The organism is Natronospira bacteriovora (assembly GCF_030848495.1).
Taxonomy (GTDB): domain Bacteria; phylum Pseudomonadota; class Gammaproteobacteria; order Natronospirales; family Natronospiraceae; genus Natronospira; species Natronospira bacteriovora.
In genome coordinates this window covers 57,672-173,014 of the sequence record NZ_JAVDDT010000005.1, presented here as the reverse complement: position 1 = coordinate 173,014, position 115,343 = coordinate 57,672, and the positions used below count along the sequence as shown (strand labels likewise).

Here is a 115,343-nt window from a genome sequence, read left to right as displayed (position 1 = left end):
CCCCTCCATCTGTCGGGGGTTGATGGACCCTTCATCGATGATGCGCAGGGCCGAGATGAGTTCGCCCCGGAAATAGTCGCTGCGGCGCGGGTCACAGGCCAGAGTGGCCAGGGAGTCGATCACCGACATGCGGCCGAAGTAGCTGCCGTAGTTGGTTTCCAGCCCCCAGAACGCCACCAGGTACTGGGCGGGCACGCCGTATTCCCGGGCCACGGAATCCAGCAGCTCCCGATGTTCTTCCAGCAGGGCGCGGCCACGGGCCACCCGCTGCTCGGTCACGCGCCGATTGAGGTAGTCGGCGAAGGTGGTGGTAAATTCCGGCTGGCGGCGGTCCAGCTCGATGACGCGCTCGTTGAAGCGGGCCGCACCCAGGCTGTCACGGATGACGGGCTCCGAAATGCCCTGCGCCCTGGCCTTCTGGGCGATCCCGTCCACGCAGCTGGCGAAGGCATGATCGTCCATGGCGCCGGCCTTGCCGGCCGCGATGGCCAGTAACAGCATTGGCGCCAGGGTGATGCGGCGGAGGAGGGGCATCCGTGCGGCCGTGGCAATGGTCATGATCAAGCGCAATCCAGTGGCAGATGGATGAATCCGGGTTTCCATTAAGGGACAGTCGTCATCTCCCGACGGTTCCTTCCCGGGCTCAGCTTCCTTACGATAGACATTCCTTCAATCCGGATGATGCCATGAGCGAATGCCGATTTGTGATTTTTTATCGCTGGGAGCTCAAGGCGAAGCGGGAGGAAGACTTCCGCGAGGCCTGGGAAGTGCTGACCCGGCTCTACAGTCAGCTCTACGGTTGCGCCGGCGGGCGCCTGCACCGCAGTGATGACGGTACCTGGCTGGCCTACACGGAATGGCCGGATCGGGATCGCTATCTTCTGGCGGTGGAGCGTGGCATACCGGACGAGAGCGTGGCGAAGGCCATGAATGCGGCGGTGGAACGGCGTCTGGATCCGGTGTTCATGGAGCTGCGTTCGGATCTTTTGTGACCGCCGTCCGAAGGCGGGTTGAACCCTGCCCCGGTCTGGCCGTCTGATGGTTTGATGCTCCCTCTGAACCCCCTGAAAATTCTCGACAATAAAGGCTGAACATGCAGAAGCGAACGGATATTCGATGGCTGCCGGTCTGGCTGATCTTGCCGGTTCTTTTTTTTGCCTTCCCTCTCATGGCCAAACAGGCCCTGGATCATTCCGTCTATACGGAATGGAATCGCATCACCGAACAGGCCATCTCCCGGGATGGTGAGTGGGCCCTGTGGGCCATGAGCCCCGAAGAGGCCGATGGCGAGTTGGTGGTGAGAGCGACCGGGGGTGAGCGGGAGTTCCGTTTCGAGCGTGGCGAGAGCGGTGCCTTCAGTCACGACAGTCGCCACGTCGTGGCACTGGTCAAGCCGAGCCATGAGGCAAGCCGTCAGGCCCGCCTGAAGAATCTTTCCGATGAGGAAAAACCCAAGAATGAGCTGCTGCTGCTGAATCTGGATTCCGGCGAAGCGCAGCGCGTTGAACGTGTCCGCTCCTACCGCCTGCCGGGCGAGTCTGGCGACTGGCTGGCCTGGCTGCATGGTGTGCCCGAAGCCGATGAGGCGGCCGAGGAAGACAGCGGTGTGGACGCCGGTGGCAACGGCAACGGCAACGACAACGGACGTGCCGATGACCAGACCGCCGGTACGACGTTGGTGCTGCGTTCACTGAAGGACGGCAGCGAGCACCGTTTCGATCATGTCAGTGACTACGCCTTTTCCGATGACGGCCATCGCCTGGTGTTCACCCTTGTCAGTGAGGATGGCAGCGATGACGGCATTTTCGTGCATGACACCGAGGCCGGCCAGACCCGGGCGTTGAAGACCGGTTTCGGTCATTACACCGGCCTGGCCATCGACGAGGCGGGCACCCAGGTGGCCTTCCTGTTTCAGGCCCGTTCCGACGAGGACGGTGAACCTGAAGGCGAGGATCATGAATACAGTCTGCACCTGTGGAATGCGGAACGTGACCGTCTGCGCGGCATTGCCGATTCGGGGGCGCGTTTCCTCCGTGATGGCTGGCATGTAAGCCGGCATCGCCAGCCGGCCTTCTCGCCGGACGGCAGCCGCCTGTTCTTCGGAACGGCCCCGAAACCGGTGGAAATCCCCGACCACGATGACAAGCTGGATGATGAAGTCGTGGACGTGGACATCTGGCACTGGGAGGACGACCTGCTCCAGCCCATGCAGCGGGAGCAGCTCGAACAGGAGCGCCAGCGCACCTACCTGGCCGTGGCTCATCTCGCGGATCGCAATCGGCTGGTTCAGCTCGGGCGCGAGCACATTCCCGAAGTTCAGGTGGGGCGTGAAGGGGATGCCGGCATGGCCCTGGGTATTTCCAACCTGCCTTACCAGCGCGAGATATCCTGGGATTTTCCGCGCTACTATGATGCCTGGCTGATTGATGTGAACAGTGGTGAAGCGACCCTGGTGCTGAAGGCGGTTCAGTCCATTCCCTCCTTCTCGCCCAAGGCCGGCTACCTGCACTGGTGGGATCGCGATGCGCGCACCTGGCTGGCGATGAATGTGGACAGCCGGGACACGATGGACATGGGCGCTGCCATTGACCACGACCTGGAAGACCATACCAATGACCGTCCCTTTGCCGCCAACCCCTATGCCGCCGCGCTCTGGCTTGAGGATGACAGTGGCCTGATCATCGTTGACCGCCATGATGCCTGGCGCGTTGACCCGGAAACGACGGAAGCCGTCAATCTCACCGGGGGCATGGGCCGGGAACGCGGCTGGAACTTCCGGCCCGTGGACCTGCTGCCCGAGGACAGCGGTATCGCCGTGACGGATACCCTGCTATTCACGACCTTCGATGAGCAAGGCAAGGCCCACGGGTTCTTTGATGTGGCCCTGGCCGGTGATCGGAGCCCGTGCGAGCGGGTGTTCAGCGATCACCGCTATGGCACGCCACTCAAGGCGGAGGCGGCCGACCGCCTGCTGTTCACCCGTGAAAGCTTTCAGGATTTCCCGGATCTGTGGACGGCCGGCCGAGCCTTCGAAGACCTTCAGCGGCTGAGCGAGGCCAATCCCCAGCAGGCGGATTATCGCTGGGGGACGGTGGAGCTGGTGGAATGGGAATCCGAGACCGGCAAGCCCCACCAGGGCATGCTGTTCAAGCCGGATGATTTCGACCCGGACCGCCGCTATCCCATGATCGTCTATTTCTACGAGCGTGCCTCGGATGGTCTGCACAGTCACCGTCCGCCCCAGGCCCATCGCTCGGTGATCATGCCCAGCTTCTATACCAGCAATGAGTACATCGTCTTTGTGCCGGATGTCTGGTACCGGGAGGGCTACCCCGGTGACAGCGCCATGGAGTCCATCATGCCCAAGACCCGGGCCCTGGCCGAACAGCCCTGGGTCGACGAGGACCGTGTGGGTATCCAGGGCCACAGCTGGGCCGGTTACCAGATTGCCTACATGGTCACCAAGACCGATTTCTTCCGGGCCGCCGCCGGGGGCGCGCCGGTGTCGAACATGGTGAGTGCCTACGGCGGCATCCGCTGGCGTACCGGCATGAGCCGCATGTTCCAGTACGAGCGTACCCAGAGCCGTCTCGGCAAGACCCTGTGGGAGGATCGGGAGCTGTATCTGCACAACTCGCCCATCTTCGAGGCGGACAAGATCAATACACCGTTGCTGATGATGCACAATGATCATGATGGCGCCGTGCCCTGGGAGCAGGGTATTGAACTGTTCACGGCACTGCGCCGGCTGGAGCGGCCATCCTGGCTGATCAACTATCGGGACGAGCCGCACTGGCCCACCACCTTTGCCAACCGCAAGGACTGGCAGATTCGTCTGCAGCAGTTCTTTGATCACTACCTCAAGGATGAGCCGGCGCCCCGCTGGTTGCGTTCAGGCATTCCCGCCCTGGAGAAGGGCGCTACACTGGGGTATGAGAAAGACTGAAGAACGATTGCCTCACCCGAAGAAGAGGAGAAAGGCATGTGCGGATATCGAGAATTTCTGACGCTGACCGCCGCTCTGCTGCTGTCTGTCGGCACGGCAGTCGCGGATGACCATGATGGCGAGAGCCGGAAAGGCAAGAATCATGACGCCGTGGCATCCATGGTCAACGCCGGCGGCGAACGCACCGGGATGATCCGTGTTCAGGAGGGCCCGGAAGGCGTGGTGCTGCGGGTGAGTCTCAAGGGCCTGCCGCCGGGCTGGAAGGCCATCCACATCCACGAGAAAGGCACCTGTGACGACCATCACGGCGGGTTCACCGATTCCGGTGGCCATCTGGATCCTCTCGACCGCCAGCACGGCCTGCTCAATGACGAGGGCCCCGAGCTGGGTGACCTGCCCAATATCTGGGTGCACGAGGATGGCCGGGTCAAGGCCGAGATCTATGCCCCGGGGGTGACCCTAAATGGCGAGGGCAGCGGCCTGCTGGCCGGTGACGGCACGGCCTTTGTCATTCACGAAGGGCCGGACGATCACCGGACCCAGCCCATCGGCGGTGCCGGCAGCCGCATCGCCTGTGGTGTGGTTCGCCAGCCCTGATGACGCGCCGACGGTGATGACGCCACGTAAAGCCCGCCGCCAGGCGGGCTTTTCTAGGTTCTTCGCTTTTTCGCAAACAACCTTTCTAATGGAAATACCCTTGCCGGGCGGATGCATCCGGTCTGCCTTCCTGCGAGAATGGTCTTTTGTGCTGGGGGAATGCGCGTGAACCGTTCCGAGTCCGCCGCCGGGCCTGTCGGCCGACGCCTGGAGACGGCGTTGGAGACATTGCAGCAGCGTCGGGATGCCTATCTCGGTTATCCCGTGGCCAAGGATTTCCGATTCTCGGCACTGGCCGAATTCCTGGATGTGCCCCTCAACAATCTGGGTGATCCCTTCAGTGACAGCACCTGGCAGATGGCCACCCGGGAATTCGAGCGGGAAGTATTGGCGGATGCCGCCCGTTGGCTGCGGGCCCCGGAAGACAACTGGTGGGGCTATGTGGGCAATGGCGGCAGCGAGGGCAACCTCTATGGCCTCTATCTGGCCCGGGAGCTGCTACCCGGTGCCACCGTGTATTTCTCCCAGGCCACCCATTACAGTGTCAGCAAGAACCTTCACCTTCTGAACATGCGTCATATCATGATCCGTGCCGACGAGCGCGGGGAAATGGATTATGACGATCTGCGCGAATCCATCCGCATCAACCGCGACCGGCCGGTGATCATCTTTGCCAACATCGGCACCACCATGACCGAGGCCCGCGACGATCTGGGCCGTATCCGTGACATCCTGGACGATCTGGCCATCAGCCAGCGCTACATTCATTCCGATGCGGCCTTCATCGGTCTGGCGGCGCCTTTCATGCAGCCCAGACCGGCCTTCGACTTTGTCGATGGTGCCGACAGCATTTCCATCAGTGGCCACAAGTTCATCGGCTGTGCCATTCCCTGCGGCATCGTGCTGGCGCGCAAGTCCAATGTGGACCGAATCGCCCGCTCCATCGCCTACATCGGCAGCCTGGATACCACCATCAGTGGCTCCCGCAACGGCTTGACACCGCTCATGCTGTGGCAGCGTTTCCGGGAACTGGGCGAAAGCGGCATGGCGGAACGGGTGAAGTCGGCCCAGGCCATGGCCGCCTGGACGGAGGACGCCTTTCGTCAGGCGGGTATTCAGGCCTGGCGCAACCCCGGTGCCTTCACGGTGGTTTTCCCCCGGCCTTCGGATGCCATCATCCGACGCTTTCAGCTGGCCACCGAGGGTAAATGGAGCCATGTGATCTGTGTGCCAGGGGTCGAGCAGTCTCATATCCAGGCTCTGCTGGACGCCTTGCGTGAAGAGGACTTTCCTGAATGATCAAGCAGCTTACCGTCATTGCCGACAGCCGGACCGGACTGATTGCCGACATCAGCCGTGCCCTGGCCGAAGGCGACATCAACATCCGTACCATTGAAGCGGTGGAGGTGGCCGAGCAGGCCTGTGTGCGTCTGCAGGTGGATGATCTGGACGGTGCCCTGAGTCGCCTGAATCGCGAGGGCATGACCGTGGTGGCCGAGGATGTGCTGCTGCTGCGGATTCCGGACCAGCCGGGCAGCCTGGCCAATGCCTCCAACCGCCTGGCGGAAGCCGGCATCGACATCCGGGCCATTACCATGGTGCATCATGGTGAAAGGGAGAACATTGTTGCCCTGGCCTGTGCCGATCCGGAGCGGGCCCGGCAGTTGCTTGATGAATGGATGATGAATTGATGTGAACGTTTTATCGGGAGAGACGCCATGAGCCAGTCATTCTTGCCACCGACCCGTCTGCTGATGGGGCCGGGTCCTTCCAATGTGCCGAAGCGGGTGCTGGAGGCCATGGCCAGGCCCACCATCGGGCACCTGGATCCGGTTTTCGTGGCCTTCATGGATGAGCTCAAGGGGCTGCTGCAGTGGGTTTTTCGTAGCGACAATACTCTGACGCTGCCGGTGTCCGGCCCGGGCACGGCGGGCATGGAGGCCTGTTTCGTCAACCTGCTGGAGCCGGGCGACAAGATCGTGGTCTGCCGCAACGGTGCCTTCGGCCAGCGCATGGTGGAGATGTCCGAACGCATTGGTGCCGAGGTCATCGTGGTGGATCAGGACTGGGGCCGGGCCGTGGATCGCGAGGCCGTCGCCCGAACCCTGGCCGAGCACCCCGATGCCCGGGTGCTGGCCTTCGTGCATGCGGAAACGTCCACCGGCGCGGTGTCCGATGCCGCGGCCCTCGCGGCCCTGGCCATCGAGCACGACTGCCTCAGCATCATGGACTGTGTCACTTCCCTGGGGGGCATGACGCTGGAAGTGGATGACTGGGGTGTGGATGCCGCCTACTCCGGAACCCAGAAATGCCTGTCCTGCCCGCCGGGCCTGTCGCCGGTGACCCTGAGCGAGCGGGCGGCGGAGAAGATTCGTGCACGCAACTACCCGGTGCAGAGCTGGTTCATGGATTTCAGCCTGGTGATGAATTACTGGGGCGGTGGCGGCAAGCGGGCCTATCATCACACCGCCCCCGTCAACGCCCTGTACGGCCTCCACGAGGCATTGCTGATCCTCAAGGAAGAAGGCCTGGAGTCCGCCTGGCGCCGTCATGCCGAAACCCATCAGCAATTGAAACGCATGCTGGAAGGCCTGGGCATCGAATTCGTGGTGCCGGAAGGGGAACGCCTGCCGCAGCTGAATGCGGTGCGCATCCCGGCGGGTATCGACGATGCCGAAGGGCGCCGCTATCTGCTGGAGGAACACGGCATCGAAGTCGGCGCCGGTCTCGGCCCCCTGGCCGGCAAGATCTGGCGCATCGGCCTCATGGGCGAAACCTGCCGCCCCGAGAGCGTGACGCGACTGGAGCAGGGGTTGCGGGGTTTGCTGGGGCGGTAACGGCTGGGACCACGAAATGGACACGAAATGGACACGAGATAAAAAACAAAAAATCATTTGGCCACAGATGGACACGGATGCACGCGGATCAATCCCTGGCACGGCTGGCGCTGACGCCCCCCCTGTGGGAGCGGCTTTCAGCCGCGATTTCAATTGTTTGGTTGGCACGCCATCATCTATGGCCTCGCTGTAGGCGCGGATTCATCCGCGCAATGGCTTGAATTCGCCGTTTGATTCTCTAATGGGAACATTGCAGTCCGTGATGCACCTCATTAAATGGCGGGACGTCGGATTCCGGCCATTGCGCGGATAAATCCGCGCCTACAGGGGGTTTCACCACACCGGCGTGCCAACCGGTCGATTGTCATCGCGGCTGAAAGCCGCTCCCACAGGGGGGCGTCAGCACCCACCGTGCCAGGATTTGATCTGTGTCCATCTGTGTTTATCTGTGGCAAAAAATAGTCTTTTGTCTTTTTATCTCGTGTGCATTTTGTGTCCATTTCGCGGCTAAATGTTTTAAAGGTTTAAGTCGTGGTTCGTTTTTTAGGGAGGGGAGATGAAAAAGTGCCTGGCTTTGCTGTGCCTGTTGTGGATGGCGCCGGCGATGGCGGTCGTCGATCCCTTTCTGGACTGGCGCAGTCTGGACAGTGAGCACTTCACGATTCATTTCCCGGCCGAGCTGGAGGACGATGCACGCCGTGCCCTGTGGATTGCCGAGGACGTGCATGAACGCCTGAGTCAGTCCTTCAACTGGACACCCCGGCGCCAGACCCAGGTGGTGCTGACGGATCAGTTCGATCTCTCCAACGGCTTTGCCTCCCCATTGCCCTACAACTTCATCTACCTCTTCCTCACGCCACCGGATGGGCTGGGCAGTCTCGGGGATTACGATGACTGGCTGGAGCTGCTGATTACCCACGAATACACCCATACCCTGCATCTGGACAAGGCGCGGGCCTTTCCCCGCGGCGCGCGCAGCGTGCTGGGGCGCAACCCCCTGCTGTTTCCCAATCTCTTCAACCCCACCTGGCTCATCGAGGGCCTGGCCATTTATGAAGAGACGGACTGGGAGCGCGGCATTGGTCGCGGCCAGAGCACGCTCTTTGACATGAAGATGCGCCTGGAACTGGAGAGCGGTTTCAAGCCCTTCGACCAGGTGGGCATGGATGGCATCACCACCTGGCCGGCCGGGCGCACACCCTATCTCTACGGGGCCTACTTCTTTCAGTACCTGGAAGCCGAGCACGGCGAGGACAGTGTGCGGGCGCTGGTGGAGAACTACAGCAACAATGTGATCCCCTATCTGGTCAATCGCAATCTGCGACAGACTCTGGCCGATCAGCGCGGCCCGGGACTGGATGGCGAAGCGCTGTGGTCGGATTTCGAACGTTGGCTGGGGCATCGTTTCCGGCCCCATCTGGACGCCATCCGCGAGCAGGGGGAAGTGGCGGGTGAACGCCTGAGCCGGCACGGCTACCAGACCGCCTCTCCACGGGCACTGAACGATGGCCGGGTCTTCTACCTGCGTGCGGATGCCCGCCGCCAGCCCGCCCTGATGGAGTGGACAGCCGACGAAGGCATAAGGGAGATTGCCGATGTGAACGCGGGCGGCCGCCTGGATGTGCATCCCCGCGCCGGTGCCGTGGTGGCCATGCCGGAGCTGTGCCGCAACCGCAATCTCTATTACGACCTCTTTCATGTGGACGTGGACAGTGGCAAGCGCCGGCGACTGACCCGCTGCAGCCGTTACCGCGAGGCTGTCTGGCACCCCGATGGCGAGTGGCTGGCCGCCAGCCGTATCGAGGCCGGCCAGGCGCGCCTGGATTGGCTGGACAGTGAGGGTCGCTTCCAGTCCACCCTCTGGACGCCGCCGGTCGGGGCCGTGCCCGGTCGCCTGGATTTCTCACCCGACGGGCAGCGGATTGCCATGAGTCTGTGGCGGCCCGAACTGGGCTGGACGCTGGGGGCCTTCGATCTGCGCAGCGGGGAATGGCAGGAATGGCTGGCCGACAGCGCCCTGGTGGGGGAGCCCCGTTTTGCCCCGGATGGGGATCAGTTGCTGTTCAGTTCGGAACACGGCGGGGTCTTCAATCTGCGTCGCCTTGATCTGGACAGTGGCCGGATTGACACCCTGAGCAATGTCACCGGCGGTGCCTTTTCACCGACCCAGTCCGCTCACGGCGACATCTTCTATATCGGTTATACGGCGGACGGCTACGACCTGTTTCGCCTGAGTAACGCCATGCCCATTCCGGGCCCGGGCCTGCCCGAACACCACGGGCCCGGCTTTCAGCCGCGACAGCATGCGCGGGCCGAGGGTGAGGATCGTCGCTACCGGCCCTGGTCCACCCTGCGACCGACCAGCTGGTATCCACTGGCACGGGCCACCGAGGCCACCACCGAACTGGGTGTGTCAGTGGCTTCTTTCGATGCTCTCCAGATCCATGATTACGCCGTGGCCTTCCTCTATGAGCCCTCCGAAGACCTGGCCTCCGGACTGATCAGCTATACCTGGGCGGATCGCATCGCCGTGGCCTTTTCCCGTGTGAATGAGTTTGAAAGCGAGGAAGTCGCCGAGGATGACTGGCAGCTGCAGCGGGCGCGGCAGGAAGACCGGGCGCAACTGCAATGGCTGATGCCGGTGACCCGCCAGGACTGGCAGCTGATCCCCCGCATCGGCGGCAGTTATACCCGGGACCGTGACCGGCGTCTGGCCGAGGGTGTCGAGGCCCGGCCCGGCTTTCGCAGTGGTGCCGCCGGTGTTGCCGTGGATCTGGACACCCGGGATATCTATCCGCGCTCCATCAGTCCCAGTCACGGGCGCTGGGTTCGCCTGCTGGCCGAGTCGAATGAAGCCTTCGGCAGCCCGTTCAGTGGTGAGGTCTACAGCCTGGACTGGCGTGAGTACCTGCCCCTCGGAGGCGAGCATGTACTGGCCCTGCGGGCTACCCAGGCCTGGGGTACGGAGCGTCCGCGCCCCTTTCGTCTCGGTGGCGTCAGCCAGCTTGACCTGCTGGGCGCCGAGGCCGTCTTCGAGCGCCGTCGCTACGCCTTGCGTGGCTATGACGAAATCCTGGAAGGCCGCCGCCTGCGCCTGCTGGGCGCCGAATGGCGCTTTCCCATCGCCCGCCCCGAAAGAGGCTTCACCCGTTTCCCCCTGGGCGCTCACCAGTTCTCCGGCCGCCTGTTCACCGAACAGGGCGCGGTCTGGGATCTGGGCGACAACCCGGATCTCAGTCGTCGCAACGTCGGCGCCGAATTGGTCATCGATGCCAATATCTTCTACCGCGCCAACTTCCGCCTGCGCCTGGGCGTGGCCCGCGGCCGGGATGAAGGAGGTGAGACACAGGGATATCTGTTACTCGGCCTCCCCACGCTTTAGACCGGCAGGGCCAAAAAGGTTTTTATCGTTGTCGTAATCGTAATCGTAATCGGCTTTTTGATAAGAGCAAGGAGCGAAAAAGCCGATTACGACTACGATTACGACTACGATGTTTGTTGCCATCGTGATAGCGGTGGGGGGTGGGTGATACCATCTTTTCCCCACTCCCAATCCCCAAAAGGACGCTGATCCATGTTTCAGACCATCCAGCAGGCCTACCATCGACTGGTGCTTGATCGTCCCTGGTGGGTGATCATTCCGATTCTGGTTCTGCTGGTGCTGGCGGCGAGTCAGGTTCGGCATTTCCATCTGGATGCCTCGGCGGAGTCCCTCATGCTGGAGGGGGATCCGGACATGCATTACTACCGGGAGATTCGGGCCCGCTACGGTTCGGATGATTTCCTCATCGTGACCTGGACGCCCGAGGCGGAACTGTTCTCGGATCAGGCCCTGGCGCAGCTAGCGGATCTGCGGGACGAGCTGGCGGCGCTGGATGCGGTCGCCAACGTCATGAGCATTCTGGACGTGCCTCTGCTGGATAGTCCGCGAGCCACCCTGGGGGAGGTGGAGACCGGACTGAGAACCCTGATGGACGAAGACACGGATCGGGGTCTGGCCCGGGAGGAGTTCCGCAGCAGCCCGCTCTACCAGGATCTGCTCATGAATCAGGATGCGGACACATCGGCCGTTCTGGTGACGCTGAAGCGCGATGCCAGGGCCCATGAGTTGATTCAGCGCCGTGACGAACTTCGTATCCGTGATGCCGAGCAAGGGCTGAGCCGCGAAGAGGCAGCTGAACTGGAAGCCGTGACCGAGGCCTACCGTCAACGCAGTCGTGAGCTGCAGGCCGATCTGGAAGCCACCATTGCCGATGTGCGCACCATCCTGGATCGGCATCGTGAACAGGCCACCATCCATCTGGGCGGGGTACCCATGATTGCGGTGGACATGATCGATTTCGTGCGCGGGGATATTCGTACCTTCGGTGTGGGTGTGGCCATCTTCATCCTGCTGTTGCTGGCCTTTACCTTCCAGCGTCTGCGCTGGGTGCTGGTGCCTTCCCTGATTTCCGGTGCTGTCGCCCTGGGCATGACGGGCTTTCTGGGTTTCAGCAACTGGCCGGTGACCGTGGTGTCCTCCAATTTCATCTCCCTGGTGCTGATCATCAGCCTGTCACTGATGATTCACCTCATCGTCCGTCACCGCGAACTGCATGTGCAGTCACCGCAGGCGGCCGGCCGAACCCTGATGCGGGAAACCGTTGACAGCAAATTCAAGCCGTCCCTGTATACCGCCATCACCACCATCATCGCCTTCGGCGCCATGATCTTTGCCGATATCCGGCCCGTGATCGACTTCGGTCTGATGATGGTCTGTGCCGTCACCATGGCCTTTCTCCTCACCTTTGCCCTGTTCCCCAGCCTGCTTGGCACCCTGCCACCAGGCAGGGTGCCGCGCTTTCGCCGGGACATCACTGCACGCTTCAACCGGCGTGTGGCCGCCGTGGTGGACCGGCACCCGATGACGGTGGTTACGGTATTCCTGTTGCTGGTCTCGGTGAGTCTGGTGGGTGTGAGCCGTATAACGGTGGAGAATCGTTTCATCGATTACTTCAAGACGGACACCGAAATCTACCAGGGCATGGAGCTGATAGACCGTGAGCTGGGTGGTACCACGCCGCTGGACGTGGTGCTGGATCCAAGCCACGCCTATCTGGAGGGGCACGTCACCGTCCGTGAAGAGAGCCGTGAGCAGCACGATGTCGACGATGGGACTGGTGAAGCCGCGGACGATGCCTGGTCCGATGAGGAATGGGGAGACGATGACTGGGGCGACGACTGGAACGGTGGTGATGATGAATGGGCCGGCGGCTGGGACGATGATTTCGACCTGGACGATGAGCCGGGCCCGGTCGGGGGCTACTGGTTCAATGAATACCAGGTGGAGGTCATGGGGGATATCCACGACTATCTGGATGGGTTGCCGGAAACCGGAAAAGTGCTTTCCGTGGCCACCAGCCTGCGCCTGATCCAGATGCTCAATAATGATCGCCCCCTGAGCTCCTTTGAAATGGGTGTCATGTTCGAGCGCCTTCCGGAAGACCTTCGGGATATCCTGTTTGACCCCTACATGTCGGATGACGGTGACCAGATCCGTTTCGATATTCGCATCATTGATTCCGCGCCCAACCTGGAGCGTGATGAGTTGCTCAGGCAGATACGGAGCGATCTCATGGAGCGTTTCGATCTGGCACCCGAGCAGGTGAATCTCACCGGCATGCTGGTTCTCTACAATAACGTGATGCAGAGCCTGGTGCGTTCCCAGTTCGTGACCCTGTTCGTGGTGTTCGCGGCCATGATGCTGATGTTCGCCTTCCTGTTCCGTTCCCTGAAGATGGCCGTCATCGGGCCCTTGCCGACCCTGGTGGCTTCCATCGGCGTGATCGGCCTGATTGGCTGGCTCGGCCTGCCGCTGGATATCATGACCATGACCATCGCTGCCATTACCATTGGCATCGGCGTGCATGACACCATCCATTACACCCATCGCTTCCAGGCCGAAGTGGCCGGTGGCCGTGATTACCGTGACGCCGCCACGGAGAGTCACGTTCAGGTGGGCCGGGCCATGGTCTATACCACGGTCATCATCATTGCCGGCTTCTCCATCCTGACACTGTCCAACTTCATGCCGACCATCTACTTCGGTCTGTTGACCGGCGTCGCCATGGCCTTCGCCCTGCTCAGCAACCTGTTCCTGCTGCCGTTGCTGCTGAAGCGAATCCGGCCTTTCTGACGGGGTGGGGTGGGACCACGAAATGGACACGAAATGCACACGAGATGAAAACCTAAGAAAACCTTTAGCCGCGAGATGGACGCGAAATAAAAAGTCAGAAGATTATTGGCCACAGATGAACATGGATGGACGCAGATGTTTGGCCGTGCGTGGGAGCCGCCGTGCTGATTCGGAGGGGCAGTGCCTGCGGATGTGACGGGGGGGTGGCTATAGGCAGCGTGGGAGCGGATTTATCCGCGATGACAATCCCTCGGTTGTTATGCCGGTATCTAATGCCCCGCTGTAGGCGCGGATTCATCCGCGCAATGGCCCAAATCCGACGCCCCACCATTCATTGAGGTGCATCACGGATTGCACCGATCCCAATTAGAGAATCAAACGGCGAATTCAAGCCATTGCGCGGATGAATCCGCGCCTACAGGGGGCATGGGTCATTTGACGTGCCAACCGATGGATTGTCATCGCGGATAAATCCGCTCCTACGCGGGCAATAAGCGTCCGCCGTGCCAGGTCACATCTCGTGTGCATTTCGTGTGCATTTCGTGTGCATTTCGTGGTCTCATTTACGAAACGTCTTAGCGGAGGAGTTCCCCATGCGTGGTGATCAGTCGAGAGTGATTCGCTTGTCCGAGTACTCGCCGCCGGCGTGGCTGGTGGATCGGGTGGATCTGCGTTTCGAGCTGGATGCGGAAAAGACGCGGGTACACAACCGCATGGCGTTGCGGCGCAATCCCGAGCTGCCACCACAGCGACTGGTGCTGGACGGAGAGGGGCTGGCGCTTGAGTCGCTCCACCTGGACGGTCAGGCCCTGGGGGCGGGCGACTATGAGCTGTCGGACGACAGCCTGGAGCTCGAAACCGATCGGGACGAGCTGGTGCTGGAGGTGGTCAATACCATCCACCCCGCAGCGAACACGGCCCTTGAGGGGCTGTACCAGTCGGCGGATTTCCTGCTGACCCAGTGCGAGGCGGAAGGCTTTCGCAAGATCACCTGGTATCCGGATCGCCCCGACGTCATGAGCGAGTTCCGGGTGCGCCTGGAAGCGGACAAGACCCGCTATCCGGTGCTGCTGTCCAACGGCAACCCGGACGAGAGTGGCGAACTTTCCGGTGGCCGGCACTTCGCCGAGTGGCATGACCCCCATCCCAAGCCCAGCTATCTCTTCGCCCTGGTGGCGGGGGATCTGGGTTGCATCGAACAGGACTACACCACGGCGGAAGGCCGCCCGGTCCGCCTTCGCGTCTACGCCGAGCATCGCAACATGGACCAATGCGACTTCGCCCTGGAGTCATTGGTCAATGCCATGCGCTGGGACGAGGAGCGTTTCGGCCTCAGTTACGACCTGGATGTGTACAACATCGTCGCCACGGACGATTTCAACATGGGGGCCATGGAGAACAAGGGGCTGAACATCTTCAATTCCCGTTTCGTTCTGGCTCGGCCGGATACGGCCACGGATGACGATTATCTGGGCATTGAATCGGTCATTGGCCATGAATACTTCCATAACTGGACGGGCAATCGCGTTACCTGCCGTGACTGGTTTCAGCTCAGCCTCAAGGAAGGCCTCACCGTCTTCCGGGATCAGGAGTTTTCCTCGGATCGTCAGTCCCGGGCGGTGAAGCGCATCGAGGATGTTCGCCTGCTGCGCTCGGCCCAGTTCCCCGAAGATGCCGGCCCCATGGCCCACCCGGTACGCCCACCCGAGTACGAGGAGATCAACAACTTCTACACCGCCACCGTGTACATCAAGGGGGCGGAAGTGCTTCGCATGTACCACAGCCTGCTGGGCGAGGCGGGGTTCCAGAAGGGCATGCACCTGTACTTCCAGCGTCATGACGGCCAGGCCGTGACCACGGACGATTTCCTGGCCGCCATGGCCGATGCCAATGATGTGGATCTGTCGCAGTTCGCGCGCTGGTACGAGCAGGCGGGCACGCCCGTGGTCAGTGTGCGCGAGGACTGGGATGAGGCGGCCGCCCGTTACACGCTGACCCTGAGCCAGCACACACCGGACACGGCGGGACAGACGGGCAAGCAGCCCTTCTTCATTCCCGTGCGCATGGGTCTGCTCGACGGCCAGGGTCAGGCCATGGACTTGAACCGGGACGGTCAGCCATTGGGCCGGGACACCGTGCTCGCCCTGACCGAGCGTGAGCAGTCCTTTACCTTCGACGAGGTGCACGAGCGCCCGGTGCCCTCGCTGCTGCGCGGATTCTCGGCGCCGGTGAAACTCGATCATGATCAGGATGACGCCGCCCTGGCTCACCTCATGGCGCATGATGACGATGACTTCAATCGCTGGGATGCCGGCCAGCGGCTGGCCAGCCGCGCGATTCTGGCGGCCCATGAGGCCATCCTGGAGGGCCGGCCCGCCGCCTTCCCGGAAAGCATCGACCGGGCCTTCGCTGCCCTGCTGGCCGATGACAAGGCCGACCCCGGCCTGCGGGCGGAAGCCTTCAAGCTACCCACCGAGGTCTGGCTGGCCGAGCAGGTGGAGGTGGTGGACCCCGGTGCCATTGCCGAGGCGCGGGACGCGCTGAAGGCCCACCTGGCCGAACGCTTCCGTGATGACTGGCGTCGTCTGCACGAGGCCACCCGGGTGAGCGGCCCCTACCGGGTGACGCCGGAAGCCATCCAGCAGCGCAAGCTGAATGCCGTTGCCCTGGATTACCTGATCTGCGATGCCGGCCAGGCCGATCTTGAACGGGCGCGTCAATGCTTTGATGAAGCCGACAACATGAGTGAGCAGATGGCTGCCCTGCGCGCCATCGTTCTCAATGGCCAGTCCCTGAGCGACCAGGTACTGGATGCCTTTTACACCCAATGGCAGTCCCAGCCCCTGGTGGTGGATAAATGGTTTGCCCTGCAGGCCATGCGCGAGGACGGTGATGTTCTGGCTCGTGTGCGTGAACTGCGCGAACACCCGGCGTTCAGCATCCGCAACCCGAACAAGGTGCGGGCTCTTTTCGGCAGCTTCGCCAATGGCAACCGTCGTGCCTTCCATGCCCGTGACGGCCAGGCCTACGAGATGATGGCGGACGTGGTGCTGGAAGTGGATGCCCTCAACCCGAGCATCGCCGCCAGGCTGGTGAGCGTCTTCAACCCCTGGCGGCGCTTCGAGCCGGTCAGGCGCGAACGGATGCAGGCACAGATCCAGCGCATCGCCGCCGCGGATGGCCTCAGCCGGGATGTGGGCGAAATCGTGCGCCGGGCCTTGGCGGAGTGAGGCTTGGACCACGAAAAAACATTTAGCCGCGAGATGCACGCGAAATGGACGCTAGATGAAAAGATAAAAAATATTGGCCACAGATGAACGCAGATGTTGGGCCGTGCGTGGAGTGATGCCGTGCTGCTTCGGAGGGGCCGTGCTGCTTCGGAGGGGCCGTGCTGCTTCGGAGGGGCCGTGCTGCTTCGGAGGGGCCGTGCTTGCGGAGGGCATGAAAGGCTGGACCACGAAATAAACACGAAATGGACACAAAATAGGGCCTGGCACAGCGGGCGGTCAGCACCCGCCGTGCCACAGACCAATCTGTGTTCATCTGCGTTTATCTGTGGCTAATCATCTTTTCTCTTTTTATCTTGTGTCCATTTCGCGTGCATCTCGCGGCTAAATGTTTTCAAGGTTTTATCTCGTGTTTATCTTGTGTCCATTTCGTGGTCCCAAAAAAAGGCCGGTCATGTGACCGGCCTTGAAGACGACATGTGCTGCGTGTTCAGAACACGTAACTCAGGCTAATGAAGTCGATATCGCCACCGTCTTCGTCATCGGCCATGGTCCGGGTCCATTCCACCCGCCAGTCACCGAACAGGGCGGCGGCGCCAATGGCGAAATCCGTGCTGTCGTTGCTGAAGCCGTTGAAACTGAAATCGGAGCGAACCATGCCCAGCTTGCCGCGCACCTTGAGAAACGGGGTGGGGGTGGTGATGGTGGCAAAGGCGCCGAGCTGGTTGCCGCTGTAATCAAAACCACCAATTTCACCGTCCTGCAGGGTCTGGGTCAGCTGACCTTCCACGCCCACCAGGGGAATGAAGGGAATATTGACGCCCACCGAGGCGGTGCCAGCGATGGCGGCGCTGTCGTCGTCTTCCAGGGTCAGTGCGCCGATGCCCACGCCGATGTCAATCAGGGGCAGGGCCTTGGCGGCGGGGGCGGCGATCAGGCTTCCGGCCAGCAACAGGCCGGCGATGAGCTGCTTGTTCATTGGGACTTCCTCTCGATTCGGGAAAAGGTGATTCCACGCTAGGATAGCGACCTGCCGGGGGGATTTCCATCACCCATCCGGGGTGCCCAAGGGTAGCGGCTGCTAGAATACCCGCCTTCAGTGCCCCTTGTGGGTGCGACTGGAGCAATCAAGGGTTTTCCGGGTTTTTCCTTCTGGGGGTTTGCAATGGTTTCGATCGGAACACCGGGGCGTGCGGCGGCCCGACGCGTCATGTTGCTGGGCAGCGGCGAGCTGGGCAAGGAAGTGGTCATTGCACTGCAGCGACTCGCCTGTGAAGTGATTGCCGTGGATCGTTACGCGGATGCACCGGCCATGCAGGTGGCCCATCGCCGTCACGTCATCAACATGCTCGACGGTGACGCTCTGTCGGCCGTGGTGAGGGAGGAACGCCCACACTTGATCGTCCCGGAAGTGGAGGCCATTGCCACCGACGCCCTTCAGGCGCTGGAACACGATGGTTTTCACGTGGTTCCCACTGCGCGGGCCACGCAATTGACCATGAACCGTGAGGGCATCCGGCGGCTGGCGGCCGAAGAGCTGGATTTGCCGACCTCCTCCTATCGCTTCGCCGACAATGAGGCGGATTATCGGGCAGCCGTGGCGGTGATCGGCCTGCCTTGCGTGGTCAAGCCGGTGATGTCCTCGTCGGGCAAGGGGCAGAGTCTGTTGCGTTCCGAAGCCGACATTCAGCCCGCCTGGGACCATGCCCAGTCCGGCGGTCGCGCCGGTGCGGGCCGCGTGATCATTGAGGGCTTCGTGGATTTCGATTACGAAATCACCTTGCTCACCCTGCGCCACCGGGATGGCACCAGCTTCTGTGACCCCATCGGCCACCGCCAGGAGGACGGCGACTACCGTGAGTCCTGGCAGCCCCAGGCCATGTCGGAGACAGCCCTGGCTCGGGCAAAGGACATTGCCGAATCCGTGACCACGGCCCTGGGTGGCTGGGGCATCTTCGGCGTGGAATTCTTCGTCAAGGGTGATGAGGTGTGGTTCAGCGAGGTCTCGCCACGGCCCCACGACACCGGTCTGGTGACGCTGATCTCCCAGAACCTGTCGGAATTCGAATTGCATGCCCGCGCCATTCTCGGCCTGCCGATCCCCCGCATTCGGCAGTACGGCCCCTCGGCATCGTCCGCCCTGCTCGTGAACGGGGAGTCGGAGAACGTCGCTTTCCATGCCCTTGAGAAGGCACTGTCCGAAGCCGATACGGATCTCCGCCTGTTCGGCAAGCCCGCGGTGCAGGGAAGCCGTCGCATGGGCGTGGCCCTGGCCAGGGCCGACAGCCTGGATGCCGCCGTGGAGAAGGCCGTTCGGGCACGCTCGGCCATCGAGGTGACGCTGGATTGATCGCGGCCGGCTGTCAGCCGCAGGCCATCCTGCTAAGCTGAATGCAGAGCGCCGGGCGATGAGCGGTGCCCGACCCACCGTTTTCGGGGAGAAATGGCATGGCCGAGGAGTTGCCGCGCAAGCGATTTGCCGCGGGTCAAGAAATCTTTGCCCAGGGGGATGAGGGCGACAACGCCTATTTCATAGAACAGGGTTCCGTGGAGATATCCACCGAGCGGGCCGGCCGCAAGGTGGTCATCGCCCGTCTTGGCAGCGGTGATCTCTTTGGCGAACTGGCCCTGATCAATCGACAGGCCCGAACGGCCACGGCCACGGCCCTGCGCGACGTGGAACTGGTCAGCATTAATGCGGCCCAGCTGCAACGGGCCCTGCGCGAGGCCAACCCCCTCCTGCGCAAGCTGTTGCAGGTCAACCTCGGGCGCTTCCAGTGGACCCAGCAGTTCATGCTTCAGAACGCCGACAGCCTCAATGGCGGTCAGAGCCTGGAGCACCAGGCCAGGGCGGATCTGGCCCTGGAAAAGGAAATCAGCCGGGCCATGGCGCAGCGGGAGTTCGAACTCCATTACCAGCCCATCATCACCCTCGAAGGGGGCTGGACGGTGGGTTTCGAGGCCCTCCTGCGCTGGCGTCATCCCACTCGGGGGCTGGTGTACCCCGATGGCTTCATTGGCGTGGCCGAGCGCACCGGGCAGATCGTCGACATCGGCCAGTGGGTACTCAAGGAGGCCCTCGACGCCCTCAAGTCCTTCCAGCTGCTGGTGGGCAATGCCGGCGCCGGGCCGCGTCCACCGCTGACAGCCCTGGCCGAAGTCCGCGACTCCCTGACCAGCGAACCGCGTCGTGATGCCCTGTTCATGAGCGTGAACATCTCCGGTCGGCAACTGTTCGAGCTGCAGGAGATCGATCGCCTGGGCGACACCATCAAGGCCTCGGGCATTGATCCCGCCCTGATCAAGCTGGAGGTCACCGAATCCCTGCTGGTGGACGATCCGGCCCATGCCCGGGTAGCGCTGCAACTCCTGCGGGAGTATGGCGTTCGCATTGCCCTGGATGATTTCGGCACCGGCTACTCCAGCCTCAGCTATCTGCACGAGTTCCCGCTGGATGCCCTCAAGATTGACCAGACTTTCGTTGCCACCATGGGACGGGATCCGAAGAGTTATCGCATCGTGCGCGCCATCGTTGGTCTGGCCCGCGACATGGGCATGGAGACCATTGCCGAGGGAATCGAACGCAACACCCAGCTCTCGGCCCTGCGGGAAGTGGGCTGCGACAGCGGTCAGGGTTATCTCATGTCCCGCCCCGCCTCTTTCCGCGAAGCCCGCCGCCTGCTGCAGATGCGGCAGGCGCGTTGGTGACGGCGGGGAAGGCTGGACCACGAGATGGACACGAAATGCACACGAGATGAAAACCTTAAAAACCTTTAGCCGCGAGATGGACGCTAAATGGACGCGAAATAAAAAGACAAAAGATTATTGGCCACAGATGAACACGGATGAACGCAGATGTTGGGCCGTGCGTGGGGGGCGCCGTGCTGCTTCGGAGGGGCCGTGCCTGCGGATGTGACGGGGGGTGGCTATAGGCAGCGTGGGAGCGGATTCATCCGCGCAATGGCCCAAATCCGACGCCCCACCATTCATTGAGGTGCATCACGGATTGCACCGATCCCAATTAGAGAATCAAACGTCGAATTCAAGCCATTGCGCGGATGAATCCGCGCCTACAGGGGGTATCGGTTTAGCGGCGTGCCAACCGAAAGATTGCAATCGCGGCTGAAAGCCGCTCCCACAGCGGGCCGTCAGCACCCACCGTGCCAGGTCTTATTTCGCGCCCATCTCGTGTTAATTTCGTGGTCAAAATCCCCGAGCCACCCGCAAGCACGGCCCCGCCGAAGCCGCACGGCACCCCGTCAAGCACGGCCCAACATCTGCGTTTATCTGTGTTCATCTGTGGCTAATACTCTTTCCGTCTTTCATTTCGTGTCCATTTCCTGGTCCCAAACCTCAGGGCCTTGGAAACACCGGCTTGCCGGCCAGCAGTTCGGCGATCTGGTCGGCGGTCTGGGGGCGGGCCAGGTGGAAGCCCTGGACGTAATCGCATTCGAAGCGGTTGAGGCTGGCCATTTCCTCGTCGTTCTCCACCCCCTCGGCAATGATGTTCAGGTCGAGATCCCGCGCCAGGCGGGAGATGGCGCGCACGATGCGTTCCCGGCGGGGGTCGTGAACCATGTCCGAGACGAAGGAGCGGTCGATCTTGAGGGTATCCAGCGGGAAGAGATGCAGGTAGCTGAGGCTGGAGTAGCCGGTGCCGAAGTCATCAATGGCCAGGCGTACTCCCTTGTTGCGCAGCTGCTCCAGCGCCACGGCGGCGTGCATGGGTTCATCCACCAGCAGGGATTCGGTGATCTCCAGCTTGATGTACTGGGGATCCATCCCGGAACGGGCCACCACCGCGCCCAGTTTCTCGATTTCATCCAGCTCCAGCAGCTGGCGCCCCGAGACGTTCACGCTCATGAACAGGGGCGGGCGGCCATGGGGCTCGACGATTTCCTGAAAACGTTTCTGGGCATTGAGGGCTTCTTCCAGGGCCCAGCAGCCCATGGGGACGATCTGCCCGGTGGCTTCGGCCACCGGAATGAACTCCCCGGGGGAGACGGTTCCCTTTTCCGGGTGACGCCAGCGCATCAGGGCCTCGAATCCGGCCACCCAGCCTTCGCGCAGGTCGATGATGGGCTGGTAGAAGAGCTCGAACTCACGGGAGTGAATGCCCCGCTTGATGTCGGCCTCCACTTCTTCCTCCCGCCGCGCCTGGCGTTCCAGGGAACCGTCCCCGGACTGGGGCGAGGCGTGCTGGAGCATGAAGCGCTGGGTCCAGATGAAGCGTCCCAGATTGCCGCGTAGCAGGGTCTGGAGCAGGGGATCGGCCCGGTCGATGGCCGACTGCAGGCGATCCAGGGTGATCACCATGGTGCTGGTCTCTTCCGTCGCCATGGCCGAGGCTGTGCGCGCCTGGTGGCTGATCAGGGCCAGTTCGCCGAAGACCTCGCCGGGCCCGAGATTGGCGATGACCACCTTCTTGCCCCCCTGGTCGGTGGAAATCTCCACATTGCCCCTCTGGATGAGGTAGGCCTCCTGGCCGGCATCCCCCCGTTCGAATATGCGCTCGCCCGCGCCAAACACCTTGTGCGGTACCTGCTCACTCATGTCTTCCCCTCTTGTCGTATCCCTTCGTGTGTCGGCGTGGACACGTCCTTGCACCAGTGTAGCTCCCCTGGGCCTGTAGCACGCGGCTGCGGTGTACAGCTCACTCCTCGCGGAGGTCCGCGTCAAGCCCCCGTCCGGAGGGGGTGGCATGGCTCCCCCATGCAGGGGGAGGCCGCCGCGGCCGTATTCCTTTATGCTGAAGCCATTCCTTGAGGGTTCCGGGCGGATGTCATGCAGTTGTCCCGACACAGAAAACAGTTGCGCTGGCTGCTGCTGATTGGCTTGATCAGCGCTCTGCTGGTCATGGCCGTGGAGCGTAGCGGCGGCCTGCAGCGACTGGAATGGATCAGCTATGACGCCCGGGTCAAGGCGCTGCGGGCCGATGCGGCGATTCCCGATGAGCTGGCCCTGATCCTGATTGACGAGGCTTCACTGGCCCAGCTCAATCCGATCCTCGGCCGTTTCCCCTGGCCCCGCTCGGTGTATGCCGACCTGCTCGACTTTCTCTCCCTTGGCCATCCTCGTGCCGTGGTCTTCGATATCCTGCTGACCGAGAATCAGTGGCTGGAATCGGGCGGGCGACATGAGCCCAGCGCGGAGGATCAGGCCCTGATGATGGCCACGGCCGCTGCCGGCAATGTGCACCATGCCATTCAGATCATCACCGAACAGCCGGATGAAGGCGAGGAGGTAGTGGAGGCGCCCCCTCTGCCCGAGTCCGTCCGGCAGCAACACGCACTCAACGGCGTGGAGGGCATCACGGACTTCGGGCGCAACAGCGTTCACCTTCCCATCGACGGCCTGCACCAGATGTCGGCCGGGCTGGGGGCGGTGGGTCTGGATGCCGATGACGATGGCGTTTATCGTCGCGTACGGCCCTTCTTCCGTTATCGGGATGACATCTTTCCCGCCCTTTCGGTCACTGCCCTGCGGGATCTGGGCCTGGAAGCGGCCCGCCAGAGCGGCCGCCATCTCGAGCTGGGTGACTGGCGTGTGCCCGTGGGCGAGGATGGCCGGGTTCTGGCCAATTTCTACGGCGAGATACCCAGCTATTCCATCGGCGGTGTATTCGACAGCCTGCAACGCCTGCACCAGGGCGAGCCGGAACGCATGATCATTGATCCGGAAGAGTTCCGTGACCGCATCGTGTTCATTGGTGGTTCGGCCGTGGGATTGCACGACATCAAGCACACCCCCCTGTCCAGCCGCACCCCCGGAGTGGAAATCCACATGAGCCTGGCTGGCAACCTGCTGGAGGGTGACTTTCTGCGTCCGGTCACAAGCCAGGTCACCGGTCTGCTGGTCCTTGTCTACGCCCTGCTGGCGGCGGCGGCTTTCATGACCGGCCGAGTCAGCCTGCAGCTCCTGCTGCCCCTGATGCTCATTCTGCTTCATGTGTCGGCGGCCTGGTGGGCCTTCTCCCTCAACTGGGTGCTGGACATGGCCGCGCCTCTGGGCAGTGTGGTTCTCAGTGGCGTGGCCTGCCTGGCCTACGTGTCGGTCACCGAGGGCCGGGACAAGCGCCGGGTCCGGCGCATGCTGTCCCAGTATGTGTCGCCGGCCGTGCTGGCCGAGGTGGTCGATCGCTATGACCAGCACCTGAGCGCGGAGGTGGGTACGGCGGAACAGATGAGCATTCTGTTTTCCGATATCCGGGGCTTCACCGGCATTTCCGAGAACTATCCGCCGGAGCAGGTGGTGTCGCTGCTCAACCGCTATCTCTCGGTGCAGACCGAGGCCATCTTCGAGCAGGAAGGCACCCTGGACAAGTTCATTGGCGACGCCATCATGGCCTTCTGGGGTGCACCCATCCGGGTGGAGGATCATGCACGGCGGGCGGTGCGGGCAGCCCTGGCCATGCAGCGCTGTGGCGAGCAGCTCAATCAGCAGTTAATTGCGGAAGGGTGGCCACCCCTGAATACCGGAATTGGCGTGCACACCGGCTCGGTGGTGCTGGGCAACATCGGCTCCGATCGCAAGCTTGACTACACTGTGATCGGGGACAACGTGAATCTGGCGTCCCGAATCGAGGGCCTGACCAGCCATTACCACTGCCCGGTGCTGATTTCCGAAACCACCCGGGCCGCGGCCGGTGATGATGTGATCTGTGCCCTGGTGGACCGGGTGCGGGTCAAGGGCAAGGAGAAGGCCATTGCCATCTGGCGGCCCCTGGCAAGCGGCGAGGATGACCCGCGGCGCCGGGCCGGCGCCGAGGCGATCCGCGATGTGACGGAAACGGCCTGGGAAGCCTACCTGGCCAGGGATTGGGAAGGTGCGGCCCGGGCCTGGGGGCGCCTCCCGGAGGACGACCCACTGCGCCGGATTTTCCTGGCCCGTTGTCGTCACTACATGTACGCGGCCCCGGATCCGGACTGGGACGGTGTGCACCGACTGGACAGCAAATAGATTCAACAGAAGAAGCGAATGGGAGCAAAGCGGATGCGATTCATCATCGTGATCTTGGTAGTGGGAATCTGGGGTAGCTTCTGGTGCGGGCCGGCCATGGCCGCGGATGAAGCGGAGCGGGTGGTTTTCGTGCAGAGTCAGAACGCGGCCCTGATGGCCCAGCCGGCCTTTGGCGGCGAACCCCTTGAGCGCCTGGCACGGGGTATGGAAGTGGAGGTGCTGGAGGCCGGTGACAGCTGGCATCGCATCCGTGTGGGTGAGCTGGAGGGCTGGATGCCGGCACTGATTCTGCGTGACACGCCCCCCAACCGTCGGGAGAGCCATCTGGATCGGGCCGCGGAAATGGATGCCAGCGCCCGGCGTCGGGCTTCCGCCGTGACCACGGCCGGAGCCATCCGCGGCGTGGAGGAAGATGAGCGTCTGCTGGATGATCCCAATCTGGATGTGGAAGCGCTCAGGCGCCTGGAAGCATTGGCGGTCTCGGGTGATGAGGCACTGGAGTTCCTGCTGGAAGAGGAGGCGGAGGAGACGCAATGAGGCCATTGGCAACCATCATTGCCGCTGTCGCCGGGCTGGCCCTGTCCACGACCCTGCTGGCCAGCGATCCCCACCCTCGCCAGCGCCTGCACCAGATCCAGCCGGTGGCCGAAGCGGAAGCCAACGAGCGTGCCGAAATCCGGGTCGGCCGTGAAGTGGCGGCGCGAATTCTGGCGCGACACGCGCTGCATCCCGACGATGAGCTGCAGCGTTACGTCAATCGCGTCGGCGTGGCCCTGGCCCTGCACGGTACGCGGCCGGATCTGGACTTTCATTTCGGAGTCATCGAGTCCGGGCAGGTCAATGCCTATGCCGCGCCCGGCGGCTACATATTCATTACCAGCGAGGCGCTGGCGCTGATGGAGGATGAAGCCGAACTGGCTGCTGTGCTGGCCCACGAGATCGCTCACGTGGATCGCCGCCATATTGTCGAGGCCCTGGGTATCCGGGCGCCGGAAAGTTCACCCATGGCCGGCCTGACGCGCTTCTTCGGAGGGGCCACGGAAGTGGCCCAGGTGTTCTTCTCCCAGGCCGTGGATCAGGTGCTGTCGGTGCTGTTCGAGGAAGGCCTTCGTCACGAGGACGAGTTCGAAGCGGATCGGGACGGGGTTCTGCTGGCCGCGCGTGCCGGTTATGATCCGGGAGGTCTGGGGCGCTTTCTTCAACGCCTGAGTGAATCAGCGGACAGACGTGCCGTGGACGAGGTGGCTGATACCCACCCGGCGACTTCCGAGCGGCTGAAGCGCCTGACGGCATTGCAGGACGAGGAGAATCTGAGTGCTATCGAGGGATATCGACGACAGGCCCGTTTCCAGCGGCATGTGCCGTAAGCTGCCGTTGCGGTGGTGTCTGTCGCTACTGCTGACGGGGTCACTGGTGGCACCGGTGGTCAGCGCGGATGAATTTCATTACCGGGATGTGCTGATCGGCAACCGGGCATCGGCCATGGGCGGTGCCTATACGGCCATCTCGGACGATCCCTCCGGGCTGTATTACAACCCGGCCGGCATCGTGCACGCCGACCAGTTGAACCTGTCCGGCAGCGTCAATGCCTGGCACAGCACCCGCGTGGTCTACAAGGATGTGCTGGGTGAGGGGCAGGACTGGCAACGTGAATCCGGCACGCTGATTCCGAACTTTTTCGGCATCACCCAGCCCATCGGGCCGGGCGTGTTCGGCTTTTCCTATGTGGTCACCGATGCCATCCAGGAGGATCAGGACCAGACCTTCACCCAGCTTCCCAATCGTGATCGCTTCACCATCAATCTCAATAACAACCAGTGGGTGTACAAGCTTGGGCCTTCCTATGCCATTCGGGTCAATGAACAGCTTTCCGTGGGTGCCAGCTTCTATTTCCATTTCCGTGACCAGGAAGAGATCAATAACCAGCTGATCGTGGTGGATGCCGGCACCGGGCCGGGTGCCGGTGACAGTGATATCGAGTGGCGCTACCTGCAGACCCAGAATGATGAATGGGGTATCAAGCCGGTCATCGGCGTGATGTGGGAACCCCATGATCGTCTCGCCATCGGCAGCAGCATCCGCTGGACCAACGTTCTGGGGGCGGAAAACTACATCCAGTTCACCTGCCACGGCTCCTCCCTCTCTGAAAGTACCCTTTGCCCGGAAGGCGATATCGACTATGTGGAGGCACGTGACAACATTCGCCGGGATCATCCCTGGGAATGGCGTGTCGGTGCGGCCTGGTTTCACAGCCCGCGCCTGGTGATCAGTGGTGACTTCAGCTACCACAGCGCCTTTCATGATGCTGTCCGTGGTGCCAATGGCCGGGAAGTGGAGGCAACCTGGAACGCGGCCATGGGGGTTGAGTATTACCTGCGCAATGACCTGGCCTTGCGGGGTGGCCTGTTTACCAACAATGCCAACACGCCCAGCGAGGTGGTGCAATACGATCATGTCAACATGCTGGGCTTCAGTGCCAGCGTTGCCCGCTTCACGCGTAACTCCTCGCTGGATCTGGGCTTCAGTTATGCCGCTGGCCGTGGTCAGGGCCAGGTATTGCCGGTGGATCGGGATCCGCAGACGGTGGAGGCCAGCAGCCTGACCGTCTTCCTGTCCAGTTCCTACACGTTCTGAAGGCACCGTGATGCGGTTTCGGGCATACATTGTCTGCGTGATTGCCATCCTGCATGCGCCCGGCCTGGCGGCCTCCGCCTTTCCCGGCCTGAAATCGACGACCCTGGCTGAATCCGTCTTCAATGCCCGGGTCGCCGTTCACCATGGTGGCGCCGGGGAGGGGGCACCGGTGGTGCTGGTGCATGGTATCGGTACCGAGGCCTCGGAGGTGTGGACGGACCTGGTTGCCGCACTGCGTGAGGAGCATCCACTCATCGTGCTGGATCTGCCCGGCTTCGGGGCTTCGCCCGGTTCGGGCGAGCTCTACAGCCCCGACAACTACGCCAGTGTGTTGCACGAAGTGATCCAGGCCTTTGCCGGGGAGCCCGTCAGGCTGGTGGGCCACTCCCTGGGGGGCGCCATTGCCATTCGATATGCCGCCCGTTATCCGGAGCAAGTGGAGTCCCTGCATCTGATCAGCGTGGCCGGGATTCTGCACCGTGCGGCCTATGCCGCCTTCCTCGCCCGCGTGGGTGATGCGGAAGGACGGGTGGACGGCAGCGGGGGGCCCGACAACCCGGTGGATCGGGCTGTTTCCTCGGCCATCCGCAAGTTCGTTCGTCGCACACCGGACAGCAATCGCATGCTGGAAAGCAGTTTCTTCCGGCGTGCCGTGCTGGGTGGCAATGCGGAAACCATTGCCGGCATGGCCCTGGTGGCGACGGATTTCGGCCCCAGTCTGGATCAGGTGCGGGCGCCCACCCGCATCTATTGGGGTGAAGCGGATCGTACCGCCCCGCTGCGGACCGGCGAGATTCTCAAGGCGCGCCTGCCACTGGCCAGCCTGACGGTGTTCCCCGATGCCGGCCACGCGCCCATGCTGGAAATGCCAGGGCGATTCAATGACACCCTGATTGCCGGGCTGTCCGGTCAGCGGGCGGGGCAGGCGTCGGCCATGCCGGATGAGATCGGCGAGGCCAGCGCGCACTGCAGGGATGAGCGTGGCTTCCGTCTCAGTGGTGCCTTCAAGCAAGTGGTCATCGAAAATTGCCCGGATGCACTGCTCACGGATATAGCCGTGGCCCGGCTCGAGATACGGGACTCCAGGGCCCGTCTGCGCAACATTCGCCTGAAAGGGAGCGGGGAAGGGGAGCAGGCGGCACTCACGGTACGTAACAGCGAGCTCCTCGTGACCGGTGGCCGCTTTTCCGGTGCCTGGCTGATCGACACCGAGCGCAGCGTTATCGACATGGCCGGTACGGTACTAGAGCCCACGGAACTGGCTGTGCGCAATACCGGGTCCGATGCCAGCGAAATACTCTTTTCGGTGACCACCCTGCTCAGGGGGGAAGAACGCCGTTATCTCCACGAAGTGATGGCTTTTGAACAGGGGGATCGTCTTTGAAGGTGTTCGTAAACGGCCGCTGGTTGCTGTTCCTGCTGCTATGGCCGGGCATGGTGTTGGCGGCGCCGCCATCGGCTGACTGGCAGACCCTTGAGACGGAGCGCTTCCGTGTGCATTTCCCCGGCGAACTGGAAAGCTGGGCCCGTAAGGCTGCGGCTCGGGCCGAAGCCGTGGCTGATGAAGTGCATGAATGGGTCGGATTCACCCCGGACAGCCCGGTGGATGTGATCATTGCCGACCCCTTCAATCAGCCCAATGGCATGGCCCTGCCTCTGACGGGGCGCGCCCGCATGTTGCTGTTTACAACACCACCGGCCGCGGATTCCGTGATCGGTAATTACAGCGACTGGCCGGAACTGCTGCTGATTCACGAGCACGTTCATCTGGCCCATCTCAGTCGTCCCGTGCGGCGGTCCTTTGACCGGTTTCGCGGGCAGTTGTGGCTTCCGGCCGCGGTGATGCCACTGATGCAGTCTCCCATGTGGGTGATCGAAGGCTATGCCACCTGGCTCGAGGGTGAACTGACCGGCAGCGGGCGGCCCAACAGCGACCTGCGGGCTTCGCTCATTCGCCAATGGGCACGTGAGGGCCGTCTGCCCAACTATGGGCAGTTGAGCGGTACCCTGGGTCAGGACTGGGATTCCCGCCTGCGCGCCTATCTGGTGGGTTCCGCTTACTTCGAGTGGCTGGCCGAGCGGGAAAGCCCCCAGGCATTTCGTGATGTCTGGGCCCGACAGACGGCCCATACCCGGCGGGATTTCAATGAGGCCTTTGGCGGTGTGTTCGGTGCCTCACCCGCCGAGCTGTACCAGCGCTTCATGGCAGAAACCGTTCATGCGGCCCTCAGGGCCGAGTCGGTGTTCGCGGACAGGGAAGTGCGCGGTGAGCTCTGGCAGGCATTCGGGCACCGCCTGGGCGCACCCGCCGTCTCGCCCGCGGGCGACCGGGTGGCCGTGGTGGAGTATTCGAACAACGAGCCGGCCGGGCTGCGAGTCTATCGACTGGATGACAATGCGGAACGCTTCGAGAAGTGGCGGGAAGCCGAAGAGAAGAAGGTGGAGAAGGATCCGGACGATGTCATGGCGGTTCGTCCCCGTTCACTGCCGCGCGAGGCACTGCACAGCCTGCCGGCACCGGAAGGCCGTGATGTGCATGACCCGCGCTGGATCGACGAGAACAGCATTCTCTTCACTCGACTCAGCACCGATGCGCACGGCTTTGCCAGCTCCGATCTGTTTCGCTGGCATCTGGACAGGAACCGGGTGGAGCGAATCACAGAGGGCGGGCGATTACATCGTGCCGACCCGGCTCCGGACGGCCGCTGGGCGGTGGCCGTGCGCTATCGTCATGGCTACTCGGAACTGGTTCGGGTGGATCTTGCCGACGGTCGCATCCAGTCCCTTTCGGAAGCCTCAACCAATTTGGTGCATGATCAGCCGCGCATCCATCCTGATGGCCAGGTCGTCGCCTATCTGTCGCATGCTGCGGGCCACTGGTCCCTGCGCCTGAAGGATTTGAACAGCGGTGAGGAGGCGTTGGCCCTGGATGCCGGGCCGTCGAGCTTCCTTGCCCAACCGGCCTGGTCAGCGGATGGCGTCCTGTATTTCAGTCGTGGCCGATTCGGTTATATCGGCGTGGATCGCTGGCAGGAAGGCATGGCCGACAGTCAGCCGGTGACGGTATCCGTCCAGGCCGCCCTGGCCCCCCAGCCGATACCGGGTACGGATGCCTTGCTTTATCTGCAGCCCGGTCCCTCCGGCCACGATCTGATGCGGGTGGAAAACGGCAGCGATATCCGGCCCGGGTGGCCACTGGAAAGTATGGAGACGGCCTCACCCATTGGCCGCCAGCCGGTGCCCCTCCAGTTGCGCGCCCCCGATCCCAGTGACGCACCCGCCCGTTCATACGGCCGTGGCCCGCAATTTGCGACCGGCCTGATGTCGGGGCGCTGGACCCGTTCGGAAACGGCCCTGGATCTTGGCGTGAAGGGGGGCGACCTGATCGGGCGTACGGACTGGCTGGCTGCCGCATCGCTGTCATCTCGGGAGAGCGAAAATGGGGCCTTGCTGGCCGGCAGCTGGCGAGGTTGGCCGATCGACCTTACGGCGGCGGCATTTCACCAGGTCAGTGACCCGTCGCAGCAGCGGGATGCCGCGGACACCGAGGCGATGCGCCAGCGACAGACCGGCCTGCTGATGGGGCTGGAAGCCGATCGCCGTGCCGGGCGTTTCCGCAATGGTGTGTCCGCTGGTCTGGCCCTGAGCGAGGTGAGCCTGGCGGGCGACGACTACCGGCGTGACTGGTCCTGGCTGCAGGCCGGCAGCCAATGGCAGCGTCAGCGTGGCTCGCGCCGCAGCCAGGCCGGACTGGGCCTGAGTGCGGTCGAAGGCCGCACGGAAGGGGAGAGCTGGTCGCTTCGCCGGGGCCACTTCAGCCTTGCCGCGGGAAGACAGGGGATGGCGGGCCTTGCCCTGTCTCAGGTCAGCCTGGATGACGCCGGCAACAGTGGGGAACGGCTGGTTCTCGGTGGCCAGCCCGGCCTGACCAGTACCGCCCGAACCCAGCCGGAGAGAATCTTCGAGCCCGCCGTTCCGCTCGGATTGCTGATCGGGCAGGAGTACGAGGGTCAATCCTTCTTCCTGCGCAACCGCAGCAACACCGCGCGGCTCTTCTATCGGCGCCACCGCATGGGCGAGGAGAGCGCCGATGAAGGCGACTGGCTGGTTCTGCGGGGTTTCGAGATTGGCGGTGGCCTGACGGATACCCGCCTGCCCCTGCCCGAACTCAGGGGTGTGCGCCTGGAGGCCGGAGTCGCACTGATTCAGGACAACCCCCTGCCGGATCGCACCCGGGCCTGGGTCAATTTGCGGTATGAGTGGTGAGTTCTGAGTTCTGAGTTCTGAGTTCTGAGTTCTGAGTTCTGAGTTCTGAGTGCTGAGTTCTGAGTGCTGAGTGCTGAGTGCTGAGTGCTGAGTGCTGAGTGCTGAGTGCTGAGAGGGGGTGGCAAGAGGCATGGTCATGATTCACTGGAAATGTCATGTGAATATGGTCGGCAGGAAAGGGCGATGAACATCGCCACAACATCAACATCAATACGTGTTCAATTCAGGGAGAAGAAAATGAAAATGAAACATTGGCTCGTTGTTCTGCTTGCCGTCGGTCTGTCGGCCTGTTCGGCGACCTATATGGCCCAGGAATATCCGCTGGACGAGGAACGCATCTCGAACATGGATGTCCGTGGTGAAGTGCGCGTGAATGGCGCCTATGACAGCCCGCGACCCTTCCGAATCGGCAATATCGACGCTGACCTGAAACAGATCAGTGACCAGATGGCCTCGCAGATGGCGGATGAGATCCAGCGTCGCCATGACGGTAGCCGTGGCTCTGCCAAGGAGATCGAAGTGCGCGTGACCCGCATGGACGTGGCCAACCGCTTCGCCTACCTGGAAGGGCAGATCCATGTGGAGCTGACTCTGGGCAACGGTGATACGGTCAACTTCGAGCGCCGCAATGGCAGTGCCGGTCATATTGACCGGGTACTCAACGGTACCGTCGCCCGTGCCATCATCGAAGCCCTGGAAGACGATACGGTCAGGGCCTATCTGGCCGAGTGATGTCGTTAGCCATGCCGGCTGGCAGGGGTTTCCTGTCAGCCGGCATGGGTTGTCGCTCGTTGGCACCGAGGCGGCTATCGCCCGCCCTACAGGGGGCATTGGGTATATGACGGGCAACGGTTGGTGACTGGATTGTCGTCGGCAGCGATTGAAAGATCAAAATGCCGACAACGACAACGACAACGACAACGACAACGACTACGGTCTGCTAAGCACTCAGCACTCAGAACTCAGAACTCAGCACTCAGCACTCAGCACTCAGCACTCAGCACTCAGCACTCAAACAAGACGGCACCCCAAAGGGTAGGGGGGGTGATCCACTCCCCCTGCCATTACCTTTTCCCGCTGATCCCGCCACCAGGCCGCGTCGAAGATATGGGCATGATGCAGCCGGATTACGTCCAGTTGCTCGGTGGACAGGCCCATGAAGTCCGGAAAACGCTCGGGAAACACGTCGCCAGGGTTGACGGCGAAGCCGGGTTCGGCGCTCATCAGCTCTTCCTCGGATCGGGCGGGCGGTATGCGCCGGAAATGGCAATGCCTGAGCAGACGCAGTTCGTCGTAGTCGTAGAAAATCACGCGACCGGTTCCCGTGACACCGAAGTTCTTCAGTAACAGGTCCCCGGGAAAGATGTCGGCGCAGGAGAGATCCTCGAGGGCCTGCCCGTAATCACTCAGGACCGCTGCCTGTTCCTGCGGGCCGGCCTCGCGCAGGTAGAGGTTCAGGGGGCGTACCCGCCGTTCAGCATAGCAGTGGTTCACGATCAGCGAGTCACCGTCGATCCGGATGGATTGCTGGCAGTCTGATTGCAGTTCCTTCAACAGCGCCTCGCTCATCTGCCGGAGCGGGAAGCGCAGTTCGCGAAAGGGCTGGGCATCCACGAGACGTCCGCCGCGTTCATGGCGAAAGACCATCTGATACTGTTTGAATACCTGTTCGCGTTTGAAAGGTTTTTCCGGCCCGAAACGGTCACGCACCACCTTGAACACCAGCGGATAGGAGGGCAGCGTGAACACCACCATGACCAGTCCTGGCGTACCTTCCGCCAGCTCCAGCTTTTCATCGGCATGCGCATTCAGATGCCGGAAGAAATGCCGGTAGCGCTCGGTCTTTCCCTGCTTGATGCGCCCAAGCACGGTGTAGAGCTCGTCCAGCGGCTTGTGGGGCAGCAGGGTGCGCAGGAAGAGGGTGGCATCGGAAACCCGGGGCAGATCGGCGAGAAAATAGTTGTGGGTATAGCCGAAAGCGATGCTCAGCGAGCGTCGATCGATTAACAGGGCCTCGGCCCGGATACCATCGGCGTGGCGGTTGAGAACCACCACGCAGGGGCGGTAATCCTTTTCGGTGAACAGCCGTCCCACCAGCCAGGCACGTCCGTCCCGGTAGAAAACCGTGTCCATGAACTCCATGGCCACCGGCCATCCCTTGTCGTCATCTTCCAGTACCCGACCGAGGCGCCGCGCCAGTCTGTCCACATCCCCCGGTCGGTCGCCCCAGGCGAGGCGGAATGGCAGGCTGGCCAGGACCCGGTCCCATAAGCGGTGCAGTTCATTCTGGCTGCTGTCGGGGATGGCAAAGTGATGAATGGCCGGTGGTTCGGAGGAACGTGTGCTGGGCTCCACCTCCAGCGCCCGGAATTCCACTGCGCCGTCCACACCCCGGGTGCGGAACAGGCGGCGGCTGCTGCTGTTGAAGAAGGTCTTGCAGAGTTCGGAATCCGGCAGCTCTTCAATGAGCTCGCGATAGTGATTGCGGAGCGCCTTCCAGAACGTGCGCGAAAGAATCCGGCTGCCAAGTTCCGTTTCCAGGAGGGCCAGGCACTCTCGGATGCTGTCGTCGTAGAGCTGAACCCTTTCCATGGCATCCGCCTGCATGCCGGCCCGGTCGCCCGCCTCAAATCGCCGACGGCCGCGACGGCTGATGTCGGCAAAGGCAGCGTTGTAATCGTCGAAGGCGCGCAGGATGCGGGTAGCGGCCTTTTGCACCGCCGGCGAGGCTGGTGCGGTCGCGACCTTCACGGAAGCACCTTCCGGCGCAGCAGCCTGAGGCGGGCGCTGCGGTAGTAGAGAATGGCCAGCCAGTCGTAGAGGGCGTGGATGAGAATGGGAAGCAGCAGGTTGCCGCTCCAGTGAAAGAGCAGCCCCATGTAGATGCCCATCAGGGTGGCGACGATGAAATAGGCTCGGCTGATGGCATGAACCAGGCCGAACAGCAGGCCGGTGGCGAGGATGGCCACGGGGGCGTTCAGCCACTGCGCCAGAGCCTGCTGAAGTACACCACGGAACAGCAGCTCTTCACCCACGCCGGCCAGGATGGACAGGGGCAGGGCCCAGTGGATGCTGCGGTGGCGAAAGAGCTGCGTCAGCATGTTGCGGACCTTCTGCTCCAGCTCCCGCCCCCAGGAGGGGGTGAAGGGCATCAGCAGGCCGTAGAGAAGGAATATGGCGGCTGTTCCTGCCAGGGTCTGAAACAGCAGCGCCCAGGACAGGTGCATGGCGCCCAGCAGCGGCAGACCCAGCGGCCAGGCCAGGAACAGGGCCAGGGGGATCAGGGCCGCCTGAAACAGCAGGCCGGCGAACAGATTGCTGCGCCAGAAATCGTTGTCGGGGCGGGCCACCAGGGCTTTCCTTTCTGTTCAAGGAGTGATGCCCCATGTTCTGCAATTGTGCCGCCGGCGTCCAGACCTGATGGACGGTGCCGTTCTGAGCTCTTCTGGAATGGTCAAGGGCGTCGTAAATGCCTATGCTTGAAGTGTTCGTCCGCAAAAGGGGGTGTGGCAAGCGGGCGCCCGGGGGTGGAGTGCGGGAATTTGACGGATCATGTCTGTGGTGATCGCGGCGAGGAGCGGGTAACGATTCCGGATCGTTGCGGCTGGATGCCAATGGCATTGGGCTGGTGGCTGCTGCTGGCGTTTGCCCAGGCCGGTGCCTCGGTCGCCGCCGGCGATGTGCCGGACCGCCCGGTCGTGGAGGGTAGTGCCCAGGCCGGGAGCTACCTGCTCACCGAGCGGCATCGCCAGTATCTGATTCAACGCGGTCCCCTGCGATTATGTGTTGACCCGGACTGGCTGCCCTTCGAAGCCATCAACCCCGCGGGTGTCTACATCGGCATCGGTGCGGACTTCATGGCCTTGCTTGCCCGTCGGGGCGGACTGCAGCTGGAGCTGGTACCGACCCGTAGCTGGTCGGAATCGTTGACCCGGATTCGTGATCGGGACTGTGACGTGCTGCCGTTGGCGATGAAGACCCCGAGCCGCTCGGAGTACCTGGATTTCACCCGCCCCTACCTGGAAACCCCCTCCGTCATCGCCACGCTTGGGCCACAGCCCTTCATCCGGGATCTGGCGGAAGTGGCGGATCGTCCCCTGGGGATCATGGCGGGCTTCAGTTTCGTGGAGATCTATCGCGCTCGATATCCCGGCATCCACCTGGTCGAGGTCTCGTCCTATGAAGAGGGCCTGACCGCCGTCATGGAAGGTGAGCTGTTCGGCATGCTGGGCAACATGGCCAGCATTGCCTACTCCTTGCAGCGCATGCGGAACACGGAGCTGCGCATCAGCGGGCGCCTGATCGATGACTCCCGCCTGTCCATGGCCAGCCGCAATGACGAGCCCGTGCTCAATGAGATTCTGGAAATTCTCGTCGCCACCATCTCGGCGGGGGATCGGCAGCGGGTGTTGAACCAGTGGTATGCGGTGAGAATCGACATGGATGAGAACGGCCCTATCCTGTTTCCGCTGGTGCTTGTGGCCGGTTTACTGTCCATCCTTCTGATCTTCTGGGCCTACCATCTCTATCTGCGCAACAGCATGTTGCGGCAGAGCAATGCGCGATTGTTGCAGCAGAATCGCCAGGATGCGCTGACCGGCACCTTCAATCGCCTGTATTTCGATGAGCGCTTGCAGCATGCCATGGCACTGGCCCGCCGTCGCCGCCTGAAGCTGGCTGTCGCCATGCTCGATCTCGATCATTTCAAGCAGTTCAATGATCACCATGGGCATGCGCTGGGTGATCAATGCCTGCGACAGATCAGCGGACTGATGCGTGACATGTTCCAGCGGGAGACGGAAACCGTGGCCCGTTATGGCGGCGAGGAGTTCGTCATTCTTTCGGAAGACGGTTCACCGGAGCAGTTCGCCCGTCGCCTGGAAGCCTTCCGCCAGGCCCTGAAGGACATGCCGCTGCAATATGAAGGAGAGGATATTCAACTCACCGTGAGTATCGGGTTGTGGGTGGCGGTGCCATCCATTGGTGACCGGCCCGCCGATTTCATGCGCCAGGCGGATGATGTGCTGTATGAGGCCAAGGCGGCGGGACGGGATTGCCTGCGCAGACGTGAACGCGAGGAATCGGTGTCCACCGGCTACTGATGACAGAGGCGTGAACGCGCCTCGTGCCAGCTCAGTTCACGGCCGGAGGGCAGCGTCGCTTCACTGTCGGCCAGCCAGGCCTGAATGTCGGCCTTGGTTTCCCCGGCCCGGCTGTCCCGAGCCAGGAAATGCCAGCCGTCCGGGTAGAAGGCGAAGCGCCGTTGCGGATCATCGGCATCCGGGTGATGCCTGATCATCTCGCAGATGGCCTCTGCCGGGATGACCTCGTCCTCGCCCCCGTAGAGCACCAGCAGCGGGTCGGTAACGGCCGGCCAGGTGGCCAGGGCGTCGCTCATCAGTTCCGTCAGCCCATCCAGGGCATCCACCCGGACCCGATGAATGACCAGCGGGTGCTCATCCCAGTAATCGGCCCATTCCGGGTCATCGGTGGGTTCCACCGCCACCCAGTCGGCACTCACCCGCATGCCGGGGGTCAGGCGAAGCCCCAGCCACAGGCCCATCCGCTGGTACCAGGGCTGTGTCTCCCGAGCCCAGACCGCCGGTGCCATCAGAACGGTACCGGCAAGCGCCGGGCGGTCGTCGTCTGCGAGGGCCAGCAGTGCCACGGCACCGCCCATGCTCTCGCCCAGCAGGTACAGGGGTGTTTGCGGGTAGCGTGCCCGCAGGAGCGTGAGTGCCAGCACCGCATCATCCACCAGCCGTTCCGTACCGGGCCAGATACCCCTTTGTTCGGTGCCACCAAAACCCCGCTGGTCGTAGGCCAGCACGGTCACGCCCCGGGCCGAGAGGTATTCTCCAAGTGCGGTATGTGATTGGCGAAAATCATTGAAACCATGCAGGGCCAGCACCACCGCCTCGACCTCCCCTTCGGCGTGCCAGACCGTTACCGGCATGCGGTAGCCGTCAGCGGCCACGAACACCGCGTCGTTCAGCCCCGGTGGTTCATTGCCTGGCCCCGGTTCCTGAATACGCGCCTGGGCACAGCCCGCCACGGCGGTCAGGACAATGAGCAGCATCAGCCGCGTCAGGGCAGAGCAGGAATCCTGGGCGTTCCGGAATCGTTTCACGGAATGATTTCCTTCTGTGATACTGCAGTCAGCGCTTCGTGAGACCACCATGCTGTCAGCATAGCCAGATGAAGGGAAATGATGAACCGCACCACTCGCGTTCTGGATCATCGCTGGGATCTCACGGTGAGCGAGGCCATCGCCCTGCAGCGGGACATGGCCACCCGGCTGATCCTGGAAGACCGGCTGGACGCGCCACGAACGGTGGCCGGTCTGGATGTGGCTTTTCCCGACCGGGGTGCCACCACGCGAGCCGCAGTGGTGGTGATGAGCCTGCCCGGCCTGGAGCGCCTGGATGAAGCCGTGGCGGAACAGCCCACCCGCTTTCCCTATGTCCCGGGCCTGTTGTCCTTTCGGGAAGTGCCGGCGCTGATGATGGCCCTGGAACAGCTGAAGATCTCACCGCAGCTGCTTCTCTGTGATGGTCAGGGCATTGCCCATCCCCGCCGCATGGGCGTGGCCTGTCATCTTGGCCTGCTCACGGACCTGCCCAGTATCGGCATCGGCAAGTCGCGGCTGTTGGGTACGCATGCGCGAGTCGATGAAACCAAGGGCAGTCGGCAGCCGTTGATTCACCGGGGCGAAACCATTGGCATCGTCCTCAGAAGTCGCGACCGGGTTCGCCCCATTTTAGTCTCCCCCGGCCACCGCCTCGGCCTGCAGACCGCCGTCGACCTCACCCTGGCCTGTCTCGGCCGCTTCCGCCTCCCCGAACCCATCCGCGCCGCCGACCACCTGGCCGGTCATCGTCCGTGAATCGGACCCGGTAACTTACTGGCGCCAGTGAACGCAGTTGCGGCCGGCGGCCTTGGCGTCGTAAAGGGCGGCGTCGGCGCGGCGCAGCAGCGTGGGGCCGGACTCGCGACGGTCGGTGAAGCTGGTGACACCGCCACTCAGGGTGACCGAGGCGAGTGCGCGAAGGTCGAATGCTGCAGTTAGCGGAGGATTCGCTTGGTCAATTTCGAGAACAGTGTTATGTCACATGAGCGATGCGCCCCATGAATAGGAAGGGCGTTGAGATTTGCTTTCGGTGATCGGGTCAACAAGGTCTGCACTGTAATTTCGTGGCAGTCTCAAGCGCTAGTCAGTGTTCCGATGTAAGAAAAACTTGTTCGCATGAGTAGGAATATCCTTAATTTCACTTCAAGTGAAATTTCGTTATAGATTTTGGTGTTTCAGATTTATATCTTTTTCTAAGTGCGCAAAAGATTGTGTACGAAATGGTGTTTCGATATTTTTTTCAAGCAACCAGTTCCACTTGAAAAAAAGGAGGGGGTATGAAGCTCAAAATCGTGTCGATCATAGGGCTCTTTCTTTATGCGCTTAGTGTGTCCGCAAGCGCATCCCAGAATCAGTCAGTGGAGCAGTTTGAAAAATATTACTCCGCAATACTCAAAGCAAAATCACAAGATCCAAAGTCCTATTTGATTGTTCCAGATGTGCCGGAATCTGTGGATCCTGATGATCTTCCTGAGTGTGATGATGAACTTAGTCAGCTTCTATCAGTCGCTGTGATCAATGGTCAGGCTACTCGTGACGGTCTTTCGTTTGTCTATGAAATTGACGTGGTTTCAGGCGTCTTGAATGTCGACATCTCCGGGGTCGAGTATCAATTTCCCGCTAGAGAGTTTATGGAGGATGCGGGCTTGCGAGCTCGTCTTCAGGATCAGTTGGTTCTGGAGAGCTCGGCGGTGCCCGTGCCGTGTTTGAATCCTTGGGGGTTGCTTGTCTGCGGAACGGTAGGTGGGAGTTATTGCTTGTGGCGCACGCACCAGTGCAGGGCTAACGCATTGAAAGTATGTTATCACGGCTTTAATTGTGGGATCCGATCAGAGTGGTGTGGGATTTGTGGAGAAGGCGGTTATGAGTGCCACAAGTGCGTTGAGGTTATGCCAGATCTTGAAAGGCCGTAATGAATAGAGTTCCTTTGTGATCTGGCTTGAATATTTATGATGCGCCGTCGAGGTTTTTTATATGGGTGGTTTATGTGCCCAAACTTCGGTCGGCGCATTTATTGAATCTAGCGGACTATGGTGCTGGCGTGATGTGTTGATTTTCCCGCGCGTGGAGGGGGTATGGTTGCTTTGATCGTGGAAGAATGGGGGAGGCGGCGAGGTTTGCTCGCTGTTCTGAAGGTGTATGCGCCGATTCTGGCGATGCTTTTTCTGGTCTACTGGGGTACCACCGCGGTACTGGCAGCCTTGGTCCTGGATCAAAAGCGGGAAGTGATCGTTCAGGTTCACGGGCAGGGTATCAATGACTGTGACCACCTTGAGGTTCATTTGTCGGAGCGCGTCGGCAGTGATGCCAGGCTGCAGGTGAGCAGTGCCGAAGGGCACTCCCTGGCGGAGGACAGCCGCCTGACTTGTGTCGTGCAATGGGCGGAAGCCGGCTGGTTGAGCCGTGGCTGGCAGTCCGGCGTCATTCATTCAGAGGTCTATTTGGACGCGCTCGCTGATGTGGCGATCATCCGTGGTGGTCGATTCATCGGTGGTGGCTGGCATCCAGAGTATGGGCACCTGGCCTGGGTGGCCGTGGTGTTGCTGTTTTTCCTGCTGTGGCGCCGCCATGAGCGGACGCAACTCGAGCGAAAAGGCAGCTGGTCACGGGTGCTGGGTTTGCCGCTCCTGGTCTTTATGGGCTGGTTCTTTCTGGTGATGCCGCTCATCAGTTTGCTCACCCTGCCATTTCAGACCGAATCGGATGCACCGTGGAATACGGCGGCGAATTTCGTTCAGGGTGGTCTCGGGAACCCTTTCTGGGTGCTTTACTTTGTGTTCGGGGCTCCCCTGGCCGAGGAAATTCTGTTCAGGCGGATTGCCTACAAGGGCTTTCTCGAGGCCAGTTACCCGATTCTGGGAGCAATGATCGTCAGTGCCGGCTTTGTTGCCATCCATATCCAGTATCTGAGTGCCCATCTTGTGGAAGGGCTGTTCATCTACACCTCGATATTCCTTTTGTCGCTTCTGCATTGCTATCTCTTTGCCCGAACCCATCACCTGGCGGCGCCGTTACTGCTTCATGTTCTTCACAATGGCAGTGTCTTGTTCTTCGTCGGCTTGTCGGTTGGCGGCTGAGGTTCCCTAGCGCCAGTGAACGCAGTTGCGGCCGGCGGCCTTGGCGTCGTAAAGGGCGGCGTCGGCGCGGCGCAGCAGCGTGGGGCCGGACTCGCGACGGTCGGTGAAGCTGGTGACACCGCCACTCAGGGTGATCCGGAGTGTCCCGGCGCGGGTCTGGAATTCCGTGGCGGCGACCCTTTCCCGAATGTCCTCGGCGATGGCGACGGCATTCTCCCGTTCTGCACCCGGCAGGATGATGCCGAACTCCTCGCCCCCCAGGCGGCCGACCAGGTCGTCACTGCGTCGTCGCCCGGACAGGAGGGGGGCCAGCTTGCGCAGGATCTCGTCGCCCACGTCATGGCCGTGACGGTCGTTGATGGGTTTGAAATGATCCAGATCCAGCATGACGATGGAGAGGGGCATGCGGTGGCTGCGGGCATCGTCGAGGGTGTCCTTGAGGGCACGCATGAAGCCACGTCGGTTGAGCAGACCGGTCAGGGAGTCGCGGAAAGCCATCTGCTCCAGCACCTGCTGACGCCGCTTCTGGGAGCTGACATCGATGGAAACGGCCGACACGCGCAGCAGCTGGCCATCGGCATCCTTGTGGGCAATCAGGGTGGTCTGAACCGGGATGAGCTCGCCATTCGCGCTGGAGAAGCTCATCTCACCGACCCAGCAGCCCTCCTCCATGGCGGTAGGCAGGGCAACCTCAACCAGGGTCCGGAAGGATTCTTCGGTATGCACCCGGCGGGGGCGGTAGTCGCTCAGGGGATCGTTCGGACCCAGGCCCAGGACGCGGCGCCCGGCCCGGTTCAGATAGATCAGACGGCCATCCGGGGCGCTGATGCCGACAATGGCCGGGGTGGCGTCAATGATCTCGTAAAGCTGCTCGCGGGACTGCTCGGCTGCTTCCAGGCGGGTGATGTCTTCGGTGATGCCGTCAATGAAGGCCGTGCCGTCTTCCCCCTGGCGTTGCCGAACGGTGACGCGGAAGGTGCGAATATTCCCCCGCAGGGTGCGCAGGCGCACATTCTCGCTGTGCCAGTCATCGGCCGCCTTCATGCGCGCCACGAAGGCCGCCCGGTCTCCTTCATTGGCATACAGCCTGGAGGCGGGTGTGGCCAGCAGTTCTGCTTCCGATTCCGCCTCGGTGAGGCGAACCATCTCCGGGTTGACGGAAAGAAAGCGGCCACCGTCCTCGACCTGGCTGCGGTAGATGCCCACCGGCAGGTTGGCGACGATGTCGCTCAACACACTCAGTTCCCGTTCCTGATCGTTACGGGCGGTGACATCGTGAATGATGGACAGCAGACGGGTCTTGCCCTGGAGGGTCAGGGGTGAACTGTAGACTTCCACGTCACGGATTTCACCGCCGGCTAGGCGGTGCTGGAACTGGAAGCAGTTCCGTCGTGCATCCCGGGCCGCCCGCATTTCGGCACGAACCTGAGTCTCAGACAGGGTGTTGAGATCAATGACGCGCAGTGCAAGGAGCTGTTCGCGGCTGAATCCATAGAACCGCAGTGCCGCGTAATTGGCATCCAGGATGGCGCCCGAATCGGGATCCACCAGCAGCTTGATGGCCAGGCTGCCGTGAAACATCTGCCGGAACATTTCAGTCTGTGGATCAGTGTCGCTCACCCTGCAAGTTGCTCCCCTGAGGCGGGTGGGCCGGATGCCTATCGATGGGTCGATAGTACCCGCCTTTGCAAGGTGAATCATCCTCCTTCGCTGGCGGGGGCCAGGCCGGTGCTGCTACATTGCCGGCTGATTCCGTGAATCCAGATGGGGAGTGGGCATGGTTCTTGTCACGCTGATCGTGTACCTGGTGGTATTGCTGGGCATTGGAATCTGGGCACGGCAGCGGGTGGATGACAGTGCGGATTTCCATCTGGCTGGTCGTCGTCTCGGGCCGGTGGTGGCGTCCCTGAGTGCTTCGGCCAGTTCGTCCTCGGTCTGGACCCTGCTGGGCATGAGTGGTGCCGCCTGGCTGTGGGGCCTGCAGGCGGTGTGGCTGATTCCCGCCGTCGTTTCGGGATTTGCCATCAATTGGTTCCTGGTGGCCCCGCGACTGCATCGCCAGAGTCATGACAACCAGGCCCTGACTCTGGTGGACTTTCTTTCCCAGGGCTGCACGCCGGCCATGCGCCGCAGCCTTCGCGTCATCGGGGCCGGGCTCATTCTCTTCTGCTTCACCCTCTACGTGGCCGCCCAGTTCCAGGGTGCGGGTACCGCCATTGCCACGGCGGCACCGGTGACAAGCAGCACGGCCATCATCGTCGGCGCCATCATCGTCATTCTCTATGTCTTTCTCGGGGGCTTCTGGGCAGCCAGCGCCACCGATGCACTGCAGGGGGCGATGATGCTGGTGGTAGCACTGATTCTGCCCTATGTGGCGCTCGCCGCCGTGGGCGGTCCAGCCGAGCTGTGGGCCGGGCTGCAGGCCCAGGGCGACCCTGGCCTGCTGAGGCTCGTGGACCAGCCGGGACTGATGCTGGCCATGGTTTTCGTGGCTGGTCTGTTCGGCATTGGTCTGGGCTATCCCGGCCAGCCCCACGTGGTGAACCGCTTCATGGCGCTGCGCTCGGCCGGCGAGATCCGAATCGCCCGCAATGTGGCACTGATCTGGGCCACCCTGATCTACATTGGCATGGTGATTCTGGGCTGGAGCGGCCGTGTCCTGTTGCCGGAGCTGGCGGATCACGAGTCGGTGCTGCTGGAGTTGAGTGTCTCCCTGCTGCCGGCGGTGATCGGGGGCATCATTACCGGCGGGGTGCTGGCGGCCATCATGTCCACCGCCGACAGCCAGCTGCTGGTGGCCAGCGGCTCGGTCAGTCATGACCTTTACCGGGGCCGGCATTCGGTGAGACTGGATCGGGCGGTGGTGGTGCTGCTCGGCCTGGCGGCGGCCGTGCTCGCCCTGTTCGTGCCCGATACCATCTTCAATCGGGTGCTGTTCGCCTGGCAGGTGCTGGGCAACGGCTTCGGGCCCCTGCTGCTTGTTCTGCTCTGGCGGGGCGGGGTGTCCGGCGCCTGGCGTCTGGCCGCCATGGTCAGCGGTGCCGGCCTGACCATCCTGATCAGTTTCTTCCCGGACGCGCCCGGAAACGCCGTGGAGCGTCTGCTGCCGTTCTTCATTGCCCTGGCCATCGCCCTGATCGGCCATGCACGCGGGAATTCGACAGGCCGCTGATCACTGCGCTGAGTGCTCGGGTGGAACGTGCAGGCGATTCAGCCGCCCGTTGTGGAAACCAACGCCCGCCTCGCACGGTCGAAAAGGCATTGCCGGTGCCGTGAGGAGGGTGAGGCATGAAATCCGTCATTCTGCTGTTGGCGCTTCTGTGGCTGGCAGGCTGCGCCCAGACGGGCCTGTCCATGCATGAGCATCCGGGCCTGGTCGACGACAGTCGCGACAAGGTCGCCAACGAGTACTACCGTTGCCAGCCGGGCTCCGGCATTCCCCGCTTCATGCCCATGGGTGGCGTGCCCGAGCACCTGCAGGTGCCTCACCGGGGCAACTGTCTGCGCTAGCGATTGGTCAGGCGCAGCTCGATGCGTCGGTTGCGGGCCCAGGCCTCCGGGGTGTTTCTCTCATCCACGGGTTGATGTTCGCCAAAACCGGCGGCGGCCAGGCGGTGTTCGGGCAGGCCCTGGCGTGACAGGTAATGAACGATGTTCAGGGCCCGGGTGGTGGACAGCTCCCAGTTGGAGGGGAAGGCCTCGGTGCGAATGGGGCGGCGGTCGGTATGGCCTTCCACCTGCAGCACCCAGTCGATTTCCTCCGGTATCCGTTCGCTGATGCGTTCGAAGGTCTCGGCCAGGCGATCCAGGGTTTCACGGCCGGCCGGGCCGATGTCCGCCGAAGCGGATTCGAAAAACAGTTCCGACTGAAAGCGGAAACGGTCGCCGACGATCTCGATTTCCTCCACATCCGCCAGGGCTTCACGCAGGCGGCCGAAGAACTCCGAACGATAACGATCCAGCTCCTCCACCCGGCGGGCCAGGGCCAGGTTCAGGCGTTCACCCAGCTCGGCGATCTCGGCCCGCTGCACCGTGGCGGTGGCTTCGGCGATGTCCAGGGCCTGTGACAGGGCCGTCAGCTGTTCACGCAAGGCGCGGATGTCGTCCTGCAGGGCAGCGACCCGTGCCCGGGCCTCCGCGGACAGGGCTTCCTCCGTGGCCAGGGCGCTTTCGGTTTCCCGCAGTCGCTGTTCCACCACCGCCAGGCGTTCGCCGCGTTCGGCCAGTTCGGTCTCGCGCGCCTCGAGGGCGGTCTGCTCTTCTTCCAGCGCGGCGGCGAGCCGCTCGCGGGTGGTTTCACTCACCGCCAGTTCGGTCTGCAGGGTCTCCTCGCGCAGCAGGCTGGCGGCCAGCGCCTGGTCCAGGTCGCGCACGCGCCCCTCCAGTTGCCGCCGCTCGCGCCGTTCCATGGACAGCGTCTCGGCCAGCTGAGCCACTTCCGATTCCAGCGCCTCCAGGCTGCGGTCGCGGTCACGCAGGGTGTCGCTGAGATAGAACTGGGCCACCACGAAGAACAGGAGCACGAAGACGAACACCAGCAGGATGGTGGCCAGTACGTCCACGAAGCCCGGCCAGATATCGAAGCTGCTGCGCCCCCGGCGGCTACTGCCATGCATGGATCAGGACTCCCCGCTGCCACGGCCCTGATTGGCCAGGGTCCGGGTCAACAGCCGCAGTTCCTCGCGCAGGGTGGTCAGGGTCTGCTCCCGGTCCCGGCCCAGCTCCTGCTGCAGCTGTTCGGTGGCCCGGGCCAGGCGGGTCAGGGATTCGCCCATGTCCGCATCCTGCCGGCCCTGCTGTTCCTGGCTGTCGGCCAGGCGCTCGAGGATGGGACGCAGCTCGCTCTGGCTGCGGGTCAGGGCAGTCAGGCCCTTGCGTTCGCTCTGACTCTGTTCGGCCAGGCGTGCCAGTTCACCGGCCAGTTCCGCCAGGCGACTGTCAGCCGCGCGCCGGTCTTCCTCGGAACGCTGCATCATGCGCTGCAGCTGTTCCAGGGAATCCGCCGTCTGCTCCAGCAGGGCCTGGATGTAGGCCGGTACCGAGGCGTCCTCGCCACCGGCCAGCGCGCCACTGCTAAGTCGGGTCTGTCCCGACAGCCATTCTTCCAGGTCATTGAAGAAGCGGTTCTGGGCCGTGGCGGCCTGCAGGTCGATGAAGCCCAGTACCACGGCCCCGGCCAGGCCGAAGAGGGAGGAGGAAAACGCCGTGCCCATGCCACCCAGCGGGGCTTCCAGGCCGGTCTTGAGTTCCTCGAAGAAGGCGGTGGCACTGCGATCCTCGATGGACAGCCCGGAGATGACCTGGCCCACGGCGCGCAGGGTATCCAGCAGGCCCCAGAAGGTGCCCAGCAGGCCGAGGAAGACCAGCAGCCCAATGAAGTAGCGGGATAGGTCACGGGATTCATCCAGGCGTGAGCGCACCCCGTCCAGCAGGGTGCGCAGGGAAAGGGTCGAGAGGCTGAAGTTCTGGCCATCGCGACCGGTCAGCAGCCGTGCCATGGAGCCGAGGATGCGGGTGCGGGGAATCTTGGGACGCGCTTTTCCGCCGCTTTGCCGGAAACGCTGGATCCACTGTTGTTCCGGTTGCAGGATGAGTACCTGGCGGAAGTTGATCAGGATGCCCACCGCCAGTACCGCGAGGATCAGGCCGTTGAAGATGGGGTTGGCCTGGAAGGCGAGTTGCAGGGGTTCCAGCAGGAGCAGGCAGACCACGGCCACGGCCATCAGGAAGACCGCCATCCAGATCATCACACGACTGGGGTTGCGCACCTTGTCTCCTCCATTATCGCGTCCGGCTTTGTGAGTGTTCAGTCTGTCCGCTCCCATGGTCGGAGACAAGGGGCGAAGCCCGGGACAGGCTGCTAGACTAGGCGACTTTCATTGCCAGCTGATGGCGCTGTGGTTTCAGCGTCCGGGACAGGGAGCATGTGGGGCGTGGAGGCCGGAATTCAACTGCGGGGGGAGACGCTGGACTGCCGGGGCCAGTGGCGATTGCCGGCGGTGGCGTCCGTGGAGTCCGAACTGGAGGCCCTGCGCCTGTCGGGTCACGCCGCCCTGACCCTGCGTACCCGGGACGTGGACAGCCTGGATCTGGCCGGGGCCCGCCTGCTGCAACGGCTGATCGAACGGGCCGAGGCGGCCGGCGTGCCCATCCAGCTTGATGCCGGTGATGCCCATCGCCGCCTGATTCACCTGGCCAGCCAGGTTCATCGTCCGCAAACGCGATCGACACGCCGGGATGGCCTGCTCTCCGTCATCGGGCAACGCAGCATCGAGCACGTTCAGGAATTTCGCGGTTTTCTGGCCTTTGTGGGCGAGGCGGCCAGCGAACTGCTGCCGCGCCTGCTGCGCCCCTGGACCTTTCGCGGTCGTCGCCTGGTCAATGAGCTGGAGCAGGCTGGTCTCTATGCGGTGCCCATCGTGGCGCTGCTCAGCTTCCTGGTCGGCATGGTCATCGCCTACCAGCTGCGCAGCGGGCTGGAAACCTATGGTGCCACTCTGTTTCTGCCGGAGCTTCTGACCTCCACCATCCTGAGGGAACTGGGGCCGCTGATCGTGGCCATCGTGGTGGCCGGGCGCACGGCTTCGTCATTCGCTGCCCAGCTCGGCACCATGAAGATCAACGAGGAAATCGATGCCCTGCGCACACTGGGCATCAGTCCCTTCGACATGATGGTCCTGCCCAAGCTCCTTGCCCTGCTGATTGCCCTGCCGCTGCTGACCGTCCTGTCCGGTCTGGCTGGCATTCTCGGCGGCGTGCTGGTGACCTGGATGACCTACGACCAGGGCCTGGTGGAATTTTTCAACCGCCTGCCCCAGGGCATGGGGGTTCGCCACCTGTGGCTGGGGCTGGCCAAGGCTCCGGTGTTTGCCGCGGTCATCGCCATCATTGGTTGCCGACAGGGCTTGCGGGTGCAGCGGGGTGCCGAGGGGGTAGGGCGCGCCACCACCACGGCGGTGGTCCAGGCCATCTTTGCGGTGATCGTTATCAATGCCGCCTTCTCCATTCTATTCAACATCCTGGGCCTGTGATGAGTGAGCGGACGACAGACAAGACGGTCTCGCCGGCGATTCAGGTTCGCGGGCTGGTGAATCGTCTCGGCGATCTCACGGTTCATGACGGCCTGGATCTGGAGATCCCGGCGGGTACGACGGTGGGTCTGGTCGGTGGCAGCGGGGCCGGCAAGACCGTGCTTCTGCGCACTCTGCTGGCCCTGCGCGAACCCCAGGCCGGCAGCGTCCGTCTTTTCGGACAGGAGATGGTGGGCGTGGGCGAGGCCGAACTGCGCCGGCGTCGGCGCCGCATCGGCATGCTCTTCCAACATGGCGCCCTCTTCGGTGGACTGACGGTGCTGGAAAACATTGCTCTGCCCCTGCGCGAGCACACCGCCCTGTCAGGAGCGGTAATCGAGGAACTGGCCCTGATCAAGCTGAAAATGGCCGGCCTGCCGCCGTCGGCCGCCGGGCTTTACAGTGACGAACTCAGTGGCGGCATGATCAAGCGAGCTGCCCTGGCCCGGGCCCTGATCATGGATCCGGACATTCTGTTTCTGGACGAGCCGACCGCCGGTCTTGACCCGGTCAATGCCGCCGCCTTCGACGAGCTGATCCGGGAACTCAGCGAACTGCTGGGTCTGACCGTGGTGATGGTGACTCATGACCTGGATGCCCTTTGGCAGATCACCCACCAGGTGGTCTTTCTGGGTCGGGGTCGCGTACTGGCACAGGGGCCGGTGGCTGAAATGAGTCAGTCGGAGATCCCGGAGGTAGCCGACTATTTCTCCGATCGACGCAAGCAGGAGGCAAGCTGACAATGGAAACCCGAGCCAACTACACCCTGACCGGCCTGTTCGTGGTGCTGTTCGCGGCCGCGGCCGTTCTGCTGGGGCTGTGGATTGCCGGCGAACTGCGACAGGGAGATACCCAACCCTATCTGGTCTATCTTGATGAGCCGGTTTCCGGCCTGAACGAGAATTCCACGGTGCTCCTGCAGGGGGTGCCGGTGGGCAAGGTGCGAGCCCTGTCTCTGGATCCGGATCATCCCTCGCGGGTGCGCATTGTGCTGGACCTGGACGAGCAGGCCCCCGTGCGCGCCGATACCGTGGCCATTCTGCGTACCCAGGGGGCCACCGGTCTGATGCGTCTGGAGCTGGAAGGCGGCAGTCACGAAGCCGGCCCGCCTGAGCAACCGGAGGGTGAACCCTATCCGGTGATTCAGTCGCGGCCGTCGTTCTGGACGCGCGTGGACGATTCCGTGGATGAGGGGCTGCAGACCTTCAACAAGCTGGCCCAGCAGCTGGATCGCCTGCTGGACGACGAAACCGTTGACGGACTGACAGAGAGCCTGGCCAATCTGCGGACCTTCAGCGAAAGTCTGGCCCGCAACAGCGATGAGCTGGATCGCCTGATGGGCAGCGCCGGTGATCTGGCGGACTCCCTGCCGGCGACCCTGGCACGGGTGGATCGGGCCGTCAAAAGCTTCGATGACATGAGCCGCGGCCTGGAGCAGACCGGTCGTGACCTCAGTGAGGCAGCCGCCATCGGCGGCGAAGGCCTGGAGCGTTTCAGCGGCCAGACCCTGCCGGAGCTGGAGGCCCTGATGCTGGAGCTCGGCATTCTCAGTGCTCGCCTGCAGCGCCTGAGTGGTGAATTGTCCGAGCAGCCGGAGATGCTGATCTTCGGGCGCCCCGTCCGTGAGCCGGGCCCCGGCGAAGACTGACACACGCAAGGAAAACGATCATGTTGCGACTGCTTCCCCTGTTTCTGATCCTGTTCCTGACGGCCTGCAGCATTGGCCCGGACCGTCAGCCGCCGGCCTCGGTTCACCTGCTGGAATGGCAGGGCGAACTGGATGTGCCATCCGAGCCCCTCGCCACCGGCCTGCTGGTGCTGTCACCCCGGGCCTACCCGGGCCATGGCGGACGCGACATGCGCTATCGTGAAGCCGGCAGTGAACTGCGCTACTTTGCCCGCAATCGCTGGGCGGCCGAGCCGGCTGAACTGCTCGGCGCCGCCCTCACCGAAGCCCTGGCCGACAGCGGTGTCTTCGCGGATGTGGCCGCCCCGGGCAGCCCCCTGCACAAACCCTACCGTCTGCAGACCGACCTGATTCGCCTGGAACAGCACTTCGACGACAACGGCAGCCATGTGCGTCTGTCTCTGCGCTACCGTCTGCTGGACGCCAGAACCGGCCAGAGCCTGGGGCATGTGCGTCAGGATATCCGTCAGTCCGCCGACAGCGCGAATCCGGCCGGCGGCGTGGCCGCGGCGAACCAGGCGTTCGAGGAGAGTGTGCGCGCCCTGGTGGTGAAATTGCCGGAGTGGTTGGGGGAATGATTTATTAGTGCTGAGTGCTGAGTGCTGAGTGCTGAGTGGGTGCGGGTCGGAGGGGCCGGCGGTTCTTGGAGGGTCGGGGCTGCGAGTGGCGTTCCGTGAATCGTGAAACGTAAAACGTGAATCGGAAGGCGGCGTTGATCGGAGGCGTGCCTGTGGGAGAGGCTTTAGCCTCGATCAGCGTTGTTCGGAGTCGTTAGCCGCGCCGGTGCCACCGCCCATTCGCCGGCTCCGAAAGTGAGGAGTGAGGTGTGAGGTGTGAGGTGAAAACCCGAAGCCTCACGGCTTCCAGGCTTTGCGCGAACCAGGCCGGCCGACAGCCGGCCGTTGGGCGCCAAAGGCGCCCCGCCTTTCCCCTCACGCCTCACACCTCACCTTCGAAGCCGCAACACTCCCATTACCCCGGCATCTTCTAACGCCGCCCTCCGATTCACGTTTTACAAATCACGATTCACGAGGTGCCAACCGAAAGCCCCGCCCCTTCGATTAGCCCCCACCCCCTCCGACCCGCACCCACTCAGCACTCAGCACTCAACACTCAGCACTTTAAATTGGCACCCATCCCCACCCTGGTCTATGATCCCCCGCTGATTTCCCTTATCTCCGGAGCAGGACCATGAGTGAAACGGCGCACAGCCGAGGGCAGGCCTTTGGCAGTTGGGTTGAGCGGGTGGGGCGCAAGATCCCCGATCCGGTCATCATCTTCATGGTGCTGCTGCCGGCGTCCATTCTGCTGGCCATGCTCATGGGCGGGCATGAATTCGAGTCCATGGGAGCCGGTGGCGAGCCGGTGACCTATTCGATCAAGGCCATGCATGAAGCCGAGCATGTGCGTTGGCTGTTCGACAATGCCCTGGTGGAGAACTGGCTGGCCTTCGGCAATGGGGTGCTGGGGGTGATTCTGGTGGTCATGCTGGCCATTGGTATTGCCGAGCATTCCGGCCTGTTTGCGGCGCTGATCAAGCGCATCGGCCTGCACCTGCCGGTCAAGTGGCTGCCCCTGCTGTTGATCTTCCTTGGCATCACCAGTTCGGTGGCTACCGATGCCGGGTATCTCGTACTGATACCCTTGGCCGGCCTGCTGTATGCCGGCATCGGACAGAATCCACTGATCGGTATGGCGGCCGCCTTCGCCGGGGTCTCGGCCGGTTTCAGTGCCAATCTGATTCCGGGGACACCGGTGGATGTGATCATCGGCATGAACGCCCAGGTCTTCGCCGAGTCCCAGGGCGTGCCCTTCGAGAATGCCGCCGGCGATACCCTGCGCCCGGCCACCATGCATTACTACTTCATTGCCGTGTCCACCTTCGTGCTGGCCGGTGTGGGCGCCTGGGTGACCCATCGCTGGGTCAAGCCGCGCCTGGAGAAACAAAGCTGGGTGGTGCCGGAGGAAATCAACTTCGACGAGTTCCAGGTGACGGACGCCGAGAAGCGTGGCCTGCGTGCCTCCCTGCTGGGCGTGCTGGTGGCGGCCCTGGTGATTGTCGGGCTTTCACTGGGCCCGCTGGCGCCCTACACCGATGAGGCCGGCAACACCCAGTTGCCCTTTCTCAACAACATCATCCTGCTGATTTCCTTCTTCTTCGCCATCGTGGGCGTGTTCTTCGGTGTGGCTTCAGGCAACTTCAAGCGCACCTGGGACGTGGTCCATGCCATGGTCAAGCAGATGAACACACTGGGTTACATCCTGGTGCTGACCTTCTTCTGCTACAACTTCCTCGGCGTGCTGACCTACAGCGGCCTGGGTGCCTGGATCACCTATCTGGGTTCCCAGGGTCTGCTGGCCCTGGGGGTACAGCAGTTCCCCATCCTGTTGATCATCGGCTTCATCTTCACCACTGCCATCATCAACATCTTCGTCGGTGGCCTGACTTCCAAGTGGATGCTGCTGGGCCCGATCTTCATTCCCATGCTGTATTTCGTGAACAGCGACATGACCCCCGATCTTGTCGCCGCCGCCTATCGCGTGGCCGATTCCTCCACCAACATCATCACGCCGATGATGACCTACGCCGGCGTGATCCTGGCCTTCATGCGCAAGTACAAGCCGGAGATGGGCTTTGGTGACATGCTCATCATCATGGTGCCGTACTCGCTGATGTTCCTGTGCGTGTGGACGGCGCTGCTTGTTGGCTTCTTTGTGCTGGGGATTCCTTTGGGGTTTTAAGCGAGTACTGAGTTCTGAGTTCTGAGTGGGCAGTGCCCTCGTTGTCGTAGTCGTAATCGTAATCGTAATCGTAATCGGCCTTTCGAGTGAATCGTGAATCGTAAAACGTGAATCGGAAGGCGGCGTTGATCGGAGCCCTGCCTGTGGGAGCGGCATTCTGCCGCGATCAGCGCTTGGCTGGAGCCGTTAGCCGCGCCGGTGCCACCTCACATTCGTCGGCTCCGAATGTGAGGTGTAAGGCGTGAGGCGTGAGGTGAAAACCCGAAGCATTGCGGCTTCCGCGCTGCGCGCAAACCAGGCCGGCCGACGGCCGGCCGTTGGGCGCCAAAGGCGGCCCGCCTTTCACCTCACTCCTCACGCCTTTCACCTCACCTTCGAAGCCGTAACACTTCCAGTACCACGGCACCCTCTACCGCCCCCACTCAGCACTCAGCACTCAGCACTCAGCACTCAGCACTCAGCACTCAGCACTCAGCACTCAGCACTCAGCACTCAGCACTCAGCACTCAGCACTCATCCCCCTCACCCCAACCGCTGAAGCCGTTCCCCGATCACCTTCCCCTGCGCCGCGGCCAGCTTCCTGAAATCGAAGCTCAGGCGCTTTTCATTGGCCAGGCGTGCCCAGTAATCAGCGGCGGCAGTGGCGGCACGGCGCCAGTTGTCCAGTTCGCCGCTGGCGGGCATGGGCAGGGGTGGGAGTGCCTCGGGCAGCCTTCCCTCGGCATCGGGAGCGGCGGCCATGGGCAGCATGTCGTAGGCCGGCGCCAGCCTGAGGCGGTCGTCTTCGCCGGGGAAGAAGGCGAGGTTGTCGCCGCCGGCATCGTTGTTGCCGATCAGGGCGGCGAAGTGGCTCATGAGCTGAATGCGCTCGCCATCGGCATCGCCGAGACGCTTGGCCCGTTTCATGGCCGTGGCGGAAGCGCGCCAGTCGTCCGGGTCGACGCCCTTGCCGCCCACCTGGCCGAGGCGGATCACGGCCCGCCGGCCGAGGCGGCCCACCCGGTCGAAACGGGAGAGAGCCAGAAAGCGATAGCCCTCGCGATCGATGATGCGGGCCGGCGGCACGTCAATGCCCAGGCCACGCAGTGTTTCCAGGGCCAGCAATTCGGCCACCAGCAGGTCGGCCTGGCGGGTGTTGGCCGGGTGATCGTTCAGGCGGGCAAATTTCACCAGGATCTGGTGGTTCTCCATCCAGGCGGTGAACTTGGGCCAGTGGCCATCCAGACTTCCCGCTTGAAAACGGCCCTGTTCGGCTTTCCGTGCCAGGGCGGGCAGCTCGTCCATGCCCCGTGTCTCCGGGGCCAGCGCCAGAAAGCGGGCCAGGGCCTCATCACCCACCAGCAGATTGCCCGCCAGGTCTTCCCCCGAGGCGATCAGCCATTTCAGTCCCGCGGCTTCATCGTCACTGGTGGCGGTAGGCATGAATCCGTCCCCCAGCAGGTCGCGGACCTCCCGGGGCAGGCCGGTGCTGATGCGCAGTTCGCCGTCTTCACCTTCCCAGGCCCATTCCCCCGGTTCGAGCGGGCGAATGCGGCCATGGGCGTGAGCCCGTCCGTCCTCGTCCACGCGGGATACGGGAATCACCTCGGGCAGTCCTTCGATCCGGCGCGGGGCGGCATAACGCACCCGCCGTGTCTGGCCCAGGCGCAGGATCTCACCCTCGGTGTCACGCATCAGGCGGGACAGGGTGGGGCGGCTGATGCCCAGTTCACGCTGAACGGCCGCCGAGGAAAGCGGGCCGTGGGATTGCAGAAGACCAAGCAGGCGATCACGGTGAGACATGGCGTTTCGCTTTGTGATGAAACAAAAGAGGAAATGAAATCGCGTGTATTGAAACGCGGTTGATTTGGTCGGTCAAGACCATTGTTGGCAGTTGCGCGAAGAAGGCGCTAATCTCGTTTCTGTCGATAGTGTTTATCGTGTTCATGACAGCGGCTGCCAGGGAGGCAGGTGGATGCCGGAACAGAAAAGGCAGGAGCGGCCGACCGTTGGGCGGCGCTGGCAGCGCTGGCTGAGCCGGCATTTTCCCGCACCCTATCAGATTCATCCTTTTACCCTTCGCTTCCGTGATGCAGGCATTGAGCGTGCGTTTATCCACGGCTATGACGTGAACCCGGTCTTTCTGAGCCGCCTGGCACTGTTGTCGGGGCTGGTGATCTATTCCCTGTTCGGCTTCGTGGACTTCATGGTTATGCACGATTTCCATCGTGAACTGTGGTCGATCCGATTCGGCATCGGCGTGCCCTGGATCCTGCTGGGTCTTGCCCTGAGCCTGCTGCCGTCACTGCGCCCGGCCTATGACTGGATTCTTCTGGCTGTGGTCCAGGGGGTGAACGCCACCCTGGTTGCCATGATGGTGATTACCCAGGGCGCGGAGGGCATGCTTTACCTGAGCGGCATCCTGCTGCTGCTGGTCTACAATTTTGTCGCCTTTCGCATGCGCCTGTGGGTGGCTACCATCAGTGCCTTTCTGGTCATCGCGGGTTTTCTGCTGGCCGCGCCCTTTGGTGGTTACGGGAACGCCTTTTTCATGATCAGCGGGCTTTTCTTCCTGCTGTTCACGACAACGGCCCTGATGTTCGGCGCGACCATCTCGGAGTTGTTTGCACGGCGGCATTTTGTTCAGTCCCGCCTGCTGGATACCCAGGCCAAGACCGACGAGCTGACTGGCCTGCCCAATCGGCGGGCCTTTCTGCAGCGCCTGCAGGCCGAACTGGCCCGTCATCGTCGATATGGCGCTGAATTCACGCTGGCCATGATCGATGCCGATCATTTCAAGGCCATCAATGACCGGCATGGTCACGAGGCTGGTGACCGGGTGCTGTGCGAGGTAGGTGCTCGCCTGCAGCGGGAACTCCGGGACAGTGACATGGCGGCACGCTTTGGCGGTGAAGAGTTCGCCCTGCTGTTGTCGGAGACCAGCGCGGATCGCGCCATTACGGTGTGTGAGCGAATTCGCCAGGCCATTTGCCAGCGCCCGATTGCCCTCAATGGAAGCGACAAGGTCGAACTGACCATCAGTATCGGTCTGGCCACGCCAGCGGGTGATGGCCACAGTGTGGACAGTCTGCTGCGGCAAGCGGATGACGCCATGTACCAGGCCAAGCGGGAGGGGCGAAACCGGGTGTCTGCTCCGGATTGAAGACGCGCCGCGCTTGGCCAAGTACCGCGCTCGCGGTAAAGTGCGCGCCCATGATCCAGCTCAGCGACATTACCCTGCGCCGCGGCACCGAGGTGCTGCTCGAGGCCAGTTCCGCCACCCTGTTTCCGGGCCACAAGCTGGGCCTGGTGGGGCCCAATGGCTGCGGCAAGAGCAGCCTCTTCGCCCTGTTGCAGGGGCGGATCGCCCCGGATGCCGGTGAGCTCAGCCTGCCTCGTGACTGGGTCATCGCCCATATGGCCCAGGAATTCACCGATCTGGAACGCCCCGCCATCGACTTCGTGCTGGACGGGGACGGGGAATTCCGCGCCGCCGAGTCGGCGGTGGCCGAGGCCGAGGCCGGCGGGGAAGGGCAGGCCATTGCCCGTGCCCACGCCCGCTACGAGAATGCCGGGGGCTACAGCGCCCGCGCCCGGGCCGGTGAGCTGCTCAATGGCCTGGGTTTCTCCGCCGCCGAGCACGACAAGACCGTGGGCGCTTTTTCCGGTGGCTGGCGGGTGCGCCTCGGCCTGGCCCAGGCTCTGATGTGCCCGTCCGATCTGCTGTTGCTGGATGAGCCCACCAACCACCTGGACCTGGAAGCCGTGCTCTGGCTGGAGGACTGGCTGCGGGCCTACAAGGGCACCCTGCTGCTGGTCTCCCATGACCGGGAATTCCTGGATGCCGTGGTGGATGAAATCCTGCACATCGAACATCAGCGCCTGAACCACTACCGGGGCAATTACAGCGAGTTCGAGCAGCTGCGCGCCGGCCAGCTGGCCCGTCAACAGGCCATGTATGAAAAACAGCAGCGCGAAATGGCCCATATGCAGAAGTTCGTGGACCGCTTCCGCTACAAGGCCACCAAGGCCAAGGCCGCCCAGAGCCGCATCAAGGCCATGGAGCGCATGGAAAAGCTCGCCCCGGCCCACGTGGATTCCCCCTTTCACTTCGAATTCGGCGAAGCCCCGCGGGCGGGTAGCCCCCTGGTCAGCCTGCAGGATGTGGCCCTGGGTTATGGCGATCATCCCATCCTGAGGGACATCGCCTTCAGTATTGCCCCCGGAGATCGCATCGGCCTGCTTGGCCCCAACGGAGCCGGCAAGTCCACTCTGGTACGCGCCCTGGCCGGCGAGTTGAAACCGCTCTCGGGCAACCTGCATGTCGGCCCCAACGTGCGCATTGGCTACTTCGCCCAGCATCAGCTGGAACAGCTGGACCTCGCCGCCAGCCCGCTCACTCACCTGCAGCGCCTGTCACCCAAGGTCGGTGAACAGCAGCTGCGCAACTTCATTGGCGGCTTCGCCTTCAACGGCGACATGGCAACCGATCCGGTGGGCCCGCTCTCGGGTGGCGAGAAGGCCCGTCTGGTGCTCGCCCTGCTGGTCTGGCAATCGCCCAATCTGCTGCTGCTGGACGAGCCCACCAACCACCTGGATCTGGAAATGCGCCATGCCCTGACCATGGCCCTGCAGGGCTTCGAAGGAGCCGTGGTGACGGTGTCCCATGACCGCCACCTGCTGGCCAGTACGGTGGACAGCTATCGACTGGTGGCCGAGGGCGGTGTGCGCGAATTCGACGGCGACCTGGATGACTATCGCCAGTGGCTGAAGCAGCGCCGTCAGGAGACCGCCAGTGAACGCCGGGGGGCAACAAGTAACGGCAACAGCCAGCAGGACCGCAAGGCCAGCCGCCGCGCCGCGGCCGAGCAGCGGGCCGCCCTCAAGCCCCTGCGCGACCGGGTCACGACGCTGATGAAGGCGCTGGATAAGGACAATGAATCCCTGGCCGCCGTGGAAGCACAACTGGCCGATCCGGCCCTGTATGAGTCCGGTGACAGTGAACGCATGGCCTCCCTGATGAAGGAACAGGCCGCCCTGCGCGAACGCATCGAAGGCCTGGAGCAGGACTGGATGGAGGCTGAAGAGGCCCTCGACGCGGCCCGCACCGGGCTGGAGGACAGCGCGTGATCGACAGCATCAGTGAATCCCACTTCGTCACCCTGCCGGATGGCGACAGCCAGATTCATCTGCGTCGCCTGCCCAATGAGGGGACGGTGGTGTTGATGCTGCACGGGGCCATTGAGAACGGTCGCATCTTCTACAGCCAGTCGGCCCGCGGCCTGGCCCCCTGGCTGGCTCAACAGGGCTATGACGTCTGGGTCATGGATCTGGGTGGCCGGGGCGAGAGCCTCCCCGCCATTGCCGATCATCCCCGACGACGACAGGCCTACAGCCAGACCGCCTCCATCGTCGAGGAAATTCCCGCCGTGCTGGACTATCTCCAGCAGCAGCGCCCTGGCGCGCGCCAGCACTGGGTCGCTCACTCCTGGGGCGGGGTGATGCTGAATGCCGTACTCGCCCGTTTCCCGGATTACGCCCGTCGTCTCACCGCCCTGTGCTATTTCGGCAGCAAGCGCCGGGTGCGGGTATGGAACTGGCAACGCTTGCTGTACGTGGACCTGATCTGGTGCTGGCTCTGCCCGCTCATCAGCCGTATCCACGGTTACCTGCCGGCCCGCCGTCTGCGCTTTGGCTCGGATGATGAAAGCCTGCTCAGCCATCGTCAGAGCTCGCGCTGGGTTCGTCGCCGGCGCTGGATCGATGAAGAAGACGGTTTTGATTACGGCCAGGCCCTGTCCCAACTCAGCCTGCCCCCCACCCTCTACCTCGCCGGCGCCGGCGACCGCGCCCTGGGCCACCCGGACGATGTGCAACGCCTGATGGAAGAAAGCGGGCAGGGCGAAAAGACCCTGCATCTGCTCTCAAAAGCCAACGGCCACGCCCGTGACTACGGACACATCGACATGCTCACCGCCCGCGACGCCGCCGAGGATCATTTCCCCCTGGTCCTCGACTGGTTTGCCCGGCATGAAAGTCCTGAGTGACCACGAAATGGACACGAGATAAAAACCTTTAAAACACTAGCCGCGAGATGGACGCGAAATGGACGCAATATGAAAGGCGAAAAGATGATTGGCCACAGATGAACACGGATGGACGCAGATTTGGGCCGTGCTTGATGAGACGCCGTGCGGCTTCGGAGGGGCCGTGCTTGGGGATGGCACGGGGTGTTTGACCACGAAATGAACACGAGATGGACACAAGATATGGGCTGACACGGTGGGTGCTGACGGCCCGCTGTGGGAGCGGCTTTCAGCCGCGATAACAATCTTTAACCTGGCACGCCCGCTTGTCGAAACCCCCTGTCCCCCCGCCACCCCGCAAACGCACCCCATGGTAAATTACTCCACAGCCAACACCACTCCATGGAGTCTCACATGGCTACCGTTCTGCGATACGTGCTGTTGCAGATTCCCGGGGCGGCACTCCTGGGCATCATGCTCTACCTGGCGGTGCAATGGGAGTGGATGAGCGGGCGCCTGGCGCTTTGGGTCATGGCCATCTGGCTGGTCAAGGACGCCCTGCTGTTTCCCGTCTATCGTCCCGCCCTGGAAGGTGGGCAATCTCCGGGGCCGGAATCCATGATCGGGCGCACCGGCATCAGCCTGACCAGTGTGCAGGACAAGGGCCTGATCCAGATTCATGGTGAACGCTGGCGAGCGCGTTCGCGTAATGGCGAATTCATTCCCCGGGCCGACACGGTGCGCGTGGTGGCCCATGAGCGGCTGCTGCTTATCGTGGAGCGGGTTCGGGCCGATGAGGAAAAGGACGAAGGGGATGCGAAGAATCCGGATTGAACGGCCCGGTGGTTATGACCGCCTGACCATGGAGACCGTGGCCGATCCCGAACCCGGCCCGGGCGAGGTGCTGATCCGGGTGGCGGCCGTCGGCGTCAACTTCGCGGACTGCATTGCCCGCATGGGCCTGTACAAGTCGGCGCGGGAGTTCGAGGGCTGGCCGTTGACGCCGGGCTTCGAGGTGGCCGGCGAAGTGATGGCCGTGGGTGAGGGAGTCAGCACCGTGAAGGTGGGCGAACGGGTCATGGCGCTGAGCCTGTTCAATGCCTATGCCGATCGCGTCTGCGTACCCGAGCATCAGCTGCGGTCGATTCCCGAACATTGGTCCCTGGCCGAAGCGGCCGCTTTTCCCACCGTGTTCCTGACGGCCTGGTATGCCCTGCATGCTCTCGGCGATATCCAGCCCGGTCACCGTGTGCTGATCCACTCGGCCGCCGGTGGAGTGGGCCAGGCCCTGGTCCAGCTGGCCCGGCGCGCCGCTGCCCATGTTGTCGGCGTGGTGGGTCGCTCACACAAGGTGGACAGCCTCAAGGCCCACGGCATCGACGTGATCGACAAATCCCGCCAGGCGCTCTGGTCGGAAGCCGGGCGCCTGGCCCCGGATGGCTTTGACCTCATCGCCGATGCCAACGGTTATCCCACCCTGAAACAGAGCTACCGCCATCTGGCCCCGGGCGGACGCCTGCTGGTTTACGGTTTTCATGGCATGTTCCACCCGGACCGCCGTGGCCGTGGCCGGGTCAACTGGCCGGCAATGATCGCCAGCTGGTTCCGCACACCCCGCTTCAGCCCCCTGGCCATGACCAGCGAAAACCGCGCCGTCATGGGCTTCAATCTCAGCTTCATGGGCCACCGCCCGGATGTACTCCGAACCGGCTTCGATCAGCTCTTGCAGTGGGCCGCCGAGGGCGATATTCATCCCCTGCCGGTGACCACCTACGCCTTCGACGACGTCGCCAGCGCCCACCGCGACCTCGAGTCAGGCCAGACAACGGGGAAGTTGGTCTTGCTGACCTGATGCGACGCACATTAAACAACCGGCGTGCCAACCGAGCAATTGCCATCGCGGCTGAAAGCCGCTCCCACAGGGGGCCGTCAGCCCCCGCCGTGCCAACCCCCATGTCGTGTCCATTTAGTGTCCATTTCGTGGTCAAATACCCCGTGCCATCCGCAGGCACGGCCCCTCCGAAGCAGCAAGGCGGCTCCCCAAGCACGACGCCAATCTGCGTCCATCCGTGTTCATCTGTGGCCAATAATCTTTTCGCCTTTTATCTCGTGTCCATTTAGTAGTCATGGATTCTCTGCCATCAGCGAGAATCTGTCCCGACCCCGCGCAGCTCCCCCCTCTGAGGTGATTGTGTGACGGCGCTGCGACGGCCATGTCCAAGGACGATTGGAAAATTCAGAGTATCTGAGCTAAGTTAAAAAATGTCACTGAAAAAGGGGTGACAGGGTAGTCAGGAAAGTTGCGCATAAGGAGATTCGCATGAAAAGAATTATCTTGCTTCTCTCTCTCTCTCTCGGGCCCGCTTCAGGCATCTGAAGGCCCGTCCTCAGCTTCTGATGTTGAGCGTTGGATTGTCAGCCTGAAAGACGGGGATGATCTCCTGCCGAGTCAGGTGCCCGACCAGGTGAATCAAGTGCTGGCGAATCAGGGAGTGGAGCCTCTCCTGGTTTATACGCATGTCAACAAGGGTTTTGTTGCCGAGATGACGGAGCAGCGCGCCAGGCTGTTGGAACGAATGCCTCAGGTCAGGGCGGTCGAGCGGGATTGAATTGTCACCATTCATGGTGGCACGACCCAGCATCAGCCGGACTGGAGTCTGGACAGAATTGATCAAAGGGCGCTTCCGCTTTCGGATACCTATTCCTATACCCATGACGGATCCGATGTTTACGTCTATGTCATTGATACGGGTGTCAGGGCAGAGCATGACCAGTTCTTCAGCGGGCAGGTCGAGCGCATTCATGACCGCTTTGACAGTGAAGGCGACTTCAATGACACATGTGACTCGGGTTATGACCCCTGCCCTGGATTTTGTCCGATCCAGGCGGCCGGGGTTCATGGCACTCTAAGCGGGCACGGCACGGCGGTCGCCGGCATGGTCGGCGCGCTTGATGTGGGGGCTGCGAAAGGCGCCTTGATAAAGGACTTGCGTGTTTTTGATTGCAAGGGTTACTCGCAAGCAAGTCTTGTTATTGATGCTATTAACGATGTCGCGGATCACGCCTCTGCTCATGGCTCCACTGCGGTTCTCAATATGAGCTTTGGCTATCATGAGTCTGTTGATCAAGTGGGTTCGATGGAATCGGCCATCCGGGACCTTCCGTCGAGAGTATTGCCGATTGCCTCGGCCGGCAATGACAACGCGGATGCATCGACGCAGGTTCCGGCGAGGATGTCGGAGGTCTTGACCGTCGGCAGCTCCACGATCGATGACAGCCGTGCCGGGCATTCCAACTGGGGTGCTGCAATTGATCTGTTTGCACCTGGTGAAGACGTGGAGGTGCTTTGGGACAGCAGTGATTCCGCAACCATTCGCAGTTCAGGCACGTCTTTCGCCGCCCCGCTGGTCGCCGGTGTCGCGGCTATCCATATCGATGCGGTTGGAGTTGATGTCTTCGCGAATGATGTGCGTACCGCCATAATGGGCAACGTCACCGAAAGTGTGTTGAGCAATCTGTCGGGTTCCCCGAACAAGCTGCTTTACCAGTGGCATCGACCTGATGACGATGGTGGCGGTGACGACGGGAGTGATCCCCCATCCTGTCCCTATCAGGATGAAGACGGGCAGTGGGTGATGTGCCCCTGATGCCTTGATATCGTAACCCTGTCCCCCTTTTTCAGGTGACGTCATGAATCTGGGTTTTTTGAAGCGGATCTGCCGATACCTGTCGCTGATGATGATCTGCGGCCTGCCGTCCCTGCATGCCGATACACCGGACGGGTTGCTGCCTGATGGCGGCGCCTTGCCGCCTCACGATGCCCTGGGGCTGATATCGGACATTGCCGGCGATGAGGATTTTGTCCTGATCGGAATCGGCGATGCTACCGTAGAGGGCATACAGGATCTGGGCGGGGCGGTGATCATGGCGCCCAATGCCGAGGGTCAGTGGCTGGAGCAGCGTTGGATTCCGGGTACCGAGGTCGGCCTTGATCGCAGGGCGCGGTTCGGGAATGAAGTGGATATTGATGGCGATCACTTCTACGTGGGCGCGTTTCGGGCGGATCGTTCGCCGGATGCACAGAACAGCGGCGCGGTGTTCGAGTTTCGCCGTGATCCAGCCAGCGGGCAAGTGGACTTCCTTCGCCGCATAGACCGCCCTGAGCCGAACACGGCCAGTTTCGGCTCGGGTGTCGCGGCCGACGGTGGCTGGCTGGCGGTGGGTGCCACCCTGGGCGAGGGGCCGCTGCCCGATTCCAACGGGGCCACCTATCTCTTCCGCTGGGAGGAATCCGTGGCGGACTGGGTCTATGAGCAAAAGCTGCTGGCCCATGACCGGCCGGAGGGTCAGGTTCTGGACGATTTCGGCATGCGAGTGAAACTGGCCTATCCCTGGCTGGCGGTCTGGGGCAGGAACGCCTGGGTGGAAGAGGAGGAAGCCCGTCTGGGTGCCACCTATATGTATCGCCATGACCCGGAGTCCGGAGAGTGGGTGTTCACGCAGCGACTGGTGGGCGATGCGCCGGAGCAAGGACGCGAGACGCTGGAGTATCGGCTGGTGTATCTGGGTGAAAATCACCTGATGTTGATGGGGGAAGATCGTTCCGAAGAGCCAATGAGTGGCCGGGTGCGTCTGTATATCCATGAACTGGATGTGGAGACGGATCAATGGGAGCGATCAGCGATCATGGAAAACCCTGATCCGGTGGAAGGTTACAACGACACCTTTGGCTGGTCGGCGACACTCACGCGGAGTGGCGAACGCCTGATCGTGGGCGAACCCGCGGCCCGCGATGAAACGGGGACCCTGAGCGGTGGCGCCCTGCATGTGTTCAGGCGCGATGCCTCCGAAGCCACCGGCTGGCGTCTTCTCGGCGAATTGACGCCAACCTGGCGCAGCTGGGATAACGTAGGTCATCGGCTTGGCTCAGGGGTGGTACCGGCCGGAAGCCATGGCGTTGCCGCCATGGGCGGTGGACCCTCCGCCCTGGGCCACGCCTACGGCAATGCACTGGTGTTTCAACCGGAGGCCGCCCCCGTTCACCTCCGCTTTGGTGATGCCTGGCCGGAGGCGGCGGTGGTGCGGGATCGCTCCTTCGATCATCACTGGCGTGTAGAGAATCAGGGCGAGGCGACGGCCAGCAATGTGTTCCTGCGCCTGCAACGACGTGAGGACGCCTTCGAGCTGACCGCCGCCAATGTCCCCTGTTGGTGGCAGCGTTCGGCTCAGTCGGACATCTGTCTGATCAAGTCCATACCGCCCGGAGGCCATGTGACGGTCACGACGCGGATGGAAGCACTGGTGGCGGGTGATCATGAGATCGCATTACAGCTGGTCAGTGATCAGGTTGAGGAGAATGAAAGCCCGCTTCAGGATAGCGTGACCATTTCGGTCTCGCCGCCCAGCTCCGGATCCGGTTGTAGCCTGGGGCGTGGGCCCTATGAGTTGCTTATCCTCCTTTTTGTCGCCAATTGGCGACTCAGGCGCCAACCATTCATTGACCAAGCCCCCTCGCATTGACAAGCGGCAGGGAGGGTGCCAACCGAACAATTGCCATCGCGGCTGAAAGCCGCTCCCACAGGGGGCCGTCAGCCCCCGCCGTGCCAAACCCCATGTCGTGTCCATGTCGTGGTCAAATACCCCGTGCCATCCCCAGGCACGGCCCCTCCGAAGCAGCACGGCATCACCCCAAGCACGGCCCAAATCTGCGTCCATCCGTGTTCATCTGTGGCCAATCATCTTTTCGCCTTTCATTTAGCGTTTATTTCGCGTCCATTTCGCGGCCAAATGTTTTCAAGGTTTCATCTCGTGTCCATTCAGTGTCCATTTCGTGGTCCAAAAAAAAGGGCGGTCATTCCTGACCGCCCCTGTTCATTGCCTTGAGGTCCAACGTCTACGGATGCGGCTCCGGTTCAGCCTCGGCCTTGCCCATGACCTTGAGGGCGAAGCTGTAGAGCTCGGCAGTCTCCCGCAGGGAATCAAAGCGGGCGGCCGAGCCGGCGTGGCCGGCGTCCATGTTGGTCTTGAGCAGGAAGGGGCCGCCCTGGGCTTCGGCGCGCAGGCGGGCGATCCACTTGGCCGGTTCCCAGTAGGTCACCCGGTAGTCGGCCAGGCCGGCGGTGGCCATGATGGGCGGGTAGGGCACATCATCCCGCAGGTTGTCGTAGGGTGAATAGCCCTTGATCAACTGATAGTGCGCTTCCGACTCGATGGGGTTGCCCCACTCCGGCCATTCCGGCGGGGTCAGGGGCAGGCTGGGGTCGGAGATGGTGTTGAGTACGTCCACGAAGGGCACGCCGGCGATGGCGCCGCCGAAGACTTCCGGATCGAGATTGAGGGTGGCGCCCACCAGCAGGCCACCGGCGGAGCGCCCGTCAATGACGATGCGTCCCCTTGAGGTGTAACCCTGTTCGATCAGAGCATGGGCCGAGGCCAGGAAGTCGGTGAAGCTGTTCGGCTTGGCTTCCATCTTGCCGTCCAGGTACCACTGCCGGCCCAGGGCGGAACCACCGCGTACCTTGGCCACCGCACGGATCACGCCGCGATCCGCCAGGCTCAGGTTGGCCACGGAGAAGTTGTCGGGCATGTAGGCGCCATAACTGCCATAGCCGTACAGCAGCAGGGGGGCGCTGCCATCCAGGGGCGTGGACTTCAGGCGCAGGATGGTGACCGGGACGGCCACGCCATCTTCGGTTTTCGCATCAATGCGTTCCACCACGTAGCGGTCCGGGTCATGCCCGCTGGGCACTTCCTGGGTCTTGCGCAGGGTGCGCTCCCGCTTGTCCATGTGCCAGTCAAAGGTCTGGGCCGGCTGGGCGGGGGTGGAGTAGGTGAAGCGGGTGAGTGCGGTGTCGAACTCATAGCCGGAAATCAGGCCCAGGGAATAGGCCTCGTCATCCATGGGGATTTCATAGCCATCACCCTGGTAGTCCGACACCACCAGGATCGGCACCGCGTTGCGGCGGGCGAGATAGACCAGGTGATTCTTATAGGTGACAAAGCTGCTGACCAGGCGGCCCGGCTCATGGGGCAGCCAGTCTTCCCAGTGTTCCCGTCCGGGGTTTTCCACCGGGGCGCGCACGATCTTGAAGTCCACGGCGCCATCGGCATTGGTGAGGATGTAGAAATGATCCCCGTGATGTTCCACCGAGTAGAGTTCATCGTCCTTGCGCGGGGCGATGAGCGTGGGTTCGCTGTCCGGGGCGTCGGCCGGGATGGTCCAGCTCTGGGAGCGGGTGTGATTGCCCGAGCCGATCAGGATGTACTCGCCGCTCTGGGTCTTGCCCAGGCTGATGAACATGCCGCTGTCTTCTTCTTCATAGACCAGGCGGTCTTCCTCGGCGTCTTCACCGAGCACATGATGGCGAATCCAGCGGGGGCGCTGATTGTCATCCCGCTCCACGTAGAAGAAGCTGCCGGAGTCCGCGGCCCACACGGCGCGGCCATCGGTGCTTTCAATGGCATCGCTGTATTCTTCGCCGCTTTCGATATTCCGCACCCGGATGGTGAAATACTCCGAGCCCACCGTGTCCAGGCCATAGGCAATCAGGCGATGATCCGGGCTGTGCACCACGGCGCCGATGTTGAAGAAGTCATGACCTTCGGATTCGGCATCACCGTCGAAGAGGATCACCTCATCGCCACCACCAGCCGGGCGGCGGGCATAGACCGGATAGTCACCGCCTTCCCGGTAACGCACATAGTATTCCCAGTCGCCGTCCCGGGCCGGGACGGAGCTGTCGTCTTCCTTGATGCGCGCCCGCATTTCCTGAAACAGGGTCTCCTGCAGGCCGGCCACGTCGCTCATCATGGCGGCGTGGTACTCGTTCTCGGCCAGCAGATGATCGCGGATCTCGGCCCGAAGGACGGAAGGGTCGCGCAGGACCTGCTGCCAGTTGTCATCCCGCATCCAGAAATAGGGATCCTCGCGGGTAATCCCGTGCTGGGTGATGGACTGCATGCGCCGTTCGGCCACCGGGGCCTCCACGGAGCGCTGGGCTTCAAACGCGGCCTTGCCGATGGCCGCCGTGTCACGATCTGTCATGGTGTCACTCTTTCCTTCGTCCTGACTGCAAGCGATCAGGGTGCTGGCGAGCAGGCAGGCGCCCGCCAGACGCAGTGCATTCCGGTGCATTGCCGTTTCCTCACAGGGTGGTCTGAAAGGCGGAACGATAGCACAGGGCGGCGGTCCTGCCAGCGTGAAGTGAGGCCGGCGCGCTGCTAGGATAAGCGTCCCCGCTGCCACGGATTCACACTACGGAGCCTGTCCATGCGCCTGATTGCCCTGCTTGCTGCACTGCTTCTTGCCTTTTCGGCCCAGGCGGCCATTGAGCCGGCCCCCGAGCGCAGCGAGGGCGAGGGACCCTTTGACCGGCTCATTCTGCGGGGCGCCACCCTGATCAACTCCACCGGTGCGCCCCCCATGGGCCCAGTGGACATCGTCATCGAAGGCAATCGCATCGTGGATGTGCACGTGGTGGGCTATCCTGGTGTGGCGATCGATCCGGCCGGGCGCCCCGAGGCGGGCCCCGATGACCGCGAGCTGGACCTGGAAGGCCATTACGTCCTGCCCGGCTTCGTGGACATGCACGCTCATATCGGTGGTCGTGCCCAGGGCACGCCGGCGGAGTATGTGTTCAAGCTGTGGCTGGCCCACGGCATCACCACCATCCGGGAGCCGGGCAGCTTCAATGGCCTTGACTGGGTGATGGATCACAAGCGCCGCAGCGACGAGAACCGCATCACCGCCCCGCGCATTCATCCCTATGTCGGCTTCGGCCAGGGCCACGAGGGCCCCATCACCACGCAAAGGGAAGCCCGGCGCTGGGTGCGGCGCATGGAGCGGGCCGGTGCCGAGGGCTTCAAGTTCTTCGGCAGCCACCCCGACATTCTGCGTGCCGCCATCGAGGAAGCCACGGAACGGGGCCTTGGTACTGCCCAGCATCATGCCCAGCTGGAAGTGGGGCGGGCCAATGTGCTGGACACCGCCCGCTGGGGCCTGACCACCATGGAGCACTGGTATGGGCTGCCGGAGGCCCTGTTCGAGGATCGCACCCTGCAGGATTACCGGCGCGACTATAACTATCAGAACGAATATCACCGCTTTGCCGAGGCCGGCACCCTCTGGCGCCAGGCCGCCGAGCCGGGCAGCGAGCACTGGCGTGCGGTGCGGGATGAGCTGATTGCGCTTGACTTCACCATCAACCCCACCCTCAACATCTACGAGGCCAACCGGGATTTCATGGCCCAGCGCCGGGCCGAATGGCATGAGGCGTACACCCTGCCTTCCCTGTGGAATTTCTTCGAGCCGGACCGTCGCGCCCACGGTTCCTACTGGTTCGACTGGACCACCCAGGACGAGATCAACTGGCGCGAGAACTATCGCCTGTGGATGCAGTTCCTGAACGACTACAAGAACCACGGCGGCCGGGTCACCCTGGGTTCCGATTCCGGTTACATCTACAAAATCTACGGTTTCGGCTACATCCAGGAAATGGAACTGCTGCAGGAAGCCGGCTTCCATCCCCTGGAAGTGATCCGGGCTGCCACCCTGCACGGCGCCGAGGCCATCGGTCGTGACAGCCACATCGGCTCCATCGAGCCGGGCAAGCTGGCCGATCTGGTGGTCGTGGGTGAAAACCCCCTGCAGAACTTCAAGGTGCTCTACGGCACCGGCGCCATCCGGGTGGATGACAGCAACCGGCTCAAGCGCGTGGGTGGCGTTCGCTATACCATCAAGGACGGCATCATTTATGACGCCGAACAGTTGCGCGCCGATGTGCGCGAGATGGTGCGTGCGGCGAAGGAAGAAGCCGACATCGAACGCCTGACCCAGCCGGCAGCGGATTACTGAGGAGGAAGGCGCACAGCCCCTCCATCCTTGTCGCTGTCATCGTCGTGATCGGTTTTTAGACTTCGGCCTCGATTCGAGGCGTCGAGTGCCTGGTAGAAAGTCCTCAATGCCGCAATGAACCGCTCCGCCCGTGGCGGGAAGCCGGTGGCGGACAGGGATTCGTGTTCCTTGCGAACTCGCTCCTCGAATCCCCGGCTGTCGATCACGGCGCCATCCAGGTTATCGAGACTGACCCGGAAGGGGGCACTGCAGGCCAGTGAGAAGGCTTTTTCGATGGCCTGCGGCCGAGCCTCCACTCGCTCGAATTCCGCCTGCTGATCGGCGCCACGTCCATCGGGCTCATACCAGTAGCCATAGTCCACCCGCTGCCGACGCTCGGCCCCGGCAATGCACCAGTGGGCCACTTCATGCAGGGCGCTGGCGAAGTAATCGCGGGTGAAGATGATGCGGTGGTGGCGGTATTCCCCATCCGCCGGCAGGTAGATAGGCTCCTCAGCGCCACCGACCAGCACGGTGTTGTGGCTGGCAAGAAAGGTGGTGTTGAAGAGGTGGATGAGGTCGGCGGCGCGGTGTTTCATGGCGGAAAGAGGGGGAAAGGAGCAGGGTTCGTTGTCGTTGTCGTTGTCGTAATCGTAATCGGCTTTTAGATAGCAGCAACGAGCTTCGAGCGACGAGCAATGAGCTAAAAGGCAACATTCCCGCAGCCTCGGTTTTCTCGTAATCGTAGTCGTAATCGTAATCGGGTTTCATCAAGGCTTGAAAAGCCGATTACGACAACGACAACGATTACGACAACGAGGGCCGTGCAGGCTTCAAGGTGTGAGGGTTACGGCATCTGAATCCCGCCACCACCACCGCCGGCACCGGGCATTCCGCCGCCCATGCCGCCACCGCCCTGACCGGGGGTCATGATGCGTGAGGCCTGGTCGCGGCGCATTTCCTCGAGTTTCTTCATCATGTCTTCCAGGGCCTGGTGAGCACCCTGCTCGAACTGATCCGCCGCTGCCTTGAGGGAGTCCGCTTCGATCTCGAAGGTCAGGGGCAGGGCGCCAGCCTCGGTCATGACCTGGGTACTGCCCACATAGCGCTTGGCGCGGCTGCTGTCATCGCTGCCGTCGGCCATCACCGGCACCATGACACGGATGGTGCCCACCCGCGCATCGGTGTAGGTCTCTTCCCGGAAGAGGCCATCGGCATCCATGGCCATGTTCGGCATTTCCTGCTCGGTCATTTTCAAGCTCCCGTCAATTCAAGTGGTATTGCGGCCCATTGTAACGGAAAGGTGGCCGCGGCCCCCAGCCGAGGGCCGTGCGAGTATGTTTTCCAGTCGTTGTCGTTGTCGTTGTCGTTGTCGTTGTCGTAATCGTAATCGTAATCGGGTTCTTCAAGCCACGAGCAAAACCTCAAATGCCGATTACGACTACGATTACGACTACGAGGGCAGTGCTGGATTAAGCGTGTGGGGGGGTTATTTTCCCAACTTCGCCTTCAATGCCAGCGCGAGCGCGCCCTCCGGTTCCTTCTGCGGGCGGGGCTTGCCGCCCTTGCGTGGATTGCCCTTGCCGGCCTTCTGACTGGGCCGATTGCCCGCGTCCGGGCGCGGGACTTCGGCGTCGCTGCGCATGCTCAGGCCGATGCGTTTGCGGTCCACGTCCACTTCCATGACCCGGACCTGGACGATATCGCCCGGTTTGACCACCTCACGCGGATCCTTGACGAAGCGGTCCGCCAGTTGGGAGATGTGCACCAGGCCGTCCTGGTGAACGCCAATGTCCACGAAGGCGCCGAAGTTGGTGACATTGGTGACCGAGCCTTCCAGTTTCATGCCCGGCTCCAGGTCGCTGATTTTCTCCACGCCCTCGCGATACTGCACGGTGCGGAACTCGGGGCGTGGATCGCGGCCCGGCTTTTCCAGCTCCTGCAGGATGTCGCGCACGGTGGGCAGACCGAAGCGCTCGTCGGTGAAGCGCTGCGGGTCGAGCTTGCGCAGGCTGGCCTGGTCGCCGATCAGGCTGGCCAGCTCGACGCCGGTGTGTTCGCGAATCCGTTCCACCACCGGGTAGGCTTCCGGATGCACGCTGGAAGCGTCCAGGGGGTGGGCGCCGCGGATGCGCAGGAAGCCGGCGGCCTGTTCGAAGGCCTTGTCACCAAAGCGCTGAACCTTCTTCAGGCCCTTGCGGTCGCGGAAGGGGCCATGTTCGTCTCGATGCCGGACCAGGTTCTCGGCCAGGGTGGGTGTCAGGCCGGAGACCCGCGAGAGCAGGGCCGCCGAGGCGGTGTTCGCGTCCACGCCCACGGCGTTCACGCAGTCTTCCACCACCGCTTCCAGGGAACGGCCCAGTTTCACCTGGCTGACGTCATGCTGGTACTGGCCCACGCCGATGGACTTGGGCTCGATCTTGACCAGTTCCGCCAGCGGGTCCTGCACCCGCCGGGCAATGGACACCGCGCCGCGCAGGGAGACGTCCAGGTCGGGGAATTCCCGGGCGGCGGTTTCCGAGGCGGAGTAGACCGAGGCGCCGGCTTCCGAGACCACCAGGTACTGCAGCCGGCCCATGCCCTTGAGTCCGATCAGTTCCTTGACCAGTTTCTCGGTTTCCCGCGAGGCGGTGCCATTGCCAATGGCGATCAGGGCGATGTCATGCTTGCTGACCAGGGCGCGCAGGACGTCGATGGCCTTCTGCCACTGTTTCTGCGGCGGGTGGGGATAGATGGTGGCGGTATCCATCAGTTTGCCGGTGGCATCGACGACGGCGATCTTGGAGCCGGTGCGCAGGCCCGGGTCCAGGCCAAGCACGGCCTTCTCGCCGGCCGGGGCGGCCAGCAGCAGATCCCGCAGGTTGCCGGCGAAGACCTGGATGGCTTCTTCTTCGGCCTGCTCGCGGATCCAGCTGGTGAGTTCGGTGTCCAGGCGCACCAGAATCTTGATGCGGCCGGTGAAGCGAATGGCGTCCGCCAGCCAGTCATCCGCGGCCCGCTTCTGGTGGGACCAGCCGAGGTGCCGCGCCACCATGGCCTCGATCTGGGCCGGCTCGGCATTCTCCAGTTCGTCCGGCGGCAGGATCTTCAGGCGCAGCACACCCTCATTGCGGCCCCGCAGCAGGGCCAGAAAGCGATGGGAGGGGATTTTCGCCAGTGGCTCACGGTGTTCGAAGTAGTCGCGGAACTTGGCCCCTTCCTGTTCCTTGCCCTCGGCCACCCGGGATTCGATCCAGGCGCCCTTCTGCATCCAGTCGCGAATGCGGCCCACCAGTTCCGGGTCTTCCGCCCAGCGCTCGGCGAGAATGGCGCGGGCGCCTTCCAGCACGGCGGCCACATCCCCGTAAGCGCTATCCGCATCCACGTACTCGGCGGCCAGCGCCTCGGGCGAATTGGCGGGGTCGTCGAAAAGACGGTCGGCCAGTGGCTCCAGGCCTGCCTCGATGGCCATCTGACCCTTGGTGCGCCGCTTCTTCTTGTAGGGCAGGTAGAGGTCTTCCAGACGGGTCTTGTTGTCGGCCGCCAGAATGGCGGATTTCAGTTCCGGCGTCAGCTTGCCCTGTTCCTCGATGCTGGCGAGGATGGCATCGCGGCGCTCCTCCATTTCCCGCAGATAGCCCAGGCGCTGCTCCAGATTTCGCAACTGGGTATCGTCCAGGCTGCCCGTGACCTCCTTCCGGTAGCGGGCGATGAAGGGAACGGTGGCGCCCTCGTCCAGGAGGCCGACGGCCGATGCCACCTGCGGCGGGCGCACCCCCAGTTCCTCGGCGATTCGCTGGATGATGGCCTGCTGGCGCTGGTTGTGGTCCACTGGGGTACTGTGCTCTTTGCTCATGACTTATCCGGCCGGGGCTGAGAAATGAGGGCGCATTTAAACCGCATCCGGGTGGGCAGGACAAGATTGAAATCGGCTGCCAGCTGTGTTTTGACCGGACGGCGGCGGGCGACTACCTTTTAGGGCTTGGATGACTCCTTTGTGCCCACCCAGGGTGTAAACGGGGAACTGATGCCGATGGACCCACTCTGAGTCAGGGACATGACGCCAATACAGCTGCCAAAAGCGCTTCGCTTCCTCCTGCTGATCCTTGCCATCGGCTTCCTCACCATTCCGTTCATTGCGGGTGCGACCGAAGACAGCCCGGCGGCTGCCCGGCTGTCCGAAGCCGAGGGTTTTGTGCAGAGTGATCCCCGACGAGCCCTGGCGTTGCTGGATCAAGCCCTGCAGGCGGCCGAAGGCGATGGCGAACATCTCACCACGGTGCGCATTCTGCACCTGCGTGCGGAAGTGCTCCGGGATCAGGGTGAGGTGGAGCAGGCTTTGTTGGCCCTGGATGCGGCAGAAGGGATTGCCGTGCGCGCACGGGCGGATCGGCTTGCCATCCGAACGGATTTCATTCGCGGCACCATCCATCTGGACAATGCCGATTACGATCGTGCCCTGGCCATCAATCATGCGGTATTGCGTCGCGCCCGGGCCATCGACGCGCCGGAGCTGGTGGCCGGTGCCTACAACACCATCGGCAATATCCATTTCAGCCTGTCCCAGCCTGAAAGGGCCAGGGGGTTCTATGAGCGTGCCGCCGAACAGTATCGGGCGCTCGAGTTCCGTGATCACCTGAGTGCGGTGCTGGGCAATATTGGCAATACCTACAATGATGAGGGCAACCATCAACAGGCCTTGCCCTATCATCTGGACTCTCTGGGCCTGGCCCGGGAACTGGGCCGGGAAACCAGTGTGGCCTACCAGAATGTCAATGTCTGCAACACGTTGGTTCATCTGGATCGCCACGAGGAGGCCAGGCGATTTTGTCAACGGGGCATCGAAGCTCTGGAAGCAGTGGGTCACTATCGGCCACTGAACTTTGCCTACCGGCTCATGGGGGATCTCGAGCAGGAGAGCGGCAATCTGAGTGCGGCCATCGACTACCAGTACCGGGCCCTGGAGATTGCCCGGGAAATGGATTCGCCGGCCTTGCTGGAAGCCAGTTACCAGAACCTTTCGGAACTGCATGAGGCGCTGGGAGACTACCCGCAGGCGCTTGCCTATGCCCGTCGGCATTTCGATGTTCACACGCGGGTGATGAGCTCGGAGCGGCAGCAGACCATCGTCGAGCTGGAGCAGGCTTATGAGGCCGATCAGCGCCGCAGTGAAATCGAGCGTCTTGAACTGGATGCCGAGCTGCGGGAAATGACCCTGCGGCAACGCCAGATGCTGACCCTGGTGGGCTTTGGCCTGTTCATCGTCACCGCCCTGCTGGCCATTCTGATCTGGCGCGGCTATCGCACACGCAAGCGGATCGGGGAACGTTTCCAGCAGAAGAACCGGGAGCTGCGTGAAGCATTGAAGACCATCAGTCGCCTGGCACGCCAGGATCCCCTGACCGGTCTCAGCAACCGCCGTCGCCTGATGGAAGTAGTCAAGGCGGAGCTGGCCCGGCGCAGCCGCACCGGTTCCCCCATTGCCGTCTCCCTGGGCGATATCGACTATTTCAAGCAGATCAACGACGAGCATGGCCATCACATCGGCGATCAGATTCTCGTTGCCCTGGGCCGTCGCATTCGAAGTTGCCTGCGGGAGAATGACCTCCTGTGCCGATGGGGTGGTGAAGAATTTCTCGTGTTGATGCCCGAGACCGACGTCAATGCCGCCCGCAAGGCGATGGAGAAGGTCTGTGCCGCCGTCTCCGCCAAGCCCTTCGAAACCGATGCCGGCCCCATTGACGTCACCATCACCTTCGGTGTGGCCGAGCTCATGGGGGATGACTTCAAGGAGGCCGTACGCACTGCCGACCGGGCCATGTACACCGGCAAGCACCAGGGCCGGAATCGGGTCATGGTCATTGTGGGGGAATAGGTGATCGGCACACCGCTCGACTACAACCCCCTGTAGGCGCGGATTTATCCGCGCAATGGCCAGAATCCGACGTTTGATTCTCTAATGGGATCGTTGCAATCCGTGGTGCACCTCATGAAACGGCGGGGCGTCGAATTCCCGCCATTGCGCGGATAAATCCGCGCCTACAGGGGGTTTCAACAGACGGGCCCGCCAGCCGATAAATTGTCATCGCGGATAAATCCGCTCCCACGGGGGCGATAGCCAATGCTGTGCCCGCCTACCGAATGATCCTCGGCACCACCCCCGTCAGCACGCTCAATACCCCCAGCTCCACCATTGCCTGAAGGATGATCACCGCCGCGGCAATCTCGGCGCCGGCCGGCAACGCCAGGGCAAAGGGCAGAACCACGAAGGAATTGCGTGATGCGGCGTTGAACAGCAGGGTTCGGCGGGCCGCGATGGCCAGTCGGCCGAGTCGGCCCAGCAGCCAGGCCAGGGTCAGGCCCAGGCCAATCCAGAGCAGTAAGAGGGGGATCAGCGGTGACAGTTGCCGCATCAGCCTGCCATCCAGCACGGCCAGTTCGGTGGCCACCACCAGGAAGATCACCGGCATGAACAGCAGGATCGGCCCGCCCCGCTTGAGCCCGTTGATCACCGGCTCGATCACGGGCAGGCGATGCCCGATCTGCCGCGCCGCGAGTGCCAGTGCGAGGGGAATCAGAAACAGGCCGATGAAGACCGCGGCAAAGCGTTCCAGGCCGAAGTCCTGCAACTCGCCGGGGCCGAAGAAGAGGGTGAGCCAAAGGGGAATGGCCAGTACCTGCCCGCCCAGCAGGATGGGAATTGCGGCGGTGGCCCGTTCCGGATTGCCGCGGCCGAGCAGATTGAAGCCCAGGAACCAGTCCGTGCAGGGGGCCAGCAGAACCAGCGCCATGGCAAATCGCAGTGGCGTGGAATCCGGGGCCAGCATCAGCACCAGTCCGGTCAGGCCTGGCAGCAGCAGAAAATTGAGCAGGGCCAGAAGGCCGAGAAAACGACGGTCCACCAGGTTCCGCCGCCAGCCCCGCAAATCCAGATGCAGGAAGCCGGTAAACAGCAGTGCGGCCAGCAGTGGCCAGATTGCGTCGGACCAGGGGTTGACGGTTTCCGGAATCGCCCGGCCGGCCAGCAGGCCGGCCAGTACGGCAAGCATCAGGGGCAGGACTTGCCAGTGTTCCAGCTGGCGCCAGTTGATCATGGAAGAATCCGTTGCGGGCATGCCCGGCAGTTTGCCGGAGCCCGCATGATCCCGCCAGCCCTGGAATCAGTAGCTGTTCTGCATGAAGCCGATCGCCGGTTCCAGGGCCGTCCGCCAGCGCTTGCCCAGGCTCGGCGAATAATCAGGGTCACTGGCCTGAACGGTCAGGATGAGACTTTCGATCCAGTGTTCGTATAGCTCCGGCGTTATCGGCGCCCGCCCGCCCCTGCTGTGTACTTCGGCCATCTCACGGACTTGTCGCCGGGCGGCAACGGGCGTGCCCGCGAAGGTAATGGCCAGGCTGATACCGCGACGGATGGCCTTGTTCTGCAGGGTCCAGTCGGTACTGGCGAACATCGTCGCGATGCGTTCGTCACTTCCCAGCAAGCGACGATAGAAATCATCCACGAAGCGGTTGTTCCCGCGCAGGCATCGGCCAAAACTCTGCTGTACGTCCGCAAACTGATCCATTTCAACCTCTCCATCCAGTGAGCCATTCGCTGTCGGGCCGGAATGGTAGAGGCCGAGCCTTGATCAGGGTTTGATCTGGATCAATTCGACGGGCATTTATTTAGAGAATCCTGATGTAGCGAGGCGGTTCACCAATCGATTCGCTTTCGGTCGCGCCAGAATCCGCCGCTCTCGGTGGCGGACTCATCACTGGCCAGCCAGACGATGGTGTCAATGCCCTCCTCGATGGAGCGGCTGGCGTTCTCGCCACCCAGGTTCGTGCGCACCCAGCCGGGGCAGACCGAGTTGACGGCAATGCCCCGTTCGGCCAGTTCGGTGGCAAAGACACGGGTCAGTGTATTCAGCGCCGTCTTGGACATGCGGTAGCCCAGCCAGCCGCCGTCCATGTCCGAAAGCTGGCCCATGCCGGAGGAAACATTCACGATGCGGCCGCCTTCGGGCATCATCAGTGCCAGTGCCTGAATCATGCGCAGGGCACCCAGAGTGTTGCTATTGAAGGTCTCCATGACGGTCATGGGGGAGACCAACAGGGGATTGGCGGAGCGGTCGCCGCCGGCCTCACGGGTTTCCAGGATCATTCCGGCATTGTTGACCAGCACATCCACCCGACCGTAGTTCTCGCGGATGTAGCGGCCCAGATCCTTGATCTGCTCCGACTGGTTCACGTCCACCACCCGCAATTCCACCGACAGCTTGTCTGCCTGCAGGGCTTGCACCGCCTGCGTGCCGGCTTCCGAGTCACGGGCACAGGCGATGACATGAAACCCCTTTTCGGCGAGGGCCCGGCTTGTGGCCAGACCGAGACCCCGGTTGGCACCGGTCACGACGGCGATCCTGGCTTGCATGGCGACTGACTCCCCTGAAATGATGATGAGCGGAAAAGGGCGGGAATTATAACGGATGCCCGGGTCCCGGAGGTTCAGGTTGCGGGAGAGCAGCATGCATCAGGTCGCCAATGTCCCCCACATACCCCGAGCCGCGCAATGGCTGTTTACCCTCTGGATGTTGTTCTGGGTGACGGTGATCCTCTTCAACCAGGGCCCGCAGAATTTCTTCTGGCTCTGCAACATGGCCAAGTTCATCGTGTTGTACGCCATCTGGCGTGGTGATCGGCTGCTGTTGTCCAGCCAGGTGGGTGTGGTCACTATCGTGGGTCTGGGCTGGGGCCTGGATTTCCTCACTGGCCTGGCCCTGGGCGGGCACAGCCCCACAGGCTTCACCAACTACATGTTCGGGGATGAGCTGAGTCTGCTGGCTCGCTCCACCTCCCTGTATCACCTTGGTCTGCCCCCATTTCTGCTATGGCTGATACTGCGGGTCGGCTACGACCGGCGTGGGCCCTGGCTGCAGTGCGGCATCGGTGCCGTGGCCGTTGTCGGGGCCTGGCTGTTCACCGAGCCCGTTCGCAACGTGAACTGGGTGTGGGAGCCCTTCGGTGTGGAGCAGACCTGGATGCCCGATCCGCTCTGGGTGCTTGTCCTGATCCTGGCCTACCCCCTGGTGCTGTACTTTCCGGGCCACTGGCTGGTGCTGCAGTTCCGGCGGTGGATGAAAACCGGGGGATAGAATCCGCCCGCCTGTGGTCACAAGACATTCGAAAGCTCTGATTCATCCGATTCCCCGGCCCCGATGCCCGGGGGTGAACCTGACACCCAGTGGCTGATACGGCGTGATACCGATTGGTGACAACAATCCGAGCCACCGCACCCCCGTCGTCACCTGGGTGTTTCTGATCAGTTGCGTGCTGGTGTTTCTGTGGCAGTTGTCTCTACCAGAGGCGGGGTTTCGCGCCAGCGTCACCCAGTTTGGCCTGATCCCCAGGGCGCTGTTTCAGGCGCCCTTTGGCCATCCGGACCTTCTCATTCCCCCCGTGCTGAGCCTGTTCACCTCCATGTTTCTGCATGGGGGGCTGCTGCATCTGATCGGTAACATGATGTTTCTCTACGTCTTCGCCAACAACATCGAAGATTCCATGGGGCATGGGCGTTTCATCGTGTTCTATTTTCTGTGCGGCATGGCCGCGGCCCTGACCCAGGCCCTGATGGCGCCGGACTCCACCATACCCATGGTGGGTGCCAGTGGCGCCATCTCCGGCGTGCTGGGAGCCTATCTGATGTTGCACCCCTTCGCCTGGATCCGCCTGCTGATGCCCTATATCGTCATCTTCTTCATCTGGGTGCCGGCCTGGCTCATGCTGGGACTGTGGTTTGCCTTTCAGCTGCTGCAATCCATGGCCAGCCCCGCCGATCAGGCGGGTGTGGCTTTCGGTGCCCATGCCGGGGGCTTTGTCGCCGGCATGGTGCTGGTCCTGTTCTTCAAGCGCCCCGGGGTTCGACTGTTCCGCTAGTGGGCCTTCAAGGCATTTTTGTCGTCGTCAAGGAAGGAGTGAGAATGAAGCTGAAATTTTCCACTGCCATACTCGCGGGCCTGGGCCTCGCGGCCACCAGTCTGACCGCACTTCAGTCCCTGCAGGCGGCTGAGGTCAGCGCCTACCAGGAGCCGCCCCAGTCCATCATCGATCTGGTGGACGCGCCTCTGACACCGGCCCTGAGCCTGAGTCCGCGTCGCGACCAGATGTTGCTGATGGAGCGCCCGCCACTGCGCACCATTGCCGATCTGGCCGAACCGGAGAAGCGGCTCGCCGGCATCCGTTTCAATCCCGACAATCACGGGCCCAGCCGGCCCAACTATTTCACCGGTCTGGTGCTGAAGTCGGTGGATGAGGGGACTCGCCAGGCGGTCAGCGGGCTGCCCGCCGATACACGAATCCGGGATGTGAGTTTTGCGCCTGATGGGCGCCATATCGCTTTCACCCGGGTGGAGGACGACCGTATCTCCCTCTGGCTGGTGGACGTGGAAAGCGCCGAAGCACGCGAACTGCGCGGGCTGGACGTCAATGCCACATATCGGGGTTCCCCTTATGTCTGGGGCCCGGACAGTGAAAGCCTGCTGGTCCGGCGCGTGGTGCCCGGCAAGGGCGCCGCGCCGGAGCGCAGCCCGGTGCCGGCCGGTCCCGTGGTGCAGGAGAATCGCGGGCGCGCGGCGCCCGCACGAACCTATCAGGATCTGCTCCAGAACAGCCACGACGAGGCCCTCTTCGAATACTATTTCCATGGCGAGCTGGTGCGGGTCAGCCTGAACGGTCGCCAGACGGTGTTGACCGAGGGGATTCTTTCCGATTTCTCGGCGTCTCCGGACGGCAACTACCTGCTGGTGGAGCGCCTGCGCAGTCCCTGGTCCTATTCCGTGCCCTTCTTCCGGTTTGCCCGCACCGTTGATGTGCTGGATGCGGACGGTGCAGCCGTCCACCGGGTGGTGGATCGGGATCTGGCCGACGATCTGCCGATTGCCTTTGATGCCACCGTGACCGGCCCGCGTTCGGTCAGCTGGCGCAGTGATGCGCCGGCCACTCTGTTCTGGGCCGAGGCCCAGGATGGCGGTGATCCCCGCGAGGAAGTGGAGGTTCGCGAACGCCTCTATCTGCTGGAGGCCCCGTTTGACGGCGAGCCTGTCCAACTGGCCGAACTGGGCGACCGCTTCCGCGGTATCCGTTTCGGTGACGGGGAGACGGCGCTGGTGCTCGAGCGCTGGTACAACAACCGCGCCGAAACCGTCTGGCGGGTGGCGCCGGATCAGCCGGGCGCGGATCCCGTCCGCCTCTGGGAACGTTCCTGGGAGGATCGCTACAACGACCCCGGCCAGCCCCTGATGCGTACTACCAAAAGCGGTCATCGGGCCCTGCTGCTGGCCGACGGCGGCCTGCTGATGGCGGGTGATGGTGCCTCGGACGAAGGGGATCGTCCCTTCCTGAATCATTTCAATCTGGACAGCCTGGAAACCGAACGGCTGTGGCGTTCCGAGTCGCCCTGGTTCGAGCGCGTGGTGACGGCGCTGGACGTCGATGCGCCGGTGGTGCTCACGCGCCGCGAGTCGGTGGACACGCCGCCCAATTATTACTGGCGGGATCTGTCCAGTGACAGCAAGGGGCGTCTGACCGACTTCCCTCACCCCATGCCGGAACTCAAGGGCGTGAGCCGGGAACTGATCACCTATGAGCGGGAAGACGGTCTACCCATGTCGGCCCAGATGTATCTGCCGGCCGGCTATGACCCGGAAACGGATGGCCCGTTGCCAACCCTGGTCTGGGCCTATCCGCGGGAATACCGCAGTGCCGATGCCGCCGGCCAGATCCAGGGCTCGCCCTACCAGTTCAATCGTCTGAGCTACTGGGGGCCGCACTTTGCCCTGACCCAGGGTTATGCCGTGCTGGATCGTGCCACCATGCCGGTGGTGGGCGAGGGTGACAAGGAGCCCAATGACACCTTCATCGAACAGCTGGTCATGAACGGCAAGGCGGCCGTGCAGGCCGGTGTCGAGCGCGGTGTCACCGATCCCAATCGGGTCGCCCTGGGCGGGCATTCCTATGGCGCCTTCATGACCGCCAATGTGCTGGCCCATTCGGACACCTTCCAGGCCGGGATTGCCCGCAGTGGCGCCTTCAACCGCACACTGACGCCCTTCGGCTTCCAGCGCGAACAGCGCACCATCTGGGATGACACGGATCTGTATATCCGCATGTCACCCTTCTTTGCCGCCGATCAGCTCGACCGGCCGATCCTGCTGATTCATGGGGCCGAGGATAACAACTCCGGTACCTTCCCCATGCAGTCGGAGCGCCTCTTCGAGGCCCTGCGCGGGCTTGGCGGCACGGCCCGTCTGGTCATGCTGCCGGAAGAGTCCCATGGCTACCGTGCCCGGGAGTCAGTGCTGCACATGTTGCATGAGCAGCTGGAATGGCTGGAGGAGTTCGTCAAGGCCGCGGAATGATCAATGCAGGTGTCTGCCGGCAGGCAGCACGAGAAGCGGCCCTTCGGGGCCGCTTTTTTTGTGTCAATTCGTGACCGTAGTCGTAGTCGTAATCGTAATCGTAATCGTAATCGGCTTTCGACTGGCACCGATCGAAAGATCAAAATGCCGATTACGACAACGACAACGACAACGACAACGACAACGACAACGACACAAATGCGTCGGGAACGTATTTGAACTCGCGCCTTGCGCGAGGCCCCGACCAGCGGGAGGGGTGAGTCTCAGGACGAGCCGAATAACGACAACGACCTAGACCCGGCGGCAGGTCAACACCGTATGCCCCCCCGCCGGCAGGTCCTGTTCCTGCTCCACCCGCAGACCGGCCTTGTCGACCAGAGCCATGAAACGGTCATAGTGATACATGCGGCTGTTGCCGTTGGCGATGCAGGTGAAGTAAAGCGAGGTGGCATCCAGGCTGAAGCGGGCCGCATCGAAGGGCTGGCGGTCGGGGAAAAGCTCAACGATGAACAGGCGGCTGTCCTCGTTCATGATCTCGCCGGCCCGTCGCAGGATGCTGACAATCTCGTCTTCCGAAAAGCAGTCCAGGAACTGGCTCATCCAGAGGGTGTCAGGGCCTTCCGGGAATCGAGTGCTTTCATCCAGCAGATTGGCGGCATGGTAGCTGGCGCGGCCGTTGAAACCGGCGGCATTGATGTTTTCCCTGGCCTTCTCCAGCTGGGGGGGCAGGTCCATCAGGGTGAGCTTTACGTCCGGGCAATGATTGAGGCATTTGAGGGCCCACTTGCCGGTGTTGCCGCCCACGTCCAGCAGGTGCCTGACCGGCTGGTCGAAGACGATCTTCAGCAGTTGGTCGAAGACCCGGTCGGAGTAGAAGTGGTCGAACTCGAACCAGCTCCTGCGGGCCGGTTCCGGAAGCCGGGTCAGGCCTTCATAGACGGTGTCCCAGTCACCCAGCGCCTTGAGCCCGGCGGGCTTCTGTTCACGGATGGCTTCAGGCAGATGGGCAAGGGCGTCGTAGCAGACATCGCGCGTGAAGTTCATGTTCACTCTCGTCATCTCGTCATGCAGGAGGAAATGCCCCACCGGGCCCACATGCCAGACCCCCTCCCGTTTTTCGACGATGTCGAGATTGGCCGCCAGGTCGAAGAGCACGGAGACCCCGTAGCTGGAGACTCCACTGCGTTCCGACAGCGTTTCTTCATCAAGGCCGTTCTCGCCGGCGTCATCCAGTGCCTTCAACAGGCCGGTCTCCAGCATGGTGGCCGCGGCCTGGAATGCGAAGGGACCGAAGGCCAGGAACTGGGCCCTGGATTTGGCTTCAACTGCGCGCATTCTTCCCCCGTTTTTCAGCATGATCAAATGTTTCCCGCTTGATGGTGTTGGTGAACAGACAGGCCCGCAAAGGCCTTGGTCAGGGCATCCCGCCAGCCCAGTGTCTGAATGACATCGCTGAATTCTCCCCGAAGTGGGGCCTGCAGCGCCAGTGTCTTGTCCTGTTCGACCGGGTGGGCCAGGGTCAGGGCGCTGGCATGCAGCAGCAGGCGATGACAGTCAAGGTGCTGGCGAAACAGGCGATTGTGTTCCCCATCGCCATGGGTGGTATCGCCGATGATGGGATGTGCGATGCGTTCCATGTGGATACGCAACTGATGGCGTCGTCCTGTTTCAGGCTCAAGCTGCATCAGGGCATAACGGGATGTGTCATGACGGCGATTGCTGAAGGGCATTTCCACCAAAGCCAGGCGGCGATAGTCGGTACGGGCTTCGCGGTGGCTCTCCCGCGCATCGTCCCTGACGGGGCGGTCGATGTGGCCTGTCTCCGGCTCCGGCCAGCCTCGAACGACGGCCAGATAGGCTTTGTCTGCCCGGCCTTCGCCAAAGGTTGTCGTCAGGCTGTTGGCGGTCTTCGGATCCAGCGCGAACAGCAGGACGCCGGAGGTGGCCCGGTCCAGGCGGTGTACCGGATACAGGCGTTGACCAAGCTGATCGCGTAACCGCTGGAGAATCACGTGGCGTTCCCGGGACAGGTGACTGCGGTGCACCAGCATGCCGGGTGGCTTGTTGACGGCCACCAGCCATTGGTCGTGATGCAGTATCTCCAACGGTTTCACAGGCGCCTCTGACCCAGAATCCAGGCGCCGGAAAGACCGAAGGCCGCCTGCCGGGTATCACGCATCAGGGGGCTGTCACTGATGATGCCGTCACTGAAGTCGCTGTACTGAACGAAGCCACCCAGCCACCATTGCTGCCAGCGCCAGGCAAGGCCCATTGAAAGGGTATAGGCGGTCAATCCTTCGCTGGCCTGGTAGGCGGGGCGCTCAGTCGTTTCGAATGCCTCACCGACACCGTAGAAATGTTCGTGGTAATCGCGCGAGCCAAAACGCAATCCGATCCGGGTCTGGAACTCCCAGCGATGGTTGGCGCCGTGAAAGTCTCGTTTGACGTGGAGGTTAGGCGCCAGCAGCCAGCCCTTTCGGCTCAGGCTGGTGCCGTCCAGCTCAATGGCCTGGCGCAGGGGCAGGGAGATTCGGTACTGCCAGTCCGGGCTGCGTTGCGCCCATTCCGGCGCATACCGCAGGGCCGGGCCAACCTCGGCCAGCCAGCCGAGTCCCGGCATGTCCTCGCGGGCCTCGTTATCGTCCGCGTCCACGCGCAAGGCGCCGCCGGTACTGATGTCGAGGCTCCAGGCCTCGTGCTCCCAGAAAAGCCCGCGAATGCTGCTGCCGTCCACGTCCAGGCGATCGCTGTAATAGGTCAGGAAGGGAAAGGGCAGGGTGACCGCATGTCGCTGATCGGCCCCGGGATAATGGGGGAAGTTCAGGTGCGTCAGGCCGATGCCGTACTCGAGGGTGCCGCGTTCATCGTCTTCCATGACCCCCTCGGCCCGAAGCAACTCGGGTGAAAGTGTCAGCAGCAGGGTCAGGGTGAGCAGCAGGGGTGGTCGCATGCTGGCTATCTTCCTATCACCATTGGATTGGTCACACCCCCCGTGTGGAGGGTAGGGAGCGCACCTGCGCTGGCGTAGACTCCCTTCGCCGGACCGTCGGTGCGCCGCCCGGCCGGTTTCGCGAAACCGCGGCAGTTTAACTTATAATCCCTTGCCGTCCTGATGGGGCCGATAGGTGGGCATGGTGGAGTTGCACGGCGAATGAGCAAGCGGGTACTGACAGTCTACTGGTCACAGAGTGGCCAGACCGAGCGGGTGGCCCGTTCCATGGTGGCGCCGCTGGAAGCGGCGGATGGGGTTGAGGTGGTTCACGCCCGCCTGCGGCCGCGCATGGATTATCCCTTTCCCTGGACGGTGACTCGTTTTCTCGATGTATTCCCCGAGTCGGTGCACCTGGATCCGCCGCCCATGGATGAGCTGGATCTGCCGCACGAGGATTTTGACCTGGTCATTCTCGTCTATCAGGTGTGGTTTCTTTCTCCCTGTCCGCCGGTGACCGGCTTTCTCAAGTCGGACCAGGGCCGGCGCCTGCTGCGCGATACGCCGGTGGTGACCGTTACCGCCTGCCGCAACATGTGGCTGACCGCCCAGGAAAAGGTCAAGGGTCTGCTGGCAGAGGCCGGTGCCCGGCTGACTGACCACGTGGCCGTGGTGGATCCGGGGCCGCCCCTGGCCACCTTCATCACCACGCCGCGCTGGCTGTTGAGCGGCGATCAGGGCCGGGCGGATGGCTGGTTGCCACCGGCTGGCCTGCGCGAGCATCAGATTCGGGGCATGGCCCGCTTCGGTCACGCCCTGGTCGACGGCCTGGCCCGGGATGTCGAGCGCGCGGGGCAGTCCATGCTGACGGGGCTGCTTGCCGCACCGGTGGATCGCCGTTTCATCATCAGCGAGCGCATCGGTCACCGCAGCTTTTACCTCTGGGGCAAGCTGCTGAGGGCAGTGGGCCGTCAGGGCCAGCGCCGCCGCCGCCCCGTTCTGTACCTTTATATGGTATTTCTGGTGGCCATGATCATAACCGTCGTGCCGGTCAGTCTGCTGCTGCAAAGGATTGCCAGGCCTCTGTTGGCACGGCGCCTGGAAGAAAGACAACGGTATTTCGAGGCACCATCCGGTGCCGGACGCGAACGAATGGAAGCCTTTCATGGGGAATAGGGTCTGTATTACCAGTCTCAGTCGGTTCATGCCGGGTGAGCCCGTGGCCAACGAGCATATGGAATCCGTGCTGGGACAGGTCGGCGACCGGCCCTCAAGGGCACGCCGGGTGATTCTCCGCCAGAACGGCATCCGCCAGCGTCATTACGTGCTGGATCCGGAAACCGGTCAGGCCCGCTACAACAATGCCCAGTTGACGGCCGAAGCCGTGCGCCGGCTGCAGGGTGGCCAGTTCGATGCGGCCGCCATGGATCTGCTGGCCTGCGGCACCAGCATGGCCGATCAGCTCATGCCCTCCCATGCCGTCATGGTGCACGGGGAACTCGGGGCGCCGCCCTGTGAAACCGTGTCCACCAGCGGCATTTGCAGTGCCGGCATTCTGGCCCTCAAGCAGGCGTGGCTGGCCGTCAAGGCCGGCGAGGCGCATCAGGCCGTGGCCACCGGTTCGGAAACCTCTTCGCTGATGATGCGCGCCGCCCACTTCATGGGTGAGGCCGAGGCCCGCGCCGCCGAGGACGAGTTGGAGCGGCGACCGGAACTGGCTTTCGAGAAGGAGTTCCTGCGCTGGATGCTGTCCGACGGTGCCGGCGCCATGCTGCTGTCGGATCAGCCGGGTAATGGCCCGGTCAATCTCTGGATTGACTGGATTGACAGCGTCAGTCACGCGGGTGACATGGAAACCTGCATGTATGCCGGTGCCGAGCGGGACGCCAGTGGCCGCCTGCGCGGCTGGCGGGAGTTTGATGGCGCCGCGGCCCTGGCCGAAGACTCGGTCATGGTGGTAAAGCAGGATGTGCGCCTGCTCAATGACCAGGTGGTGCGAAAGACCATCGACGACAGCCTGCCGCGGGTGTGCCGCCGCCGGGGCCTCGATGTTGCCGAGGTGGACTGGTTCCTGCCCCATATGTCCTCCGAGTATTTCCGCAAGCCACTGATGGCCGGTCTCGAGCGTATTGGCATGCCCATTCCGGAAGAACGCTGGTTCACCAACCTCGCCAGCCGGGGCAACACCGGTGCAGCCTCCATTTTCATCATGCTGGAAGAGCTGGCGGGCAGTGGAGAACTGAAGCCGGGCGAACGCATTCTGTGCTTCGTGCCCGAAAGTGGTCGATTCACCAGCTGCTGGATGCTGCTGACGGTCGCCCAATGAACGACGAGCGGAACGAGTCGACGAGGGAGGAGGATCTCGACGCATCCGGGAATCGTGTCCTGGAGGGCGAGCGCAAGGCCGTCTATGTGCGCGGCGAGGATGGTCGTTATCACCTGCAGGCATCCGAAGGCTGGAAGGTGGAGGAGGTGGTGACGTCGGCGGCGGTGGCGGAGTTTCAACGCCTGACCGCAGAGGCGCTGGATGACTGCCGGGCCGGTCGGGCATCCCCATTGGCCTTCCACATGTACCGCAGCCGTCTCGACCCTGGCAGCCTGGCCCAGGCCATGGGCATAGCGCGCTGGCGGGTACGGCGGCATCTTCGACCCGGCCCTTTCGCCCGGCTTTCCCCGCGCCTGCTGGCCCGTTACGCCGAGATCCTCGACATGCATCCCGATGCCCTGACACAGGAACCCTGACATGGCCGCTGCACTGCAAACTGGCGACCTTCACTGCGTCGAGGGCTTCGTGCACCGGCACGCTGCCCATTGTGAATCCGGTGTCATGGCTCAGCTGCTGGGTCATGCCGGCCTGGAACTGAGCGAGGCGGCCGTGTTCGGCCTGTCGGCGGCCCTGACCTTTGCCCACCTTCCCATGGTCAAGGTCAATGAGCAGCCGCTGACGTCCTATCGCATGCCGCCCGGGCAGATTGTCCGTGGCCTGGAAAAGCGCCTGGGAATTGGCATGCGGCGGCAACGCTACCGCCATCCGGTGGAAGCCATGACGGCCCTGGATCGGCACATTGACGAGGGTCGTCCGGTGGGCCTGCAGACCTCGGTGTACTGGTTGCCCTATTTTCCCGAGGACATGCGCTTTCATTTCAATGCCCACAACCTCATCGTCTATGGGCGCGAGGGCAATGACTATCTGATCAGCGACCCGGTTTTCGAGCACCCGGTGCGGGCCCATCGCACGGCCTTGATGAAGGCCCGCTTTGCCCGAGGCCCCTTCGCGCCCCGAGGGCTGCTCTACTACCCGGAGCGCGTACCTGAATCACCGGATTACGCGGCCATCGCGCGACGGGCCATCCGGCGCACCACCATGATGATGCGCTACTCGCCCGTCCCCTGGATCGGCATTCGCGGCATTCGTTATCTGGCCCGGCGCCTGGAGAAGCTGCCCCACCGCCGTGTGGATGATCGCCAGCGTCAGCTGTTCGTGGCCCAGGTCATTCGCATGCAGGAAGAGATCGGTACCGGTGGCGGTGGATTTCGATACCTGTATGCCGCCTTTCTTCAGGAAGTGGCCGAATGGACGGGTGACGAGCGCTTCAGCCAGGGTGCCGAGCAGATGGCCCGGGCCGCCGATGGCTGGCGGGCCTTTGCCCTGGCCGGTGCGCGTTACGTGAAAAGCGGCGATGCTTCCCTGCTGGCCGAATTGCCGGAGCGGGTGCGTGAGTGTGCCGCGCTGGAACGCCAGGCCCTGGGGAAGCTCTGGTAGCTGGCCAGTCGCCTGGATCAGGCGGGTTCGTGGTGGCGTGCGTGCAGCAGCCAGAGGCGCCAGGCCCCGCCGGGGGCGCTTCGATCCAGATGCAGCAGACGTCCGCGTCCATTCAGGTGATGCCGGGCGAAGGCCGCTGCGGTATTGGTGGGGGACCAGCCCATGTGGTCGTGATAATCCCAGCAGGGGATATCCGGGAAGGCTTTTGGCAGCGAGGCCGGTCGATGCCAGCTCTCCGGGCCGGCTGCAATCCAGTCCGGGCTTCGTGTGTCGATGGTGGCGCGCACCGCTTGCCAGTCCAGAAAATCCCCCAGGTGTTCCAGATCAGCCGGTTCCCCGACCCGGGCCGGAGCCAGTACCAGCCAGCCGGCACCTTCGCCCGGCTGCCGGTCTCGCGGTGTTCCCGTACGCTGACGATGCAGTGTCAGGCAGTCGTCCCCTTCATCCACGCCCCCCACCAGAGCACAGTCGTTCTTGCCCAGGGCCAGGTCCAGGCTGGCCGTCTCGATGGCGGCATCGAAGGCGCCACGCAGGCGTGAAATCGCCAGGTTCTCGCCCTGGGTGCCCAGCCGTGCCGCCACGTGAAAGCCCGCCACATTGCTCAGGACGTTGACGAAGCGGAAGGGGGTCACCGGCTGCTGATTCACCAGCTGATGTCGCAACAGGGTGACCGTGTCGGTGAAACTGCCATGGGCGGTGGCCAGGTAGACGCCGGCATCGGCGGGCGGCGGATGTCCGAGATCCCGCTGGCACAGCTCGGCTGCCAGCACGGCCAGGGAGATGAAGCGGTTGGAGCGGCGCAGGGGCGTGACCGCCAGCTCGGCCATGACCTCGCGCAGTTCCCTCCGCCGGTCCTCGCTCAGTACCTGCGCGAAGACCCCCGCCGCCCGGATGCGATATTGCTGCAGCGCCAGCCCGCTCACAGCGTCACCACCAGGCTGGTGTTGTTGCCGCCGAAGCCAAAATAATTGAGCAGCAGCGGCCCGCCTTCGAAGGCCATGGGATTGGCAAGTGGCTGCACGGGCAGTGCGTCGTCGACGCTTCGGAAGGCGATGGACGCCGGCAGGAAACCCTGGTTCCGACAGTCCATGAGTGCCAGCAACTCGGCCAGTCCGCAGGCACCCAGGGTATGACCCAGGCCGCCCTTGATGGAGAAGAAGGGCGGGTGCCCGTCGCCGAAGACGCGATGAATGGCGGCGGCTTCGGTGGAATCATTGCCCGGTGTTCCCGTGCCATGGGCCTTGATGGCGAAGGGTTCGACCGCGGCGCAGGCATCCAGTGCCCCCTGCATGACGGTGACGAGACTGTCCTCGGAGGCCACCGTGACACCGGTGGGATCGATGGCGGATTGTCCGCCGTCCAGCCGGGCCAGTGCCCGATCATCCGAGCGACTGAGCACGGCCGCGGCCACACCTTCGCCAATGACGATCCCTTCCCGTTCCGCGTCGAAGGGCCGGTAGTGTTCCCGGGCCAGCAGCATCAGCCCGTGAAAGCCCGAAAAGCTGATGCCGGTGTAGACATCAAAGCCGATGACGATGGCGGCCGGTACCGTGCCCAGACTCAGCATGCGCTGAGCATAGAGCAGGGCATTGGCACTGGAACTGCAGGCGGTGTTGAAGGTGTACTGGGGGCCGTTCAGGCCGTGCTTCTGGCACAGGTGTGCCAGCATGAAGCCCCAGCGTGCGTCTTCCAGCAGGGGGGCGTCCGGGTTGGTGCGCAGGCGCTCCCGGCTCCGGCGTTCATCGCGTCCGATGTCCAGTGACGAGGTGCCCAGTATGACGGCCGCTTCCTGTCGGGCGCGGCGGTCAAGACCGGCCTGGTCCAGTGCCGATGTCAGCACCTGGTCCAGTGCCTGATCGGCATCCAGTGCATCGTGCAGGCATGCGTAGGGGCGTTCCACCCCAGGGTAGCCGGGTACAGGCTGGCGTGGCCACGACGGGAGGGCGCCGGCGGAATAGTCCCGCAGCGCCCGGGCCGGCGACTCGGCAGCGCAGGCCAGGTCGCCGCCGATCAGGTGCACGGCTTGAATCGCATTGGGCATCGTCATGGGCTGTGCGGCGTGGTCGGCTTCAGCGTGTGCGCAGGAAGTCGGTGAGACTGTTGATGTCAGCCATGATCCGCCGCAGGCGCTTGCTGTCGTTGATCTCAACGCCATAGCGCTGTTTCAGGGCCACCGAGATCTGCAGGCCATCCAGGGAATCCAGGGCCAGCGGGGCATCGGGGCCGAACAGGGCTTCATCATCGCTGATATCCTCGGGCGAAAGATCGTCCTTGCCCGTTTCCTCCAGGATCATCCGTTTCAATTCCAGTTTGAGCTGTTCGTCCGTAAGCGCTGTCATGAATCCCCGGTCTCTTGCGCTGGCATGAGTGGCCCAGTTTACCAGAGGTTCCCGGGGCTGCAGGGTCGTGTCAGGGCCGACGGGCCAGTATCATCATGGCCAGGAGCAGGCACACGGTACCGAAGGCGAGCAGGCCGGTGATGGGCAGGGCAATGACGGCAAGGGCATCCGTTCGCAGGAAGGCGTCCAGGAAACCGTCCAGGGCCCAGCCCATGGGGGAGAGCCAGGCCACCGCATGCATGCTGTCGGCCATCACGAAACGCGGCACCATGATGCCGCCGGCCGCCGCGAAGATGATGTTGAATACCCCGCCGACCGTGGTGGCCTGCATGTGGGTGCGGGCAATCACGCCCACCAGCAGGGCGAAGCCGATGGCGGCCAGGCCAGTGGACAGGGCCACCAGCAGCAGGGCCAGGGCGCTGGCCGGGGCGGACAGAGCCTCACCCCCGACAAGGGGAACCAGCCAGAAACCGATGGCCAGCATCAGCATGAGCTGGAGCAGATTCACGATCAGGTAGGCCGGCACCTTGGACAGCAGCAGGTGCATGGGGCCCACGCCCGTCAGGCGAAGGCGGGACAGGGTGCCCTGTTGTCGTTCCCCGATCAGCACCGTGGACAGGGGAATGACCACGAAGAACATGCCAAATACCAGCCAGGCCGGAACCGACTGCTGCACGGAGCTCACCACGGCGCCGGGGTCCGCCCGCCCGGGCCGTTGCTGTTCCACCGCATGTCGGCCAAGTCGCTCCAGCAGTGCGCCGATTTCGCCATCACCTTCCACATCCGACAGGGCTTCGCCCAGCGCCATCTGAATGGCCCCGTTGACGATCTGCAGGGAGCGCCCGTCCACGCCATTGCCGGCCAGCAGCCGCAGGGCCGGGGCCGTTGTCTCTTCCTCCACCAGGGCCAGCAGGCGTTGGTCGAAGCCGTCGTCGAGGATCAGCAGAATTTCATCACGGCCGGGCGTTCCGGCATCCTCTGCGGGCAGGAGATGGAGCCGGCCGGCCAGGTGTTCCCGAAAACTGAGTGACAGTTCGTCCCGGGCGTCGTCCCGCAGCTGCACACTGCCGACACTGCCTTCGTCATTGAAGACGTCCTGCAGGGCGATGGACATCACCAGGATGAACACCGCGGGCATGGCAAACAGAACCAGCAGGCCATGGGGGTCGCGGGCCAGAACCTTGAGTTCCTTGACGAGCAGAGCCAGGGTTCGGTGCATCATGTCAGTCCCTTAGCGCGCGGCCGGTGAGTGAAAGAAACAGGCTTTCCAGGCTGGCGCCGTAACGCAGATCCTCCACCCGGTTGCCGTCCTTCTCGATCAGGGCGAGTAGCGTGCTGAGTGGTGCACCTGCCTCCTTCAGGCACAGATCCAGCTGCCGACTGTCCGCGGTGGACAGGGTGGCCGTGGCCGCTTGCAGTTCGGCCAGCAGGCTCGCCGATGCCGGACCGGCCAGTCGCAGACGCATCTGTCCAACGCCCCGGGCTTCGGCAAGGGCCGTGGCCAGTTCGGAATGCAGCAGGATACGCCCCCGGTCGATGATCGCCACGTCGTCACAGAGGGCTTCGACTTCCTCCATGTAATGGGTGGTGTAGACGACCGTCAGTCCCCGTTCCTCGCGCAGTTGCCGGATACGCTCCAGGATGAAATTGCGTGATTGCGGGTCGATGCCGACGGTGGGTTCGTCCAGAAACAGGAGTTCGGGCTCACCCAGCAGCCCCACGGCCAGATTCAGGCGGCGTTTCTGGCCGCCACTGTAATGCGCCACGGGACGATCCAGGTTCTCGCCCAGATCCGCCAGCTGCGCCCCCTGGTCCATCATGGCCCGTCGCTTGCCGGCGTCCGCCCACAACAGGCCGGCAAAGAAGGCCAGGTTTTCCCGTCCGCTGAGGCTGGGGTAGAGGGCGATGTGCTGAGGCACCAGGCCGGCAATGGCCCTGAGTGCCTGGCGTGTGCGATCCAGCTTCTGGCCGTTCAGCTGAATCGTGCCGTGATCGGCCGGCGTCAGCCCCATGAGCACTGACAGTAGCGTGGTCTTGCCGGCCCCGTTGGGGCCCAGCAGGCCAACAATCCGGCCGCGCCGGATCGTCAGGCTGAGGTCGTCGATCGCGGGTTCGGCCTTGTCCGGCCAGGACTTGGTGATGTGGTCGAGGTTGAGCACAACCTCGGGTTGCTTGTCATTCATCAGGCTGAAGGCTTCCCTGGCAGGAAACACTGATCCAATTGATCAGCAGTTCCTTTACACTATCGCCTCGAAGAAACTCCGATGGCAAGCGCGGGAGACGGGTTTTGGAATTCGATCTGCTGAGATGGAGCGCCTGGGCGCCCGGTGTGACGTCCGCCGAGGCGTGGCAGGCGTGGCTGACCGAACAGACCGCCTTCGCCGGTGAGGATGCGCCCGATGTCAGTTTCATGCCGCCCATGCAACGGCGCCGTCTCAGCCGCATGGCCCGCATGGGCTTTCAGGCCATGGAGCAATGCCTGGATGACGGTGAGCCAGCGTTGCCCATCGTGTTCACTTCCCGACACGGCGAGTTGCAGCGCTCCCATTCCCTGCTCCAGTCGCTGGCCCGGAAAGAACCCCTGTCACCCAAGGATTTTTCGCTCTCGGTGCATAACGCCACCACTGGTCTCTACAGCATTTTTCGCGGTAATCGCGAGGCCAGTACGGCGATCGCCGCCGGGCCGGACTCACTCGCCATGGGCCTGCTTGAAGCCATCCTTCAGGCCGACGGCCGCAGCGGCGAATGCCTGCTGGTCTGGGTCGAGCAGCCGGTACCGGATTTCTATCGCGGGTACCTGGATGCCCAGTCCCCCGATGTCTGTCTCGCCCTGCGCATCGCAGCGGCCGGGCAGGGCGGGCGTCGCCTGCTGTTCCGGCATGGGGATGCCGCTGTTGAGTCCCCACCGGCCAGTGACATGGGGGTTCTGCGCGCCATCATGGCCCTGCTGACGCAGCAGCAGTCGCGGGTGGATTGGCGCGGTCAGCGCAATCACTGGACACTGGAGGAAGGCCATGTGGCCGCTTGAGCGAATCTATCGCTCTCTGGGTACCGGATGGGTTTTTCTCAGCTTTGGCATTGGCGGTCTCCTCCTGACCGTCACTGTGTTGCCAATTCTGATGTTGATACCCGGTGGTCGTCGTCGACGTCAGCACAGGGTCAGGCGGCTGATCGCCTGGGGTTTTGGCACCGTCCCCTGGCAGATCGAGAAACTGGGTCTCGGGCGCTTCGTGATCGAGCATCGGGAACGCCTTCGGCAGAGCGGGGGCTGTCTCGTGCTGCCGGTCAAGCATCCAACACTGATTGACGTGGTGGTGATCATTTCCATGCTGCCGGAAGCGGATTGCGTGGTGAAGCAGTCGGTCTGGCGCAACCCCATCCTCGCCCTGCTGGTACGTGCCGCCGGTTACGTCAGCAATGCCGACGCCGAGCGGGTGGTGGAGATCGCCGCCGAGCGCTTGCGCACCCAGGGCGAACCCTTCATCGTCTTTCCCGAGGGAACACGCACCGTGCCTGGCAAACCCCTGACGTTCCAGCGGGGAGCGGCGCGGATTGCCCTGGCCAGTGACGCACCCATCGTGCCGGTGATCATGGAATGCACCCCGCCCACCCTGAACAAGGGCAGCCGCTGGTACCAGGTGCCCGACCGTGTCTGGACCCTGCGTATTCGCGTGAATGAGCCCATTGACCATCAGGCACTGGCGGACACCCGGGGTCTGGAGCGCAGCCTCGCCGTCCGTCGCCTGACCGACGGCATGCTGGAATATTTTGAAGGCGAGTTGCGGCTCTTGTAGAATCGCGCGCTCTCGCAGGGCTTTGCCCCGTGTCCGGGGGAAACCCCTCATATGAGGGGTGGGCGGTGGTGATCATGCCCGTGTATCGTGATGATCCTCAAAATTCGCCCGCACCACGGTGCGGTCGACTTGACTTAATATGATTCCCGCCGCCTGGCCCATGCCGGCCGGCGCAGGAGAGGTGGCTGAAGATGTCTGGATTGACCACGGAATTGCGCGAACTGCTGATTGATGCCCTTGAGCTGGAGGACATCGCGGTGGAGGATATCGACCCCACGGCACCGCTGTTTGGTGACGGTCTGGGGCTGGATTCCATCGACGCCCTGGAAATCGGCGTGGCCGTGCAGAAGAAGTACAACGTTCGCCTGGATGCCACATCGGAAGACACGCGCGAGCATTTCTACAGTATCGAGAATCTGGCCCGGTTCATTGAATCGGCCCGTTCGGCCTGAGGTGGTTCCCCATGGCAACGCAAGTGGATTTTGACGAAATCAAGCAGATCCTGATTGACCATTTCGAGATTGACGAGGCCGACGTGCAGCCCGACGCCAATCTCTACGAGGATCTGGGCCTGGATTCCATCGATGCGGTGGATCTGGTGATCAAGCTGCAGGAAATGACCGGCAAGAAGATCAAGCCGGAACAGTTCAAGGACGTGCGAACCGTGGAAGACGTGAAGCACGCCATGGAGAAGTTGCTGGCCTGATGCCATGAAGGCCCTGCTCCCGGCGATCAGTGGTATTGCTCTGGCCGTTTACCCGCTGGTGGTGCTGCTGGGCATGCGCTATCTGGAGCTGGGCGTGCTGTGGATGCTGCTGCTGGCACTGATTGCCCTGAGGGTGCTGGCCGCACGCTGGTTTCACGGCCTGGGCCTGTCACTCCAGGCTTCGATCCTGATTCTGCTCGCTGCCCTGTTCACACTTCCCCTCCTGGTGGATCTGGATTTCATGGTCGGCATCCGTTTCTACCCGGTGCTGGCCAATCTGGGCATCTTCAGCCTGTTCTTCGGATCCCTGTTCACCCGCATGCCACTGGCTGAGCGTTTCGCCCGCCTGCGGGATAAGGAACTGCCGCCGCAGGCCATTCTCTACACGCGCCGGCTGACCTGGCTGTGGTCGCTGTTTCTTTGCCTCAATACCTTCGTTGCCCTGGGCACGGCCCTGTGGGCATCCGATGTGGTCTGGGCCCTGTATAACGGTCTTGTCAGCTACTGTCTCGTGGGGCTGCTGTTCACCCTTGAGTACTTCTACCGCCAGCGAGCCCGGCGATACTGGAGCGCATCATGAGCGAGCTTCTCTCCCTTTCCCGCCCTTTTGCCAATGTGGCGACGGCCGAGGTGGCCAGCTGGCACCCGGAACGGGCCGGGCACGACCGGCGGCAGCTGGCGGCCATGACCCTGGCCGTGCGGGATGCGGTGCTGAATGACAAGCGTCAGCGCTGGGTGGTGGCGGACGAGAACGCCGCCTGCTTTCTCGCGGGTTTTCTCGGTGTACTGGCGACCGGACGGCGAGTGGTGCTGCCCCAGCATATTGGCCGGGATGCCGTCCTGTCGTTCGTGGACGAGACGACCGGTGTGATCAGTGCGTCCCCCGAGCTGGTGGAATCCGCGGCCTTGAACCCGGTGAGCCTGGCCGCCGAGGCCACGGTGGATCCGGCCGCCGCCGCGGCGCTGACCATCGACCTCGATACCCCGCTGGATATGTTCACCTCCGGTTCCACCGGAGACCCCAAGCGCATCAGCAAGCGCTTCCGGCAGCTGGACGCCGAGTTGGCGGTGCTCGAGGCCCTGTGGGGTGAGCAGTTGGGCAACTGCCGGGTGGTGGCCACGGTGCCCCACTACCATCTCTATGGTCTGATCTTTCGTCTGCTCTGGCCCTTTGCCGCCGGGCGGGCGTTCCCCGAGCTGTCGCTGCTGGAACCACCGCGGATCGCCGCGGCCTGCGCCGTGGCCGACGCCACCGCACTGGTGAGCAGTCCGGCCCACCTCAAGCGCTGGCCGGGCTTCGCCAGCCTGCAGGTGGCCAAAGTGAAATTGCCGGTGATCTTTTCCTCGGCCGGTCCACTGCCGGCCGAGACCTCTCGCCGCCTGCACGACGCCCTCGATCCGATCTCCGTGTGGGAAGTCTACGGCAGCACGGAATCCGGCGGCATTGCCTGGCGGGACCAGGGCGCCCCCGGGTTCGCCGATTGGCATGTCTTCGATGGTGTCGAGCTGGGTTTTCCCGATGGTCAGCAAGGACGACTGTCCGTGCGCTCCGCCCCATGTGGTGGCGACTGGATGGATACCGGCGACCGTGCCGAGCTGGTGGGCAAGGCCTTTCGTCTGCTGGGGCGGGAAGATGGTGTGGTCAAGATCGAGGATCGGCGTATTTCCCTGCAGGAAATCGAGCAGGCTCTGGAGGCACTGGACTGGGTTTCCGAAGCCGCGGTACTCGCCATGGATGGCGAGCGTCAGACCACGGCGGCGGCCCTGGTTCTGAGTGCCGAGGGTCGGCGGGAACTGGAGCAACTGGGCGGCTGGCGTTTTCGCGGTGCCCTGCGTGAGCGCCTGGGTGACCGTTTCACCGACGTGGTGCTGCCGCGCCGCTTCCGCTACCTGGAGGCCCTGCCGCGAAACGCCACCGGCAAGGTATTGCAGCGGGATCTGCAGGCCTTGTTCGAGAGGCCGGCATGAAACAGCCTGAGCAGATTGCCCGTGAATCCCTGCCGGACGGAATCCGCCTGCGCCTGCGTGTGCCGGCGGCACTGGACTGGTTTGCGGGGCATTTCCCGGGGCATCCGGTGCTGCCGGGCGTCGTGCAGCTTCACTGGGTTCATCACTTTGCCAGCGAACATTTCCGCACACTGCCACCCTTTGCCGGCCTCCGGCACGTCAAGTTCCATGAACTGATCGAGCCCGACAGCGAGCTCACGCTGGAGATTCGGCGTCGCGGTAACCGCCTGGACTGGCGTTATCTCATGGGAGAAGGGCAGGGCCCGGTCTGCTCGGAAGGTTGCCTGCGTCTGCGGGAGGCCCCATGAGTATTCGCTGCTGTGCCCTGGTGCCGGTCTACAACCAGCCCGAGCGGGTGGCAGAGGTGGTCGCCGGCCTGCGTGCCCACGGCCTTGAATGCCTGCTGGTGGATGACGGCAGCGACCCGGACACGGCAGCGGTGCTGCGAAAGGTGGCCGCCGCCGATGCGGGGGTGCATCTTTGCCGCAGCGAGATCAACCGCGGCAAGGGCATGGCCGTGACCACCGGTCTGCGTCTGGCCCGTGCGCGCGGATTCAGTCATGCCCTGCAGGTGGACGCCGACGGCCAGCATGATCTGAATGATGTGCCGGGCTTGCTACGCCTGGTGGAGGCCGAACCGGGGGCGCTGGTTTCCGGGCGCCCCCGCTATGACGAGAGTGTTCCGGTCGGACGGGTGTTTGCCCGTTACATCACGCATGTCTGGGTGTGGATCGAGACCCTGTCATTGCGGATTTCCGACTCCATGTGTGGCTACCGTGTCTATCCGGTGGAGGCGAGCCTGGCGGTAATCGACCAGGAGGGCGTGGGCGCGCGCATGGATTTCGATACCGAGATCATGGTGCGCCTGTTCTGGCGTGGTGTCCCCGTGCGCTTTCTGCCCACGGCGGTGCGCTACGATACCGGCAGCCGATCCACCTTTCGTCTGTTCCGGGACAATGTGCGCATCAGCTGGATGCACACCCGCCTGGTCTTCGGCATGCTTGGGCGGCTGCCACGCCTGCTGTTCGCCCGCCGGAGCGGTGAGCGTCACTGGTCCCGTACCGGTGAACGCGGCAGCCTGCTGGCACTGCGCCTGTCCGTCCTGGCTTTTCGACTGCTCGGCCGTCGCGGCATGGCGGTGGTGCTGTTCCCGGCGGCGGTGTATTTCCTGCTCTTCAATGCACGTGCCCGGCGTGCCTCCATGCAGTATTTTCACCGTCTGCATGCCCTGGACCCCGCTTTGCCGGCACCGGGCTGGCGCAACAGTTTCCGCCATTTCTGGCAATTCGTGCAGGCCAACATCAATCGGGTGGAAGCCTGGTCGGGGGCTGACAGTCAGGCCCGCACGGCCTTTCCGGATGAGGCACACTTTCAGGCCCTGGTGGATGCCGGGCAGGGGGCACTCTTCATCGGCGCCCATGTGGGCAACCTTGAAGTGGGCCGGGCGATTGCCGCGCGCTGGCCGGAAGTGACCTTCAACGCGCTGGTCTACACGGCCAACGCCCGGCGTTACAATCGTGCCATGCAGGAGCTGAACGAGCGTTTCGGCGCCAATCTGATCCTGGTGGAAGAAATCGGCGCGGATACCGCGTTGATGCTCAAGTCACGGGTCGATGCCGGGGAGTTCGTGGTGATTGTCGGCGATCGTACCCCCGTGGCCGGGGACAGCCCCACGGTCACCGCCCCCTTTCTGGGCGAACAGGCCCGTTTTCCGGTGGGCCCCTGGGTGCTGGCCCATGTTCTGGCCTGCCCGGTGTTCTTCTTTTTCTACATGGAAGACGACGATGGCGGTTTCCGTGTATTCCTGGAACCGGTGGCGGATCGCATTCGCCTGCCGCGAAAGGATCGGGATCGGGAACTGCAGGCGCTGACGGAGACGTATGCCGGTCGTCTGGAAACGCTTGCGCGGCAATACCCTTATCAGTGGTACAACTTCTATGACTTCTGGCGGGACAACGGTGTCCAGGCGACGCCGCCATCGCCAGTGGCCGATCTGGAGAAGCAGGAATGAATCAGCGTCTGGACCCGGTACCCGGGCAGGTGAGCAGTGGCGGGGTGCTGGAAATCGGTGGCCGCGATCTGGCGGTGGCGTCCCTGGATGCCGTGGCACGCCGCCGTGTGTCGGTGTCATTGTCCGCGGATGAGGGTTTTCGTGACCGCATTCGCCAGGGAGCCGCGCGGGTGTCCGAAATCATTGCCAGTGGCCGCCAGGTCTATGGCATCTCCACCGGTTTCGGCGATTCCTGCACGGTCTCCATCCCCGCCGACCAGTTGCATGTGCTGCCCCTGAACCTGACCCGCTATCACGGCTGTGGCATGGGTGAGTACCTCTCCGACGAGGCGGTGCGGGCCACCATGCTGGCCCGGGTGAATTCTCTGGCGCGAGGGGTTTCCGGTGTTCGCCTTGAACTGCTGGAGAATCTGGTGCGTCTGCTGCAGGAGGATGTCCTGCCCATGATGCCGGCCGAGGGTTCGGTGGGTGCCAGTGGTGATCTCACGCCCCTGTCCTATCTGGCCGCCACCCTGCTGGGTGAACGGGAGGTTCGCCACCAGGGCCGCCGGCGACCGGCGGCCGAGGTGCTGGCGGAGATTGGTATCGAGCCGCTGCAGCTCAAGCCCAAGGAGGGCCTGGCCCTGATGAACGGCACCGCCGTGATGACGGGGATTGCCGGCATCGTCTGGGCCCGTGCCCGCCAGCTGGTGCACGCTGCCAATCGCATCACGGCCATGGCCAGTACGGCCATGGCCGGCAATGCCGACCACTTCCATCCCGAACTCTTCGCCATGAAGCCCCATCCGGGACAGTCGCGTTCGGCCGCCGCTATCCGTCAGGTACTGCCCGAACACACCGGCGTACCCGGGGTTCGCCTGCAGGACCGCTACTCCATCCGCTGCGCACCACATGTGATCGGCGTGCTTGATGACACCCTGGACTGGACGGAACGCTGGCTGGACATCGAGTTCAACAGCGCCAATGACAACCCCCTGATTGATCCGGTGGACGGCAGTGTCTATCACGGCGGGCATTTCTATGGCGGTCATGTGGGCCAGGCCATGGATTCCCTGAAAACGGCGATTGCCAGCCTGGCCGATCTGCAGGATCGGCAGATGGCCCAGCTGGTGGATGCCCGCTTCTCCAACGGACTGCCGGCCAATCTCGCCAGCGAGGACAATCCGGAGCGGGACAGCAGTCATGGCCTCAAGGCCCTGCAGATCTCGGTGTCCGCCTGGACGGCCGAGGCGCTCAAGCTGACCATGCCGGCCACCGCCTTTTCCCGTTCCACCGAATGTCACAACCAGGACAAGGTAAGCATGGGCACCATCGCCGCCCGTGATGCCCTGCGGGTGCTTGAGCTGGCCGAGCAGGTCTGCACGGCTCTGCTGGTGACCGTCTCCCAGGCTCTTTATATCCGTGAACAGCGCAATGAGCTCAGGGGGTTGCCCGCCACGGTGGAAGCGACCCTCGAGGCCGTACGTCAGGTCTGCCCCCCGGTGCATCAGGATCGGGCCCTGGAGATGGAGCTTCGTGCCTTGCTGGACACCCTGCGCGATCGTCGAATTCCGCTGGAGAACGAACAATGAAGGCAGTCATCCAGGAAAGCATCGAACTGGAAGTGCCCTTTCAGGACCTCGACCCCATGGGGGTGGCCTGGCATGGCAACTACTTTCGCTACTTCGAGGCCGGTCGGGCCGCCCTGCTGCGCAGCATCGACTACGACTACCCGGAAATGCGCGCATCGGAATACCTCTGGCCCATCGTCGATACCCGGGTGAAGTACATCCGGCCGCTGGAATATGCCCAACGCATCCGTGTCATTTCGGGCATCGTGGAATGGGAAAACCGCCTGCGTATCGATTACGAGATCCGCAATCTGGACGATGACAGGCGTCTGTGTCGAGCCCACACCATTCAGTGCGCGGTGGATGCGCGCAGTGGCGAACTGCAGTTCGTCTCACCACCCGCCCTCACGGATCGCGTACGTGCCCGGCTGGAGGCCCAGGCCTCATGATGCGCCTGGCCGCCCTGCTTATGTCCCTGTGCCTGCTGACCCCGTCGGCCGCCGCCGACACGGCACCGGAAGGCTTCGAGGCCCGCTTCGAACAGGCACGCACCACGCCGGGGCTGGAGCGACCCTTTCGCAGCGAGGGACGGGTGAGCTGGGTCGAGGGCGAAGGCCTGGAGTGGCGCACCGAATCACCCTTTGAATACGCCTATCTGCTGTATCTGGATCGCATCGTCGAGGAGGATGCCGATGGCCACCGGCGCGAGATCAGCCGTCGCGAGGCCCCCTGGGTGGTCTCGCTCAATGAGCTCCTCATTGCGGTCATGAGCGGCGACGAGCAGGCCATGGCGAGTCTGTTTCAGGTACGGGATCGATCGGTACCGGACGATGGACACGGCCAGGTGCTCAGTCTGGTGCCGCGGGATGAGGCACTGGCCCAACAGATTCCCCGCCTGCAGCTGGAAAAGAACGGGCATATCCGCCGGGTGGTGATTGAGGAGGCCGATGGTGGCCGGCTCGACATCCGTCTCAGTGAGCATCGTGGCAAAGCCCCGTCGCTGCCGGAGGACGACACGGAATCGGGTTCATGAGAGGGGCGCTTTTCTGGCTATTGATGCTGTTGGCCGTGCTCGCCGTGGGCGGGTTTCATCTGGCAGGCGACGGAGACTGGCTGGATACCGACATCACCCATCTGATGCCGGCGGAACATCAGGATCCGGTGGTGGCGCGGGCACTGCAGCAGGATCGTCTCGGCGTTGCCGGCGAATTGATGCTGCTGGTCACCGGGCCCACGGTGGCCGCCGAGGCGGCCATGCGGGCGGCCCGTGACGAACTGGAAGCCGCTGCCGTGGCGCGGCCGGTACGCTCGGGGTCCAGCCGTGATCTGCTGGATCACCTGGCCGACTGGCGCTTTGTCCTGCTTAGCGATACCCGCCTTGAGGCCATGAGGGCGGATCCGGCCCAGGCCTATCTGCGTGCCGTTCAGGCGCGGCTGGCGCGCCCCTCATCCACCCCCGGCCTGGGATTCGACAAGGATCCCGCCGGCTTTCTGGGCGACTACCTCTCGCGGCTGCCCAATCCCTATCCCGGTCTTCAGGCGCGCGGCGGACTCTGGCAGGGCGAGCGGGCCGGTGAGCCCTTCTGGTTTCTGCCCATGACGCTGCAGGGTGAAGCCTTTGACGGGCGTTTTCAGGCCACCGTCCTCGATGCGCTCGAGAACGCGAGGCTTGCGGCCAGTGCCGAGTGTGGCGACTGCCGTCTGCAGGTGACCGGTCCGGTTCTGTTTGCGGCGGAACAGCGTGACCTGGCCCGGGCGGAAATCACCCTGATCTCCACTCTGTCCCTGAGCGGTATCGTACTGCTGGTCCTGCTCGCCTTTGGCAGTCTTCGTCCGGTGCTGCTGGGAACGCTGGCACTGGCCACCGGCGTGTTGATGGCGGTGGCCTTGTCCCTTCTGCTCTTCGGCCGCCTGCATGTGATCACACTGGTGGCAGGCACGACGCTGCTGGGCATCGCCATCGACTATGTCTTCAAGTACCTGGTGCATCGTGCCGAAGGTGACTCGCCCGGTGGCGGTGCCGACGTGGTTCGACGCCTGCGCCGCCCCCTGGTGCTGGGCGTGGCCAGCAGTCTTTTGTGCCTGACGGTATTGGCGTTGAGCCCCTTTCCGGTGATGCGCGAGCTGGCGGTGTTTTCCGGTGCCGGTCTGGCGGGTGCCTGGCTTACGGTGGTGTGGCTGTTCCCCTTTGCCGATCGCGGGCGCCCCCTCCAGCTGCGTTCGCGGTTGCAGCAGGGCGTTAATCGTCCGGTGGCCTTCTTCGCCGGGCTGGGTCGCGTGCGCTGGCTGCTGCCGTTACTGTGCCTGCCACTGGGCGTGCTGGCTTACGCCCTGATCCCGGGTTCGGATGATCTGCGGGCTTTCCAGGCCGAGCTGCCCGAGCGCCTGGCGGTGGATCAGCATCTGCGTTCCCTCACCGGCACGAACTTCCCTGAAGGCTTCTTCATCGTCGAGGGTGATGCTGCCGATACTGTCCTCGAACGCGAGCAGGCCTTGCTGAGCCGCCTGGATCAGGGGCTGGCCGATGCCCCTATTGCCCTGTCCCGCGTGGTGCCGCCGCTGACGCGACAGAAAGAGGCCCATGCCCTCATTGGGCAAGCCCTGAATAACCCCCGCCTGATGGAACAATTGCAGGCCCTGGGCCTGAGTTCGGCGGGCTTGCAGCGCCTGCGCCGGGACTGGGCCGCCGCCGACGGGCGCTGGTTACAGCCGCGGGACCTGGGCAGCGGGCCATTGGCACCACTGGCCGACAGCCTGTGGCTGAAGCACGAAACGGCCCCCGCCAGCCTGGTGATTCCCCGGGGCGCCCCCGGAATCGAGAGCGCGCTTCCCCCCGGTGTGCGCTTCATTCGCCCCATCAGCCTGATGAACGAAAACCTCTCGGCGCAACGGCGGGCGGCCGGGCACTGGATACTCACGGCAGCGGTACTGGGTATTCCCCTGTTGTTCGTTCTCATTCTCGGCTGGCCGCGAGGTCTGCGCCCGGCACTCGCTCCCCTGTGTGCATTGTCGATCACCCTGCTGTTTCTGTGGCTGAGCGGGATCGGGCTCAATACCTTCGTGCTCATGGGGCTGATCCTGGGGCTCGGGGTGGGGGCGGACTACGCCGCCTTCCTGGCGGCCGAGCAGAGGGTCTCGCCGCCCGGGGTCACCGGCATTGCCCTGGCCGCCGTCACCACCCTGCTGGCCTTCGGTCTGCTGGGCCTGAGCCAGGTCAGTGCCCTTGGCCAGTTCGGCCTGACCGTGGTGGTGGGCATCGTGGCCGCCTGGCTGTCGTCCTTTGTGCTGGCCTGTGAGGATGGCGGGGAGGGCGTTGCATGAAGGGCCATGTCGTCCTGATCTTCACCCTGCTGCTGGCCGCCTGCGCCCATGTCAGCCTGCCACCCGAACGGGAGTGCGAGCGCCTGCACGCCAGGCTGGCCTATTGCCTGATCGAGCCGGCGGCCCTGGCCGATCCGGAGGAACGCCTGGATCGGGTGGAGGTGCGCAGCCCGGAGGGCCGGCAGACCTTCATCGGCCAGATTGCCTTCGATAGCGAGCGCACCCTGCTGGTGGGGCAGAGCCAGACCGGCATGGGGCTGTTCCGAATCGAATGGGACGGTACGCGGCTGCAGCAGTCCGTTCGCAGCGAGGAAATGGGCCTGGACGGACGTCGATTGCTGGCGCTGATTCAGCTGGTCTTCGCGTCCCCCGATCAGCTGGCCACGGCCGTCATCGGCGGCCGGGTGAGTGATCGGGCCATGGACGATGGCCGCGAGCGGCGCCTGACACTGGATGGCGGTCGCCTGCTGGCCCGCATACACTATGCGCCGGACGGCGAGATTACCGTCGAATTCGCCGACGAGCTGTACATTCGAATGAGCCCGCTTTGAGGAGTCTCGTACTTGCGCTGTTATCTCAACCAGCTTGGCATCATCAATTCCCTGGGAGGCGATCGTGACAGCGTGCTCCAATCGCTGCTGTCCGGCAGCCGCGCCGGCCTGAACCGCGAGGTGACGCTGCTGCGGGGTGGCCGTACCACGGTAGCGGAGTGGCCGGGGCCGTTGCCGGCCATCGAACCGCCTTGGCGTCACTACAACAGCCGCAACAACCGCCTCCTGCTGGCCGCCCTGAACCAGATTCGCGAGGCCGTGGATGCCGCCATTCAGCGGCATGGGCCGCAGCGGGTGGCGGTGGTGCTGGGTTCGAGTACCTCGGGAGTGCGCGAGGGGGAGCAGGCCGTTGCCGCGGATCATCACGGTCAGCCGCGGCCGTCGGATTACCACTACCGGCAGCAGGAAGTCGGCAGCCCCTCGGACTTCCTCGCGGATTTCCTCGCGGTCACCGGTCCGGCCATGACCATTTCCACTGCCTGCACCTCCAGCGCCAAATCCATCATCGCCGGGGCGCGCCTGCTGCAGGCGGGGCTGTGTGACGTGGTTCTGGCAGGGGGGGTGGATTCCCTCTGCGGTCTGACGGTGAATGGCTTTGATGCACTGGAATCCGTGTCGGCGGGGCAGAGCAACCCCTTCAGCCGTCGTCGTGACGGCATCAACATCGGTGAAGGGGCGGCGCTCTTTCTCATGAGCCGGGAAGCCGGCGGCCTGAGCCTGATGGGCTGGGGCGAGACCTCCGATGCCCACCATATTTCCGCCCCGGATCCGGAGGGCCGTGGCGCCGAAGCCGCCATGCGTGCGGCCCTGGATCAGGCGGGGCGGGCAGCCGGCGATGTCGCCTATCTGAACCTGCACGGAACAGGTACCATTAAGAATGACCTGATGGAGAGCCATGCGGTTGCCCGGGTGTTTCCCGAGGGCGTGGCCTGCGGGTCGAGCAAGGGCATGACAGGACATACACTGGGTGCGGCGGGTGCCACCGAAGCGGCCTTCTGCTGGCTGGCCCTGCATCCCGATCATGGTGACGGTCGTCTGCCGCCCCATGTCTGGGATGGCGAGGCGGATCCGGCGCTGGCGCCACTGAGCCTGATCGACACCGACAGCCGTGTGCGAGGGGGTGTGCGGCTGGCCATGAGCAACTCCTTCGCCTTTGGTGGCAGCAATGCCGTGCTGCTTATCGGCGACGCCTGAGTCCTGCATCAGAAACAACGGTTCAGGGGGTTTCCCGGAATGAAATCGGAAGCGTTGCTGCCCCATGGCGGCGACATGCGCCTGATTGACGAGCTGGCGAGCCATGGCGATGTGCAGGCCCATGGGTGTGTACGGCTGACCCCGGCACATCCCTTTCTGGATGCAGACGGGCAGGTGCCGGCCTGGGTCGGGCTGGAAATGATGGCCCAGACGGTGGCGGCGTGGTCCGGCGCGCGGGGTCAGGCCCGGGGCGAGCGTCCACGCATGGGGTATCTGCTCGCCTGCCGGTCCTTTGACGCGGATATTCCCGCCTTTCCGGTGCCCGGCGAGCTGGACATTCACATGCAGGAGCTGATGCGTCAGGACAATGGATTCGGTTCCTACAGCGGGGAAATTCATCTGGACGGTCGCGTGGTGGCGCGTGGCCGGCTGAGTGTCATGGAAATGCAAGGCGACGTGGTCGCTGCCGACGGAGAAGATCAATGAGCCAACAGGACGACAGGCGGGTGCTGGTAACCGGCGCCAGCCGGGGAATCGGACGCGCCATCGCCCGGCGCCTGGCGGAAGATGGCTGGGCGCTCACCCTGCATTATCGTTCCGGCCGGGATGCCGCCGAGGCGCTGGCTGAAGACATCCGCGGGGCCGGTGGCCGGGCGGATACACTGGCCTTCGACATCGGTGACCGGGAGGCCGTGGCCGCCGCCCTGGAAGCGGACGTGGAGGCCAATGGCGCCTACTACGGGGTGATCTGCAATGCCGGCATCACGGCCGACAATGCTTTCCCGGCCATGCCCGGCGAGGACTGGGACCGGGTCATCAATACCAATCTTGGTGGCTTCTACAATGTGGTCCACCCCCTGGTGATGCCCATGGTGCGTTCGCGCAAGGGTGGGCGCATTGTGGCGATGTCCTCGGTTTCCGGCCTGATGGGCAATCGCGGCCAGGCCAACTACGCCGCCTCCAAAGCCGGTATCATTGCGGCAGCCCAGAGCCTGGCGCTGGAGCTGGCCAAACGCCGGATCACGGTCAACTGCGTGGCGCCGGGCCTGATTGAAACGGATATGGTGGCCGATGCACCGGTGGAGGAAGCCCTCAAGCTGATCCCCGCCGGCCGCGTGGGTCGCCCGGAAGAAGTGGCGGCGACCGTGGCCTTTCTCATGCGTGATGAGGCGGCCTACATCACCCGACAGGTGTTCGCCGTCAACGGAGGGATGTGTTGATGCGACGTGTGGTGGTAACCGGTGTCGGAGGCCTGACTTCGCTGGGGCACGACTGGCCGAGTATTCGCGCCGCCCTGAAGGCCGGCCGGACAGGTATTCGTTACATGCCCGAGTGGGAACGATTCGTCGGCCTGAATACCCGTCTGGGTGGGCCGGTCATGGACTTCGAGTTGCCCAAGGCGGGTTATGGGCGCAAGCAGACCCGCAGCATGGGTACCGTGGCTCTGCTGGCCACCCGCGCCTCGGACCTGGCCCTGCAGGATGCCGGCCTGCGCGAGCATCCGATCCTGACCAGCGGCCGTGCCGGTGTGGCCTGTGGCTCCTCCTTCGGCAGCATCGACGCCACCGAGACCTTCGCCCGCTATCTCCAGACCGGCAATGTGGCTGGCGTGACCTCCAACAGCTATGTGCAGATGATGGGGCACACCGCGCCGGTGAACATCGCCCTGTACTTCAAGATGACCGGGCGCATCATTCCCACCAGCTCCGCCTGCACCTCCGGCTCCCATGGCGTGGGTTATGGCATGGAGCCCATTCGCTACGGTCATCAGGACATGATGATCGGTGGTGGTGCCGAAGAACTTTCCAGTGCCGATGCCGCGGTGTTCGATACCCTGTACGCCACTTCAACCCGCAATGATGCCCCCGAAACCACGCCCGCGCCCTATGATCGTGACCGGGACGGCCTCGTGGTGGGCGAGGGTGCGGTGAGCCTGATCCTGGAATCCCTGGATCATGCTCGCGAACGCGGGGCCAGCATCATGGCCGAACTGGTGGGCTTTGGCACCAATTCCGATGGCACCCACATTACTCAGCCCAATGCCGAAACCATGGCCGTGGCCATGCGTCTGGCTCTGGAGGATGCCGGTATTCACCCTGATCAGGTCGGTTACGTCAGCGGACACGGCACCGCCACGGATCGGGGCGACATTGCCGAGACCCATGCCACTCGCGAGGTTTTCGGTCGCGCCGTGCCCATCAGTTCCATGAAGGGCAACTTCGGGCACACGCTGGGGGCCTGCGGTTCCCTGGAAGCGTGGCTGGCCATCGAGATGATGAATGAAGGCTGGTTCGCCCCCACGGCCAATCTCCACAATGTGGATGACCGCTGTGCCGACCTGGATTACATCATGGGCGACGGCCGCGAGATCGATACCGAGTATGTGATGAGCAACAACTTCGCTTTCGGTGGAATCAATACGTCACTGATCTTCCGGCGTTGGCGGGAATGATTATCTAATCGTTGTCGTTGTCGGGCTTTTGCAAGAAGTGACGAGCTTCGAGTGACGAGCAGCGAGCAAGAAAGACGAACAACTCGCCGCCCTGTCCTTTTCGTAGTCGTAGTCGTAATCGGCCTTTGCAGGCAGGAAGGGAAACCCGAAAATCCGACAACGACAACGACAACGACAACGACAACGGCGAGAAGAACACCGCAATCCGAAACATCAGGCAATTGCCATGAAACGATTCATCACCCTCACAATCATCACCGCCCTGACCGTCGGCAGCGTCATGGCCGATGAACGCCCCCGGGCCCGTGATCTGGGCATTGCGCCGGGTGTCCTGCCCACGGGGGAGCTCAACGCCATCACCGATGTGGACGGTGTTCGCGTGGGTCATGTGTCTTTGGTATCGGGGGATGACATCCGCACCGGCGTCACGGCCGTTCTTCCCCACGACGGCAATGTCTTCCAGGATAAGGTGCCTGCCGCTGTCCATACCGCCAACGGTTTCGGCAAGGCGGTGGGTTTCGAGCAGGTGCGGGAACTGGGCACGCTGGAGTCACCCGTTCTGCTGACCAATACCCTCAATGTGGGCACGGTGATGGATGCCGGTGCCCGCTGGGTACTCGAGCAGGAAGGCAATGAGGATGTCCGTTCGGTCAATGTCCTGGTGGGCGAGACCAACGACGGCTATCTCAATGACATTCGTGCCCAGTATGTCCGCCCGCAGCATGTCTTTTCCGCCATCGAGTCCGCGGAAGGCGGCCTGGTGGCCGAGGGCAATGTGGGGGCCGGTACCGGTACCCGCGCCTTCGGCTGGAAGGCCGGCATCGGCACGGCCTCGCGCACCCTGCCGGCCACCCTGGGCGGCCATACGGTGGGGGTGCTGGTGCAGGCCAATTTTGGCGGCATCCTGACCATGGATGGCGTTCGGGTGGGCGAGATTCTGGGCCAGTATCGATTCCGTGATGTGCTGGAGACCGGTCTGGAACTGGAGCTGGAAACCGAGCAGGGATCCATCATGGTGGTCATTGCCACCGATGCGCCGGTGGGTGAGCGCAACCTGGAACGGATGGCCAAACGGGCTGCCCTGGGTATCGGGCGCACAGGCGGATTCATGAGCAACGGCTCGGGTGATTTCATGGTGGCTTTCTCCACGGCGGAACGGGTTCGCCACGGTGCCGATCGCAGTGAACGAACGATCAGCCGACTCAATGACTCGGCCATGGATCCCTTGTTTCTGGCCACGGTGGAGGCAACGGAAGAGGCCATCTACAACAGCCTGGTCCAGGCGGAGTCCATGAGTGGTCGGGATGGCCGCCACCTGGATGCCATTCCGCTTGAGCGTCTCGAGGAGCTGTTTCAGTGAAAAGGATGCAAGCCTTCGGCTTGAGTGTGCTGCTGGTGGGGCTGATTCTGGCCGGATGTGACAGCCCTGAGGGCGACCGGGAAATGCGGCAGGCACGGGTGGAAGCCTCCGCCTTTCCCCGCGGTGCGGCCCTGTATGAGCGCCAATGCCGAGCCTGCCACCAGAGTGATGGCAGTGGCGTGGGTCGCACCTTTCCACCGCTGGCCGGACACGCGGTGGAATTGGCCCTGGCCGAAGGCGGACGGGAATACCTGGTTCAGCTCACCCTGCATGGTCTCGGTGGTGAGATTCAGGTCCAGGGGCAGACCTATCGTGGCATCATGCCGGGCTTCACGCGCCTGTCGGACGAAGATATCGCCGCCATACTCAATCACAGCATTCATGCCTGGGGCGGCGAAGACCGACTGTCCGACGACTTCGAGCCTCTGCGCCCGGAGGAAGTAGCCGCCCAGCGTGAAGAGCGTCTGAGTCCCAGCCAGGTGCGCGAGCGCCGCCCCGACATTGATTGATTCATTGACTGCCGGAGCCAACATGAGCGACAAGCAACCGAGCAACAAGCAGCTTTTCATCCGCCTGGGCATTCTCATCGGCCTATTGGCGGTATTGATGATTACGGGTCTGCTGATTCCAAGGATGGAGTGAGCGGGATTCGACAACCGTCGTAGTCGTAATCGTAATCGGCATTTTTAAGTCTGGAAAAGCCGATTACGACTACGACTACGATTACGAGAAGAGCCGGGCACTCACTAATACCGGTAACCCGGAATCCGATCCATCAGTCTCAACCAGCCTCGGGCCGTGCGGTAGAGAAACCAGAGCCAGTTCAGGAACAGGACGCCCCAGCCGATGAGAATCGGGGTCAGGGCCAGGCCGATGAGCAGCCAGAGCACGGACCACCAGAAGGTGCGGATCTGCCAGCGCAGGTGGCTGGCGGTCAACCCCGATACCACCTTGCCGTTCTGAAGATGGGCCACGATGACGCCGATGAAGGCGGGCACGCCACTGAAAAGGCTGACCGCATAAAGGGCATAGACGATGTGGCAGGCGGTCTGGTCCTGACGATAGTCCTGACCCATGGCCTGCTCGTTTCCGTAGGCGCTCATATCCGCTTCTCCTCGTCCTCGCCATTCTGCAGTGCTTCCAGCGCCAGGCGGGCCTCTTCGAATTCGGGATCCAGTTTCAGGGCCTGATGCCAGGCCTGTTGTGCCTGTTCAGCGTCACCACCGGCCAGATGAATCTCGCCCAGCCGCCTCCAGGCCGCGGCCGCCGACGGCATCAGGGGTGAGTGGAAGGGCAGGGCCAGGTATTCCTCCAGCGCGGCCTTGCCGGCGGGGCGGTCTTCCCCGGACAGAGCGGCGGTGCGGCCAAGCTGATACAGGGCACTGGGATTGCCCGGTTTCATGGCAAGGTATTCATGCAGGGTCTTGCGCGCGGCCGCCCAGTCTTCAAGGGCCTGGGCATTGAAAACGGCGGGCATGGCAGCGTCTTCGATGCCACGGCCCTCATCCCAGGCCTGCAGCAGGCCATCCAGGCCGGCCCGCTGTTCCTTCTCGCTGATCAGGAACAGGGCATCGGCCAGCAGGCCCCAGTGGGGATCGATTTCAGCCAGGCGCTGGCGCTGTTCCTCGGCCACGGAGGAGCGACCGCCAACCACCCGCGGCGCACCCATGTGGAACTGCATGAGTCCGAGACGATATTCGGGGTTGTCCGGGTCGAGCTCCACCACCGTTTCCAGGGCACGACGGATCTGGCGGGCCAGGCGCATCTGACCGAGGGCGCCGCTGTCATTGAGTGAAGCGGTCAGGCCGGCCAGCCGATACCAGTGAGGTTCGGCGTCTTCCGGCGCCCGGGTCTTGGCATCCTCCAGATAGGGCATGGCCTCGTCGATTCGACCCACCGTGATCAGGGCCAGACCCTTGAGCTTCAGCCACTCCACATTCTCGGGATCCCGGTGCTGCTCGAGAATGCTCACCGCCCGGTCCGCACGCCATTGGTCCAGTGCCGACTGTGCCAGTTCCAGGGGCGACTGGTCGTTTCCGGCCAGCAGCGGCGTGGGTAGAAGCAGCAGCAGAAGCAGGGTGAGTTGCTTTGTCATCATCGTTCCCCTTCTTATGGTTGTCGTGTCTGTTCCGATATTCATTTTTGTCTCATTGTGCCGATTCGGCGGGGCGCAGACCCACCATGGTGCCGGCCTGGCGCCAGCGGCGGCGGGCACGGTGGCCGAGGCGATCGAGCAGTATATACAGCACCGGCAGCAGGAAGAGACTGACTACGGTGGAGAAGGCCAGCCCGCCGATCACCGCCCTTGCCATGGGTTGATAGGAGGGGCCGCCACCGCCGATGCGTACATCGCCGAGGGCCAGTGGCAACAGTGCCAGAATGGTGGTGGTGACCGTCATCAGAATGGGCCGGAAGCGGTGCAGGCTGCCGTGATAAAGGGCGTCATGCATGTTCATGCCGCCCCAGCGAAGCTGGTTCACGTGATTGACCAGCACGATGCCATTGTTCACCACCACGCCCATGAGGATAAGGATCCCGATCATGGCCATGAAGCTGAAGGTGGTGCCGGTCAACATGAAGAACCAGAACACGCCGGTGATCGAGAAGGCGATGGCGCTGAGAATGGCCAGCGGTTTCAGCAGCGCCTCGAACAGGGCCGCCATGACCAGAAAGATCAGAAAGATGGCCAGCATGATGTTCTGCATCAGTTGCTGCATGGCTTCCTGATCCTGCTGGAAACCACGACCGAAGCCCCAGCGGTAGCCGGGCGGCAGTTCCACGTCATTCATGGCCGTGCTGACCCGTTGCCGGGCATCACCGGCAGACAGTTCCTCGGCCAGATCCAGCTCGATGGGGATGGAGGTGCGCCGATCCAGGCGCTGAATGGCCGCCGCCTGCTCCGCGATCTGGAGTTCGGCCAGGTTGTCCAGGCGAACACGCCCGCCATCGGGCAGGGCCACGGGGAGAGCGGCCAGCTCGTTGAGGGAACGGCGTTCGGCATCCCTGTAGATGATTCGCATCTGGGTATCGTCCACGTCACCACGCAGAGGACGCATATTACGACCCTGCAGAGCGAGGGAGACCGAATCCGCAATCTCACGCGGGCTGATTCCAAACTGTTCCGCAGAACGGCGATGGACGTTCACCTGCAGTTCCTGGGAGCGGCTTTCCAGGACAGGCCGGGCGCCTACCACACCTTCGACACCGCGCAGGCGTTCGGCCAGCTGCATCGCCATGGGCAGCATCTCGTCGTAACGCTCGCCTTCCAGGTGGATGCGCAGGCCTTCGGCACCGCCGGCCCGCTGCCAGTCGAAACTGGGCTGGCCGATGATGATGTCGGGCAGATCCGCCAGCACCCGGTCGCGGACTTCTTCCGGTGACAGGCGGGCCTTGTCGCCTTCGTTCAGAATCAGCCCCGACTGGGCGCGCCCGGCTTCATACCAGGAGTACACCGAATCCAGGTCGAAACGCTCCTTGTTGGCGTAGAGGTAATCCTCGATGGTGTTCACCGCCTCCTTCATGTCGTTCAGAGGGTGGCTGCCCTGGATGTGATAGTTCAGCCACAGGGTGCGACTGCCTTCCGGCGGGAACATGTCGGTCTCCACGGCATTCATGGGGATCACGATCGAGCCCATGGCCAGTGCGCCGAGAAGCAGGGTGATCTTCGGGCGGCGCAGACTCCACTGCAGGGCCGAGCCATAGCGTTTCGCCAGGCCCGCCACCGGATTGGGCCGGTCCTGGCCGGCCCCCGTCCGGGACAGGCGCGACAGCAGCAGGGGGATCAGGGTCAGGGAAATCAGCAGGGAAGCCAGCAGGGTGACCACGATGGCGGCGGCCACATGCTGCAGGAAGATGCTGATCTGATCCTGGCCACCAAACACCAGCGGCAGAAAGACGATGACGGTGGTCAGGGTGCCTGCCAGCACCGCAATGCCCACCTCGCGACTGCCCCGCAGACTGGCGGACAGGGGTTGCCGGCCCAGCTCCTGTCGGTGGCGGAAGATGTTTTCGCTCACCACAACGGCATTGTCCACCAGCATGCCCACCGCCAGCATCAGGCCCATCATGGACAGTATGTTCAGCGACATGCCCAGCAAATACATGCTGGCCAGGGACGTGGCAATGGCCAGGGGTATGGTGGCCACCACGATCAGGGTAATGCGGAAGGAGCGCAGGAAGAACCACAGCACCGCCAGGGCCAGGAGGGCACCGATCAGCCCGGCCCGCAGAAGCTGGCGCAGGGATTCGATCACTCCCCTGGCCTCATCATTCATTTCGAAGATGCGGATGCCGTGGAAATCATCTTCCTGGCGAACGTCTTCCAGCTCGGCCTTGACTCGCCGCGACACCTCCACCAGGTTGGCGCCCGATTCCCGGAGAATGTTGAGGCCCACCGACGGCTGGCGCTCCAGCAGACGAACCAGCCGCAGGTCGGGGGTCACTTCCCGGATGTCGGCCACATCATCCAGGCGAATGCCGGGTCCCAGGGGCAGGGCCGCCATTTCCTCGACACTGTGAAACTCGGCATCCGGACGAACCCGAAGGCGCCGCGGTGGATCGTCCAGCAGGCCGCCACTGACGGTCTGGTGGTTGCGCTGCAGGCGATCGGCCACCTGGCGGTCATTGAGGCCGTAGCGTTGCAGTTGTTCCGGATCCAGCTGGATCTCGATCTGTGGACGCTGGACACCGTAGAGCTGCACCTGGGAAACACCTTCGATCCGTTCCAGGCGGGCACGGAGGCGCCGGTCAAGCAGGGTGTATTCCCTGGCCAGGTCCCGTTCCGATGACAGGCGCAGGGTCAGGATGGGCTGGTCCGAGGTGGAACCGGTGAAGACCCGTACCCGTTGCACGGTCGTGGGCAACTCATGGCGAATGGCATCGATGCGGGCCTGCACTTCCAGATTGCGGGGCCCCATTTCCTCGCCCCAGTTAAAGAAGATCCTTACCTGTCCCTGATCGGGGTTGGCCGTGGCCTCCAGGCGCTGCAGCCCGGTGAGGGTGGAGACCGACTCCTCGATGGGGCGCAGCACCTCCCGTTCCATTTCCTCGGGCCCCATGCCGGGTGCATTGATCTGCACGAAGACGCCCGGAAAATCCAGATCCGGCCACATGGCCAGGGGCAGCAGCCGAGTGGCGGCCATACCGGCCGCCAGAACAGAAAGGCACAGCATGAAGGTGGTCACTGGCCGGCTGAGCGCAAGGCGGGGCAGATTCATGCCGAGGCCTCCTTCAGCGTCTTGCGCCGTCCCAGCCAGACCTCCACCCGTTCATAGGTCACGGGGATCAGCACCAGGGTGAGCAGGGTGCCCACCAACAGGCCGCCGATCACGGTGATTGCCATCGGTGCGCGCAGCTCGCCGCCCTCGCCCATGCCTAGGGCCATGGGCATCAGCCCGAGCAGGGTGGTCAGCATGGTCATGAGGATGGGGCGCAGCCGCGTCTGTCCGGCTTCCATGATGGCTTCCCGAAGCGCCAGGCCATCCACCCGGTTGCGATTGATGCGGTCCACCAGAACGATGGCGTTGTTGACGATGATGCCGCCCAGCATCATCAGGCCGATGAAAACCACCACACTGATGGTTGAGCCCGTGATCCACAGGCCCAGGATGGCCCCGGCCAGTGCGATGGGCACCGTGAACAGGATGATGAAGGGGTGCAACAGGGATTCGAACTGCGAGGCCATCACCAGGTAGACCAGGAAGATGGACAGCAGCAGGGCCATCTGCATGGCCGAGAAGGCCTGTTCCATGTCCTCGCTCTGCCCGGATACGCGCAGGCTCACCCCCGGGGGAAGCTCCAGACCGCCGGCCAGTTCAGCCATGGCCCGGGAGGCCCGACCGGTGTCACCGTCGCTGGCGGTGGCGGAAATCACTGCTACCCGCTGCTGAGCCTGACGACGGACTTCCACCGGGCCGGTCTCGATACGGATATCGGCCACCGCTTCCAGCGGCAGGCTGCGAGGGTCGGCCGGGTTAACCGGCAGGGCTCGCAGGGCCTCCAGGGAGCGCCGGGTTTCCTCGCGTCCGCGAACCAGAATGTCGATCTCGCGTTCCGGCAGTGAATAGCGGCTGCCCGTTTCGCCTCGCACATGATCCGCCACCCGTCGGGCCACTTCCCCCGCATTCAGATCCAGGGTGGCCAGGCGGTCACGGTCGAAGCGGATGCGGACTTCCGGGTAACCCTCGGCCATGGAAGAACGTACATCCTGAAAGCGCGCATCACGACTCATCGCGGCATGGATCAGGTCGGCTGCATCCTGCAGATCCTCCAGGCTGTCCGAGCGCAGAGTCAGTTCCAGCGGTTGCTCGAAGCGCATGATGGCCGGTGTTTCGATGCGATGACGGATGTCGTCTCGACCGCCAAGGATACGCCGCAGACGCTCGGCCGTGGCGGCTTCCGCTTCCGCACCGGCGCCGGCTTGCATGCGTACGGTGAGCTGGCCATGGTTCTCGCCGGCATCACCGGGGGCGGCATCCAGGCGGTTGCCGGTGCCGGCCACCGAGGCGGTCAGGGCGACGCGTGGATCTGTGCCCAGTTCGCGCCGGACACTTTCCAGGGTATCGTCCGTGCGATCCAGTCCAGTGCCCGGTGGCAATTCAATGACCAGGTCAAATTCGCCCTGGCTCACTTCCGGTATCAGCTCCGTGCCCATGCGAGGCAGCACGGCCAGCGCCACGGCCACCAGCAGCAGGGTGGCCAGCCAGACCGTGCCGGCATGGGCCAACGACCAGTCCAGCAGGGCCGGATAACGGGATTCCACCCCCCGCCAGACGCGGTCGAAGGCACGACGCAGGGGCCACAACAGCCCGCG

95 protein-coding genes (2 of these 95 cut by a window edge) are annotated in these 115,343 nt (G+C 63.3%); 65 read left to right on the top strand and 30 right to left on the bottom strand.

Going from position 1 to position 115,343, the window contains the following annotated elements:
• Nucleotides 1-558 carry the 5' end (the start) of a lytic murein transglycosylase gene (locus RBH19_RS09290; RefSeq protein ID WP_306728607.1) on the bottom strand. The gene continues 681 nt to the left of window position 1, outside the view, so only the first 558 of its 1,239 coding nucleotides appear in the window; it begins with the start codon at nt 556-558; its stop codon lies beyond the left edge, outside the window.
• 128 nt (nt 559-686) lie between these two features.
• Between RBH19_RS09290 and RBH19_RS09285 the strand changes: the two genes are divergently transcribed.
• From RBH19_RS09285 to pepN, 9 genes are all read left to right on the top strand, one after another.
• Nucleotides 687-992: an antibiotic biosynthesis monooxygenase family protein gene (locus RBH19_RS09285; protein WP_306728565.1), complete on the top strand. Its 306-nt coding sequence runs from the start codon at nt 687-689 to the stop codon at nt 990-992.
• 101 nt (nt 993-1,093) lie between these two features.
• Nucleotides 1,094-3,946 carry a S9 family peptidase gene (locus tag RBH19_RS09280; protein ID WP_306728564.1) on the top strand — a complete coding sequence of 951 codons (2,853 nt, stop codon included), beginning with the start codon at nt 1,094-1,096 and terminating at the stop codon, nt 3,944-3,946.
• Between the two features lie 36 nt (nt 3,947-3,982).
• Nucleotides 3,983-4,543: a superoxide dismutase family protein gene (locus RBH19_RS09275; protein WP_306728563.1), complete on the top strand. Its 561-nt coding sequence runs from the start codon at nt 3,983-3,985 to the stop codon at nt 4,541-4,543.
• A gap of 165 nt (nt 4,544-4,708) precedes the next feature.
• Nucleotides 4,709-5,842, top strand: a complete 1,134-nt coding sequence (locus RBH19_RS09270) for a histidine decarboxylase (protein ID WP_306728562.1) — start codon at nt 4,709-4,711, stop codon at nt 5,840-5,842.
• Nucleotides 5,839-6,234: an ACT domain-containing protein gene (locus RBH19_RS09265; protein WP_306728561.1), complete on the top strand. Its 396-nt coding sequence runs from the start codon at nt 5,839-5,841 to the stop codon at nt 6,232-6,234. The genes RBH19_RS09270 and RBH19_RS09265 overlap by 4 nt, the downstream gene beginning before the upstream one ends.
• 27 nt (nt 6,235-6,261) lie before the next feature.
• A complete protein-coding gene (locus RBH19_RS09260) occupies nt 6,262-7,380 on the top strand; it encodes a pyridoxal-phosphate-dependent aminotransferase family protein (RefSeq protein WP_306728560.1) in 1,119 nt (372 codons plus the stop codon).
• A gap of 556 nt (nt 7,381-7,936) precedes the next feature.
• Nucleotides 7,937-10,762 carry a TolB-like translocation protein gene (locus RBH19_RS09255; RefSeq protein ID WP_306728559.1) on the top strand — a complete coding sequence of 942 codons (2,826 nt, stop codon included), beginning with the start codon at nt 7,937-7,939 and terminating at the stop codon, nt 10,760-10,762.
• 192 nt (nt 10,763-10,954) lie between these two features.
• Nucleotides 10,955-13,555, top strand: coding sequence for an MMPL family transporter (locus tag RBH19_RS09250; protein ID WP_306728558.1), 2,601 nt, complete (start codon nt 10,955-10,957; stop codon nt 13,553-13,555).
• Nucleotides 13,556-14,148: 593 nt separating this feature from the next.
• Nucleotides 14,149-16,785, top strand: a complete 2,637-nt coding sequence (gene pepN, locus RBH19_RS09245; protein ID WP_306728557.1) for an aminopeptidase N — start codon at nt 14,149-14,151, stop codon at nt 16,783-16,785.
• A gap of 487 nt (nt 16,786-17,272) precedes the next feature.
• Here pepN and RBH19_RS09240 read toward each other — a convergent pair whose 3' ends face one another.
• Nucleotides 17,273-17,761: a hypothetical protein gene (locus RBH19_RS09240; protein ID WP_306728556.1), complete on the bottom strand. Its 489-nt coding sequence runs from the start codon at nt 17,759-17,761 to the stop codon at nt 17,273-17,275.
• Nucleotides 17,762-17,947: 186 nt separating this feature from the next.
• Here RBH19_RS09240 and purT point away from each other — a divergent pair, with 186 nt between their 5' ends.
• Together purT and RBH19_RS09230 are read left to right on the top strand one after the other, a co-directional pair.
• Nucleotides 17,948-19,132, top strand: a complete 1,185-nt coding sequence (purT, locus tag RBH19_RS09235) for a formate-dependent phosphoribosylglycinamide formyltransferase (RefSeq protein WP_306728555.1) — start codon at nt 17,948-17,950, stop codon at nt 19,130-19,132.
• Nucleotides 19,133-19,230: 98 nt separating this feature from the next.
• Nucleotides 19,231-20,490, top strand: a complete 1,260-nt coding sequence (locus tag RBH19_RS09230) for an EAL domain-containing protein (protein ID WP_306728554.1) — start codon at nt 19,231-19,233, stop codon at nt 20,488-20,490.
• Between the two features lie 645 nt (nt 20,491-21,135).
• Here RBH19_RS09230 and RBH19_RS09225 read toward each other — a convergent pair.
• The gene (locus RBH19_RS09225) at nt 21,136-22,335 is read right to left on the bottom strand and encodes an EAL domain-containing protein (RefSeq protein ID WP_306728553.1); all 1,200 of its coding nucleotides are present in this window, start codon (nt 22,333-22,335) and stop codon (nt 21,136-21,138) included.
• 231 nt (nt 22,336-22,566) lie between these two features.
• Between RBH19_RS09225 and RBH19_RS09220 the strand changes: the two genes are divergently transcribed.
• From RBH19_RS09220 to RBH19_RS09190, 7 genes are all read left to right on the top strand, one after another.
• On the top strand, nt 22,567-24,741 hold the full coding sequence (locus RBH19_RS09220) for a CHASE2 domain-containing protein (protein WP_306728552.1): 2,175 nt from the start codon (nt 22,567-22,569) through the stop codon (nt 24,739-24,741).
• 33 nt (nt 24,742-24,774) lie between these two features.
• Nucleotides 24,775-25,278: an SH3 domain-containing protein gene (locus tag RBH19_RS09215; RefSeq protein ID WP_306728551.1), complete on the top strand. Its 504-nt coding sequence runs from the start codon at nt 24,775-24,777 to the stop codon at nt 25,276-25,278.
• Nucleotides 25,275-26,108, top strand: coding sequence for a M48 family metalloprotease (locus RBH19_RS09210; protein ID WP_306728550.1), 834 nt, complete (start codon nt 25,275-25,277; stop codon nt 26,106-26,108). The genes RBH19_RS09215 and RBH19_RS09210 overlap by 4 nt, the downstream gene beginning before the upstream one ends.
• Entirely contained in the window at nt 26,056-27,375 is a 1,320-nt protein-coding gene (locus RBH19_RS09205; protein WP_306728549.1) for an OmpP1/FadL family transporter, read from the top strand. The genes RBH19_RS09210 and RBH19_RS09205 overlap by 53 nt, the downstream gene beginning before the upstream one ends.
• 10 nt (nt 27,376-27,385) lie before the next feature.
• Entirely contained in the window at nt 27,386-28,759 is a 1,374-nt protein-coding gene (locus tag RBH19_RS09200; protein ID WP_306728548.1) for an alpha/beta fold hydrolase, read from the top strand.
• Nucleotides 28,756-31,641, top strand: a complete 2,886-nt coding sequence (locus RBH19_RS09195) for a TolB family protein (protein WP_306728547.1) — start codon at nt 28,756-28,758, stop codon at nt 31,639-31,641. Before RBH19_RS09200 ends, RBH19_RS09195 begins: the two co-directional genes overlap by 4 nt.
• Before the next feature lie 237 nt (nt 31,642-31,878).
• Nucleotides 31,879-32,373: a hypothetical protein gene (locus tag RBH19_RS09190; protein ID WP_306728546.1), complete on the top strand. Its 495-nt coding sequence runs from the start codon at nt 31,879-31,881 to the stop codon at nt 32,371-32,373.
• Between the two features lie 279 nt (nt 32,374-32,652).
• Here the strand turns inward: RBH19_RS09190 and aceK are convergent, their stop codons facing one another.
• Both aceK and RBH19_RS09180 read right to left on the bottom strand, forming a co-directional pair.
• The gene (gene aceK, locus RBH19_RS09185) at nt 32,653-34,392 is read right to left on the bottom strand and encodes a bifunctional isocitrate dehydrogenase kinase/phosphatase (RefSeq protein ID WP_306728545.1); all 1,740 of its coding nucleotides are present in this window, start codon (nt 34,390-34,392) and stop codon (nt 32,653-32,655) included.
• Complete coding sequence (locus RBH19_RS09180; RefSeq protein WP_306728544.1) at nt 34,389-34,991, bottom strand: CPBP family intramembrane glutamic endopeptidase; 603 nt, start codon at nt 34,989-34,991, stop codon at nt 34,389-34,391. Before RBH19_RS09180 ends, aceK begins: the two co-directional genes overlap by 4 nt.
• Nucleotides 34,992-35,183: 192 nt before the next feature.
• On the opposite strand from RBH19_RS09180, the gene RBH19_RS09175 reads away from it, so the two are divergent.
• On the top strand, nt 35,184-36,743 hold the full coding sequence (locus RBH19_RS09175) for a diguanylate cyclase domain-containing protein (protein WP_306728543.1): 1,560 nt from the start codon (nt 35,184-35,186) through the stop codon (nt 36,741-36,743).
• Here RBH19_RS09175 and RBH19_RS09170 read toward each other — a convergent pair.
• The gene (locus tag RBH19_RS09170) at nt 36,737-37,771 is read right to left on the bottom strand and encodes an alpha/beta fold hydrolase (RefSeq protein ID WP_306728542.1); all 1,035 of its coding nucleotides are present in this window, start codon (nt 37,769-37,771) and stop codon (nt 36,737-36,739) included. The genes RBH19_RS09175 and RBH19_RS09170 overlap by 7 nt on opposite strands.
• Before the next feature lie 78 nt (nt 37,772-37,849).
• Here RBH19_RS09170 and nfi point away from each other — a divergent pair, with 78 nt between their 5' ends.
• Nucleotides 37,850-38,527 (top strand): deoxyribonuclease V, encoded by a 678-nt coding sequence (nfi, locus tag RBH19_RS09165; protein ID WP_306728541.1) that lies wholly within the window; start codon nt 37,850-37,852, stop codon nt 38,525-38,527.
• Between the two features lie 15 nt (nt 38,528-38,542).
• Here nfi and RBH19_RS09160 read toward each other — a convergent pair whose 3' ends face one another.
• The gene (locus RBH19_RS09160; protein WP_306728606.1) at nt 38,543-38,731 is read right to left on the bottom strand and encodes a diguanylate cyclase domain-containing protein; all 189 of its coding nucleotides are present in this window, start codon (nt 38,729-38,731) and stop codon (nt 38,543-38,545) included.
• 317 nt (nt 38,732-39,048) lie between these two features.
• Between RBH19_RS09160 and RBH19_RS09155 the strand changes: the two genes are divergently transcribed.
• Nucleotides 39,049-39,684 (top strand): hypothetical protein, encoded by a 636-nt coding sequence (locus tag RBH19_RS09155; RefSeq protein WP_306728540.1) that lies wholly within the window; start codon nt 39,049-39,051, stop codon nt 39,682-39,684.
• A 162-nt stretch (nt 39,685-39,846) separates the two neighbouring features.
• Nucleotides 39,847-40,848: a CPBP family intramembrane glutamic endopeptidase gene (locus RBH19_RS09150; RefSeq protein WP_306728539.1), complete on the top strand. Its 1,002-nt coding sequence runs from the start codon at nt 39,847-39,849 to the stop codon at nt 40,846-40,848.
• Between the two features lie 6 nt (nt 40,849-40,854).
• On the opposite strand, the gene RBH19_RS09145 is transcribed toward RBH19_RS09150, so the two are convergent.
• Nucleotides 40,855-42,468, bottom strand: a complete 1,614-nt coding sequence (locus tag RBH19_RS09145) for a sensor domain-containing diguanylate cyclase (RefSeq protein ID WP_306728538.1) — start codon at nt 42,466-42,468, stop codon at nt 40,855-40,857.
• A gap of 157 nt (nt 42,469-42,625) precedes the next feature.
• Between RBH19_RS09145 and RBH19_RS09140 the strand changes: the two genes are divergently transcribed.
• Together RBH19_RS09140 and RBH19_RS09135 are read left to right on the top strand one after the other, a co-directional pair.
• Nucleotides 42,626-44,020 (top strand): sodium/proline symporter, encoded by a 1,395-nt coding sequence (locus RBH19_RS09140; RefSeq protein ID WP_306728537.1) that lies wholly within the window; start codon nt 42,626-42,628, stop codon nt 44,018-44,020.
• 116 nt (nt 44,021-44,136) lie between these two features.
• Nucleotides 44,137-44,358, top strand: coding sequence for a hypothetical protein (locus RBH19_RS09135; protein ID WP_306728536.1), 222 nt, complete (start codon nt 44,137-44,139; stop codon nt 44,356-44,358).
• Here RBH19_RS09135 and RBH19_RS09130 read toward each other — a convergent pair.
• Both RBH19_RS09130 and RBH19_RS09125 read right to left on the bottom strand, forming a co-directional pair.
• Nucleotides 44,355-45,464, bottom strand: coding sequence for a peptidoglycan -binding protein (locus tag RBH19_RS09130; RefSeq protein ID WP_306728535.1), 1,110 nt, complete (start codon nt 45,462-45,464; stop codon nt 44,355-44,357). The two genes, RBH19_RS09135 and RBH19_RS09130, sit on opposite strands and share 4 nt — an antisense overlap.
• Before the next feature lie 3 nt (nt 45,465-45,467).
• Nucleotides 45,468-46,616 (bottom strand): flagellar motor protein MotA, encoded by a 1,149-nt coding sequence (locus RBH19_RS09125; RefSeq protein ID WP_306728534.1) that lies wholly within the window; start codon nt 46,614-46,616, stop codon nt 45,468-45,470.
• Between the two features lie 156 nt (nt 46,617-46,772).
• Between RBH19_RS09125 and RBH19_RS09120 the strand changes: the two genes are divergently transcribed.
• The 5 genes from RBH19_RS09120 to RBH19_RS09100 all read left to right on the top strand — a co-directional run bounded on the left by RBH19_RS09120 (nt 46,773) and on the right by RBH19_RS09100 (nt 52,347).
• Nucleotides 46,773-47,879 carry an MlaE family ABC transporter permease gene (locus RBH19_RS09120; protein ID WP_306728533.1) on the top strand — a complete coding sequence of 369 codons (1,107 nt, stop codon included), beginning with the start codon at nt 46,773-46,775 and terminating at the stop codon, nt 47,877-47,879.
• Nucleotides 47,879-48,658 (top strand): ABC transporter ATP-binding protein, encoded by a 780-nt coding sequence (locus tag RBH19_RS09115; protein ID WP_306728532.1) that lies wholly within the window; start codon nt 47,879-47,881, stop codon nt 48,656-48,658. The genes RBH19_RS09120 and RBH19_RS09115 overlap by 1 nt, the downstream gene beginning before the upstream one ends.
• Before the next feature lie 2 nt (nt 48,659-48,660).
• Nucleotides 48,661-49,566, top strand: coding sequence for an MlaD family protein (locus tag RBH19_RS09110; protein ID WP_306728531.1), 906 nt, complete (start codon nt 48,661-48,663; stop codon nt 49,564-49,566).
• Nucleotides 49,567-49,586: 20 nt separating this feature from the next.
• On the top strand, nt 49,587-50,183 hold the full coding sequence (locus RBH19_RS09105) for an ABC-type transport auxiliary lipoprotein family protein (RefSeq protein ID WP_306728530.1): 597 nt from the start codon (nt 49,587-49,589) through the stop codon (nt 50,181-50,183).
• Nucleotides 50,184-50,796: 613 nt separating this feature from the next.
• Nucleotides 50,797-52,347, top strand: coding sequence for an AbgT family transporter (locus tag RBH19_RS09100; protein WP_306728529.1), 1,551 nt, complete (start codon nt 50,797-50,799; stop codon nt 52,345-52,347).
• 522 nt (nt 52,348-52,869) lie between these two features.
• Here the strand turns inward: RBH19_RS09100 and RBH19_RS09095 are convergent.
• A complete protein-coding gene (locus RBH19_RS09095) occupies nt 52,870-54,129 on the bottom strand; it encodes a HipA domain-containing protein (protein WP_306728528.1) in 1,260 nt (419 codons plus the stop codon).
• Nucleotides 54,130-54,301: 172 nt separating this feature from the next.
• On the opposite strand from RBH19_RS09095, the gene RBH19_RS09090 reads away from it, so the two are divergent.
• From RBH19_RS09090 to RBH19_RS09055, 8 genes are all read left to right on the top strand, one after another.
• Nucleotides 54,302-55,489 carry a GGDEF domain-containing protein gene (locus RBH19_RS09090; RefSeq protein ID WP_306728527.1) on the top strand — a complete coding sequence of 396 codons (1,188 nt, stop codon included), beginning with the start codon at nt 54,302-54,304 and terminating at the stop codon, nt 55,487-55,489.
• Between the two features lie 50 nt (nt 55,490-55,539).
• Entirely contained in the window at nt 55,540-57,456 is a 1,917-nt protein-coding gene (locus tag RBH19_RS09085; protein ID WP_306728526.1) for an ATP-binding cassette domain-containing protein, read from the top strand.
• On the top strand, nt 57,453-58,373 hold the full coding sequence (locus RBH19_RS09080; RefSeq protein ID WP_306728525.1) for an alpha/beta fold hydrolase: 921 nt from the start codon (nt 57,453-57,455) through the stop codon (nt 58,371-58,373). The genes RBH19_RS09085 and RBH19_RS09080 overlap by 4 nt, the downstream gene beginning before the upstream one ends.
• Nucleotides 58,374-58,766: 393 nt before the next feature.
• On the top strand, nt 58,767-59,186 hold the full coding sequence (locus tag RBH19_RS09075) for an NfeD family protein (protein WP_306728524.1): 420 nt from the start codon (nt 58,767-58,769) through the stop codon (nt 59,184-59,186).
• Nucleotides 59,167-60,204, top strand: coding sequence for a synaptic vesicle VAT-1 family membrane protein (locus RBH19_RS09070; protein ID WP_306728523.1), 1,038 nt, complete (start codon nt 59,167-59,169; stop codon nt 60,202-60,204). Before RBH19_RS09075 ends, RBH19_RS09070 begins: the two co-directional genes overlap by 20 nt.
• Before the next feature lie 559 nt (nt 60,205-60,763).
• Nucleotides 60,764-60,961, top strand: a complete 198-nt coding sequence (locus tag RBH19_RS13650; protein WP_374728969.1) for a protease inhibitor I9 family protein — start codon at nt 60,764-60,766, stop codon at nt 60,959-60,961.
• Nucleotides 60,962-61,999: a S8 family peptidase gene (locus tag RBH19_RS09060; protein WP_374728968.1), complete on the top strand. Its 1,038-nt coding sequence runs from the start codon at nt 60,962-60,964 to the stop codon at nt 61,997-61,999.
• A 43-nt stretch (nt 62,000-62,042) separates the two neighbouring features.
• Nucleotides 62,043-63,872 (top strand): hypothetical protein, encoded by a 1,830-nt coding sequence (locus RBH19_RS09055; protein WP_306728521.1) that lies wholly within the window; start codon nt 62,043-62,045, stop codon nt 63,870-63,872.
• A gap of 373 nt (nt 63,873-64,245) precedes the next feature.
• On the opposite strand, the gene RBH19_RS09050 is transcribed toward RBH19_RS09055, so the two are convergent.
• Nucleotides 64,246-66,486, bottom strand: coding sequence for a S9 family peptidase (locus tag RBH19_RS09050; RefSeq protein WP_306728520.1), 2,241 nt, complete (start codon nt 66,484-66,486; stop codon nt 64,246-64,248).
• 135 nt (nt 66,487-66,621) lie between these two features.
• Between RBH19_RS09050 and RBH19_RS09045 the strand changes: the two genes are divergently transcribed.
• Nucleotides 66,622-68,205, top strand: a complete 1,584-nt coding sequence (locus RBH19_RS09045) for an amidohydrolase family protein (protein ID WP_306728519.1) — start codon at nt 66,622-66,624, stop codon at nt 68,203-68,205.
• On the opposite strand, the gene RBH19_RS09040 is transcribed toward RBH19_RS09045, so the two are convergent.
• The 3 genes from RBH19_RS09040 to RBH19_RS09030 all read right to left on the bottom strand — a co-directional run bounded on the left by RBH19_RS09040 (nt 68,199) and on the right by RBH19_RS09030 (nt 72,019).
• Nucleotides 68,199-68,783: an elongation factor P hydroxylase gene (locus RBH19_RS09040; protein ID WP_306728518.1), complete on the bottom strand. Its 585-nt coding sequence runs from the start codon at nt 68,781-68,783 to the stop codon at nt 68,199-68,201. The genes RBH19_RS09045 and RBH19_RS09040 overlap by 7 nt on opposite strands.
• Before the next feature lie 248 nt (nt 68,784-69,031).
• Nucleotides 69,032-69,436: a hypothetical protein gene (locus tag RBH19_RS09035; RefSeq protein ID WP_306728517.1), complete on the bottom strand. Its 405-nt coding sequence runs from the start codon at nt 69,434-69,436 to the stop codon at nt 69,032-69,034.
• Nucleotides 69,437-69,673: 237 nt separating this feature from the next.
• Entirely contained in the window at nt 69,674-72,019 is a 2,346-nt protein-coding gene (locus RBH19_RS09030; RefSeq protein WP_306728516.1) for a Tex family protein, read from the bottom strand.
• A 201-nt stretch (nt 72,020-72,220) separates the two neighbouring features.
• Here RBH19_RS09030 and RBH19_RS09025 point away from each other — a divergent pair, with 201 nt between their 5' ends.
• A complete protein-coding gene (locus RBH19_RS09025) occupies nt 72,221-74,038 on the top strand; it encodes a tetratricopeptide repeat-containing diguanylate cyclase (RefSeq protein ID WP_306728515.1) in 1,818 nt (605 codons plus the stop codon).
• Between the two features lie 259 nt (nt 74,039-74,297).
• Here the strand turns inward: RBH19_RS09025 and RBH19_RS09020 are convergent, their stop codons facing one another.
• From RBH19_RS09020 to RBH19_RS09010, 3 genes are all read right to left on the bottom strand, one after another.
• Nucleotides 74,298-75,257: a bile acid:sodium symporter family protein gene (locus RBH19_RS09020; RefSeq protein WP_306728514.1), complete on the bottom strand. Its 960-nt coding sequence runs from the start codon at nt 75,255-75,257 to the stop codon at nt 74,298-74,300.
• A 66-nt stretch (nt 75,258-75,323) separates the two neighbouring features.
• Nucleotides 75,324-75,728 carry a globin gene (locus RBH19_RS09015; RefSeq protein WP_306728513.1) on the bottom strand — a complete coding sequence of 135 codons (405 nt, stop codon included), beginning with the start codon at nt 75,726-75,728 and terminating at the stop codon, nt 75,324-75,326.
• 128 nt (nt 75,729-75,856) lie between these two features.
• Nucleotides 75,857-76,573, bottom strand: coding sequence for an SDR family NAD(P)-dependent oxidoreductase (locus tag RBH19_RS09010; protein ID WP_306728512.1), 717 nt, complete (start codon nt 76,571-76,573; stop codon nt 75,857-75,859).
• A 94-nt stretch (nt 76,574-76,667) separates the two neighbouring features.
• Here RBH19_RS09010 and RBH19_RS09005 point away from each other — a divergent pair, with 94 nt between their 5' ends.
• From RBH19_RS09005 to RBH19_RS08995, 3 genes are all read left to right on the top strand, one after another.
• The gene (locus RBH19_RS09005) at nt 76,668-77,294 is read left to right on the top strand and encodes a hypothetical protein (RefSeq protein ID WP_306728511.1); all 627 of its coding nucleotides are present in this window, start codon (nt 76,668-76,670) and stop codon (nt 77,292-77,294) included.
• A 103-nt stretch (nt 77,295-77,397) separates the two neighbouring features.
• Nucleotides 77,398-78,075, top strand: coding sequence for a rhomboid family intramembrane serine protease (locus RBH19_RS09000; RefSeq protein ID WP_306728510.1), 678 nt, complete (start codon nt 77,398-77,400; stop codon nt 78,073-78,075).
• 44 nt (nt 78,076-78,119) lie between these two features.
• A complete protein-coding gene (locus RBH19_RS08995) occupies nt 78,120-80,555 on the top strand; it encodes a S9 family peptidase (RefSeq protein ID WP_306728509.1) in 2,436 nt (811 codons plus the stop codon).
• Nucleotides 80,556-80,846: 291 nt separating this feature from the next.
• Here RBH19_RS08995 and RBH19_RS08990 read toward each other — a convergent pair whose 3' ends face one another.
• From RBH19_RS08990 to RBH19_RS08980, 3 genes are read right to left on the bottom strand one after another with little or no spacing between them, the layout of a single operon-like run.
• Nucleotides 80,847-81,890: a methyltransferase gene (locus RBH19_RS08990; protein WP_306728508.1), complete on the bottom strand. Its 1,044-nt coding sequence runs from the start codon at nt 81,888-81,890 to the stop codon at nt 80,847-80,849.
• A gap of 23 nt (nt 81,891-81,913) precedes the next feature.
• Nucleotides 81,914-82,669, bottom strand: coding sequence for a pseudouridine synthase (locus RBH19_RS08985; RefSeq protein ID WP_306728507.1), 756 nt, complete (start codon nt 82,667-82,669; stop codon nt 81,914-81,916).
• Nucleotides 82,666-83,505 carry a MipA/OmpV family protein gene (locus tag RBH19_RS08980; RefSeq protein WP_306728506.1) on the bottom strand — a complete coding sequence of 280 codons (840 nt, stop codon included), beginning with the start codon at nt 83,503-83,505 and terminating at the stop codon, nt 82,666-82,668. The genes RBH19_RS08985 and RBH19_RS08980 overlap by 4 nt, the downstream gene beginning before the upstream one ends.
• A gap of 201 nt (nt 83,506-83,706) precedes the next feature.
• Between RBH19_RS08980 and RBH19_RS08975 the strand changes: the two genes are divergently transcribed.
• Genes RBH19_RS08975 through darH form a run of 4 tightly spaced genes read left to right on the top strand, consistent with a single transcriptional unit; the run spans nt 83,707 to nt 87,247 of the window.
• On the top strand, nt 83,707-84,660 hold the full coding sequence (locus RBH19_RS08975) for a dialkylrecorsinol condensing enzyme (RefSeq protein ID WP_306728505.1): 954 nt from the start codon (nt 83,707-83,709) through the stop codon (nt 84,658-84,660).
• Nucleotides 84,650-85,810 carry a beta-ketoacyl-ACP synthase III gene (locus RBH19_RS08970; protein ID WP_306728504.1) on the top strand — a complete coding sequence of 387 codons (1,161 nt, stop codon included), beginning with the start codon at nt 84,650-84,652 and terminating at the stop codon, nt 85,808-85,810. The genes RBH19_RS08975 and RBH19_RS08970 overlap by 11 nt, the downstream gene beginning before the upstream one ends.
• A complete protein-coding gene (locus RBH19_RS08965) occupies nt 85,807-86,226 on the top strand; it encodes a DarG family dialkylresorcinol biosynthesis protein (RefSeq protein WP_306728503.1) in 420 nt (139 codons plus the stop codon). The genes RBH19_RS08970 and RBH19_RS08965 overlap by 4 nt, the downstream gene beginning before the upstream one ends.
• A gap of 1 nt (nt 86,227) precedes the next feature.
• Complete coding sequence (gene darH, locus RBH19_RS08960; RefSeq protein WP_306728502.1) at nt 86,228-87,247, top strand: BtrH-related acyltransferase DarH; 1,020 nt, start codon at nt 86,228-86,230, stop codon at nt 87,245-87,247.
• A 17-nt stretch (nt 87,248-87,264) separates the two neighbouring features.
• Here the strand turns inward: darH and RBH19_RS08955 are convergent, their stop codons facing one another.
• The 5 genes from RBH19_RS08955 to RBH19_RS08935 all read right to left on the bottom strand — a co-directional run bounded on the left by RBH19_RS08955 (nt 87,265) and on the right by RBH19_RS08935 (nt 91,769).
• Nucleotides 87,265-88,170 (bottom strand): beta-ketoacyl synthase N-terminal-like domain-containing protein, encoded by a 906-nt coding sequence (locus RBH19_RS08955; RefSeq protein WP_306728501.1) that lies wholly within the window; start codon nt 88,168-88,170, stop codon nt 87,265-87,267.
• A complete protein-coding gene (locus tag RBH19_RS08950; protein WP_306728500.1) occupies nt 88,167-89,294 on the bottom strand; it encodes a beta-ketoacyl synthase N-terminal-like domain-containing protein in 1,128 nt (375 codons plus the stop codon). Before RBH19_RS08950 ends, RBH19_RS08955 begins: the two co-directional genes overlap by 4 nt.
• Before the next feature lie 22 nt (nt 89,295-89,316).
• A complete protein-coding gene (locus RBH19_RS08945) occupies nt 89,317-89,586 on the bottom strand; it encodes a phosphopantetheine-binding protein (RefSeq protein WP_306728499.1) in 270 nt (89 codons plus the stop codon).
• A gap of 70 nt (nt 89,587-89,656) precedes the next feature.
• Nucleotides 89,657-90,808 (bottom strand): ABC transporter permease, encoded by a 1,152-nt coding sequence (locus tag RBH19_RS08940; RefSeq protein ID WP_306728498.1) that lies wholly within the window; start codon nt 90,806-90,808, stop codon nt 89,657-89,659.
• A 1-nt stretch (nt 90,809) separates the two neighbouring features.
• On the bottom strand, nt 90,810-91,769 hold the full coding sequence (locus tag RBH19_RS08935) for an ABC transporter ATP-binding protein (RefSeq protein ID WP_306728497.1): 960 nt from the start codon (nt 91,767-91,769) through the stop codon (nt 90,810-90,812).
• A gap of 104 nt (nt 91,770-91,873) precedes the next feature.
• Between RBH19_RS08935 and RBH19_RS08930 the strand changes: the two genes are divergently transcribed.
• The 19 genes from RBH19_RS08930 (at nt 91,874) to RBH19_RS08840 (ending at nt 109,041) form a co-directional block, all read left to right on the top strand.
• A complete protein-coding gene (locus RBH19_RS08930) occupies nt 91,874-92,614 on the top strand; it encodes a beta-ketoacyl synthase chain length factor (RefSeq protein ID WP_306728496.1) in 741 nt (246 codons plus the stop codon).
• Entirely contained in the window at nt 92,601-93,380 is a 780-nt protein-coding gene (locus tag RBH19_RS08925; protein ID WP_306728495.1) for a lysophospholipid acyltransferase family protein, read from the top strand. Before RBH19_RS08930 ends, RBH19_RS08925 begins: the two co-directional genes overlap by 14 nt.
• A 191-nt stretch (nt 93,381-93,571) precedes the next feature.
• Nucleotides 93,572-93,832 carry a phosphopantetheine-binding protein gene (locus tag RBH19_RS08920; RefSeq protein ID WP_306728494.1) on the top strand — a complete coding sequence of 87 codons (261 nt, stop codon included), beginning with the start codon at nt 93,572-93,574 and terminating at the stop codon, nt 93,830-93,832.
• Nucleotides 93,833-93,843: 11 nt separating this feature from the next.
• Nucleotides 93,844-94,086: an acyl carrier protein gene (locus RBH19_RS08915; protein ID WP_306728493.1), complete on the top strand. Its 243-nt coding sequence runs from the start codon at nt 93,844-93,846 to the stop codon at nt 94,084-94,086.
• Nucleotides 94,087-94,090: 4 nt separating this feature from the next.
• Nucleotides 94,091-94,666, top strand: coding sequence for a COG4648 family protein (locus tag RBH19_RS08910; RefSeq protein ID WP_306728492.1), 576 nt, complete (start codon nt 94,091-94,093; stop codon nt 94,664-94,666).
• The gene (locus RBH19_RS08905; RefSeq protein WP_306728491.1) at nt 94,663-96,054 is read left to right on the top strand and encodes an AMP-binding protein; all 1,392 of its coding nucleotides are present in this window, start codon (nt 94,663-94,665) and stop codon (nt 96,052-96,054) included. The genes RBH19_RS08910 and RBH19_RS08905 overlap by 4 nt, the downstream gene beginning before the upstream one ends.
• Nucleotides 96,051-96,401: an ApeI family dehydratase gene (locus RBH19_RS08900; protein WP_306728490.1), complete on the top strand. Its 351-nt coding sequence runs from the start codon at nt 96,051-96,053 to the stop codon at nt 96,399-96,401. The genes RBH19_RS08905 and RBH19_RS08900 overlap by 4 nt, the downstream gene beginning before the upstream one ends.
• The gene (locus RBH19_RS08895; protein ID WP_306728489.1) at nt 96,398-98,104 is read left to right on the top strand and encodes a glycosyltransferase family 2 protein; all 1,707 of its coding nucleotides are present in this window, start codon (nt 96,398-96,400) and stop codon (nt 98,102-98,104) included. The genes RBH19_RS08900 and RBH19_RS08895 overlap by 4 nt, the downstream gene beginning before the upstream one ends.
• Nucleotides 98,101-99,675 carry an HAL/PAL/TAL family ammonia-lyase gene (locus tag RBH19_RS08890; protein WP_306728488.1) on the top strand — a complete coding sequence of 525 codons (1,575 nt, stop codon included), beginning with the start codon at nt 98,101-98,103 and terminating at the stop codon, nt 99,673-99,675. The genes RBH19_RS08895 and RBH19_RS08890 overlap by 4 nt, the downstream gene beginning before the upstream one ends.
• Nucleotides 99,672-100,103, top strand: a complete 432-nt coding sequence (locus RBH19_RS08885; protein ID WP_306728487.1) for an acyl-CoA thioesterase — start codon at nt 99,672-99,674, stop codon at nt 100,101-100,103. Before RBH19_RS08890 ends, RBH19_RS08885 begins: the two co-directional genes overlap by 4 nt.
• Nucleotides 100,100-100,687: a LolA family protein gene (locus RBH19_RS08880; RefSeq protein WP_306728486.1), complete on the top strand. Its 588-nt coding sequence runs from the start codon at nt 100,100-100,102 to the stop codon at nt 100,685-100,687. The genes RBH19_RS08885 and RBH19_RS08880 overlap by 4 nt, the downstream gene beginning before the upstream one ends.
• The gene (locus RBH19_RS08875; RefSeq protein WP_306728485.1) at nt 100,684-102,975 is read left to right on the top strand and encodes an MMPL family transporter; all 2,292 of its coding nucleotides are present in this window, start codon (nt 100,684-100,686) and stop codon (nt 102,973-102,975) included. The genes RBH19_RS08880 and RBH19_RS08875 overlap by 4 nt, the downstream gene beginning before the upstream one ends.
• The gene (locus RBH19_RS08870; RefSeq protein WP_306728484.1) at nt 102,972-103,526 is read left to right on the top strand and encodes a DUF3261 domain-containing protein; all 555 of its coding nucleotides are present in this window, start codon (nt 102,972-102,974) and stop codon (nt 103,524-103,526) included. The genes RBH19_RS08875 and RBH19_RS08870 overlap by 4 nt, the downstream gene beginning before the upstream one ends.
• A 12-nt stretch (nt 103,527-103,538) precedes the next feature.
• Nucleotides 103,539-104,720 carry a beta-ketoacyl-[acyl-carrier-protein] synthase family protein gene (locus RBH19_RS08865; RefSeq protein WP_306728483.1) on the top strand — a complete coding sequence of 394 codons (1,182 nt, stop codon included), beginning with the start codon at nt 103,539-103,541 and terminating at the stop codon, nt 104,718-104,720.
• A gap of 39 nt (nt 104,721-104,759) precedes the next feature.
• Entirely contained in the window at nt 104,760-105,206 is a 447-nt protein-coding gene (locus RBH19_RS08860) for a hotdog family protein (protein ID WP_306728482.1), read from the top strand.
• Nucleotides 105,203-105,940 (top strand): 3-oxoacyl-ACP reductase FabG, encoded by a 738-nt coding sequence (gene fabG / locus RBH19_RS08855; protein WP_306728481.1) that lies wholly within the window; start codon nt 105,203-105,205, stop codon nt 105,938-105,940. Before RBH19_RS08860 ends, fabG begins: the two co-directional genes overlap by 4 nt.
• A complete protein-coding gene (locus RBH19_RS08850; RefSeq protein WP_306728480.1) occupies nt 105,940-107,172 on the top strand; it encodes a beta-ketoacyl-ACP synthase in 1,233 nt (410 codons plus the stop codon). The genes fabG and RBH19_RS08850 overlap by 1 nt, the downstream gene beginning before the upstream one ends.
• Before the next feature lie 226 nt (nt 107,173-107,398).
• A complete protein-coding gene (locus tag RBH19_RS08845) occupies nt 107,399-108,532 on the top strand; it encodes a DmpA family aminopeptidase (RefSeq protein ID WP_306728479.1) in 1,134 nt (377 codons plus the stop codon).
• Between the two features lie 5 nt (nt 108,533-108,537).
• On the top strand, nt 108,538-109,041 hold the full coding sequence (locus RBH19_RS08840) for a c-type cytochrome (protein ID WP_306728604.1): 504 nt from the start codon (nt 108,538-108,540) through the stop codon (nt 109,039-109,041).
• A 237-nt stretch (nt 109,042-109,278) separates the two neighbouring features.
• Here RBH19_RS08840 and RBH19_RS08835 read toward each other — a convergent pair whose 3' ends face one another.
• The 4 genes in view from RBH19_RS08835 to RBH19_RS08820 are tightly spaced (at most 52 nt apart) and all read right to left on the bottom strand, a layout consistent with a single transcriptional unit that may run on beyond the window.
• The gene (locus RBH19_RS08835) at nt 109,279-109,635 is read right to left on the bottom strand and encodes a DUF4870 family protein (protein WP_306728478.1); all 357 of its coding nucleotides are present in this window, start codon (nt 109,633-109,635) and stop codon (nt 109,279-109,281) included.
• Entirely contained in the window at nt 109,632-110,627 is a 996-nt protein-coding gene (locus tag RBH19_RS08830; RefSeq protein ID WP_306728477.1) for a tetratricopeptide repeat protein, read from the bottom strand. The genes RBH19_RS08835 and RBH19_RS08830 overlap by 4 nt, the downstream gene beginning before the upstream one ends.
• A 52-nt stretch (nt 110,628-110,679) precedes the next feature.
• A complete protein-coding gene (locus tag RBH19_RS08825; protein WP_306728476.1) occupies nt 110,680-113,748 on the bottom strand; it encodes an efflux RND transporter permease subunit in 3,069 nt (1,022 codons plus the stop codon).
• Nucleotides 113,745-115,343: the end of an efflux RND transporter permease subunit gene (locus RBH19_RS08820; RefSeq protein ID WP_306728475.1), read on the bottom strand. Its footprint extends 1,635 nt past the window's final position; 1,599 of the gene's 3,234 nt are visible here — the last part of the coding sequence; the start codon falls outside the window, past its right edge; it ends in the stop codon at nt 113,745-113,747. The genes RBH19_RS08825 and RBH19_RS08820 overlap by 4 nt, the downstream gene beginning before the upstream one ends.

Excerpts from the sequence above, each read along its gene's own strand:
- RBH19_RS09285 (WP_306728565.1), top strand. The coding sequence starts at position 687 with ATGAGCGAATGCCGATTTGTGATTTTTTATCGCTGGGAGCTCAAGGCG.
- RBH19_RS09280 (WP_306728564.1), top strand. The coding sequence starts at position 1,094 with ATGCAGAAGCGAACGGATATTCGATGGCTGCCGGTCTGGCTGATCTTG.
- RBH19_RS09275 (WP_306728563.1), top strand. The coding sequence starts at position 3,983 with ATGTGCGGATATCGAGAATTTCTGACGCTGACCGCCGCTCTGCTGCTG.
- RBH19_RS09265 (WP_306728561.1), top strand. The coding sequence starts at position 5,839 with ATGATCAAGCAGCTTACCGTCATTGCCGACAGCCGGACCGGACTGATT.
- RBH19_RS09260 (WP_306728560.1), top strand. The coding sequence starts at position 6,262 with ATGAGCCAGTCATTCTTGCCACCGACCCGTCTGCTGATGGGGCCGGGT.
- RBH19_RS09255 (WP_306728559.1), top strand. The coding sequence starts at position 7,937 with ATGAAAAAGTGCCTGGCTTTGCTGTGCCTGTTGTGGATGGCGCCGGCG.
- RBH19_RS09250 (WP_306728558.1), top strand. The coding sequence starts at position 10,955 with ATGTTTCAGACCATCCAGCAGGCCTACCATCGACTGGTGCTTGATCGT.
- pepN (WP_306728557.1), top strand. The coding sequence starts at position 14,149 with ATGCGTGGTGATCAGTCGAGAGTGATTCGCTTGTCCGAGTACTCGCCG.
- RBH19_RS09240 (WP_306728556.1), bottom strand. The coding sequence starts at position 17,761 with ATGAACAAGCAGCTCATCGCCGGCCTGTTGCTGGCCGGAAGCCTGATC.
- purT (WP_306728555.1), top strand. The coding sequence starts at position 17,948 with ATGGTTTCGATCGGAACACCGGGGCGTGCGGCGGCCCGACGCGTCATG.
- RBH19_RS09230 (WP_306728554.1), top strand. The coding sequence starts at position 19,231 with ATGGCCGAGGAGTTGCCGCGCAAGCGATTTGCCGCGGGTCAAGAAATC.
- RBH19_RS09225 (WP_306728553.1), bottom strand. The coding sequence starts at position 22,335 with ATGAGTGAGCAGGTACCGCACAAGGTGTTTGGCGCGGGCGAGCGCATA.
- RBH19_RS09220 (WP_306728552.1), top strand. The coding sequence starts at position 22,567 with ATGCAGTTGTCCCGACACAGAAAACAGTTGCGCTGGCTGCTGCTGATT.
- RBH19_RS09215 (WP_306728551.1), top strand. The coding sequence starts at position 24,775 with ATGCGATTCATCATCGTGATCTTGGTAGTGGGAATCTGGGGTAGCTTC.
- RBH19_RS09210 (WP_306728550.1), top strand. The coding sequence starts at position 25,275 with ATGAGGCCATTGGCAACCATCATTGCCGCTGTCGCCGGGCTGGCCCTG.
- RBH19_RS09200 (WP_306728548.1), top strand. The coding sequence starts at position 27,386 with ATGCGGTTTCGGGCATACATTGTCTGCGTGATTGCCATCCTGCATGCG.
- RBH19_RS09190 (WP_306728546.1), top strand. The coding sequence starts at position 31,879 with ATGAAAATGAAACATTGGCTCGTTGTTCTGCTTGCCGTCGGTCTGTCG.
- nfi (WP_306728541.1), top strand. The coding sequence starts at position 37,850 with ATGATGAACCGCACCACTCGCGTTCTGGATCATCGCTGGGATCTCACG.
- RBH19_RS09155 (WP_306728540.1), top strand. The coding sequence starts at position 39,049 with ATGAAGCTCAAAATCGTGTCGATCATAGGGCTCTTTCTTTATGCGCTT.
- RBH19_RS09150 (WP_306728539.1), top strand. The coding sequence starts at position 39,847 with ATGGTTGCTTTGATCGTGGAAGAATGGGGGAGGCGGCGAGGTTTGCTC.
- RBH19_RS09140 (WP_306728537.1), top strand. The coding sequence starts at position 42,626 with ATGGTTCTTGTCACGCTGATCGTGTACCTGGTGGTATTGCTGGGCATT.
- RBH19_RS09135 (WP_306728536.1), top strand. The coding sequence starts at position 44,137 with ATGAAATCCGTCATTCTGCTGTTGGCGCTTCTGTGGCTGGCAGGCTGC.
- RBH19_RS09130 (WP_306728535.1), bottom strand. The coding sequence starts at position 45,464 with ATGCATGGCAGTAGCCGCCGGGGGCGCAGCAGCTTCGATATCTGGCCG.
- RBH19_RS09120 (WP_306728533.1), top strand. The coding sequence starts at position 46,773 with ATGTGGGGCGTGGAGGCCGGAATTCAACTGCGGGGGGAGACGCTGGAC.
- RBH19_RS09115 (WP_306728532.1), top strand. The coding sequence starts at position 47,879 with ATGAGTGAGCGGACGACAGACAAGACGGTCTCGCCGGCGATTCAGGTT.
- RBH19_RS09110 (WP_306728531.1), top strand. The coding sequence starts at position 48,661 with ATGGAAACCCGAGCCAACTACACCCTGACCGGCCTGTTCGTGGTGCTG.
- RBH19_RS09105 (WP_306728530.1), top strand. The coding sequence starts at position 49,587 with ATGTTGCGACTGCTTCCCCTGTTTCTGATCCTGTTCCTGACGGCCTGC.
- RBH19_RS09100 (WP_306728529.1), top strand. The coding sequence starts at position 50,797 with ATGAGTGAAACGGCGCACAGCCGAGGGCAGGCCTTTGGCAGTTGGGTT.
- RBH19_RS09095 (WP_306728528.1), bottom strand. The coding sequence starts at position 54,129 with ATGTCTCACCGTGATCGCCTGCTTGGTCTTCTGCAATCCCACGGCCCG.
- RBH19_RS09090 (WP_306728527.1), top strand. The coding sequence starts at position 54,302 with ATGCCGGAACAGAAAAGGCAGGAGCGGCCGACCGTTGGGCGGCGCTGG.
- RBH19_RS09085 (WP_306728526.1), top strand. The coding sequence starts at position 55,540 with ATGATCCAGCTCAGCGACATTACCCTGCGCCGCGGCACCGAGGTGCTG.
- RBH19_RS09075 (WP_306728524.1), top strand. The coding sequence starts at position 58,767 with ATGGCTACCGTTCTGCGATACGTGCTGTTGCAGATTCCCGGGGCGGCA.
- RBH19_RS09070 (WP_306728523.1), top strand. The coding sequence starts at position 59,167 with ATGCGAAGAATCCGGATTGAACGGCCCGGTGGTTATGACCGCCTGACC.
- RBH19_RS09055 (WP_306728521.1), top strand. The coding sequence starts at position 62,043 with ATGAATCTGGGTTTTTTGAAGCGGATCTGCCGATACCTGTCGCTGATG.
- RBH19_RS09050 (WP_306728520.1), bottom strand. The coding sequence starts at position 66,486 with ATGCACCGGAATGCACTGCGTCTGGCGGGCGCCTGCCTGCTCGCCAGC.
- RBH19_RS09045 (WP_306728519.1), top strand. The coding sequence starts at position 66,622 with ATGCGCCTGATTGCCCTGCTTGCTGCACTGCTTCTTGCCTTTTCGGCC.
- RBH19_RS09040 (WP_306728518.1), bottom strand. The coding sequence starts at position 68,783 with ATGAAACACCGCGCCGCCGACCTCATCCACCTCTTCAACACCACCTTT.
- RBH19_RS09035 (WP_306728517.1), bottom strand. The coding sequence starts at position 69,436 with ATGACCGAGCAGGAAATGCCGAACATGGCCATGGATGCCGATGGCCTC.
- RBH19_RS09030 (WP_306728516.1), bottom strand. The coding sequence starts at position 72,019 with ATGAGCAAAGAGCACAGTACCCCAGTGGACCACAACCAGCGCCAGCAG.
- RBH19_RS09025 (WP_306728515.1), top strand. The coding sequence starts at position 72,221 with ATGACGCCAATACAGCTGCCAAAAGCGCTTCGCTTCCTCCTGCTGATC.
- RBH19_RS09020 (WP_306728514.1), bottom strand. The coding sequence starts at position 75,257 with ATGATCAACTGGCGCCAGCTGGAACACTGGCAAGTCCTGCCCCTGATG.
- RBH19_RS09015 (WP_306728513.1), bottom strand. The coding sequence starts at position 75,728 with ATGGATCAGTTTGCGGACGTACAGCAGAGTTTTGGCCGATGCCTGCGC.
- RBH19_RS09010 (WP_306728512.1), bottom strand. The coding sequence starts at position 76,573 with ATGCAAGCCAGGATCGCCGTCGTGACCGGTGCCAACCGGGGTCTCGGT.
- RBH19_RS09005 (WP_306728511.1), top strand. The coding sequence starts at position 76,668 with ATGCATCAGGTCGCCAATGTCCCCCACATACCCCGAGCCGCGCAATGG.
- RBH19_RS08995 (WP_306728509.1), top strand. The coding sequence starts at position 78,120 with ATGAAGCTGAAATTTTCCACTGCCATACTCGCGGGCCTGGGCCTCGCG.
- RBH19_RS08990 (WP_306728508.1), bottom strand. The coding sequence starts at position 81,890 with ATGCGCGCAGTTGAAGCCAAATCCAGGGCCCAGTTCCTGGCCTTCGGT.
- RBH19_RS08980 (WP_306728506.1), bottom strand. The coding sequence starts at position 83,505 with ATGCGACCACCCCTGCTGCTCACCCTGACCCTGCTGCTGACACTTTCA.
- RBH19_RS08975 (WP_306728505.1), top strand. The coding sequence starts at position 83,707 with ATGAGCAAGCGGGTACTGACAGTCTACTGGTCACAGAGTGGCCAGACC.
- RBH19_RS08970 (WP_306728504.1), top strand. The coding sequence starts at position 84,650 with ATGGGGAATAGGGTCTGTATTACCAGTCTCAGTCGGTTCATGCCGGGT.
- RBH19_RS08965 (WP_306728503.1), top strand. The coding sequence starts at position 85,807 with ATGAACGACGAGCGGAACGAGTCGACGAGGGAGGAGGATCTCGACGCA.
- darH (WP_306728502.1), top strand. The coding sequence starts at position 86,228 with ATGGCCGCTGCACTGCAAACTGGCGACCTTCACTGCGTCGAGGGCTTC.
- RBH19_RS08950 (WP_306728500.1), bottom strand. The coding sequence starts at position 89,294 with ATGACGATGCCCAATGCGATTCAAGCCGTGCACCTGATCGGCGGCGAC.
- RBH19_RS08945 (WP_306728499.1), bottom strand. The coding sequence starts at position 89,586 with ATGACAGCGCTTACGGACGAACAGCTCAAACTGGAATTGAAACGGATG.
- RBH19_RS08940 (WP_306728498.1), bottom strand. The coding sequence starts at position 90,808 with ATGATGCACCGAACCCTGGCTCTGCTCGTCAAGGAACTCAAGGTTCTG.
- RBH19_RS08935 (WP_306728497.1), bottom strand. The coding sequence starts at position 91,769 with ATGAATGACAAGCAACCCGAGGTTGTGCTCAACCTCGACCACATCACC.
- RBH19_RS08925 (WP_306728495.1), top strand. The coding sequence starts at position 92,601 with ATGTGGCCGCTTGAGCGAATCTATCGCTCTCTGGGTACCGGATGGGTT.
- RBH19_RS08920 (WP_306728494.1), top strand. The coding sequence starts at position 93,572 with ATGTCTGGATTGACCACGGAATTGCGCGAACTGCTGATTGATGCCCTT.
- RBH19_RS08915 (WP_306728493.1), top strand. The coding sequence starts at position 93,844 with ATGGCAACGCAAGTGGATTTTGACGAAATCAAGCAGATCCTGATTGAC.
- RBH19_RS08910 (WP_306728492.1), top strand. The coding sequence starts at position 94,091 with ATGAAGGCCCTGCTCCCGGCGATCAGTGGTATTGCTCTGGCCGTTTAC.
- RBH19_RS08905 (WP_306728491.1), top strand. The coding sequence starts at position 94,663 with ATGAGCGAGCTTCTCTCCCTTTCCCGCCCTTTTGCCAATGTGGCGACG.
- RBH19_RS08900 (WP_306728490.1), top strand. The coding sequence starts at position 96,051 with ATGAAACAGCCTGAGCAGATTGCCCGTGAATCCCTGCCGGACGGAATC.
- RBH19_RS08895 (WP_306728489.1), top strand. The coding sequence starts at position 96,398 with ATGAGTATTCGCTGCTGTGCCCTGGTGCCGGTCTACAACCAGCCCGAG.
- RBH19_RS08890 (WP_306728488.1), top strand. The coding sequence starts at position 98,101 with ATGAATCAGCGTCTGGACCCGGTACCCGGGCAGGTGAGCAGTGGCGGG.
- RBH19_RS08885 (WP_306728487.1), top strand. The coding sequence starts at position 99,672 with ATGAAGGCAGTCATCCAGGAAAGCATCGAACTGGAAGTGCCCTTTCAG.
- RBH19_RS08880 (WP_306728486.1), top strand. The coding sequence starts at position 100,100 with ATGATGCGCCTGGCCGCCCTGCTTATGTCCCTGTGCCTGCTGACCCCG.
- RBH19_RS08875 (WP_306728485.1), top strand. The coding sequence starts at position 100,684 with ATGAGAGGGGCGCTTTTCTGGCTATTGATGCTGTTGGCCGTGCTCGCC.
- RBH19_RS08870 (WP_306728484.1), top strand. The coding sequence starts at position 102,972 with ATGAAGGGCCATGTCGTCCTGATCTTCACCCTGCTGCTGGCCGCCTGC.
- RBH19_RS08860 (WP_306728482.1), top strand. The coding sequence starts at position 104,760 with ATGAAATCGGAAGCGTTGCTGCCCCATGGCGGCGACATGCGCCTGATT.
- fabG (WP_306728481.1), top strand. The coding sequence starts at position 105,203 with ATGAGCCAACAGGACGACAGGCGGGTGCTGGTAACCGGCGCCAGCCGG.
- RBH19_RS08850 (WP_306728480.1), top strand. The coding sequence starts at position 105,940 with ATGCGACGTGTGGTGGTAACCGGTGTCGGAGGCCTGACTTCGCTGGGG.
- RBH19_RS08845 (WP_306728479.1), top strand. The coding sequence starts at position 107,399 with ATGAAACGATTCATCACCCTCACAATCATCACCGCCCTGACCGTCGGC.
- RBH19_RS08840 (WP_306728604.1), top strand. The coding sequence starts at position 108,538 with ATGCAAGCCTTCGGCTTGAGTGTGCTGCTGGTGGGGCTGATTCTGGCC.
- RBH19_RS08835 (WP_306728478.1), bottom strand. The coding sequence starts at position 109,635 with ATGAGCGCCTACGGAAACGAGCAGGCCATGGGTCAGGACTATCGTCAG.
- RBH19_RS08830 (WP_306728477.1), bottom strand. The coding sequence starts at position 110,627 with ATGACAAAGCAACTCACCCTGCTTCTGCTGCTGCTTCTACCCACGCCG.
- RBH19_RS08825 (WP_306728476.1), bottom strand. The coding sequence starts at position 113,748 with ATGAATCTGCCCCGCCTTGCGCTCAGCCGGCCAGTGACCACCTTCATG.